The 115343-nt window shown below is 36.9% G+C and carries 101 protein-coding genes and 1 riboswitch (2 of these 102 only partly in view); of the genes, 52 read left to right on the top strand and 49 right to left on the bottom strand.

The window, feature by feature from the left end; all coding sequences use genetic code 11:
- Nucleotides 1–364: the beginning of a lysylphosphatidylglycerol synthase domain-containing protein gene (locus K350_RS0108215; RefSeq protein WP_028979502.1), read on the bottom strand. It extends 626 nt beyond the left edge of the window; the window shows 364 of its 990 coding nt (coding positions 1–364); it begins with the start codon at nucleotides 362–364; its stop codon lies off the left edge, out of view.
- Nucleotides 365–367: 3 nt separating this feature from the next.
- Between K350_RS0108215 and ruvC the strand changes: the two genes are divergently transcribed.
- The gene (gene ruvC / locus K350_RS0108210) at nucleotides 368–958 is read left to right on the top strand and encodes a crossover junction endodeoxyribonuclease RuvC (protein ID WP_028979501.1); all 591 of its coding nucleotides are present in this window, start codon (nucleotides 368–370) and stop codon (nucleotides 956–958) included.
- A gap of 62 nt (nucleotides 959–1020) precedes the next feature.
- On the opposite strand, the gene K350_RS0108205 is transcribed toward ruvC, so the two are convergent.
- From K350_RS0108205 to rsmA, 5 genes are all read right to left on the bottom strand, one after another.
- Complete coding sequence (locus tag K350_RS0108205; RefSeq protein WP_028979500.1) at nucleotides 1021–1413, bottom strand: HIT family protein; 393 nt, start codon at nucleotides 1411–1413, stop codon at nucleotides 1021–1023.
- Nucleotides 1413–1883: a transcription elongation factor GreA gene (gene greA / locus K350_RS0108200; protein ID WP_028979499.1), complete on the bottom strand. Its 471-nt coding sequence runs from the start codon at nucleotides 1881–1883 to the stop codon at nucleotides 1413–1415. The genes K350_RS0108205 and greA overlap by 1 nt, the downstream gene beginning before the upstream one ends.
- A gap of 93 nt (nucleotides 1884–1976) precedes the next feature.
- On the bottom strand, nucleotides 1977–2912 hold the full coding sequence (locus K350_RS0108195) for an NAD(P)-dependent oxidoreductase (protein ID WP_037574567.1): 936 nt from the start codon (nucleotides 2910–2912) through the stop codon (nucleotides 1977–1979).
- A gap of 8 nt (nucleotides 2913–2920) precedes the next feature.
- Nucleotides 2921–4273 carry a magnesium transporter gene (gene mgtE / locus K350_RS0108190; protein ID WP_028979497.1) on the bottom strand — a complete coding sequence of 451 codons (1353 nt, stop codon included), beginning with the start codon at nucleotides 4271–4273 and terminating at the stop codon, nucleotides 2921–2923.
- 4 nt (nucleotides 4274–4277) lie between these two features.
- Nucleotides 4278–5054, bottom strand: coding sequence for a 16S rRNA (adenine(1518)-N(6)/adenine(1519)-N(6))-dimethyltransferase RsmA (gene rsmA, locus K350_RS0108185; RefSeq protein WP_028979496.1), 777 nt, complete (start codon nucleotides 5052–5054; stop codon nucleotides 4278–4280).
- A 200-nt stretch (nucleotides 5055–5254) separates the two neighbouring features.
- On the opposite strand from rsmA, the gene K350_RS0108175 reads away from it, so the two are divergent.
- The 10 genes from K350_RS0108175 to K350_RS0108130 all read left to right on the top strand — a co-directional run bounded on the left by K350_RS0108175 (nucleotide 5255) and on the right by K350_RS0108130 (nucleotide 13624).
- Nucleotides 5255–6679 (top strand): leucyl aminopeptidase family protein, encoded by a 1425-nt coding sequence (locus K350_RS0108175; protein WP_037574564.1) that lies wholly within the window; start codon nucleotides 5255–5257, stop codon nucleotides 6677–6679.
- Nucleotides 6680–6681: 2 nt separating this feature from the next.
- Nucleotides 6682–7710 (top strand): 4-hydroxythreonine-4-phosphate dehydrogenase PdxA, encoded by a 1029-nt coding sequence (gene pdxA, locus K350_RS0108170; RefSeq protein WP_028979493.1) that lies wholly within the window; start codon nucleotides 6682–6684, stop codon nucleotides 7708–7710.
- 137 nt (nucleotides 7711–7847) lie between these two features.
- Complete coding sequence (locus K350_RS0108165; protein ID WP_028979492.1) at nucleotides 7848–8390, top strand: YceD family protein; 543 nt, start codon at nucleotides 7848–7850, stop codon at nucleotides 8388–8390.
- Between the two features lie 17 nt (nucleotides 8391–8407).
- The gene (rpmF, locus tag K350_RS0108160) at nucleotides 8408–8599 is read left to right on the top strand and encodes a 50S ribosomal protein L32 (protein ID WP_028979491.1); all 192 of its coding nucleotides are present in this window, start codon (nucleotides 8408–8410) and stop codon (nucleotides 8597–8599) included.
- Nucleotides 8600–8608: 9 nt separating this feature from the next.
- The gene (gene plsX / locus K350_RS0108155) at nucleotides 8609–9550 is read left to right on the top strand and encodes a phosphate acyltransferase PlsX (RefSeq protein WP_028979490.1); all 942 of its coding nucleotides are present in this window, start codon (nucleotides 8609–8611) and stop codon (nucleotides 9548–9550) included.
- A 14-nt stretch (nucleotides 9551–9564) separates the two neighbouring features.
- A complete protein-coding gene (locus tag K350_RS0108150; protein WP_028979489.1) occupies nucleotides 9565–10563 on the top strand; it encodes a beta-ketoacyl-ACP synthase III in 999 nt (332 codons plus the stop codon).
- Nucleotides 10564–10627: 64 nt separating this feature from the next.
- Nucleotides 10628–11116, top strand: a complete 489-nt coding sequence (accB, locus tag K350_RS0108145) for an acetyl-CoA carboxylase biotin carboxyl carrier protein (protein WP_028979488.1) — start codon at nucleotides 10628–10630, stop codon at nucleotides 11114–11116.
- A 79-nt stretch (nucleotides 11117–11195) separates the two neighbouring features.
- Nucleotides 11196–12542 carry an acetyl-CoA carboxylase biotin carboxylase subunit gene (gene accC / locus K350_RS0108140; RefSeq protein WP_028979487.1) on the top strand — a complete coding sequence of 449 codons (1347 nt, stop codon included), beginning with the start codon at nucleotides 11196–11198 and terminating at the stop codon, nucleotides 12540–12542.
- Between the two features lie 94 nt (nucleotides 12543–12636).
- Nucleotides 12637–13353: a hypothetical protein gene (locus tag K350_RS27945; RefSeq protein WP_051312969.1), complete on the top strand. Its 717-nt coding sequence runs from the start codon at nucleotides 12637–12639 to the stop codon at nucleotides 13351–13353.
- A 13-nt stretch (nucleotides 13354–13366) separates the two neighbouring features.
- Nucleotides 13367–13624, top strand: coding sequence for a CBU_0592 family membrane protein (locus K350_RS0108130; protein WP_028979486.1), 258 nt, complete (start codon nucleotides 13367–13369; stop codon nucleotides 13622–13624).
- On the opposite strand, the gene K350_RS0108125 is transcribed toward K350_RS0108130, so the two are convergent.
- Together K350_RS0108125 and K350_RS27940 are read right to left on the bottom strand one after the other, a co-directional pair.
- On the bottom strand, nucleotides 13621–14181 hold the full coding sequence (locus tag K350_RS0108125) for a DUF3109 family protein (RefSeq protein WP_028979485.1): 561 nt from the start codon (nucleotides 14179–14181) through the stop codon (nucleotides 13621–13623). The two genes, K350_RS0108130 and K350_RS0108125, sit on opposite strands and share 4 nt — an antisense overlap.
- A gap of 113 nt (nucleotides 14182–14294) precedes the next feature.
- On the bottom strand, nucleotides 14295–15014 hold the full coding sequence (locus K350_RS27940; protein WP_051312968.1) for an HAD family hydrolase: 720 nt from the start codon (nucleotides 15012–15014) through the stop codon (nucleotides 14295–14297).
- A gap of 312 nt (nucleotides 15015–15326) precedes the next feature.
- Here K350_RS27940 and K350_RS0108115 point away from each other — a divergent pair, with 312 nt between their 5' ends.
- The 4 genes from K350_RS0108115 (at nucleotide 15327) to K350_RS0108100 (ending at nucleotide 20740) form a co-directional block, all read left to right on the top strand.
- Nucleotides 15327–17585, top strand: a complete 2259-nt coding sequence (locus K350_RS0108115; RefSeq protein WP_028979484.1) for an ATP-dependent helicase — start codon at nucleotides 15327–15329, stop codon at nucleotides 17583–17585.
- Nucleotides 17586–17625: 40 nt separating this feature from the next.
- Nucleotides 17626–18378, top strand: a complete 753-nt coding sequence (locus K350_RS27935; protein WP_081670929.1) for a DUF4290 domain-containing protein — start codon at nucleotides 17626–17628, stop codon at nucleotides 18376–18378.
- Nucleotides 18379–18381: 3 nt separating this feature from the next.
- A complete protein-coding gene (murA, locus tag K350_RS0108105) occupies nucleotides 18382–19689 on the top strand; it encodes a UDP-N-acetylglucosamine 1-carboxyvinyltransferase (RefSeq protein WP_028979483.1) in 1308 nt (435 codons plus the stop codon).
- Nucleotides 19690–20029: 340 nt separating this feature from the next.
- The gene (locus tag K350_RS0108100) at nucleotides 20030–20740 is read left to right on the top strand and encodes a YebC/PmpR family DNA-binding transcriptional regulator (RefSeq protein ID WP_028979482.1); all 711 of its coding nucleotides are present in this window, start codon (nucleotides 20030–20032) and stop codon (nucleotides 20738–20740) included.
- A 57-nt stretch (nucleotides 20741–20797) separates the two neighbouring features.
- Here the strand turns inward: K350_RS0108100 and dnaN are convergent, their stop codons facing one another.
- The 7 genes from dnaN to K350_RS0108065 all read right to left on the bottom strand — a co-directional run bounded on the left by dnaN (nucleotide 20798) and on the right by K350_RS0108065 (nucleotide 27874).
- Nucleotides 20798–21922: a DNA polymerase III subunit beta gene (gene dnaN / locus K350_RS0108095; RefSeq protein ID WP_028979481.1), complete on the bottom strand. Its 1125-nt coding sequence runs from the start codon at nucleotides 21920–21922 to the stop codon at nucleotides 20798–20800.
- Between the two features lie 80 nt (nucleotides 21923–22002).
- A complete protein-coding gene (locus K350_RS0108090) occupies nucleotides 22003–22962 on the bottom strand; it encodes a DUF4340 domain-containing protein (protein ID WP_028979480.1) in 960 nt (319 codons plus the stop codon).
- A gap of 1 nt (nucleotide 22963) precedes the next feature.
- Nucleotides 22964–24619, bottom strand: a complete 1656-nt coding sequence (gene gldG / locus K350_RS0108085) for a gliding motility-associated ABC transporter substrate-binding protein GldG (RefSeq protein ID WP_037574553.1) — start codon at nucleotides 24617–24619, stop codon at nucleotides 22964–22966.
- A 7-nt stretch (nucleotides 24620–24626) separates the two neighbouring features.
- Entirely contained in the window at nucleotides 24627–25355 is a 729-nt protein-coding gene (gene gldF / locus K350_RS0108080) for a gliding motility-associated ABC transporter permease subunit GldF (protein ID WP_028979478.1), read from the bottom strand.
- A gap of 25 nt (nucleotides 25356–25380) precedes the next feature.
- Complete coding sequence (gldA, locus tag K350_RS0108075; protein WP_028979477.1) at nucleotides 25381–26310, bottom strand: gliding motility-associated ABC transporter ATP-binding subunit GldA; 930 nt, start codon at nucleotides 26308–26310, stop codon at nucleotides 25381–25383.
- A 257-nt stretch (nucleotides 26311–26567) separates the two neighbouring features.
- Nucleotides 26568–27272: an SDR family oxidoreductase gene (locus K350_RS0108070; protein ID WP_028979476.1), complete on the bottom strand. Its 705-nt coding sequence runs from the start codon at nucleotides 27270–27272 to the stop codon at nucleotides 26568–26570.
- Between the two features lie 17 nt (nucleotides 27273–27289).
- Nucleotides 27290–27874: a hypothetical protein gene (locus K350_RS0108065; protein WP_028979475.1), complete on the bottom strand. Its 585-nt coding sequence runs from the start codon at nucleotides 27872–27874 to the stop codon at nucleotides 27290–27292.
- A gap of 96 nt (nucleotides 27875–27970) precedes the next feature.
- On the opposite strand from K350_RS0108065, the gene K350_RS0108060 reads away from it, so the two are divergent.
- Nucleotides 27971–29050 (top strand): acyloxyacyl hydrolase, encoded by a 1080-nt coding sequence (locus K350_RS0108060; protein WP_162144146.1) that lies wholly within the window; start codon nucleotides 27971–27973, stop codon nucleotides 29048–29050.
- A complete protein-coding gene (locus K350_RS0108055) occupies nucleotides 29047–29778 on the top strand; it encodes a GIN domain-containing protein (protein WP_162144145.1) in 732 nt (243 codons plus the stop codon). Before K350_RS0108060 ends, K350_RS0108055 begins: the two co-directional genes overlap by 4 nt.
- A gap of 3 nt (nucleotides 29779–29781) precedes the next feature.
- Here K350_RS0108055 and K350_RS0108050 read toward each other — a convergent pair whose 3' ends face one another.
- Genes K350_RS0108050 through alaS form a run of 3 tightly spaced genes read right to left on the bottom strand, consistent with a single transcriptional unit; the run spans nucleotide 29782 to nucleotide 35065 of the window.
- Nucleotides 29782–30939, bottom strand: coding sequence for a TlpA disulfide reductase family protein (locus K350_RS0108050; RefSeq protein ID WP_028979472.1), 1158 nt, complete (start codon nucleotides 30937–30939; stop codon nucleotides 29782–29784).
- A gap of 4 nt (nucleotides 30940–30943) precedes the next feature.
- Complete coding sequence (gene gatB / locus K350_RS0108045; RefSeq protein ID WP_028979471.1) at nucleotides 30944–32404, bottom strand: Asp-tRNA(Asn)/Glu-tRNA(Gln) amidotransferase subunit GatB; 1461 nt, start codon at nucleotides 32402–32404, stop codon at nucleotides 30944–30946.
- 24 nt (nucleotides 32405–32428) lie between these two features.
- Entirely contained in the window at nucleotides 32429–35065 is a 2637-nt protein-coding gene (alaS, locus tag K350_RS0108040; RefSeq protein WP_028979470.1) for an alanine--tRNA ligase, read from the bottom strand.
- 135 nt (nucleotides 35066–35200) lie between these two features.
- On the opposite strand from alaS, the gene K350_RS0108035 reads away from it, so the two are divergent.
- From K350_RS0108035 to K350_RS0108000, 7 genes are all read left to right on the top strand, one after another.
- Nucleotides 35201–36178, top strand: coding sequence for a M23 family metallopeptidase (locus K350_RS0108035; RefSeq protein WP_028979469.1), 978 nt, complete (start codon nucleotides 35201–35203; stop codon nucleotides 36176–36178).
- Between the two features lie 216 nt (nucleotides 36179–36394).
- Nucleotides 36395–36703: a MerR family transcriptional regulator gene (locus tag K350_RS0108025; RefSeq protein ID WP_231570032.1), complete on the top strand. Its 309-nt coding sequence runs from the start codon at nucleotides 36395–36397 to the stop codon at nucleotides 36701–36703.
- 35 nt (nucleotides 36704–36738) lie between these two features.
- The gene (dprA, locus tag K350_RS0108020; RefSeq protein WP_028979467.1) at nucleotides 36739–37842 is read left to right on the top strand and encodes a DNA-processing protein DprA; all 1104 of its coding nucleotides are present in this window, start codon (nucleotides 36739–36741) and stop codon (nucleotides 37840–37842) included.
- 27 nt (nucleotides 37843–37869) lie between these two features.
- Entirely contained in the window at nucleotides 37870–38964 is a 1095-nt protein-coding gene (locus K350_RS0108015; protein ID WP_028979466.1) for a tetratricopeptide repeat protein, read from the top strand.
- A gap of 52 nt (nucleotides 38965–39016) precedes the next feature.
- On the top strand, nucleotides 39017–42253 hold the full coding sequence (locus K350_RS0108010; protein WP_028979465.1) for a M1 family metallopeptidase: 3237 nt from the start codon (nucleotides 39017–39019) through the stop codon (nucleotides 42251–42253).
- A gap of 84 nt (nucleotides 42254–42337) precedes the next feature.
- On the top strand, nucleotides 42338–44653 hold the full coding sequence (locus tag K350_RS0108005) for a TonB-dependent receptor (RefSeq protein ID WP_028979464.1): 2316 nt from the start codon (nucleotides 42338–42340) through the stop codon (nucleotides 44651–44653).
- Between the two features lie 5 nt (nucleotides 44654–44658).
- On the top strand, nucleotides 44659–45465 hold the full coding sequence (locus K350_RS0108000; RefSeq protein WP_028979463.1) for a DUF4249 domain-containing protein: 807 nt from the start codon (nucleotides 44659–44661) through the stop codon (nucleotides 45463–45465).
- Here the strand turns inward: K350_RS0108000 and K350_RS0107995 are convergent.
- The 4 genes from K350_RS0107995 to K350_RS0107980 form a co-directional block, all read right to left on the bottom strand.
- The gene (locus K350_RS0107995; protein WP_028979462.1) at nucleotides 45452–46195 is read right to left on the bottom strand and encodes a (Fe-S)-binding protein; all 744 of its coding nucleotides are present in this window, start codon (nucleotides 46193–46195) and stop codon (nucleotides 45452–45454) included. The genes K350_RS0108000 and K350_RS0107995 overlap by 14 nt on opposite strands.
- Nucleotide 46196: 1 nt before the next feature.
- Complete coding sequence (locus K350_RS0107990; protein WP_028979461.1) at nucleotides 46197–47054, bottom strand: hydroxymethylglutaryl-CoA lyase; 858 nt, start codon at nucleotides 47052–47054, stop codon at nucleotides 46197–46199.
- A gap of 9 nt (nucleotides 47055–47063) precedes the next feature.
- Nucleotides 47064–48017 (bottom strand): methylenetetrahydrofolate reductase [NAD(P)H], encoded by a 954-nt coding sequence (gene metF / locus K350_RS0107985; RefSeq protein ID WP_028979460.1) that lies wholly within the window; start codon nucleotides 48015–48017, stop codon nucleotides 47064–47066.
- A 150-nt stretch (nucleotides 48018–48167) separates the two neighbouring features.
- Nucleotides 48168–48893 carry a hypothetical protein gene (locus K350_RS0107980; RefSeq protein WP_156026968.1) on the bottom strand — a complete coding sequence of 242 codons (726 nt, stop codon included), beginning with the start codon at nucleotides 48891–48893 and terminating at the stop codon, nucleotides 48168–48170.
- 158 nt (nucleotides 48894–49051) lie between these two features.
- Between K350_RS0107980 and K350_RS0107975 the strand changes: the two genes are divergently transcribed.
- Nucleotides 49052–49387, top strand: a complete 336-nt coding sequence (locus K350_RS0107975) for a YtxH domain-containing protein (protein WP_051312967.1) — start codon at nucleotides 49052–49054, stop codon at nucleotides 49385–49387.
- Nucleotides 49388–49571: 184 nt separating this feature from the next.
- Here K350_RS0107975 and metH read toward each other — a convergent pair whose 3' ends face one another.
- The gene (gene metH / locus K350_RS0107970) at nucleotides 49572–53303 is read right to left on the bottom strand and encodes a methionine synthase (RefSeq protein ID WP_028979457.1); all 3732 of its coding nucleotides are present in this window, start codon (nucleotides 53301–53303) and stop codon (nucleotides 49572–49574) included.
- A gap of 72 nt (nucleotides 53304–53375) precedes the next feature.
- Nucleotides 53376–53488, bottom strand: a riboswitch (SAM riboswitch).
- 205 nt (nucleotides 53489–53693) lie between these two features.
- Between metH and K350_RS0107965 the strand changes: the two genes are divergently transcribed.
- Nucleotides 53694–54629: a Ppx/GppA phosphatase family protein gene (locus tag K350_RS0107965; protein ID WP_028979456.1), complete on the top strand. Its 936-nt coding sequence runs from the start codon at nucleotides 53694–53696 to the stop codon at nucleotides 54627–54629.
- Nucleotides 54630–54638: 9 nt separating this feature from the next.
- Here K350_RS0107965 and K350_RS0107960 read toward each other — a convergent pair whose 3' ends face one another.
- The 8 genes from K350_RS0107960 to K350_RS0107925 form a co-directional block, all read right to left on the bottom strand.
- Nucleotides 54639–55400 carry a glycosyltransferase family 2 protein gene (locus K350_RS0107960; protein WP_028979455.1) on the bottom strand — a complete coding sequence of 254 codons (762 nt, stop codon included), beginning with the start codon at nucleotides 55398–55400 and terminating at the stop codon, nucleotides 54639–54641.
- Nucleotides 55401–55403: 3 nt separating this feature from the next.
- Nucleotides 55404–56018 (bottom strand): DUF4337 domain-containing protein, encoded by a 615-nt coding sequence (locus tag K350_RS0107955; protein ID WP_028979454.1) that lies wholly within the window; start codon nucleotides 56016–56018, stop codon nucleotides 55404–55406.
- A gap of 54 nt (nucleotides 56019–56072) precedes the next feature.
- Nucleotides 56073–58175 carry a polyphosphate kinase 1 gene (gene ppk1, locus K350_RS0107950; protein ID WP_028979453.1) on the bottom strand — a complete coding sequence of 701 codons (2103 nt, stop codon included), beginning with the start codon at nucleotides 58173–58175 and terminating at the stop codon, nucleotides 56073–56075.
- A gap of 196 nt (nucleotides 58176–58371) precedes the next feature.
- Nucleotides 58372–60327: a DNA topoisomerase (ATP-hydrolyzing) subunit B gene (gene gyrB / locus K350_RS0107945; protein WP_028979452.1), complete on the bottom strand. Its 1956-nt coding sequence runs from the start codon at nucleotides 60325–60327 to the stop codon at nucleotides 58372–58374.
- A 147-nt stretch (nucleotides 60328–60474) separates the two neighbouring features.
- The gene (locus K350_RS0107940; protein ID WP_028979451.1) at nucleotides 60475–60837 is read right to left on the bottom strand and encodes a CoA-binding protein; all 363 of its coding nucleotides are present in this window, start codon (nucleotides 60835–60837) and stop codon (nucleotides 60475–60477) included.
- Nucleotides 60838–60849: 12 nt separating this feature from the next.
- Entirely contained in the window at nucleotides 60850–62430 is a 1581-nt protein-coding gene (locus K350_RS0107935) for an NAD(P)/FAD-dependent oxidoreductase (RefSeq protein ID WP_028979450.1), read from the bottom strand.
- A gap of 82 nt (nucleotides 62431–62512) precedes the next feature.
- Entirely contained in the window at nucleotides 62513–64360 is a 1848-nt protein-coding gene (locus tag K350_RS0107930; RefSeq protein WP_028979449.1) for a toxin-antitoxin system YwqK family antitoxin, read from the bottom strand.
- Nucleotides 64361–64430: 70 nt separating this feature from the next.
- Nucleotides 64431–65402 (bottom strand): tryptophan 2,3-dioxygenase family protein, encoded by a 972-nt coding sequence (locus K350_RS0107925; RefSeq protein ID WP_028979448.1) that lies wholly within the window; start codon nucleotides 65400–65402, stop codon nucleotides 64431–64433.
- 70 nt (nucleotides 65403–65472) lie between these two features.
- Between K350_RS0107925 and K350_RS0107920 the strand changes: the two genes are divergently transcribed.
- Nucleotides 65473–66651 carry an acyl-CoA dehydrogenase family protein gene (locus tag K350_RS0107920; RefSeq protein ID WP_028979447.1) on the top strand — a complete coding sequence of 393 codons (1179 nt, stop codon included), beginning with the start codon at nucleotides 65473–65475 and terminating at the stop codon, nucleotides 66649–66651.
- A 6-nt stretch (nucleotides 66652–66657) separates the two neighbouring features.
- Nucleotides 66658–68091, top strand: a complete 1434-nt coding sequence (locus tag K350_RS0107915) for a M20 family peptidase (protein WP_028979446.1) — start codon at nucleotides 66658–66660, stop codon at nucleotides 68089–68091.
- Nucleotides 68092–68165: 74 nt separating this feature from the next.
- On the opposite strand, the gene K350_RS0107910 is transcribed toward K350_RS0107915, so the two are convergent.
- Nucleotides 68166–68564 (bottom strand): DUF1573 domain-containing protein, encoded by a 399-nt coding sequence (locus K350_RS0107910; RefSeq protein ID WP_028979445.1) that lies wholly within the window; start codon nucleotides 68562–68564, stop codon nucleotides 68166–68168.
- A gap of 121 nt (nucleotides 68565–68685) precedes the next feature.
- Between K350_RS0107910 and K350_RS0107905 the strand changes: the two genes are divergently transcribed.
- On the top strand, nucleotides 68686–69960 hold the full coding sequence (locus tag K350_RS0107905; protein WP_028979444.1) for a sensor histidine kinase: 1275 nt from the start codon (nucleotides 68686–68688) through the stop codon (nucleotides 69958–69960).
- The gene (locus K350_RS0107900; RefSeq protein ID WP_028979443.1) at nucleotides 69957–70631 is read left to right on the top strand and encodes a response regulator transcription factor; all 675 of its coding nucleotides are present in this window, start codon (nucleotides 69957–69959) and stop codon (nucleotides 70629–70631) included. The genes K350_RS0107905 and K350_RS0107900 overlap by 4 nt, the downstream gene beginning before the upstream one ends.
- An 85-nt stretch (nucleotides 70632–70716) precedes the next feature.
- Here the strand turns inward: K350_RS0107900 and K350_RS0107895 are convergent, their stop codons facing one another.
- From K350_RS0107895 to K350_RS0107885, 3 genes are all read right to left on the bottom strand, one after another.
- On the bottom strand, nucleotides 70717–71379 hold the full coding sequence (locus K350_RS0107895; protein ID WP_028979442.1) for a hypothetical protein: 663 nt from the start codon (nucleotides 71377–71379) through the stop codon (nucleotides 70717–70719).
- An 89-nt stretch (nucleotides 71380–71468) separates the two neighbouring features.
- A complete protein-coding gene (locus K350_RS27930) occupies nucleotides 71469–72551 on the bottom strand; it encodes a DUF1573 domain-containing protein (RefSeq protein WP_051312966.1) in 1083 nt (360 codons plus the stop codon).
- Between the two features lie 202 nt (nucleotides 72552–72753).
- Nucleotides 72754–73836 carry a DUF1573 domain-containing protein gene (locus K350_RS0107885; RefSeq protein WP_028979441.1) on the bottom strand — a complete coding sequence of 361 codons (1083 nt, stop codon included), beginning with the start codon at nucleotides 73834–73836 and terminating at the stop codon, nucleotides 72754–72756.
- A gap of 163 nt (nucleotides 73837–73999) precedes the next feature.
- On the opposite strand from K350_RS0107885, the gene trpS reads away from it, so the two are divergent.
- Nucleotides 74000–74974 (top strand): tryptophan--tRNA ligase, encoded by a 975-nt coding sequence (gene trpS, locus K350_RS0107880; RefSeq protein ID WP_028979440.1) that lies wholly within the window; start codon nucleotides 74000–74002, stop codon nucleotides 74972–74974.
- 67 nt (nucleotides 74975–75041) lie between these two features.
- Here trpS and K350_RS0107875 read toward each other — a convergent pair whose 3' ends face one another.
- The gene (locus tag K350_RS0107875; RefSeq protein ID WP_028979439.1) at nucleotides 75042–75476 is read right to left on the bottom strand and encodes a hypothetical protein; all 435 of its coding nucleotides are present in this window, start codon (nucleotides 75474–75476) and stop codon (nucleotides 75042–75044) included.
- 227 nt (nucleotides 75477–75703) lie between these two features.
- Here K350_RS0107875 and K350_RS0107870 point away from each other — a divergent pair, with 227 nt between their 5' ends.
- The 10 genes from K350_RS0107870 (at nucleotide 75704) to K350_RS0107825 (ending at nucleotide 89241) form a co-directional block, all read left to right on the top strand.
- Nucleotides 75704–77464 carry a phospho-sugar mutase gene (locus K350_RS0107870; RefSeq protein ID WP_028979438.1) on the top strand — a complete coding sequence of 587 codons (1761 nt, stop codon included), beginning with the start codon at nucleotides 75704–75706 and terminating at the stop codon, nucleotides 77462–77464.
- A 227-nt stretch (nucleotides 77465–77691) separates the two neighbouring features.
- Nucleotides 77692–79443: a tetratricopeptide repeat protein gene (locus K350_RS0107865; RefSeq protein WP_162144144.1), complete on the top strand. Its 1752-nt coding sequence runs from the start codon at nucleotides 77692–77694 to the stop codon at nucleotides 79441–79443.
- 265 nt (nucleotides 79444–79708) lie between these two features.
- Nucleotides 79709–81601 (top strand): phosphoglycerate dehydrogenase, encoded by a 1893-nt coding sequence (gene serA, locus K350_RS0107860; RefSeq protein ID WP_028979436.1) that lies wholly within the window; start codon nucleotides 79709–79711, stop codon nucleotides 81599–81601.
- Between the two features lie 8 nt (nucleotides 81602–81609).
- Nucleotides 81610–82695: an aminotransferase class V-fold PLP-dependent enzyme gene (locus tag K350_RS0107855; protein WP_028979435.1), complete on the top strand. Its 1086-nt coding sequence runs from the start codon at nucleotides 81610–81612 to the stop codon at nucleotides 82693–82695.
- A gap of 2 nt (nucleotides 82696–82697) precedes the next feature.
- The gene (locus K350_RS0107850) at nucleotides 82698–83102 is read left to right on the top strand and encodes a MaoC family dehydratase (RefSeq protein ID WP_028979434.1); all 405 of its coding nucleotides are present in this window, start codon (nucleotides 82698–82700) and stop codon (nucleotides 83100–83102) included.
- Nucleotides 83102–83980 (top strand): bestrophin family protein, encoded by an 879-nt coding sequence (locus tag K350_RS0107845; RefSeq protein WP_245598572.1) that lies wholly within the window; start codon nucleotides 83102–83104, stop codon nucleotides 83978–83980. Before K350_RS0107850 ends, K350_RS0107845 begins: the two co-directional genes overlap by 1 nt.
- Before the next feature lie 112 nt (nucleotides 83981–84092).
- Nucleotides 84093–86000 (top strand): DUF4476 domain-containing protein, encoded by a 1908-nt coding sequence (locus tag K350_RS30915; protein WP_028979432.1) that lies wholly within the window; start codon nucleotides 84093–84095, stop codon nucleotides 85998–86000.
- 113 nt (nucleotides 86001–86113) lie between these two features.
- A complete protein-coding gene (locus tag K350_RS0107835; protein WP_028979431.1) occupies nucleotides 86114–87256 on the top strand; it encodes an MFS transporter in 1143 nt (380 codons plus the stop codon).
- A gap of 144 nt (nucleotides 87257–87400) precedes the next feature.
- Nucleotides 87401–88702 carry a DEAD/DEAH box helicase gene (locus K350_RS0107830; RefSeq protein ID WP_028979430.1) on the top strand — a complete coding sequence of 434 codons (1302 nt, stop codon included), beginning with the start codon at nucleotides 87401–87403 and terminating at the stop codon, nucleotides 88700–88702.
- Between the two features lie 167 nt (nucleotides 88703–88869).
- Nucleotides 88870–89241: a VOC family protein gene (locus K350_RS0107825; protein ID WP_028979429.1), complete on the top strand. Its 372-nt coding sequence runs from the start codon at nucleotides 88870–88872 to the stop codon at nucleotides 89239–89241.
- A 154-nt stretch (nucleotides 89242–89395) separates the two neighbouring features.
- Here the strand turns inward: K350_RS0107825 and K350_RS0107820 are convergent, their stop codons facing one another.
- The 8 genes from K350_RS0107820 to K350_RS27905 all read right to left on the bottom strand — a co-directional run bounded on the left by K350_RS0107820 (nucleotide 89396) and on the right by K350_RS27905 (nucleotide 99637).
- Nucleotides 89396–90535, bottom strand: coding sequence for a sterol desaturase family protein (locus K350_RS0107820; RefSeq protein ID WP_028979428.1), 1140 nt, complete (start codon nucleotides 90533–90535; stop codon nucleotides 89396–89398).
- Between the two features lie 182 nt (nucleotides 90536–90717).
- Nucleotides 90718–92466, bottom strand: coding sequence for a malectin domain-containing carbohydrate-binding protein (locus K350_RS0107815; RefSeq protein WP_028979427.1), 1749 nt, complete (start codon nucleotides 92464–92466; stop codon nucleotides 90718–90720).
- Nucleotides 92467–92642: 176 nt separating this feature from the next.
- The gene (gene nrtS / locus K350_RS27920) at nucleotides 92643–92888 is read right to left on the bottom strand and encodes a nitrate/nitrite transporter NrtS (protein WP_156026967.1); all 246 of its coding nucleotides are present in this window, start codon (nucleotides 92886–92888) and stop codon (nucleotides 92643–92645) included.
- A gap of 196 nt (nucleotides 92889–93084) precedes the next feature.
- Nucleotides 93085–94416 carry a pyridoxal phosphate-dependent aminotransferase gene (locus K350_RS0107805; protein ID WP_028979426.1) on the bottom strand — a complete coding sequence of 444 codons (1332 nt, stop codon included), beginning with the start codon at nucleotides 94414–94416 and terminating at the stop codon, nucleotides 93085–93087.
- A 233-nt stretch (nucleotides 94417–94649) separates the two neighbouring features.
- Nucleotides 94650–95597: a c-type cytochrome gene (locus K350_RS0107795; protein ID WP_028979424.1), complete on the bottom strand. Its 948-nt coding sequence runs from the start codon at nucleotides 95595–95597 to the stop codon at nucleotides 94650–94652.
- On the bottom strand, nucleotides 95584–97341 hold the full coding sequence (locus K350_RS27915; protein ID WP_425423906.1) for a cytochrome c oxidase subunit I: 1758 nt from the start codon (nucleotides 97339–97341) through the stop codon (nucleotides 95584–95586). The genes K350_RS0107795 and K350_RS27915 overlap by 14 nt, the downstream gene beginning before the upstream one ends.
- Before the next feature lie 81 nt (nucleotides 97342–97422).
- A complete protein-coding gene (locus tag K350_RS27910; protein WP_051312963.1) occupies nucleotides 97423–98478 on the bottom strand; it encodes a cytochrome c oxidase subunit II in 1056 nt (351 codons plus the stop codon).
- A gap of 73 nt (nucleotides 98479–98551) precedes the next feature.
- Nucleotides 98552–99637, bottom strand: a complete 1086-nt coding sequence (locus K350_RS27905; protein ID WP_081670928.1) for an SDR family oxidoreductase — start codon at nucleotides 99635–99637, stop codon at nucleotides 98552–98554.
- A 120-nt stretch (nucleotides 99638–99757) separates the two neighbouring features.
- On the opposite strand from K350_RS27905, the gene K350_RS0107775 reads away from it, so the two are divergent.
- From K350_RS0107775 to K350_RS0107730, 11 genes are all read left to right on the top strand, one after another.
- A complete protein-coding gene (locus K350_RS0107775) occupies nucleotides 99758–100354 on the top strand; it encodes a YceI family protein (RefSeq protein ID WP_051312962.1) in 597 nt (198 codons plus the stop codon).
- Nucleotides 100355–100638: 284 nt separating this feature from the next.
- Nucleotides 100639–100761, top strand: a complete 123-nt coding sequence (locus tag K350_RS32975) for a hypothetical protein (RefSeq protein WP_281169214.1) — start codon at nucleotides 100639–100641, stop codon at nucleotides 100759–100761.
- Nucleotides 100762–101011: 250 nt separating this feature from the next.
- Nucleotides 101012–101476, top strand: coding sequence for an Lrp/AsnC ligand binding domain-containing protein (locus K350_RS0107770; RefSeq protein ID WP_028979422.1), 465 nt, complete (start codon nucleotides 101012–101014; stop codon nucleotides 101474–101476).
- Nucleotides 101477–101607: 131 nt separating this feature from the next.
- A complete protein-coding gene (sufB, locus tag K350_RS0107765; protein ID WP_028979421.1) occupies nucleotides 101608–103053 on the top strand; it encodes a Fe-S cluster assembly protein SufB in 1446 nt (481 codons plus the stop codon).
- Between the two features lie 115 nt (nucleotides 103054–103168).
- Entirely contained in the window at nucleotides 103169–103933 is a 765-nt protein-coding gene (sufC, locus tag K350_RS0107760; RefSeq protein WP_028979420.1) for a Fe-S cluster assembly ATPase SufC, read from the top strand.
- Between the two features lie 3 nt (nucleotides 103934–103936).
- Nucleotides 103937–105205 carry a Fe-S cluster assembly protein SufD gene (gene sufD / locus K350_RS0107755; protein WP_028979419.1) on the top strand — a complete coding sequence of 423 codons (1269 nt, stop codon included), beginning with the start codon at nucleotides 103937–103939 and terminating at the stop codon, nucleotides 105203–105205.
- 17 nt (nucleotides 105206–105222) lie between these two features.
- Nucleotides 105223–106461: an aminotransferase class V-fold PLP-dependent enzyme gene (locus K350_RS0107750; protein WP_028979418.1), complete on the top strand. Its 1239-nt coding sequence runs from the start codon at nucleotides 105223–105225 to the stop codon at nucleotides 106459–106461.
- 14 nt (nucleotides 106462–106475) lie between these two features.
- Nucleotides 106476–106922, top strand: coding sequence for a SufE family protein (locus K350_RS0107745; protein ID WP_028979417.1), 447 nt, complete (start codon nucleotides 106476–106478; stop codon nucleotides 106920–106922).
- A gap of 15 nt (nucleotides 106923–106937) precedes the next feature.
- Nucleotides 106938–107276 (top strand): SUF system Fe-S cluster assembly protein, encoded by a 339-nt coding sequence (locus K350_RS0107740; RefSeq protein WP_028979416.1) that lies wholly within the window; start codon nucleotides 106938–106940, stop codon nucleotides 107274–107276.
- Between the two features lie 88 nt (nucleotides 107277–107364).
- Complete coding sequence (locus K350_RS0107735; RefSeq protein ID WP_028979415.1) at nucleotides 107365–107781, top strand: BrxA/BrxB family bacilliredoxin; 417 nt, start codon at nucleotides 107365–107367, stop codon at nucleotides 107779–107781.
- Between the two features lie 157 nt (nucleotides 107782–107938).
- Nucleotides 107939–108325, top strand: a complete 387-nt coding sequence (locus tag K350_RS0107730) for a DUF7793 family protein (protein WP_028979414.1) — start codon at nucleotides 107939–107941, stop codon at nucleotides 108323–108325.
- 11 nt (nucleotides 108326–108336) lie between these two features.
- Here the strand turns inward: K350_RS0107730 and K350_RS27900 are convergent, their stop codons facing one another.
- The 5 genes from K350_RS27900 to K350_RS0107705 form a co-directional block, all read right to left on the bottom strand.
- The gene (locus K350_RS27900; protein WP_051312961.1) at nucleotides 108337–109941 is read right to left on the bottom strand and encodes a sulfatase-like hydrolase/transferase; all 1605 of its coding nucleotides are present in this window, start codon (nucleotides 109939–109941) and stop codon (nucleotides 108337–108339) included.
- 212 nt (nucleotides 109942–110153) lie between these two features.
- Complete coding sequence (locus K350_RS27895; protein ID WP_051312960.1) at nucleotides 110154–111623, bottom strand: sulfatase-like hydrolase/transferase; 1470 nt, start codon at nucleotides 111621–111623, stop codon at nucleotides 110154–110156.
- A gap of 20 nt (nucleotides 111624–111643) precedes the next feature.
- Nucleotides 111644–113038 carry a sulfatase gene (locus K350_RS0107715; protein ID WP_028979413.1) on the bottom strand — a complete coding sequence of 465 codons (1395 nt, stop codon included), beginning with the start codon at nucleotides 113036–113038 and terminating at the stop codon, nucleotides 111644–111646.
- Between the two features lie 230 nt (nucleotides 113039–113268).
- Nucleotides 113269–114699, bottom strand: a complete 1431-nt coding sequence (locus K350_RS27890) for a sulfatase family protein (RefSeq protein ID WP_051312959.1) — start codon at nucleotides 114697–114699, stop codon at nucleotides 113269–113271.
- A gap of 18 nt (nucleotides 114700–114717) precedes the next feature.
- Nucleotides 114718–115343: the 3' portion of a formylglycine-generating enzyme family protein gene (locus K350_RS0107705; protein ID WP_156026965.1), read on the bottom strand. It continues 412 nt past the right edge of the window; 626 of the gene's 1038 nt are visible here — the last part of the coding sequence; its start codon lies beyond the right edge, outside the window — the gene reads right to left on this strand; the stop codon is at nucleotides 114718–114720.

Below are 115343 nucleotides of genomic sequence, written 5' to 3'. Positions count from 1 at the left end.
AGATTCGGCCGAGATAATCTCCTAGTCCATGAGGAGTAATAAACCCAAAAGCAGTTCCACATATAACTCCTTCCAAGGCACAAAAAAAAGAAGTTTTCTCTACTTTAGAAGCTAGAAGCTTCCATTTTAAACCTTCAATTCCCCAGTTTATTGGCATTAATAAAAAAGCAAAACAGATCATCCATGAATTACTTTTCCAGGAATTTATAATTTCGAAAAAGTAATTTCCGGTAAGTTGATCCTTTTTATTTACTGTATAAAAAATAATGGATAAGGAAACTATAAATACCAATGACTTAATTAAAAGGGAAAAATTGGGATTAATTTTCTCTTTTAAAGCCGAGAGGATGTGGTTAACTTGCATTGAATGATTTCTAAAGGAAAAGAAATAGAGAAGGACAAAATAATTTTAGGTGTAGATCCAGGTACCACGATTATGGGGTACGGCCTTATCCATATCCGAAAAAGCAAGATTGATCTCCTGCAATTTGGAGTAATTCACCTGAGTAAATATAGCAACCATGGAATAAAATTAAGTAAAATTTTTGAAAGGGTTGTGCAGCTGATAGATGAATACCATCCGGACGAAATGGCAATCGAGTCTCCTTTTTACGGAAAAAATGTTCAGTCTATGCTCAAACTGGGGAGGGCTCAGGGAGTAGCAATTGCAGCGGCAATCTCCAGGGAAGTTCCCATTTCGGAATATGCTCCCAAAAAAGTTAAACAATCTGTTACCGGTAATGGAAATGCTTCCAAAGAGCAGGTATCTAGTATGCTTTGTACCTTGCTAAAAATCCAGGAAGCTCCTAAATTATTTGATGCTACAGATGCACTTGCGGTTGCACTTTGTCACCATTTTCAGGGTGGACCATTGAAAGTGACATCTGGCAATTGGTCATCCTTTCTCAAAGACAATCCTGATAGAATAGTATCTGGCAAAAAAAATAACAGAGAATAGGTTATAAAAAAAGAGGCTGTCTTTTATTTCAAAGACAGCCTCTTTTTTTATAATAATATATATTAAAGATAACTCTTTATTTTTTTCTGAGTTTCTTCCATCACCTCTTTTGCAACAGTAAGTTTAGGTCTTGTAAAGTTGAGATCGTTCGCAGAGTTCATAGGCACAAGATGAATATGGGTATGCGGAACTTCAAGACCAATGACTGCAATACCAATTCTCTTGCAAGGAACAGCCTTTTGCACAGCCTTTGCAACTTTCTTGCTGAACACATGAAGGTGAGCCAGCAGCTCATCATCCATATCAAAAATATAATCGATTTCTGTTTTAGGCACTACAAGCGTATGCCCTACTACCAAAGGAGAAATATCCAAAAATGCATAACAGCGATCATCCTCAGCTATTGTATAACCTGGAATTTCACCGTTTATAATTTTTGTAAAGATGCTTGCCATTATCTGCTGATATCTAAGATTTCAAACTCAAGTTTTCCTGCAGGAACATCTATATATGCGGAATCTCCAATTTTTTTCCCAAGCAAACCTTTGCCAATTGGTGATTTTACAGAGATCTTTCCACTCTTTAGGTCCGCCTCTTCTTCAGATACTAATATATAGTTGACAATAGCATTAGTCTTTTTATTTTTTATCTTAACATTAGATAAAATTGATACTTTGGAAGTATCAATGTTACTCTCATCGATAATACGCGCATTGGCAACTACGTCTTCCAATTTACTGATTTTTAATTCAAGCAATCCCTGAGCATCTTTCGCTGCATCATACTCTGCGTTCTCACTTAAATCTCCTTTGTCACGAGCTTCTGCTATTTGCTTAGCCATATCGGCACGCCCTCTGGTTTTGAGCATAGCAAGCTCATCCTTTAACTTTCTAAGTCCTTCTTCTGTGTAATATGTGTATGCCATATCTCTTTGCAATTGCTTAGGTACAATAAAAAAAACGGCTTCCTCAACCGTTCAGGAATCAAAATTAAGATTTTTTTAACCAATTCCAAACCCTCAAATCCTACCTATTGATTCTCTGAGTTTTTCAACTAATACTTCATTAATTTTAACCAATGACTCATAGGTCCACCCTGCTACATGCGGGGTGAACAGTATATTTTCTCTTTCAACCAGATTTTCAAGATTAAGTTTTTGTACCGATGTTAATGTTTCAAACTTTTCGTTTTCAAGAACATCTAATGCCGCCCCTCTTATCTTACCCGAGTCCAATGCTTCAATTAAATCTTCCTGTTGCACAACCTCTCCTCTGGCTGTATTTATTAACCAAAAATTCTTTTTAAAGTTTGCGATAAATTTTCTATTGACCATTCTTCTCGAGACTTCTGTCAATGGAATATGCAGACTTAAAACATCCGCATTATTAAATATATCTTCAATGGAAACTTCTTGCGCAAATTCATCCGAATATCCTGATATATATTTATCATATGCTATTACCCTGCATCCGAAACCTTTGATCCTTTTAGCAAATGCTTTGCCCATGTTGCCATAGCCAATTATTCCAATGGTGAGCCCTCCTACTTCATAACCTCTGTTTTTTTCTCTCTTCCATATCCTATTCCTCACTTCCTTATCTCCTGTTTGCATCTTATTCATTAATGAAAGAAGCATTCCTACAGCATGTTCTCCAACTGCATCCCTGTTTCCTTCAGGAGCATTTACAACTTTTATATTTCTTCGATTTACTTCTTCAATATCAATTTGATCAAGTCCGGCACCGGCTCTAGCTATTATCTTTAAATTAGTTGCTAGATCTAGTAACTCCTTATCAATTTTCACTTTGCTTCTCACGATCAGTCCTTCATAGTTCATCACAATCTTTAAAAGATCCATTCTTGTGACAGATGGTCTATAATCTGGTACAATGCCTATTCCTTCCAACATAGAGACTATGGAAGGATGCATTTCATCTACAATAATAAATTTCATGATTTCATTTATAAATGATAAAGCGACTGCGCTACAAGAAAATAAATTGCGAGCCCTAGAAGATCATTGGCTGTCGTAATAAAAGGACCGGCAGCAAGGGCAGGATTAAAACCTAACTTATCTAATACCAATGGTGTAATGGTGCCCATTACTGTTGCTAATAAGACAACACTCATAAGTGCTGTAGAAACAATAATTGCCAGCTTTGTATCCTCTCCTAAAATCATATTCAAACCGAATACAAGAGAGCTCAACGCAATTCCGTTAATAAGTGCTACAATCAAGACTTTCAAAAAACTAGCGAAGTTGAATGATCCATATCCCGACTCTTTTGCCAATGACTGAACAACAACTGAACTAGTTTGTATTCCAACATTTCCTCCTGTAGCTGTAATCAATGGGATAAAAAATGCCATTGCCGGAATCAGACTTATATCTTTTTCAAAAAGTCCTATAAACTTTGCCCCCAGCATACCTCCGGACATACCGATAATAAGCCAGGGTAATCTTACCTTAGATAAAGTCCATACACTATCATCATCTTCTGCAGGACCACTGATACCAGCCATCATCTGAATATCCTGCTCAGCTCTTTCTTTAATAACGTCTACAACGTCGTCAATAGTAATTCGGCCAAGAAGCTTTCCATGCACATTTACCACAGGGATCGCTTCAAGGTCATATTTTTCCATAATCTGCGATACCTCTTCAGCACTGATAAATGTTTCTACAGCAATTATCTCTGGTTCATATATATCGGCAATCAATGTATGATCATCTGCAAGTAGCATCTTTTTAAGCGACACTATTCCCAGAAGTTTATCAAGATTATCTACAACATATACAGAATATATCCTGGAAACATTTCTGGACTGCCTTCTTATTTCCTCTATACATTGTGTTACAGTCCAGTTAAGGTTCGCGCGAATCAACTCCTTAGCCATCAAACCACCTGCGCAATCTTCATCATAGTGAATCAGGTCTCTGATGTGATCAGCTTTCTCTTTGTTATCAACAAGGGAAATTACTTCTTCCTTGGTTTTAACAGGTAACTCATTGATTATATCAACAGCATCATCTGAATCTATGAAACTAATGTATGCACCTATTTCATCGGGAGTAAATTCCTTTAGAAGCTTTTTTCTATAGTCGGAATCCAACTCTCTAATGACTTGAGCTCCGGTTTCATTCTCAAGGAGTTTTATTACATATGTAGAATGATCTGGATCCAGTTCATGCACTACAGAAGATATATCCTGAGGATGCAATTCATCCAATTGCTCCCTGATCCATGAATTCTTTCTGGCATCGACTGCCTGAATGAATGAATCCAAATATTCCTCTGTCAACTCAAACTGCATCGCTCTACTCTTTGATTATCATACAGGTTAGATTAATAAAATCCTCTACGGATAACTGTTCTGCACGCTTCTCCATGATAGGATTGGCAACTATAGATTCCGGCAAATTTAGACTTTTTAAGGCATTTCTCAAGGTCTTCCTTCTGCTACTGAAACTTTGTTTGACTATTTTTTTAAAGTCTTCATCAGAACATGGCATTGAAGTACGTTCATTACGACGAATCCTAATTACACCAGATTTAACTTTTGGAGGCGGATTAAACACATGTTCATCAACAGTAAATAAATATTCCATGTCATAGTATGCTTGCAGCAATACACTGAGAATTCCATAATCTTTATTCCCCGGACCAGAAGTTAACCTTTTTGCAACTTCTTTCTGAAGCATCCCTACTACTTCCACAATCTGTTCTTTGTAATCCAGAACTTTAAAAAAGATTTGAGAAGAAATGTTATATGGAAAATTTCCTATAATGGCGAATTGACCTTCAAAATATTTTTCCAAAGGCAGTCTCAAAAAATCGCCTTCAATGATATTATCAGTTAATTCAGGATATTTTACTTTCAAATACTGAACAGACTCCTTATCTATCTCACTTACATACAAAGAGTATTTTTTTTCCTGTAATAAAAAATCAGTCAGCACTCCCATTCCGGGACCAATCTCCAGAACTTTGGTATATCCCTTATAACCAGACAGTCCGTCTACAATATCTTTAGCAATGCTCAGGTCATTAAGAAAATGCTGACCAAGAAATTTTTTAGGTTTTACAGATTTCATCCCCAAAAGTAATCATTTAAGGTTACCTTTTTCTCATTAAGCGTATTCAGATATAAATAGCAATTATATGGTAATATTTTAGTTTTTTCTTTTTCGTACCTGTTTCGTAAATTTTCAAAAGCAGCATATTTCTATTGAAGTATGCTGTTTTTGTTTTAAAAGGGAAATGATAAATTTGCCGTTCACAGAATAAAGAAAGTATGATTCGGTTAAAATTTGAAGGAAACATTTCTGAAAAAGAAAATCTGGCTATTCTGGCAGAATCAATCGCTGAAGTAAAAAAATACCTTACTAAGGCCGAGGAAATTGAGTATGTTGAAAAAAGGATGGAAACAACTTCCATAGTAGCTGTTAATCAACTCTATAGAAACGTCTATATAATTAATTTCAGCAAGGCTTTTGATTATTGCGAAAAAGAAAAACTAAGAAAGACTGGAGCGGAATTATGCTCCTTGCTAAAGAAAGAAAAACTAAAAACAATACAGATCACGGGCTCTTTCTATGAAGGCTTGCTTGCCTTAACGGAAGGTCTGGCCTTAAGTGCTTATAATTTCAACAAATATAAATCTGTAGCGTCTACCTCCTTTCCTGAAAATATCCATATCTATTCTGAAGGTTTGAAAGAAACTGACATTCTGAATTTGCAAAATCTAATAGAAGGAGTTTTCCACACAAGAAACCTTGTCAATGAACCTGTCAATTTTCTAACAGCAGAGCAATTTGCGGAGGAATTTAAATTTTTGGGCAAAGAAGCAGGATTTAAAGTTGAAATATTTGACAAACAAAAAATTACAGATTTAAAAATGGGAGGCTTATTAAGTGTTAACTTAGGCAGCCCTAACCCACCCACATTTATTATATCCGAATACAAACCTGCAAACGCAATCAATACCAGGCCTTATGTCCTTATCGGCAAAGGCGTTGTTTATGACACTGGAGGATTATCGCTGAAACCAACGCCAAATTCAATGGACCTCATGAAGTCTGACATGGCTGGTGGTGCGGCAGTTGCAGGAATTTTATACTCTATTGCCAAGAGTAAACTTCCGTTATATATTATAGGCCTGGTCCCTGCTACTGAAAATCGCCCCGATGGCAATGCTATGACTCCTGGAGATGTTATTAAGATGTATGATGGTACTACAGTCGAAGTTTTGAACACTGATGCAGAAGGCAGACTAATATTGGCTGATGCACTAGCCTATGCAGCACAATATGATCCACTTTTCGTGGCAGATCTCGCAACACTTACCGGAGCAGCTGCGAGAGCAATCGGGAAAGAAGGGATCGTATATATGGGAACGGCAAAACAAGATTATAAAACCATGCTGGAAGATTCTGGCAGAGCTGTTTACGAGCGACTGGTAGAATTTCCACTTTGGGAAGAGTATGGAAAGCAATTACAATCTGATATAGCTGATTTAAAAAATATAGGATCCGGAGATGCCGGAGCTATTACTGCGGGGAAATTCATGCAACATTTCGTAAAATATGACTGGGTACACCTGGATATTGCGGGTAGCGCATTTTTAACCTCTGAAGATAGCTATAGAGGAAAAAACGCCACCGGCGCAGGCGTTCGGTTATTTTATGATTTCTTCAAAAAAATAAGTCAACAAAACTAAAAATGGGATACTTAACAAATAATTCAGAAAAACCTGTAATCGGAATTACACTGGGAGATTTCAACGGGATAGGTCCGGAGGTAATTATTAAAACATTGTCAGACAGCAGAATTACCAAAATCTGCGTACCCATTGTTTATGGTTCTGTTAAAATTTTCAGCAGATATAAAAAACTGATAGAAACATCTGAAGAATTGCATTTCCATCAGACGAAAAATACAGAAGGCATTAATCCTAAGAAAATTAACATCATTAATTGCTGGGAAGAAGACCATGAAATCAATCCTGGTAAACCTACTGCAGAATCAGGACAAACTGCATATATTTCCCTTTCAAAAGCTTCTGAAGACTTATTCTCCGGCAAACTTGATGCAGTTGTAACTGCCCCAATTAATAAGAAAAACATTCAATCTGAGGAGTTTAAATTTCCAGGACATACGGAATTTTTCACTCACAAAAGTGGAGTAAATGATAGTTTAATGCTACTTGTGAGTGAAGACCTAAGAGTTGGAGTAGTTACAGGACATATTCCCCTTTCTGAGGTAAAAAAATCGTTGACGAAGGAGAGACTTTTATCCAAAATCAATGTATTATATAAGGCGTTAAAAAATGATTTTGGAATATTGAAACCAAAAATAGCCTTATTAGGGTTAAATCCACATGCAGGAGAGGAAGGATTACTAGGGAAAGACGAAATAGAATTACTTACTCCACTCATCGAAGAATTAAAAGCTAAAGGAGTTTTGATATTTGGCCCATTTCCAGCAGATGGATTTTTTGGAACTAAACAGTACAAAAAATTTGATGCTGTATTAGGAATGTATCATGACCAAGGACTTATACCATTCAAAACTCTGGCATTTGATTCAGGAGTAAACTATACTTCAGGACTGCCGGTAATCAGAACTTCCCCGGACCATGGTACGGGTTATGACATAGCCGGAAAAAATATTGCTAATGAATCTTCGTTTAGGGAAGCAGTGTTTTTGGCATGCGATATTGTAAAAAACCGTAAACCGGTGACAGTTTAGGAAGGAGAAAGTAAATCAAATACACTGATTTTCAACAGAAAAATCTTACAAATTGGTTACTTCAAATTAACATTTTTGTTAATTAAAATAATATATTAACTTTGCGCCCTAGATTTCAGGGCGGAGCTATGACTTGTATGAAAGGATTAAGAACTTTTGACATCGATATAGTAAGTCTTAGTAATGCGAAACACTACTATGACTACACTCTGGACAGTACGTTTTTTGAGAATTTTGAAGACAGCCTGTTAGAAAAAGGCCAGCTGAAAGTAACTGTGATGCTTAATAAATCGGAGACGATGATACAAGCAACAATTGCTGTAGAAGGCTGGGTAGAATTAATTTGCGACAGAAGCTTGGATCCATTTGAATTCCAGATCAATACAAATGATCAGATTATTTTCAAATATGGAAAAGAGTATGCGGAAATCAGTGAAGAAATTATCACTATTCCTTTTGAAACTCAAAAATTAAATCTGTCCCAATTTATATATGAATTCATAGGACTGGCTGTCCCAATGAAAAAACTTCATCCAAAATTCATACAGGAAGGTGAAGAAGAAAATGCTGAAGAAGAAACTCTTCATATTTATTCAACGCCAATTGACCTTGATGAAGATGAATTAAAAGACGATGAAATAGATCCCAGATGGGATATATTAAATAAACTAAAAAAATAATAAATTAATTAAATACAATGGCTCATCCTAAGAGAAAAATTTCGAAAACCAGAAGAGACAAAAGAAGAACTCACTATAAAGCAAGTGCTCCAACATTATCAATTTGTCCAACTACCGGTGAAGCGCACTTGAGACACAGAGCACATTGGTCTGAAGGTAAATTATATTACAAAGGCCAAGTTGTAATGGAAAAAGAGATCCTGGCATAAAATAACTCTATGAGAATTGCATTGGATGCAATGGGTGGTGATTACGCCCCCCAGGCTGTCCTTCAGGGTGCTTTAATGGCAAAGGAGCCTTTTTCTAAGGAGAACAAAGAAATTGTTTTAATTGGAAATCAGGCTATCATTCACTCCCATCTCGAAAAGTTGGGAGCTGATAAAAATGCTTTTGAAATTGTACATACTGAAGATGTAATAGGAATGGGTGAACACCCGACTAAAGCTATTGGCCAAAAGCCAAACTCCAGCATTATGTTAGGTTTCAAATTGCTTAAGGAAAAGTCAGTAGACGCCTTTTGCAGTGCCGGCAATACAGGAGCAATGCTTGTCGGCTCACTTTTTACAATAAAAGCAATACCAGGAATTGACAGACCCGGAATAGCCGGTTTCATACCCAAAGAAGACGGTAGATACGGGATTCTTCTGGATGTAGGAGCTAATGCAGATTGTAAACCAGAATTTTTGGATCAATTCGCAGTACTCGGCTCTCTATATTCAAAGTATATTTTTAATATAGAAAATCCCAAAGTAGGTTTAATGAACCTGGGAGAAGAAGAGCAAAAAGGTACAATCCTGACTCAGGCAACTCATCAGCTACTGAAAAATAACCCAAAAATTAACTTTATAGGAAACATAGAAGGCAGAGATGCTTTCAATGATAGAGCTGATGTAATTGTTACGGACGGCTTTACGGGGAATGTTGTCCTTAAGCTGGCAGAAACATTTTATGAACTAATGGAAAAAAGAAATTTCATGGATCCGTTCATAGAATTGTTTAATTACGCTGGTGTAGGCGGTAGTCCTATCCTTGGTGTTAATGGAAACGTTATTATCGGCCACGGAGTATCCACACCTATTGCTATTAAAAATATGCTAAACCTGGCTGTTCAACTTACCGAAGCCGGAATAGTAGACAAAATTAAAAACGCATACAATTAAATCTTATCAGGCAGATGAGCAAATTAAGAGCTGCTATTACAGGGGTTGGAGGTTATGTTCCAGATTATATTCTAACCAATAAAGAGCTCGAAAAACTGGTTGACACCACTGACGAATGGATATTAACCAGAACAGGAATCAGGGAAAGAAGGCTGCTTAAAAATCCGGGAGAAGGAACTTCCAATATTGCGATTCATGCAGTGAATGAGTTATTAAAAAAAACTAATACCAATCCTGACGAAATCGATCTATTAATTTGCTGCACTACAACTCCAGACTATGTGTTCCCTGCAACAGGCAATTTGCTTTGCGATATGGCTGGATTGAAAAATGCCTTTAGTTACGATCTCAATGCGGCTTGTTCAGGTTTTATTTATGGCCTGGTAACAGGAAGTCAGTTTATTGAAAGTGGAAAATTTAAAAAAGTAATCGTAGTTGGAGGAGATAAAATGTCTTCTATCATCAACTACGAAGACCGCACTACTTGCATAATCTTTGGAGATGGTGCGGGAGCTGTGCTTTTAGAACCAGATACCAGTGGTCATGGTGTGATGGACAGTGTATTGAAAACTGATGGTTCCGGAGCCAAATACTTATGTATGAAAGCCGGAGGAAGCAGAAAACCTGCCAGCCTCGAAACCATCGCTGCAAAAGAACATTATGCTTATCAGGAAGGTGCAACTGTTTTTAAATTTGCTGTAACCAATATGGCAGATGTTTCTGCAGAAATTATGCGCAGAAATAATCTCACTTCCAACGATGTTGCATGGCTTGTCTCCCATCAGGCCAATAAAAGAATCATTGATGCAACTGCAGATCGAATGGGTCTCGACGACAAAAAAGTACTCATCAATATAGACCGCTACGGCAATACTACAAATGGTACCATTCCTCTTCTCCTTTGGGACTATGAGAAGAAATTCAAGAAGGGTGACAATGTAGTAATGGCTGCATTTGGCGGAGGCTTTACCTGGGGATCAGTATATTTAAAATGGGCATATGACCCTAAATAATGCTATCCTTCAGTATTTTAACCAGGAAAATTTCGATATTTGAAAAAACATTTACAAGCAGAATATGAAAGCTAAAGAAATTCAGGAGTTGCTGGACTTTATCGCAAGTTCAGGTCTTGCTGAGGTTAACATTGAAACGGAGCAATTTAAAATTGCCGTGAAAAAATATTCAGAACCTCAGACTCTCACAGTAACTCAGGTTCCTCAGGCTATTGCTCAACCTGTAGCTCCGGTACAGGCTCCGGTTGCACAACCAGCAGCTCAACCGAAAGCAGAAACTCCTTCTACTCCGACAGAAGCGTCAAACAAGAATCTTATTACTATCAAATCACCAATGATCGGAACTTTCTACAGATCAGCTAATCCTGATTCTCCGTCATTTGTTAATATAGGTGATGAAGTAAAACAAGGTCAGACTGTTTGTATCATTGAAGCCATGAAACTATTCAATGAGATCGAATCAGAAGTTTCTGGTAAAATTGTAAAAGTTCTCGTAGAAAACGCTACTCCTGTAGAATACGATCAGCCACTATTCTTGGTAGAACCTAAATAAAGGCAGAACAGCATTTTGAAAAGGGATTTCCTATCCCTTTTTTTTATGACCAAACTTTCAATTTTAATTAACCATATCTATGTTTAATAAAATATTAATAGCAAACAGAGGCGAAATTGCTATGCGTGTTATCCGCGCTTGCAAGGAAATGAAAATTAAAACTGTTGCTATATACTCAACTGCTGACAAAGACAGCCTTCATGTGCGTTTCGCTGATGAGGCGGTTTGTATTGGTGCTGCACCTTCATCCAAATCATATTTAAGTATTCCAAATATCATTGCCGCAGCTGAAATAACAAACGCAGACGCTATACACCCAGGCTATGGCTTCCTTTCTGAAAATGCTGAATTTTCTAAAATATGTGAAGACTATGGCATTAAATTTATCGGTGCGAGCGCGGCCATGATTAATGCGATGGGAGATAAGTCTTCAGCTAAAGCAACCATGAAAAAAGCTGGCGTACCTACTATCCCAGGATCAGAAGGTTTGCTGGAATCTATGGATGAGGGTATCAAACTTGCCAACAAGATAAAATACCCTGTAATACTTAAAGCTACTGCTGGTGGCGGTGGAAAAGGTATGCGTATCGTCCGTAATGATGCAGATTTCAAAAAAGCATGGGTAGATGCAAAAACTGAAGCCGGTGCTGCTTTTGGTAACGATGGTCTGTATCTTGAAAAATTCATTGAAGAACCAAGACACATCGAAATTCAAATACTTGGAGACCGATACGGTAAAGCGATCCACCTTTCTGAAAGGGATTGTTCTATACAAAGAAGACATCAGAAACTTGTGGAAGAAACGCCATCACCGGTTATCACTGAAAGACTCAGAACTAAAATGGGTGAGGCTGCTGTAAAAGGCGCCAAAGCTATTAAATATGAAGGCGCAGGAACTATAGAATTCCTTGTAGATAAAAACGGTGATTTCTATTTCATGGAAATGAACACTCGTATACAGGTAGAACATACTATTACTGAAGAGGTAACTGGTGTTGACCTGGTGAAAGAGCAAATTAAAGTAGCTGCTGGTGGTGCTATTCCAAATAAGAACTTTATACCTGGAAGATATTCAATAGAATGTCGTATCAATGCGGAAGATCCTGCTAATGGTTTCAGACCGAATCCGGGCAAGATTACAAACTTCCACCTTCCCGGTGGGTATGGTGTAAGAGTTGATACTCATTGCTACAATGGATATACAATTCCTCCAAACTATGACTCTATGATTGGAAAGCTTATAACAAGTGGTTCAACAAGAGAAGAGGCTTTGGCAAGAATGAAAAGGGCTTTGGAAGAGTTTGTCATTGAAGGTGTTAAAACAACAATTCCATTTCATATTAAGTTAATGGAAGACCCTCAGTTCCAGTCAGGGAAATTCAACACTGCTTTCCTTGAAACATTTGACTTTTCAAAATTGAAATAATAATTATATTAAAAGGAAGCTGCTCTAAAAGCAGCTTTTCCTTTTTTGGTTACATTCATTCTTAAGAAGGTATTTACAATAAAATTTGCCCCAGATGAAGATCATTCAAAGCTTCAATTTCTTAAGATCTTTTTTTTTACTTTCTCTTATTATCATTGTCTTTAATGCCCAAGCTCAGGATTCCCCCAAGCATTTTATTGAGGCTGGCATCAGTCCAAGTTCTTATAGAGGAGATCTGAACAACTCTTTCCAGCAATGGACTGCTATATATAATGTAGGTATTAAATTCTATAAGAAAAAAAGATTAAATGGTAACATAAATCTTTTTGCTGGAAATATCATGGGGCAAAATGGTAGGTATGAATTTAATCCAGACCTTAATCCCTCCCCTACTCCAAATACATATTTCAAAACTACGGTTATTGGATTCAATTATGATTTGCAGCTCAACTTAATAAAAAGAAAATGGGGATGTATTTTCATAAGCCAAGGTATTGGTCTTATGCGCTTTACGCCAAAAGATCAGAATAACGACAAACTACAAAATAAGCTCAGCACAAGAGCAAAAGGCGAAGACTATAACAATATGACCTTTGTCTTTCCGACAAAAGTTGGAGCAATGTTTTTCCTTCCATCGTGGTATGCCATTGGTTTACAAGCAGGTTATCTGAACCCCACTTCTGATTATCTTGATAATATCAGTAATTGGGGAGCTAGGAAGAAAAAAGACAATATCCTAACGATAAAATTAAGCGTATATATTCCGTTAAATACAAACAAAACCGGAGCATCTCCGGCTACTTCAAAATAATAGAATTGTAAAGTTGGAATATATACTAAATTTAACCGGGTGGATCGGTGCCATAGAAGTATTGATTGCTTATTTTCTTATCTCCACTAACAGAGTTACTCCGGAAACAATCTCCTATCAATTGCTCAATGCCACCGGTGCGGTATTCTTAATCATAAACACCTTATACCTTAAAGCCTATCCTTCTGCATTTGTAAATATTATATGGACAGCAGTTGCACTTTTCAATCTTGTGAAATCAACATTGAATAAAAATTCCGAAGCCCGTTAAATTTTCTCTATAGTTTTCACCAAAGCATTATACCAGTCTTCCCCATATTTTCTGATCAGGGGGTCTTTTAAAAATTTGTAAATCGGTACCTGTAATGATTCTCCATTGCTGCATGCAGGACTGCAGATATTCCATCTGTCATAGTTTAGAGCATCATAATGATCATACTTGCTAATTCTTATAGGATACAAATGACATGAAATCGGTTTTTTATAATTAACCTTACCCATCAGATATGCCTTTTCAATGCCACACTTCAAAATACCTTTTTCATAAATAGCATAGGCACACTCTCTGTTTTTAATAGTAGGTGTAGTCAGATCCCCATCACTGTCAAGCACAGTAAGCCCCTGCTCTTCAATTGCCTTTATTCCTTCTGCTGACAAATAAGGTTTTACTTTATCATAAATCTGCTCAAGGATTGCTCCTTCTTCCTCTTCCAGTGGCGCACCTGCATCGCCTTCTACACAGCAAGCTCCCTTACATTTAATTAGATCACAAACAAAAAATTTATCTGCGATATCGTCGCTAATTACCGTATTTCCCTGTACTATCACTTGATTTGCTTTTTACCCCCAACTGTTTTTTTAGCTGAAGAATTCAAAATTAAAAAATTATTCCCCAAAAATTTCAATTCCCTTCACTTATCCTGATATTTTGCTGACTTAGATTAACAGGTGGAGATAGCACAATCTGTATTCAAACAATTAATAATAGCTTTAAAATCAATAAAATCATCAAATACAACTGATGCCCCATGATCATATAATATTTGCTTATTTTTTGCACCAATCCCTATAAATCCAAGATTTGCTTTTTTAGCTGTCTGTAAATCCCATAAGCCATCACCCAAAGCTATAACCTTATCGAATCTTTGATTTTCAAAATACCCCATTGCCCTAATAATTGAGGCTTCTACTATTTCCTCCCGGGTTTGTAGCTTATCAGAACTAACAAGCAGAGATTCACTTAAAGGGAAACCAGTATGTGCCAATTTTAATAAAGCAGGTTTCTCCAAAGATCCTGTTGCATAAACCAACGCAAAATCAGATTCAAATAAAATATAATTTATAAATTTTAATGCGCCATCTATCTCCCCAATTGATTTAGCATCAAGCTCCTTTTGAATCTCTTGGTATAATGCATGGCTAAAATTCTTTATATCTGTTTCTGTACAGGGGCATTTCTGATAGGATTCAAAAATTGTCTTAAAGATAAATGAATCAGTATGGTGTTTATATCCTGAAAAATTACTGTCATAATCCGATATCCCAGAATATTTCAGGGCGTTCTTAAATCCAGACTGGTGTACAAACACAGAATCAGTAAGTGTACCATCGATATCAAAAATCAACAAGTTTTCTTTTTGGGGAAATGGCTTCAAATCCATAAACTATTATATACAATTAAAAATCAACCAATTAATAAAATCAAATAAAAGTTTATTTCTGACTTTTGACTAGAAAATTAGCGAAACCAATCTATTTCAGAAGGTGTTTCCTATTAAGTACTGAAAAGTCTGAATGTAAATAATGTCTTCAGGGAGAAATCTTATTTTATCCCTTAATTTAAAAAATTATCAATTCATAATCTCCTAATATCCTCTCCGGATTCAAAATTATAAGTTTTATATAATTCAAAACTTTAAATGGGATTTGAAGAGAAATATATTGTAAATTGCAAACTAGATTAGCAAGCCCAAATGGATTATATAAAAACACTTAATCCCTCCCAAAAAGACGCTGTTATTAATACTGAAGGCCCGAGCATGATTATTGCTGGCGCTGGATCAGGTAAAACCAGAGTATTAACTTTCAGGATTGCCAACCTTATACAAAAAGGGGTAGATCCATTCAATATCCTGGCCCTTACCTTTACCAATAAAGCCGCAAAGGAAATGCGGGAAAGAATTGAGAAGGTTGTCGGTCCGGAAGCCAGAGGACTTTGGATGGGAACCTTTCACTCTGTATTCGCTAGAATTTTAAGAGCAGAGGCAGAGAAAATAGGATATACAAGCAATTTTACAATTTACGATTCAGACGATTCAAAAACACTTATCAAGCAAATCGTCAAGGAGCAATACCTAGATGAAAAGCTTTATAAGCCAAGTACCGTTTTAGCCCGGATTTCAGGAGCCAAAAACCGTCTGATCTCAGCTCAGGAATATCTGAACAATCCACATTTTATGGCGGATGATGCTTCGGCTATGAGGCCTGAAATGGGCAAATTGTACAAACTGTACCAGGACAGATGCTTCAAAGCTGGAGCAATGGATTTTGACGATTTGCTTTTTAACACTAACATTCTGTTTAAAAACCATATCGATGTGGTTAATAAATACCAGAATATATTCAAATATGTGTTGGTAGATGAGTTTCAGGATACAAACCTAAGCCAGTATAGTATTACAAAGAAGCTTTCCGCAAAAAATCGTAACATTTGTGTAGTTGGAGACGATGCTCAGAGTATTTACGCATTCCGTGGAGCTGACATTCAGAATATTCTGAACTTTGAAAAAGATTATCCGGAGTTACAGGTATATAAACTGGAACAAAACTATAGATCTACTAAGGTTATTGTTAATGCAGCTAACTCTGTAATAGGTAAAAATAAAGCACAGCTTAAGAAAAACGTTTTTACTGAAAACGAAACAGGTAAACTGATAGAGATCATCAAAGCTACGTCTGACAATGAAGAAGGACGAATGGTAGCCACAGCAATTTTTGAAGAAAAAATGGCTCACCAGCTTAAGAATAAAGATTTTGCAATCCTTTACAGAACCAACTCTCAGTCAAGAGCATTTGAAGAGGCCTTGAGGAGAATGAATCTTAAATACAAAGTAGTTGGAGGTTTGTCTTTCTATCAAAGAAAAGAGATTAAAGACCTTGTTGCTTATTTAAGATTTACCCTTAACCCAAATGACGAGCAAGCTTTAAGAAGAATCATCAACTATCCTAAGAGGGGAATTGGAGATACGACAGTATCCAAACTTTTGGTAACCGCCGAAGAGCAAGGCGCCTCACTTTGGGATGTTTTAAATAACGTACATTCAATTATACCGGGAAGAGCTGCCGCTGCCATTGAGGGATTTGTTGTACAGATTAAAAACTACATGCGACTTGCTGAAAACAAGGACGCCTTTGAAACAGCAATTGAAGTGGCTCAGTCTTCAGGAATACTGAAAGAATTGTATGAGGATAAAACTGTTGAAGGGCTAAGCAGGTATGAAAACGTTCAAGAACTTTTGAACGGTATTAAGGAATTTGTAGACAACCCCAATATTGAAGATAAAAAGTTAGGTTCTTTTCTTCAGGAAATATCTCTTTTGACGGATATTGAAGAGGAAAAGGACAAAGACAATGACTTTATTGTTCTTATGACCATTCACTCGGCAAAGGGACTGGAGTTTAAAAGCGTTTATATCGTAGGGATGGAAGAAGAGTTATTCCCTTCCCAGATGATGTTGAGCAGCAGAGCTGATCTGGAAGAAGAAAGAAGGTTATTCTACGTAGCGATCACACGTGCACAAAGTAATCTTTGCCTTTCTTTTGCAGCTACAAGATATCGTTTCGGCAGATTGAAAGAATGTGAGCCTAGCAGATTCTTAAATGAATTAGACCCTCAATACCTGAATATCAGCAGAAGAGCAAGACCAGAGCCGAGTGCGGCACCGGCTGCAGCAACAACTTCTTCCTCTCAGGTAATAAAAGCTAAACCAAAAACCGCTTCACCGGTTTTAAGTAAACCAAAGAGTAACTACATCCCTTCTCCGGATTTTAAACCCAGTGATACATCGCAGTTAAAACCAGGAATGAGAGTAGAACATCTAAAGTTTGGATATGGCACGGTAAAAGCAATGGATGTATCCGGAACTGACCGAAAAGCCGTCATTGAATTTAACGATCATGGTGAAAAGACACTTATTTTAAGTTTCGCTAAACTAAAAATTCACACTACCTAGTATTAATATTATTTTTAAGCACGCAATCTAACACTACATTATGGAGATACCAGATCCTTCAACAGGCATTGTTTTAAAAGAATACGGAAGAAATATTCAAAAGCTTGTTGATTATGTGATAAGCATACCAGACCGCGAAGAGAGAGGACGTTATGCCAAAACGCTTATCGAGCTAATGAAGCAGATAAATCCAAACATGAGAGATACCCAGGATTTCGGAAAACTTTGGGACCATCTTTATATCATGTCTGATTTTAAACTCGATGTAGAAACTCCTTTTCCAATGCCTGAAAAATCATTGCTTGGAAAAAGACCAATGACCGTTGGTTATAATAACAACCTGCTTTATTATAAACACTACGGGAAAAATATAGAATTGCTTATTGCAAAAGCATTGCAACTAGATGATAAAGACGATCAGGAAGCAGCTATAATCTATATAGGTAAGCTGATGAAAAGATTTTATCAGACCTGGAATAAAGAAAACATTACAGACGATATTATCATTGAGCAGCTTATAACGATGTCTAAAAACAAGCTGCCAATCAATGCTGAAAAAATCAAAGCTAATAATCTTTTTGATTCCCACGTAAAAGAGATGCGTGAGCCAAAAACCAGCAATCAAAGCGGTGGCAATTCAAATGGCAATGGATACAAAAGAGAATTCCGTGGCAGAGATAATAATAGTAGAGACAACAGAGAATACAGGGACAATAGAGGAGACAGAGGCGATAGAGATAACAGGGACAACAGAGACAATAAATACTCTAAGGATAAAAGAAGAAAAAACTAAGTAATGGCTTCATTTGAAATTATCGGTGGTAAACGTCTTAAAGGAGACATTTATCCTCAGGGAGCTAAAAACGAAGCGCTTCAGATCCTTTGTGCTGTTTTATTAACTCCGGAACCTGTTACTATTCATAATGTACCGGACATTATCGATGTTAACAAACTCATTGAATTATTAAAAGATTTTGGTGTAGAAGTAGAGAAGACAGGAGACTCCACCTATCTGTTCGAAGCCAAAAATGTCAATATTGACTTTTTAGAAACTGATACCTTTAAGAAGAAAGCAGCAGCGCTAAGAGGTTCTATAATGATCCTTGGTCCACTACTGGCCAGATTCGGAAAGGCTAAAATGCCCAAACCAGGGGGCGATAAAATTGGACGTAGAAGGCTCGACACCCACTTTCTGGGCCTTGAACAATTAGGAGCAAAATTCTCCTATGATTCCGGAGATAGTTTCTATCAAATCGATGCAAGTAATCTGAAAGGATGCTACATGCTCCTTGACGAAGCATCAGTTACCGGAACTGCAAATGTTGTAATGGCAGCTGTTCTTGCAAAAGGTCAAACTACTATTTACAATGCAGCATGCGAACCATACCTGCAGCAACTTTGCTCCATGCTCAATCGAATGGGAGCAAAAATTAGCGGTATCGGCTCTAATCTTCTTACTATAGAAGGAGTGGATTCTTTAGGAGGCACTACTCATACCATTCTTCCTGATATGATCGAAATTGGAAGTTTTATAGGTATGGCTGGAATGACCAGTTCTGAAGTCACGATAAAGAACTGTAGAATCGATATGCTGGGAATTATCCCTACTATATTCAGAAGACTGGGCATTAAAATGGAATTCAGAGGAGATGATATTTATATACCTTCTCAGGATAGCTATGAAATAGAAACCTTCATTGATGGTTCTATCCTTACAATATCAGATGCTATATGGCCAGGATTTACACCTGACCTTATGAGTATTGCATTGGTAGTGGCAACACAGGCTAAAGGTTCTGCATTAATACACCAGAAAATGTTCGAAAGCCGCCTTTTCTTTGTTGACAAACTGATAGATATGGGAGCTCAAATAATACTTTGCGATCCACATAGAGCTACTGTAATAGGCTTAAATAAACAAATTCCTCTTCGGGGAATACAGATGACATCACCGGATATCAGAGCCGGGGTGGCTTTATTGATCGCAGCTTTATCTGCTAATGGCAAAAGTACTATTCACAACATAGAACAAATAGACAGGGGATATCAGAATATTGATACCAGGCTAAATGCACTTGGAGCTGACATAAGAAGAATTTCTTAATTAATCTTTTTGTACAAAGGAGCCGTTAAAGCGGCTCCTTTTTAATCATGATATGGAAATCAAAAGCAATAAACTAAGAATCTTAATAGCCATAATTCTAATTCTTGTTTCTTACGTTTACTTTAGATTCATCACCTTTCTTCCGACCACCATATCATATGTACTTTATTTCGCACTCATCTTAGTTTCAATCTTAATTGCCTTTATATCAAAGAGACGCGACGTCACAATCGGAATTTTATATGGTTTAACCTTTGTTCTGGTTTCTTTGATTTTTATCTTTACTTTTTTTACAGAAGAATTATAGCAATAACTGATATTATTTTAAAAGTATATTACAATGGGAAGAGCATTTGAATTCCGGAAAGCCAGAAAAATGAAAAGATGGGGACAAATGGCTAAGACTTTTACCAGAATTGGTAAAGACATTGCCATGGCCGTTAAATCAGGCGGTCCTGACCCTACGACCAACTCAAGACTTCGTGCTTTGATCCAGAACGCCAAAGCGGCAAACATGCCTAAAGACAATGTCGAAAGGGCTATAAAAAAAGCTTCTTCTAAAGAACAAGAAGATTATAAAGAAGTAGTTTATGAAGGTTATGGTCCTTATGGAATTGCAATTGTAGTTGAGACAGCTACAGACAATCCTACCAGAACCGTTGCCAGTGTTAGAAGCTATTTCACAAGAAGTGGAGGATCTCTTGGTACTTCTGGTTCTCTTGATTTCCTTTTTGAAAGAAAATGTATCTTTAAAATCAAAAGCAGAGAAGATATTGATATTGAAGAGCTAGAACTGGAACTGATAGATTTTGGTGCGGATGAAATAGGCGCTGATGAGAATGAAATTGTAATTTATGGAGCATTTGATGCATATGGAAAAATTCAACACTTCCTTGAGGAAAAAGGATATGAGGTAATAAGTTCAGACTTTGAAAGAATACCTACAGATGCTAAAGAATTAACAGAAGAGCAGGAAGCTGAAATCGAAAAACTCCTGGGAAAATTTGAAGAGGATGATGATGTTCAAAACGTTTTCCACAATATGAAATAAATAAAAAAGGCTGATCAGATTGACCAGCCTTTTCTTTTATAACACTATTATTCACAATTACACATAGTTATTAAGCATCACCGGCATCACAAGCATAAGTACATCTTCGTTCTTATCTTTTTTAGCCGGATTTAAGATACCTGCTCTATTTGGTGCTGAAAGATTAATATCAATAGCCTCACAATCAAGGTTATTCAGCATCTCAATAAGGAATTTCGCATTAAATCCGATTTCCATATCGTCTCCTTCATATTCGCAAGATAATCTTTCATTTGCTTCATTGCTGAAATCAAGATCTTCTGCTGAAATCTGAAGTTCACTACCTGCTATCTTAAGACGTACCTGATGAGTGGTCTTGTTTGCGTAAATAGAGATACGTTTTAAAGAGTTAAGCAAATCCTGTCTGTTGATTGTTAACTTATTTGGGTTGTTAGCAGGAATTGCATTTTCATAATCAGGGAAACGCTCGTCAATTAGACGGCAAATCATCTTGATATTTGCAAAGCTGAAGAAAGCGTTAGATGCATTGAACTCCATCTTAACAAGAGTATTGTCAGTTGGAAGAGATGCTTTAAGAAGGTTAAGAGCTTTCTTAGGTATTAATAAAGTATTTTGACTTTCAGAAGCAATGTCTGACCTTCTGTATCTGATTAGTCTGTGTCCGTCAGTAGCAACAAATGTTGTATTCGCATCTGAAATATTAATGAAAACACCTGTCATTTGAGGCTTTAACTCATCGTTGCTGGCTGCAAAAATAGTGCTGGCAATGGCTCTGGTTAAAATATCAGATGGTACATCTACTGCATATCCATTTTTAACGGCAGGTACTCTTGGAAAATCAGTGGCATTTTCACCTGACAACTTATATCTTCCATTATCAGAGCTGATTTCGATGCTATAAGTTTCTTCGTCAATCGTGAAAGTTACTGGCTGCTCCGGTAGATTCTTAAGTGTATCAAGAAGTATTTTGGCAGGTACCGCAATATTTCCTTTTTCTTTAGATTCCACCACAATTTCAGTAATCATGGAAGTCTGAAGATCTGAAGCATAAACAGTAAGTTTGCCCACAGAAACCTCAAACAGGAAATTTTCCAAAATCGGCACTACCGGATTTGTAGTGATAACCCCATTGATCGCAGTCAATTGTTTAAGAAGGGCAGTTGAAGAAACAACAAATTTCATATAGCTCTTTTATCCTATTCTAGTAAAATATGAAGGGGATAAAGTTAATTATAAAAAACCGAATTCTAAAAAAAACCCTCTTACTTATTTGAAGGAGCAAAGAAAGATTTTTTCACAAGCAGATAGTTTGTCAGCTCAGGATTCAAAGTTACCACCTCCCCTGTATTCCTGATGATAGCATAAATCTTACCTTGTTTCCATGGGTCCAGATAAATATCAACAGTCTTACTAAGGTTATCCACAATATCATCCACTTGTATTGTTGAAAACGGTTTACCTTTATGAAGTTGATTTACAATAGTATCTTTTCCACTCACTATGTACTTATCCACATTTGTTACGCCATACAACATTAAGTATCTGTGGATTTTTGAGCTATCCTGAGCCGGAAGATTTTCTACTTCAAATTTATTTCCTTTAGAAACGATAGTAAAATTTTCTGAAGGAGCAGCTGGAAAACTTACTGATACTTTTTGAAGACTTCTTGGACTGCTATTAAATAAAACCCGGGATCTCCAATCCTGTTCTTGCAGACTTGCCAATTCAGAAAGATCTCCCTTTACTCCAGGAACAAAAACGATTACAGGATCAGCAGAGCCTTCAGCAAGAAAGTAAGTACTGTTCACATCATTTTCATTGGACAATACATAAAACACATCCTTTTTGTCTGAAGATTCCACAGTGATTTTCACACCGTCTTGCTTAAGATTTGCAACTACCCCGCTCTTTTTATTATCCGCAACTGGTCTTTTAACTTCAATTTTATTCAATCCGAAAAATAATAGGCTTATTAATTTTTCTCTCGCCTCATATTTATTATTTACCAACCACTTACCATTAGGTTGTTTATGAAGTTTCGTAACCTTGTTATTAGTCTGCAGACTAACAGATGTAATAGCAGTGGTATCAGCCACCCCAACAGATTGCTTCTCTTTATTAAAAGAATTAGAACCTCTTTCATTCAGCAATGTATACAAGGCTGCCAATCCGGTAATTACGAATAAAAAGATATATGGACTTAACTTCTTCAACTCCCTCATTTTATCTAAAGCTTGTATATTTTTTCTTTCTCAAATAGTATCTGCTGATTCCAAAAACGATAAGAAGTACAATAGGCATTACAAGATTCACTACCTGCCAGTATATCTTCTCTTCAGCAAGTTTATTTTTATCAAGCGGTCTTAGCTGTATTTCTTTGCCCTTTGCAGCCACTATCGGTTCATCCATCAGATAATCCACTGCATTCATTATAAACTCTTTATTGGAAAACAAATATTTCAAATCAGGATCATAACCCAATGGGATCGGCTGATTCCTCGTTTTATCTACTTCGTTTCTAATAAAATCCGCATCAGACACTACTATGATTTTACTGGAGCTATCTTGTTTAACTACTGGTACTCCAGCCATAGGCGAAGGTCTGTTTTTATAAACAGATTCAAAGTTACCTTCTAATAGATATGCAACTGGTAACATTCCTGCATTGAAGTCTTTCGGATCAAGATTTTTTCTTGCTTCATTTAAATCAACAGGAAGTGGTGCTTTGATAAGTCTTGAATTTTTTGAAGTAAAAATCAATGGAGTCTTTGTTATCCCATAAGCTTTTACAGTATCCATAGAACTCACGTATCTACCTATTAATGCATCAAGGTTTTTGACTACAGGCTGTTTACCGAAATTATAAAAGATTGGGAAATATGGCCAGGACACCATCTCTGATTGTCCACCGGGAACCTCAACTTTCAACAATGCACAATTAAGGTCCTGTATCAAATCATCATTAATCCTTACTCCATATTTAAAAAGTAAATCTTCCAGGCCCAGATTATAAGAAAACCCATAAGTAACACCAGATACAAGACTATCCCTGTTCAAATTCAATTGATCGATAAAGAACAAAATTCTCCCACCCTTAACAACATATTGATCAAGTATAAATTTTTCCTTTTCAGAAAAAGGTTTGGTTGGCCCTGCAATTACCAAAGCGTTGTAGTTACTTAGTTTTGTTGAATCGGCTATAACAGTTCTCTCTACATTATAATATTCACTCAAAGCAGTAGAAATATCGCCGGTCTCCCCTGCTGAAAGCTCGCCATGCCCTTCTGTGAATGCCACTGATTTGGTAACTTCATTATTAAGCTTTCTTATCGCTGCCATCAACTCGTACTCCACTCCTTCTACTGACTGATTCAGTTGCTGATCCATTGGTAGAATCTTGCTTCCTTTCAGAAACATTACCGGTGTTTCCTTATCGCCCATTGAAATAAGGGCAGAAGGAAATACTATCTTCTCTTCTCTTGCACCGCCCTGCTGCACCAGGTCATACTTATATTGTATACCTTTTTGAATCAACTGAGAATAAAACTGTTCACGCAGCCTCTTATCTTCTATGGCATTTGGATCTGTAAACCTGTATACAATCTTATCACCTGAATAGGCTTTGAACTCTTCTAGTGTTTCTTTTATTGATCTTCTAAGTCTCGAATAATCAGGATTCAGATCTCCATCAAGAAAGACATCAACAAATACCTGTTCGTTAAGACTTTTAAGTTTTTCTTTAGTGGATGGACTAATTGTGTATCTCTTATCCTGTGTAAGGTCCAGCCTGAAGAAATGCTCAGAAAAAATTATATTTATAAATACAACAGTCCCTATAAGCAAAAGGAAACGGATAATATCAAACTTCTTTAAATTCATAATCTGCTTACCATTTTCTGCTGCCTAAAACCAATCTCGTTGAAAGAAGCATAATAAAAATTATACTTAGAAAATACAGAACATTTCGGGAATCTATCAATCCCCTGCTTAATGCTTCATAGTGATAACTTAAACCAAGCTTTACAAGGATATTAGCTTGTGCTGCCCAGAAGTTTATTGATGCGGCCCTTGCCATTCCATCATAAAGAGTATAACAAAGCAATACTGCTATTATAAATGCTACAATCTGATTTCTTGTGATAGCCGATGAAAATATTCCTATAGAAGTAAAGACCGCACCTAACAAAAACAAACCAATGTAAGAAGTAAAGACAGCCGCTGAATCAATGTTCCCAACCGGATTTCCAAGATTATAAACGGAGTAATAATATATCAATGTTGGTATTAAGCTGAACAAAACCAAAGCCAGGCTTGACAAAAACTTACCAAGAATAATCTCCCAATCTTTTACAGGCCTGGTCAACAATAGCTCCATGGTTCCTTCTCTTTTTTCTTCAGCAAAAGTTCTCATGGTAATTGCAGGAATCAGCAATAGAAAGGCAATAGGACCATAAGCAAAAAGGCTTTCGAGATCTGCAAAGCCAAATTCAAAGACGCTGCTTTCAGGAAAAACCCATAGGAATAATCCTATTAATGTAAGAAACACGCTGATGACAAGGTAGGCAATCAGTGAGTTAAAAAAACTGTTTATTTCTTTTCTAAATATGCTTAACACAAATCCTACAAGTTAAAATTTTAAATTATATGGAATCATTCTTCTTGCCAGTAAGGTCTCTGAAGATATTCTCTAGAGAATGCTCTTCCTGATTCAAGCCAATCAGCGTCCAGTTTCTTTCAGATGCAAGTTTAAAAATAGCTCCTCTTACATCATTTTCACCAGAAGAGAGCAATTCATATTTCCCGTCAGTAGTGTGCTTCACTTCATTCACACCGGATAAGGACTTTAAATATCCGACTTCTATTTCACCTGAAAACTCAACAATAATCTTTTTACCCGAAGCCTGAAGACCTTTCAACTCACTAACACGGTTATCAGCAACAATTTTTCCTCTGTTGATGATCACCACTCTATCGCACAATGCCTGCACTTCCTGCATAATGTGTGTAGAAAACAAGACCGTTTTTTCTTTACCGATATTCTTAATTAGATTTCTGATTTCAAGAATCTGGTTTGGATCCAGACCGGTAGTAGGCTCATCAAGTATAAGCACCTGAGGTTCATGAATCATAGCCTGAGCAAGACCAACCCTTTGGCGATAGCCCTTTGACAAAGCCCCAAGTTTTTTATTCTGTTCTAAAGTTAGCCCCGTCATTTCCACCATCTCCTGTACCCTTGCTTTAAGCTTACTTCCTTTTATAGAATGAAGAGAACCAATGAATTCAAGGTATTCGTGTACATACATGTCCAGGTAAAGAGGATTGTGTTCCGGCAGATAACCAACATTTTTTCTCACCTCTAAAGGAGACTCCACAACGTCATATCCAGCTACTGTTACAACTCCTGAGGTTGGAGGTATATAACAAGTTGCAATTTTCATTGTAGTAGATTTGCCGGCTCCATTCGGCCCCAGAAAGCCAAGAATCTCTCCTTTACCGGCCTCGAAACTGATATGGTCTACAGCTTTCTGCTCGCCGTAAATTTTAGTTAACTCCTGTACCTTTAAACTCACTATGACTGTATGTTATCTTTTTGCAAATTTATTGAATTCAAGCTTAAAGCGGAAAGCGCAAAGCTTAAAGTTTGGATTTCTTTTATGAACGAATACTTAATAGATTTAAGTTTTAAGATGATAACTTTTTTCAATCTCCTAACTCTTTATCCTAATATTTTTCGACAATAAAGCCGTTAAATATGATATTTAATCATAGAGAGAGGCTTAACTTTAGACTTTCAACTTTTCGCTTTAAGCCTTTCGCTTTCCGCTTCTTAAATCGATTTCCTGCCTTTCGGCATTAATGGTCTGAATTCCAGCTCAACAGGATGGAAATTTTCTGATGTTTCCAAAGAATAAAGAACAGCTCCGGCAATATCCTCAGGCCTCATCATATTTGGATGTACGCTAATAGAATCTATTGAATCAAAGAAATTGGTATGAATAGAGCCAGGAACAATACAAGTCACCTTTACACCATAATCTCTAAGTTCTTTATACATAGACTGAGAGATACCTCTGACAGCAAATTTAGTCCCGCAGTATCCGGCAAATTTTTCTATGCCTTCTTTTCCCGCAATGGAAGCAATATTAACGATATGCCCTTCTCCCATTTCTTTCATTTTCTGAACTACCATTTGAGAACAGAAAAAGACTCCATGAACATTGGTGTCAAACATTTCTTTCCATTCTTCAACAGGCATTTCTTCAATCAGACCTGCATAACCCAATCCGGCATTGTTAATCAGGATGCTAATATTTTCTCCAAAATCTCTAATCGTTGAATTATATGAACCGTTAACCGAATCTATGTTTCCAACATCTGTAGCATAAAATTTAAAATGATCATGTTTAAAATCAGGAGCGGTTCTGCTCCATCCCGCAACCTTTACTCCTTTCTCCAACAATACCTTTACTATCTCAAGACCAACACCTTTGCTCGCGCCCGTGACAATAGCAACTTTATCCTTTAAATTCATATTATACTTTTATTTTCTTAAAAATTTTTCAATGATATTCCTGAAATGATTACAACCGAATTTAACAATTGGAATATAACAATCTTTCTCTCTCCTTCTGAAAATCTCTCCCAAAGATTATCATTGTATATGATAGTGGCTGATACAAAAGCAAGTCCGAAACAAAGTATCAGGAGCAAATTCTGAACTTCCATAAAAAATATTAAAGCTACAGGAAATAATAAGAATAAGCCCATCAAAAAGACCATCATCTCAAAATTCCTGAATTTCAGACTATCTTTAATTGCTTTCAGAATAAACATACCTGATAAAATCAAATAGGTAACCAAACCAATATATAAAAGAATTTTTGCAGAGTCGATTTGAAGGAGCTCCAAGGCAAATCCAGCCTGGAAAACAGCCATACCAAACATGAGTGCCTTTATCTTTAAATCATTGATTATAAATATATAATAACCCAACAATAAAACTTCTGCAAGCAATGGAGCCCAGGCAATGTACTCAAACCTTTTGGTGTCATTCAAAATAATTGATAGCACAAAGGTCATGGCAACAAAAACAACAATTGCTTTTTCAGGTTTATCAGATGCTACAGCTTTCATTTTATTTAGATTATTCTTCTAAAGTAATATGAATTTATGATAATTTTGGATTATTAATTTTGCGAAAATAGAATGCATTTATTGAAATTTCACTTTTTGCTCATCATTTTTTCCCTCCATTGTTTCGTTGCATCTGCTCAAGATAAAGCACCTGCTTCAAAATATGCGCTTTCATTAAATTATCATTATGGATTTCTGATGCAGCATGGTGATGATATTGGCCATTTGGCTAATCAAAGACCATTAAAACTTGAACTCGACTTCAAAATTCAAACAGATGGAAGCAAAGGCTGGCAGGTAAACAATAATTATCCAGTGGTAGGATATTCATTAAACTACCTGCATTTTGATCCGCAAAAGCCTGTAGGTGATGCTTTAGGTTTAATAATATATTACGGTAAAGCTTTTTACAGAACCCCAAAAAGTGAACTCAGATGGAGAATAGGTTTAGGCCCGGGAGTTGTATTCCGTAAGTTTGACATCATGACAAACAATAAAAATAATATCACTGGAAGTACCTTCAATTATTGTCTTAATGGTGCCATAAATTTCAGTACCACCCTTTCAAAAAGATTAATTTTCAACGCTGGGATTGGCTTGTTTCATTTAAGTAATGGTTCAATGAAGATTCCTAATCTCGGAATGAATATACCTGCAGTTTATGCGGGGCTTGGCTTCATCTCTAAAAAGAAAGTAACATTTGATGCTCCGGAACCAGAACGAAAAAGAAGATTCAATTCATTAAATCTTTCAATTGGCGGTGGATTTAAAGAAATAAAACCTATCGGAGGATCAAGGTATTTTGCAGGAGTATTTTCTGCTTACTATGACCTTGGCATCAATTCACGCACATGCCTTAATCTTGGCTATGATTTTATCTATGACTATTCTGCAAAAGCCGAAATCAAGAGAGGCACCTTTGATGAGAAACTGGTCAATGGAAATTATATGAGACATGGCGTCGCATTGGGATTCCATTATTTTATAAGTCAGGTATCCTTTGTTGGTCAGTGCGGCTATTATGTATTTGATCCGTTAAAAAGATACAAACCCTTTTATCAACGATATACTGTCAAATACAATTTTAATGAAGCTATAAGTGCCGGAATAGCACTCAAAGCCCACTTTGGTCAGGCAGAGATAGTTGAATGGACAGTTGGTTATACATTAAAATGAAAAAATCAGGTTTACTATATATTGCAATCATTTCAGCTATTCTATTGTCATGCAATAAAGAAGACAGCTGGGACTGTGTGAAGAGAACAGGTAAAATTGTCCAGGAAAGAAGGATTGTAAAAGGAGTATATTACATCTTTGTTGAAGATAACATAGACCTCATTTTTAAGAATAATCTTGGAGATACTTTGGTAGTTGAAGCTGGTGAAAATTTGCTAAAAAAGATTACCAGCGAGAATGATGGAACTAACCTTAGAATAAGAAATACCAATACATGCAATTGGGTCAGAAGCTACAAAAAAGATATAAAGGTCTATATTGATGCTGTTAAATATAAAGACATTTTTGTCATGGGATATGGTACAGTAAGTAATGAAGGTGTTATACAAAAAGACCGGCTGTTTCTGCACAACTACTCCAATGCAGATGTAAATCTCAATGTTGATTTGGAATTTCTTTGGGTTGATATGGATAAACTTGCAAACATCACAATAAATGGAAAGCTGCATCGCCTTCATGCTATCAACCTTGGATCCGGTCAATTGAAAGTAAATACACCTGATTGTAAATTTGTATCAATATCAAACCAGGGACCAGGCATGAGTTATGTGCACTCTGATAGTGCTTTTTACTCGACAATTCAAGGCACAGGAAATGTCTACTACAGTGGCGATCCTCAGGTAGTTGCAATGCACAAACAAGGAGCTGGAGAGTTTATCAAACAATAAATATCATTTACCAAAGAGCTCTTCCAACTTATTTGTCAGATCATGGCCGCGCAAATTTTTGGCGATAATGACACCTTCTTTGTCTATCAAATAAGTTAAGGGGATTGCTTGTACTTCATAAACAGGATTAACCGAAGAAGCCCAGCCTTTAAGATCCGAAATCTGTTCCCAGACAAGGCCATCCTTCATAATTGCGTTCTTCCATTTCTCTTTGTCTTCATCCAAAGAAACACCAAGGATAGCAAAGCCTTTGTCCTTATATTTTTTGTAAAGTTCTACCACATGTGGATTTTCCATGCGACAAGGACCACACCATGAGGCCCAGAAATCTATCAATACATACTTTCCTTTAAAATCTGAAAGCTTGATAATTTTTCCATTTGGGTCAGGCAGTGCAATTTCCGGAGCTTTTTTCCCAACACCAACTTTACTTAGTTTTTCCTTTTCTTCCTCTTGCTTTTTCATAACAAGAGCTTTTTGCACTTCTGAAGACAGGAGCTTAGTGTATGTTGAATTTGGGTAAGCCTTATTCATTTCATCTGCTACCTTTTTCAAGTAAGGAAGTTCAGACTGAAAGTCAAGGTAGTTAACCATTGAAAATACAGAAAGAGAAGGTAAAACTGAATCTATAGATGCTATAGTTAATTTACGGACCTTTTCTTGAAGGCCTTTCAATTCAGCCATAATGGCAGGAATAGAGTCTTCCTGCTTCTTCATCTGAAATGACATTCCCTTTTGCTGTAACTTGTTCTGTGCCTTTTGAAGCTTACTCATCTGATTAAAAAAAGTCAGATATTCCGCTGTTGCTTTCGATCCTTCTACAGATGCATTCCCTGGCAAATCTGTCAAATCGGAATTAAACTTTATAGCAGGAGCATCGATAATAAGCAGAACGTTTTGAGTATCTGCCTGCAACAAAACATAATCAGGTTCAGAAAGAGCACCCGTAAATTTATAAGATCCATCAGATCCGATTTCTGTCGAATCTAAATGGATCCAGCTTTGGTTTTCAAGTTTATCAAGGTATAATTTCTTACCACCGCCATTTTTAATTGTTCCTGATAATTCAAAAGAAAAATCACCTTCTTTTTTTTCAGATTCCTTCTTCTCAGAACACCCAAAAACAACCGCTACGATTAGCAGAAAACTTAATACCCTCATAAGATTAATTCAGATTATCCAGTGTCTTTTTTAATAATTCACTTGTAATTTTAGGATCAGCTTTACCTTTTGTAAGTTTCATAACCTCTCCCATAAACATGGCTAAAAGGTTTGTTTTACCAGCTTTATATTCTGCTACTTTATTTGGATATTTTGCAATAGCTTCATCAATCAAAGGTTGTAAAGCTCCAGTATCACTCTCCTGAATCAAATTCATTTTTTCAGCTATTTGCTGAGCTGAGCCTCCCTTTTGATTAATCATTTCAGGGAAAATCTTTTGACTAGCAACGGCAAAGCTTACTTTTCCTGATTCTACCAATGCAATTAACTCAGATACTTTTTGAGTAGACAATGGGAAATCATTTATATGAAGAGTTAATTCATTTAAATATCCCTTCACAGGTCCCATGATCCAGTTAGAAGCTGCTTTATAGTTTTTAGTATGCTTGCATAGGTCTTCAAAATACAATGCTATTTCTTTAGCATCTGTTAATACCTGAGCATCATATTCAGGAAGGCCAAATTCAGTTGTAAACTTCTTATACAGATAACCTGGTAAGCTTGGCATAGTTGCCTTTATATCAGCTAACCATTTGTCTGATATATTTAAAGGCTGAAGATCCGGTTCTGGAAAATATCTATAATCATTCAGCTCTTCTTTGGTTCTCATTCCATAAGTGCTGCCAGTGGTAGCATCGAACATCCTTGTCTCAGAGAAAATTGCTTCACCTTTTTCTATCAGCTCGATCTGACGCTCAATTTCGTGATCTATGGCTCTCTGTACATTTCTGATGGAGTTCATATTTTTGATCTCCACTTTCTTACCGTATTGAGTTGCTCCTTTCAGCATCACAGAAACGTTGGCATCACATCTCATTGAGCCTTCTTCCATGTTACCATCACATACTTCAAGATACCTAACTAGCTTCCTGATTTCTGTTACCACCTGAAATGCTTCTTCCGAGCTGCGGATATCCGGTTCTGTAACAATCTCAATCAAGGGAACACCTGCTCTGTTATAGTCTACAAGAGTATCCGTTTCTCCAGCAAGGTGAAGGTTTTTACCTGCATCATCTTCCATGTGAATTCTATTAAGACGAATCACTTTCTCTCCGTCTTTCATTCGAATCACAACCTCTCCTCCTTTACAAATAGGTGCCTTATCTTGTGTGGTCTGATACCCCTTTGGTAGATCCGGATAAAAATAATTTTTTCTATCAAAGAAATTTACTCTGTTGATTTCACAGCCACTTGCCAAACCCATTTTGATTGCATATTCCACAACCTTTTTATTTAGTAATGGTAATGTTCCCGGGTGTCCCAGAGTGATCACACTTACGTTTGTATTGGGCAAACTTCCGAACTCTGTAGAGTCAGATGCGAAAATCTTACTCAGAGTACTTAACTGGGCGTGTACTTCAAGACCAATTACCGGCTGATATTTATCTATGATTGATTTATCCATTTTAAAAGCAATACTGAATTTTACTTATACTTTTTCTTTAAGAACGCTTTTAGCTTTCACTAAAACTTTATCAAGCCCAGCAAGGTCTTTTCCTCCTGCTGTTGCAAAGAAAGGTTGTCCACCACCTCCACCTTGTATTTCTTTTGCAAGTTCTTTAACAAGGTTACCGGCATGAAGCTTTTTATCCGCAACAAGATTTTCAGAGATCATTACTGCAATCTGAGGTTTATCATCAATTTTGGCTGCAAGAACCAGGAACAAATTATCCACTTTAGCCTTTACGTCATAAGCTAATTGCTTTAAAGCATCTGCTGAAGAAAGGTCTACTCTTGATATCACAACATTAATGCCATCAACTGGTTCTACTTTTTTAAGTAGCTCCTCTTTGATGCCCTGTCCTTCTTTGCTGACATACTCTTCAATCTGTTTCTGAAGCTTTGCTTTTTCAGCCGAAAGCTCTTCCACAGCTTTTAATATGTCTTTAGGATTCTTAAGTACTTCTTTTAATTTTTCAATAATTGAAAGCTGAGAATCAACAAAGGTTTCCGCTTCATCTGCTGTAATTGCCTCTATCCTTCTTACACCAGCTGCTACAGAGCTTTCGGAAACAATCTTAAACAACCCGATTTTCCCAGTTGCAGAGACATGAGTACCTCCGCACAATTCTACTGAATAAGAAGAATCGAAAGTAATGACTCTCACAAACTCTCCATATTTCTCACCGAACAGTGCCATTGCACCAAGAGACTTAGCTTCGTTAATTGGTACATTACGTCTTTCATTCAGCTGAATATTCTCTCTGATCTTGGCATTGACAATCTTTTCAACTTTCTCAATTTCCTCAGTAGTCATTTTGGAGAAATGTGAAAAGTCAAACCTCAATACCTTATCATTTACCAATGATCCTTTCTGCGCAACATGAGTTCCAAGTACATCTCTCAATGCCGCATGCAACAAGTGAGTTGCTGAATGGTTATTTTCAGTAAGGCGTCTTTTCTTCTCATCAACATTCGCTTCAAAGTCAGCTTTAACATCAGCAGGAAGCTTATCTATGATATGTATAATCAGATCATTTTCTTTTTTAGTATCAAGAATCTGGATCTTTTCTTTTCCGGACTGAAGCACACCTGTATCACCTGCCTGACCACCGCTTTCTGCATAGAAAGGTGTAGTATCAAGCACCACCTGATATTGGTCTTTACCTTTTGCAGTGACTTTCCTGTATTTTACAATCTTTGATTTAGCATGCAAATGATCATAGCCTACAAATTCTACACCTTCTTCTTCTCTTACCTGAACCCAATCTGTAGTCTCTTTAACTGCATCTTTCTTGGATCTTTCTTTCTGCACAGCCATTTCCTTTTCAAAGCCGGCTTCATCTATTTCAAGACCATACTCTCTTGCAATAAGTGCGGTAAGATCAACTGGAAATCCGAAAGTATCATACAATTCAAATACTGTTTTTCCGTCTATGACTTTCGCACCTTTGGTCTGTTCTATATTCGCACGTATTTGCTCAAGCTTTTTCAACCCGACTTCAAGCGTTCTCAGGAATGAAATTTCTTCTTCAAGAACTACCTTCTGAACAAAATCCTGCTGAGCCTTTAACTCAGGGAATACTTCTGCAAACTGGTTTGAAAGCACAGGTACCATCTTATTAAGGAACGGCTCTTTGAAACCAAGGAAAGTATATCCGTACCTAACTGCTCTTCTCAAAATTCTTCTGATTACATAACCAGCTTTTGCATTACCTGGCAACTGACCATCAGCAATCGTGAAAGATATTGCTCTGATGTGATCAGAAAGCACTCTCATTGCAACATCGGTCTTCAGATCTTTTCCATAGGTTTTGCCACATGCATCTCCAATGAATTTGATCATTGGCTGGAACACGTCAGTATCGTAGTTCGAAGTCTTCGCCTGAATGGCCATTACCAGGCGTTCAAAACCCATACCTGTATCCACATGCTTCTCAGGAAGCGGCTCCAGGCTCTTATCGGCTTTTCTGTTGTACTGAATAAAAACGTTATTCCAGATTTCAACCACCCTAGGATCATCGTTATTGACCCTGTCCCGGCCTGGCACTTTTTTAATTTCTTCTTCTGTTCTTAGGTCTATATGGATCTCTGTACAGGGGCCGCAAGGACCCTGATCTCCCATTTCCCAGAAATTGTCTTTCTTGGAACCATAAAGAATTCTTTCTTTAGGAAGATATTTCAGCCACAATTCAAGAGACTCATTATCAGGCTCAAGGTTTTCACCTTTGTCTCCTCCAAATACGGTTGCATAAATTCTTTCTTTAGGAAGTTTATACTCAACTGTAAGGAGTTCCCAGGACCATTTTATAGCTTCTTCTTTAAAATAATCTCCGAAAGACCAGTTTCCAAGCATTTCAAACATGGTATGGTGGTAGGTATCTATACCAACCTCCTCCAGGTCATTGTGCTTACCACTTACTCTGAGGCATTTCTGAGTATCGGCTATCCTTTTATATTTAGCAGGCTGATTTCCAAGGAAAATATCCTTGAATTGGTTCATACCTGCATTGGTAAACATTAGAGTTGGATCGTTTTTATTGACGATTGGAGCAGACGGAACAATGTGGTGTCCCCTTTCCTTAAAGAAATCAAGAAATTTCTGTCTTATGCTTTTGGAATCCATTAATTAGGAAAGACCTTTAAATATTTATACTTTTTTTATAATTTTAAGCTTTTCGTCGACAAATCAGGCATAATTTTCACCTGATTCACCGTTATCTGAAGGCGCAAATTTAGTATAAATCTCAGAAGTTCAGTAATGGCCAGAATAAAATATTATTACGACACAGAAACCTGCAAGTATGAGCGTCTTAAGGTATCTACCTGGGACCTAGTACTTAACACGTTGGGTTTTCTTTTTGTCTCATTCATTTTTGCGGTGGCTCTGGTATATGTATACACCAAGTATTTCAAATCCCCGCACGAAACTTTGCTTCGGAAAGAAAATGAAGAGCTTTCGCTTTACTACGACCTACTCAATCAGGAAATTGATCAGGCGAATAAAATGCTGAACGCTCTGCAAGAAAGAGATGACAATATTTACAGAGTTATTTTCGAAGCAGAACCGATTCCTTATTCAGTAAGAAATACTGAGCTGACAGGCATCACGAAATATAAACAACTACTGGATAGAGGTTTAAAGAGGGAAGAATTGATTATTTCAACAGTTGCCAAGCTGGATAATCTTAAAAAGAAAATGTATATCCAGACAAAGTCGTATGATGAAATAGTAAAACTGGCAAAAAACAAGGCTTTAATGCTGGCAAGTATTCCTGCTATCCAGCCTCTCTCTAACAAAGAGCTGACAAGACTTGTATCGGGTTTTGGGTATCGAATTCATCCTATTTATAAAGTTAAGAAGCTTCACACAGGCTGTGATTTTTCAACCCCAAAGGGCACACCAATATATTCTACCGGAGATGGGGTGGTAAAAACTGTAGCTTCCAATCCTGGTGGGTATGGCAATGAAATCGAAGTTGATCACGGTTATGGATATGTCACTAAATATGCACATCTGGACAGGTTTAATGTGAGAATTGGCCAAAGAGTAAAAAGAGGCGAATTGATCGGATTTTCTGGAAATACTGGATCTTCAACAGCTCCTCATTTGCATTATGAAGTCATTCACAATGGTAAAAAAGTTAATCCTGTCCACTATTTCTATATAGATCTTTCACCTGCTGAATATCAAAAAATACTGGAGCTTGCTTCTGTTGAAAATCAATCACTATCATAATTGTAAATTATTATAAATTTCAGGGCATTGGAAATACAATTTCAATGCCCTCTTTTTTTAGAATATTTTGTATATAAGAATTTTATAACTGAATTATTTAATAATAGAGGTTCCTGATTCTGTTGAAAAAAAATGAAATTTTATTTCTATTTTTGAATTTAATAGTCCACTCAAAACCAGAAGCATTTGACTTACCAGGACAAAAAATTGGATAAGATGTACTACACCATCGGTGAGGTTGCCGAGATGTTTGGAGTTGCAGCTTCTCTGATACGCTTTTGGGAAACCGAGTTTGATATTATTACTCCCAGAAAAAACAGAAAGGGAAACAGGCAATACACCAAAGATGATATAGAAAACATCAAGCTGGTTTATCATCTGGTAAAAGAGCGAGGATACACTCTACAGGGGGCCAAAGATTATATAAAAATTCACGGCACAAAGGCCAAAGAAAAGACAGAGATAATAGAATCTCTTCAAAAGGTGAAAGCTTTTCTGATAGAATTGAAGAAAAGTTTGCCTTAAAATTTTTCAGTTCAACAGCTATAAGAAATTTTTAAATGACTCATGCAAATGTTTATGAGGTCGCTATAGGCCTCGTTCCAGGTATTGGTAATCAACTTACCAGGCAATTAGTAAGCTACTGTGGTGATCCGGAACAAGTCTTCAGAGAAAAAAAAGGCAAATTGCTTAAGATTCCTGGCATAGGAGAAAATATTGCAAAATCTATCATTCAGTCCGATATCTTTTCCAAGGCCGAGAAACAAATAGAAACGGCAATCAAAACAGGAACTAAAATTCTTTTTTATACTAATCATGATTATCCTGAACGGCTGAAAACCATATTGGACGCTCCTACTCTCATTTATTATAAAGGCCACGGACCATTAAATTTTCCTAAAACTGTAGGAATTGTAGGTACAAGAAATGCTACAGGATACGGAAAAGAAATGACAGAAAAAATCATATCCGAATTGAAGGAACAAAATGTACAAATCATCAGCGGACTGGCTTATGGCATTGATAGCTATGCGCATAAATCGGCCCTGGACAACGGATTATCTACAATAGGAGTAATGGCAACCGGTGTAAACATTGTGTATCCGGCAGTTCATAAAGAAATGGCAAACAGAATGCAATCGTCTGGCGGTATACTTTCCGAATATCCTTTTGATACAAAACCTGAACCCGGATACTTTCCTGCGAGGAACAGAATAATTGCGGGACTGAGTGATGTTGTAATAGTCGTTGAAGCTTCCAGCTCAGGAGGAGCCTTGATTACCGCTGACCTTGCCAATGGTTATAACAGAGAAGTAATGGCTGTACCAGGAAATATCAACAACAAATATTCCCTTGGATGCAATAACCTTATAAAATCACACAAAGCACAAATCTTTTCAAAGACATCTGATATCATTGAACTCATGAATTGGGATATCTCTATTTTACCCAAACCCAAAAATAAACTACCTGAGATTCCTGAGGGGCTTACTGATGATGAAAAGAAAATATTTCAACTGTTGATCAATAATGGCGAAACTCATATTGATGAGTTGTGCTGGAAAAGTCAGATCCCTGTGAGTAAGATGGCCTCTCTCCTTCTCAATCTTGAATTCAGTAATCAGGTAAAATCATTACCGGGGAAGAAGTATAAATTAGTCTGATATAGTCTTCTTTCGTATATTTTCCCAATGGAAAATTATTACGAGTCTTTGGGTGTAAAAAACACTGCCTCCTTTGAAGAGATCAAAGCTGCATATAAAAGTCTGGCAAAGAAATATCACCCTGATAAACATCAGGGTGATAAATATTATGAAGATCAGTTCAAAAAGATTAATTCGGCTTATCAGACCATTTCAGATCCACAAAAAAGAAGATTATATGATTTAAAACTTCATTATTACTATAACCCTTCACAAAAATCTGCAAAAGCTCATACCTATAGTTCTTCTAAGCCAAGGACCAGTAGACAGCCACGGCCAAAACCGGCCACATCGCCAGCGCCTAAAGTTTCGTCTAAAGAAATAAGAATATATATATACACAGGACTGGCATTGATATTGCTGGTTGCTTGTTCAGTTCTTTTTTATCATTATATGAATAACAGAATGGCAGCAAAAACGCATGAGGAAGCTATTCAATATGAAAAAAAAGGAGAATGGTTAAAAGCCTTAGAGTCCTATACAGAAAGTATATCATTTGACGAAGACTATGCACCTGCTTTTCAAAAAAGAGCTTTGTTAAGGCTCCACATGCTAGGGGATTATCGAGGAGCTGTTTTAGATCTTACTAAAGCAATTGAAAATACAGAAAACCCTTCATGGGATCTGTATTATGAACGCGGAAAAGCTAATGCTAAAATCAAAAAAAAATCTGCTGCCCTTGAAGATTTTAATGAATCGATCAAAAGAAATCCTGCTAAAGATAGTAGTTATCTATACAGAGGAGAGTTACTCCAATATGCCAAGGGTGATTGTCAATCCGCATACCCTGATTATCTGAAATTCCTGAAACATCAGCCAGAGTCAGAAATGGCTCTCCTTAATTTGGCCAACTGTTATCAGGAATTAAACCAACATCAAAAGTCTATAAGTATTTATACTGACATGATTAAAAAGCAGCAAAATCCTGGGATTGCTCATTATTACCGAGGGTTGGCTTACTCAAGGATTGTAGATTCCACCAATGCCTGCTCCGATTTTACCAAAGCTCTCGAATTTGATGTACGACAGGCAAAAAAACTACATCGCAGGTATTGTCTTAAGATAAATGATGAAGAGGACTAAACAAATTAGTCCTTTTTCCTATTTTTAACTTTTCCAAATTGAATTAAAGTTTATGCGCGTTTTTTTATTCACTCTTCTTTCTGTCTTTTCATTTACCCTTAGTTTTTCCCAGGATTTTGCTCATCAATCTCCTGATGTTCCCTACAGAAGTAAACAAAATCCTTATTACTGGAAAAACAACCCTCCAAGTCCCGGGTACTGGCAACAGGATGTGCATTACTTCATGGACGTTTTTCTTGATGATTCCAATAATGTTCTAGTCTGTCCCGATTATAAACTTGTTTATTACAACAACTCTCCATTCGAATTAAAAGAGCTTTATTTCCATTTACATAATAATGCCTTCATTCCCGGATCCTATTATCATGCATTAAATATTGAAAATGATGTGAAGGTAAAATTCGGACCTACTGAAAGCAAGGGGTTAGGAACTGTAGTCGATAGTGTAAGAGTTGACGGAGAAGAGGTAAAGACTATCATTGATAATACCATCATGAAAGTAGCTCTCAATAAGCCTCTTAAATCAGGGGATTCGCTTATTGTGACAATGAATTTTAAAACATATTTTGATCCGTCAGGCACCATGAGAAGAAGGATGAAGCTGTATGAAACATATGGTTTCAAACACTTCGATGCTGTGCATTGGTATCCTGCAATTGCAGTATATGACCATAAATTCGCATGGGAGACAGAACAACACCTCGACAAAGAATTCTACTCTGATTTTGGAGCATTTGATATAAAATTGACACTTCCTAACAACTACGTGCTGGAAGCAACAGGTACACTTCTGAATGAAAAAGAAGTTTTACCAGATACCCTCAGACAAAAACTTGATCTGAAAAACTTTGCTAAAAAACCTATGAATGAGGCTCCTTCTATTGTGATTCCGCGAGAAAAAGGCAAATTCAAAACCTGGGTTTATCATGCAAAGAATGTCCACAATTTCGCTTTCACTGCAGATCCGCTCTATAGAATCGGAGAATTAATATGGAATGGTATCAGAGTAGTTGCTATTGCTCAGGAACCCCATGCATCAGGATGGCAGTTATCGGCTTACTTCACTGCTAACGTGATCAAAGTATATTCTCAGGATTTTGGAATGTATGCGTGGCCCAAGATAGTTGTTGCAGACGCAAAAGACGGCATGGAGTATTCAATGCTTACTTTGGATAATGGTACTTATCCTCAACATCAAAGTCTGCTGGCCCATGAGGTTGGACATATGTGGTTTTATGGGATGGTAGGGTCTAATGAAACCTATAGAGCTATGATGGATGAAGGGTTTACACAATTTTTAACAGTGTGGTCTTTAGATAGAATTGTCGGGGAAAAGAGAGCAAGAATCGGCAAGAATAAATACATCACCAAACATGTTGATTCTTCCGATACAAGATATGAAAATCTATACTATCCATATCTGAATCATGTTGTGGAAGGCTATGATGATCCGCTCAACACACACAGCTCCGATTTCCATGGTGCAATAAGACATGGAGGAAACTATGGCCTTGTATATTATAAAACAGGAACCATGCTCTACAACCTTCGGTATGTGCTTGGAGAAGATCTGTTTTCAAGAGCAATGAAGCATTACTTTAACAAGTGGAAATTCGCACATCCTTACCCTGAAGACTTCCGAGATGCCATTACGGAATACACACAGACTGACCTTAATTGGTTCTTCGATCAATGGATGGAAACTACCAAATACATCGATTATGGCATTGATGAGGTAAAAAGAGTCAGCAAGGAAAATGAATATGAAATTAAGTTCAGAAGAAAAGGTAGCATGCAAATGCCTTTAGACTTCACTGTTAAAGCTTCTGATGGCAGTACTCATGATTTCCATATACCCAATACATGGTTCATTAAAAAGACCAATGCAACCATTCTTCCTAAATGGTACGGATGGGGCTTATTAAACCCTACTTATAAAGCATCTATCAAGTTACCTTCTCCTATCAAAACCATTGAGATAGATCCGAAACATTATCTTGCAGATATTAATCTTACAAACAATAAAGCAGGAGATGGCGGGATTAAAATACTTGAATTTGAACACAGGGTACCTAATGTTACGAGTTGGACAGTGCAGAAAAATACATTGAGACCAGATGTCTGGTACAATAGTTTTGATGGTCTGCAGGTAGGGCCTTACTTCAAAGGAAGTTACTTTGGGAAATTCCAGTATTCAGCAGGTTTCTGGTTTAATACAGGTCTTGCTCAAGGCAAATCAGAAAAAGACCTTGACCTGAAACATCAATGGGTTGCTGCTGATATCTATTTAAAAAGAAATCTTTCTTTAATCTGGAAAGGCTTAAGTGCCAATACTAATCTATACTATAATGCAGGCATTGCTAATTTGAATGCGGGCTTAGAGAAAGTTATCCGTGAACCAGACCAAAGAGCTTCAAAGTATTCAAAACTCTTCATTAATGCGAAATATCTCATTACTACTGATAACTATTTTGTGTACAGACTTTATCCTGAGCAATGGGGTCGTTTTCAGGGAGATTTTACATCTGGCCTGGTAAATGCAACAGTGAATATGGGATACTTTCACTATTACACATATGGAAAAGGCAATGGAGAGTATACATTCAATGTAAGGCTACCATCGATGGGATCTGATTACAACTATTCTTATGCTCAACTGAACTCCATTAACAGGTTCACGCTTAAGAAGTTTGAATTCAAAACAAGAGTTTTCGGACAAATAGGTCTGGGCGATCTACCTCTTGAATCAACTTTATATCTGGCAAGTGCTAATCAGGAACAAATGCTGGATAACAGATTTACACAAGCGAGAGGTTTTGTACCAAATCATTGGTTAGGTTATGGACAGAATTACAACCACTTCCAAATGGGAGGAGGTTTGAACCTCAGAGGTTTTGCAGGCTATCTCGCACCTGAAATTCACACCATTAATGGACAAGAAGTATTGATTTACAACTATTATGGAAATTCCGGAGCAGCCTTTAATGCAGAAATTGACTTTGATAAATACATAAAAATTCCTGCCAAAGGGCTTACTAAAAATTTCAAGATAGACACTTACCTTTTCTCTGATTTAGGTATTCTTAATACGAGCTCTGCTTCGGAAAACTATTTCGGAAAATTCAGGTTAGATGCTGGTATAGGGTCTGCTGTTACATTCAAATTCGGGCCGTATGATATGAAGCCTGTTACCCTCAGGTTTGATATGCCCTTTTTTGTAAACACACCCCCTGCTGTGTCTGATTACTTTAAATTCAGATATGTAATTGGCATTAACAGAGCGTTTTAAGAAATATAGTATGTATTAGTAGAACCTTGTGTTTTATTAAACATGGCTAACTATTTGTAACTAGGGCCGTAATCGTTTAGTGGGATGAATAATTTCTGCAAATTTTCTTTTCTTTTAACGTTTTCATTTTTCAGCGTGCTGAATGCTTTGTATGCTCAAAATGCATACACAGTATCAGGAACTATAAAAGACAAGATAACCAACGAACCTATTATCGGGGTGGTTGTCTCTGCCCCTTCTGCCCAGGCAGGTACTATGACTGATGAAAACGGTTTTTACAGCATATCAATCCCTTATGATACCATTACCCTTATTGTAGAGCAACTTGGCTACAAAAAGGAAGTAATCATAATCAATCTTGGACAGGATATGTCTGTGGATTTTCTTTTGGCCGATGATGACGAACAATTAAAGGAAATAGTCATTGAAGGTAATCCTCATAAAGAAGCCATTAACTCCACTCAAATGAGTAAAATAACTTTAACTGCGAAGGATGCCAAGCAGGTACCGGTTTTGTTTGGAGAACCTGATCTTTTAAAAATTCTTCAGTTAAAACCAGGTATCCAATCAGGCGGAGAAGGAACTTCAGGCCTGTATGTGAGAGGCGGTGGACCTGATCAGAATCTCTTTGTGGTTGATAATGCGGTAGTCTACAATCCTAATCACCTTTTTGGCTTATTTAGCATATTTAATACAGATGCTGTAAAAAGTATTGATTTGTACAAAGGCGATTTTCCTGCTCAGTATGGAGGAAGATTATCATCCGTGGTCGATGTCAAACTTAATGAAGGTAGTGAGACTAAAACTTCAGTGAGAGGCGGCATTGGTTTGATTGCGTCCAGACTTACAGTAGACGGGCCAATAAAAAAAGACAAAGCATCCTACATCATATCTGCCCGACGTACATACTTTGATGTATTTACAAGTCAGCTCAACAGAATGAATAAAAATAACGCTTCTTATGATCCTATCCCTGCCTATTATTTTTATGACTTGAATGGAAAAGTAAATTATACATTAGATAAAAAGAATTCATTTTACCTGACAGGATACTTTGGCCGAGATGTGTTCAAGTATAATCAAAATAGCCTGGACTTCACATTTAACTGGGGTAATTCAGTAGGTGTAGGGGGCTGGAATCATATTTTTTCTGATAAGCTTAAAGTGACAACTTCTGTGATATATTCTGATTACCGATACAATATCAAAAACCGGTTTAAGGATTTCTCATTTAAGCTAAGCTCTATGGTGAGGGATTATACAATCCAAAGTGATTTTACTTACAAACATTCTGAAAAGCATAATATCAAATTCGGCCTATATACAAGTTACCATCGGTATATTGTGGGAAGACTAAGGGCAGGTACTGATGATGGTACTGTTCAACTTGGCCTTGGCTCTGTGTTTACTTCTCAGGAAGGAGCCATCTATGCCTCCGATGATTTCGATGTAGGTGTAAGGTGGAAATTTAACACAGGACTTCGCTTGTCTTTATTCAAGAATAAATCCAATTATTTTGGAGGGATAGAACCCAGAGTTTCATTCAGATATCTTATCAGTGAAAAAGTTTCATGGAAAGGAAGCTTTGCCAGAATGTATCAGTACATACATTTAATATCAAACTCGGGAGCAAGTCTACCTACTGATATATGGTATCCTTCCAACAGCACTGTAAAGCCACAACGTTCAGACCAGGTAGCCACAGGGCTTTCTGTAATTTTAGGGGATAAATTCTATCTGACAGACGAGATCTACTACAAGTGGATGAAACGGCAGATAGATTTTAAAGACGGAGCTATGATTTATTCAAATCCTAATCTTGATCAGGAATTTGTATTTGGTAAAGGATGGGCTTATGGAAATGAAGTTTACCTTGAAAAGAGAAAAGGAAAAACCACAGGGTGGATTGGCTATACATTGTCATGGACATGGAAACAATTCCCATACATTAATGATGGAGAAAAATTCTTTGCGAGATATGACAGAAGACATGATGTTTCTATAGTAATCGTCCATAAGCTTACCGAAAAGCTTAATATTAGCGGCACCTGGGTATATGGCACCGGGAACGCCGTTTCATTGCCTAATGGCAGGTTTATTATGCAGGATATAGAAGGCACTACACCAAAGGTAATTCCTATTTATTCCAAAAGAAATGGTTTCAGAATGCCTTCCTATCATAGGATGGATTTGGGATTGATTTATAAATTTAAGCCTAAGAAAGAAGGACGTGAGTCAGACCTTACCTTCAGCATTTATAATGTATATAATCGTAAAAATGCCTATTTCATATATTTTGATGAAATCCAAAATGAATTTGGAGTCACTACAAAATTCCAGGCAAAACAGGTTTCATTATTTCCAATTATTCCAAGTCTGACATATAATTTTAAGTTTTGATTTGCATGAGACTGCTTGCTTACTTTATCATATCTATATTATTATTTTCCTGTAACAGGGAGAAAAATATAACTGTTGAGCTGCCATCATATACTAGCCAGCCAGTAGTAGAATTTTATCTTGAACCAGGAAAGCCATTCCGCTTATTGCTCACCGAATCTGCTGGTTACTTTGATCCGCCACAGGTTACTCCAATAGAAGGTGCCACAGTGGAAGTGGTGCACGCAGGTAAAGTATACTATCCTACCTCAAAACCATTTGGTTTAAATCCGATAAATAAAAAATATTATAATTATTCAACGGATGAAAACACGGTTGTACCTCTGGATTTTGACAATGACTTTTATGTTTCAATAAAAGACAAAAACGGTAGGATTATCGAGGGTAGAACAACAATCATGAAGCCTGTGGTTATTGATACGATTTCATTTTTCACAGATGATCCAGAGAAAGCTGCTATTCAGGTAAAGTTTCAGGACAATCCTGCAACTAAAGATTATTATAGAATAATCGGAATACAGGATTCCTTAGATGGAGAAGGCAAATGGGATATGGTTTTTAATGATGATGCCATTCAAACCGAACAAGGAGGGATTGGTTCAAATTATATATTCTTTCAGGGGAGCAAAGTTATAATTCAACTCTTTCATATCAACAAAGATTACTATGACTTTGTCACTTCAACTAAAAATGCTTCAGATTCAAATGGAAATCCTTTTGCACAACCATCGAAGATCATGTCAAATGTAACAGGAGGGATTGGCATCATTACCGGGTTTCAGCCCGCACAAAAGGACCTCATTGTGAAATAAGCAACGATTCAGCAAGGACATCAGCCAGATGGATCACCTTTAATGCCTTCTTATTTTTGCTGATATATTCTGCATAATGCCCCAGACATGAGTAGTCTGTCGAAATGATATAGTCAGCGTTCATAGCCAAGGCCTCCTCCACCTTTTTACCAACTATATTTTGAGAGGCTTTGCTGGAGCACAATGAATAGTTTGCTCCAAAACCACAACAACTGCTTTCATTAAATTCCAGCAATTCAAGACCATTGATACACTTTAACAATTTTCGGGGAGCATCTTTAATCTGACAAAAATTAAGTGCTGTGCAAGAATCATGGTAAACAGCTCTTCCAGAAAAATTGGCACCTTTTACATTTTCCACTTTGAGAACATTGACAATAAATTCGCTAAGTTCAAATGTCTTTTTCCTCGAGTTCTTATAATCATTCCTATGAGAAGAACTGTCGAAGAAAAGTTTATAATTGTTCCGTACCATATTAAGACAGGCGCCGGATGGAATAACAGTGTAGTTTACAGATGATGAATTTTCCTCCAAAAACTTTACACCAAACTCCATTGCATCATCAAAAGCTCCTGTATTCAAGAAAGGCAAACCACAGCATTTTTGATTTTCCTTAAAATGTACTTTGCATCCCAGGTGTTCAAGTAATCTGATAGTGTTAAATCCGGTTTTCGGGAAGAAGTGGTTAACAGAACAGGGTATAAAAAGGTTTACTTCTACTGCGCGCATACTATTGTGGAAAAACCTGTGCTGCTATTGCCATAGCATCTTCTAATGCTTTAAAATCAACGCCTGTTTCTATGTTATGAGAGGAGAAATATTCAAGCATTTTTTCAGTAGCGATATTACCTACCAAATCGTCTTTTGCCATAGGGCATCCGCCAAATCCTTTGAGGGCGCCATCAAACCTTCTACAACCTGCTGTATAAGTTTCCTTAACCATATCAACAGCGTTAAAAGGAGAAGCATGTAAATGAGCACCGAATTCAATCTTTGGAAAAGCAGGAATCAAAGAAGTAAATAGATATTGCAGATCTTCTTTCTTTGCTATTCCTATTGTGTCTGATAATGATACTATCCTTACCCCTATATCAAAAAGTTTTCCTGTAAAATCTTTAACATATTCTACATTATATGGATCTCCGTAAGGATTTCCAAAGCCCATTGAAAGATAAACCACAAACTCTTTCTTATTTAATTCACAAATGGCTTGTATTTCTTTCACCTGAACAAAGGCTTCTTCAACACTTTTGTTGGTATTTCTTTTTTGAAAAGTTTCAGAAAGAGAAAGAGGAAACCCCAGATAATGTATTTTCTTATGAGAGGCTGCATCTTGTGCTCCTCTAACGTTTGCAATAATAGCTAGTAACTTTGATTTAGATCCGGAAAGATCAAGCTGCTCAAGTACCTTTGCTGTATCACTCATCTGTGGCACAGCAGCCGGAGATACAAAACTTCCAAAATCAATGGTATCAAACCCTGCTTTCAGAAGTTGGTTGATATATTTTATTTTAAGTTCAGTAGGAATAAATTCCTTAATGCCCTGCATCGCATCTCTGGGGCATTCAATAATTTTTACCGCAGACATCTATAAATCTTAAAATAAAGCAGAAGCTATTTGTTTTACGCTATCAGATTTCCCCATAGAATAATAATGCAGAACAGGTACACCGAATTCCATCAACTCTTTGGATTGCTGAATTGTCCATTCTATTCCAACTTCTTTCACCTGATCAGTAGTTTTACATTTGCTGATTGCTTCAGACAATTCGACTGGAATGTCCATATGGAATATACTTGGAAGTATTGTAATTTGCTTTTGGGTAGTTATAGGCTTAAGCCCAGGTAGAATTGGAATTGTAATCCCCTCTTCCCTGCATTTCTTCACAAAATCAAAAAACTTCTGATTATCAAAGAACATCTGTGTAACGATGTATTCTGCACCCAGCTCAACTTTTTGCTTTAGATATTTAATATCTGTCTGAAGATTGGGCGCTTCAAAGTGCTTTTCAGGATACCCCGCTATTCCAATACAGAAATCTGAAGGAACGGGATTCTGCAAATCATCATCAAGGTATACACCCTGATTCATACATTTAATTTGCTTGATAAGATCGGAGGCATAATGATGGCCATCGGCTTCAGGAATAAAAGTACCCTCGGACTTTATAGCATCTCCTCGTAATGCCAGTACATTGTCGATACCAAGAAAGTTTAGGTCAATGAGTGCATTTTCCGTTTCCTCCCTTGAAAATCCGCCACAAATAATATGAGGTACAGCATCTACCTTGTATTTATTCATGATAGCTGCGCAAATCCCTACAGTTCCGGGTCTTTTTCTAATAGATTTTTTTTCAAGAAGCCCATTTTCTCTTTTCTTGAATACAAACTCTTCTCTATGATATGTAACATCTATAAACGGAGGTTTAAACTCCATCAAAGGATCGATTCCATCAAAAAGAGACTGAATATCCTGGCCCTTTAAAGGTGGAAGGATTTCAAAAGAAAAAAGAGTCTTTTTAGCGTTTTTCAGGTGTTCTACGACTTTCATCTTCTTAGATAAGTGATAGCTCAAAAATACTTATTTTATCGAAGAGTTTAACCAATAAATAGTAAAAGGTTTAAGCTTTTAGTCATTTTTAAAAAATCATTAAAGGTCTTCAAGTTTTTAAAGGAATATTATGCGGGAAATGGTCTTTTCTTAAAATAAGCCAGGCGCCAGATTCCCATCTTTGTTTGCTGAATGTTCTCTTTGAACATTTATGGAAATAGGATCCGAAAAATTCCCCACCTGATCCTCACCTATTTTAAATGTAGCAATATATTGCCAGACGACCATAGAGGAACTTGGAGGAATAGGATGCGTGTCTATAAAATCTTTAAGGGTATAATTGGCTAAAAAAACAAACCCTCTTCCATCCTTTCTGTCTACATATAAATCAAGGGAATCTGCCTTTCGGTTCATTAGTCTTATCAATGGTCTTCCACCATCAAGGAAAACCTGAAGCTGAGGCTCTAATGTTACAGAAATGTCAAACAGCACTTTAAACCTGAACAATGCCAGACTTTGATCTATCTGACGACAAAACTGTGGTCTGGACTTCAAGTACTCGATATAATCCGAAATTCTTCTGAAAATGCCTGGTTCTACATTATCAGGAACCTCCATTTCATCAAAATCACTTAAAGCTTCCTGCACCTCCACTTTTTCACCATAAGCATAAAAATCTTTTACAAGGTTATTTCTTCGGAATTGCTTCTTGGAAAATTCAATCCTTTTCAAGGAGAACTGGTACATTTTCAGATCATTCCGAATGGAATTAAGTTCTTCATCTGAAATAACCAGAATCTCTTTTAGCTCCGTTAATTTATTGTAAAAATTAATGAGCCACTCAAGGCGCAAATGATCAATACTTTGGGAAAACATTTTTGGCGGTTTAAGTTTCTCACTGTTATAGGGAAGTATAACAGTGATACTTTTGATACACAAAATATAGGTTTTTCATCTATAAAATACAAGTATCTATCCCTTACGAGGTAAAAAAAGTACAATTTTAGAAGAAATTCATTGTCAATTTTTCCCCTATGGGAAACATATTTCACTCAAAATCACTTTATATATTAGTAAAGGAACTGGATGTACAACCAAAACCGAATGTAATTATGGATGAAAATGTGAAAGTATTTTTGGGTTTCCTTGCCGGAGCGGCGACGGGCGCAATTGCCGGTATTCTATTAGCCCCAGAAAAAGGAGATGTAACAAGAAAAAATATCTCTGACAAAGCATCTCAGCTAAAAACCGACGTGAATGGTCAAGTGCAGAAAGGAGTTGAAAAATTGAACAACTTAAAACAATCTGCATTTTCTTTGATCAATGACTATAGTCAGCAAGCCCAAGCTCAGACTCAGGCAAACCCATAATGGGATTTTATAAAATCATAAAAAAGGCTGTCTCATTTCTTGGGACAGCCTTTTTTTATAAAAAATCAAAAGCCTGATTTTAAATTAAGTATCAAGATAATCATTTTCGCCTGACGAGACTTTCGCCTTAAAATTCCCCATAATCCCAATACTTTAAACTTTGAGCTTTCAACTTTTAACTTCATTAAATATCATAGTTTAGAACTGGGCTAAGCCACTTCTCAACTTCTTCTACTGACATATTTTTTCTCTTGGCATAGTCTACCACCTGATCTTTTTCTATTTTACCCAAGCCAAAATATTTGGAATCAGGATGAGAAAAATACATACCACTTACCGATGATGCAGGGTACATTGCAAAGCTTTCGGTTAATGCAATTCCTGTTCTGCAATTAGGATCAAGAAGCTTGAATAAGATGCTCTTCTCTGTATGGTCCGGACATGCAGGATACCCTGGTGCAGGTCTTATTCCTGCATACTCTTCTTTTATTAAAGCCTCATTATCGAATGACTCATCACTTGCATATCCCCAATACTCTTTCCTTACCTTCTCATGCATACATTCAGCAAAGGCTTCAGCCAATCTATCTGCTATTGCTTTTATAAGTATTGAATTATAATCGTCGTGTTCTTTATCATACTTTTCAATTATAGCTTCAATTCCTATTCCCGCTGTCACCGCAAAACCACCTATATAATCACTGATTCCCGATTCTTTGGGAGCAATAAAATCACTGAGTGCCAGATTAGGTATACCTTTGCCTTTCAAGCCTTGTTGCCTCAAAGTATGGAAAGTTGTAAGGACTTTACTTCTATCCTCTCTGAAGACTTCGTGCTTATGATTGCCGTGATCTATTATTTCTTTATTGAATTCATGCAGAATGATATCATCATCCCCTCCTCTTGTGGCAGGATAAAACCCTATAACTGCTTTTGCCTGCAATAATTTTTTCTCTATGACTTCTTTTAAAAGAGCTCTTGCGTCATCATAAAGTTTTTTAGCCTCTGTCCCGATAATCGGATCTTCTAAAATCTTAGGAAACTTTCCTTTAAGCTGCCAGGTCTGGAAGAAAGGAGTCCAATCGATGTATTTACTAATCTCTGACAAAGAATAATCATCAAAGAATTTTGTACCCAGGAATGCAGGCTTAGTTACTTTCGTAGTCGACCAGTCAATAGGTGTTTTATTAGCTCTTGCCTGCTCAATGCTGATATAATTTTTATCTTTTTGCCTTTTAGAATGTTCCTCGCGAGCTTTAGAATATTCCGATTTAAGATTCTGAACAAAGTTATCTTTATTTTCGAGGCTCATAAGACTTCCAGCAACCGGAACACTTCTTGATGCATCCAGTACATGGACAACTGAACCACTATAGTGCGGATCAATTTTTACAGCTGTATGAATTCTTGATGTTGTAGCTCCTCCAATCAACAAAGGCACCTTTAAACCCGCCTTTTCCATTTCCCTTGCAACTGTAACCATCTCATCAAGAGAAGGGGTTATCAGACCGCTAAGTCCTATGATATCGACGTTATTTTCCTGGGCGGCCTTAATGATTTTATCGGTAGGCACCATTACCCCAAGATCGATGATCTCATAGTTGTTACATCCCAAAACTACACCGACAATATTTTTTCCTATATCATGTACATCTCCTTTTACTGTAGCCATAAGGATCTTACCTGCACTTCGGCCTTCTCCTCCTCCTTTTTTCTTTTCTTCTTCAATAAATGGAAGCAGATAAGCTACCGCCTTTTTCATTACCCTTGCACTCTTCACTACCTGAGGCAGGAACATTTTTCCTTCACCGAAAAGATCACCTACAATGTTCATTCCATCCATCAAAGGCCCTTCAATAACCTCTAATGGTTTAGCAAACATATGCCTTGCTTCTTCTACGTCCTGATCTATATAATCAACAACACCCTTCACCAGAGCATGAGCTAATCTTTCCCCAACAGGTAATTTACGCCAGGTTTCATCTTTAACAGCCTCTTTCCCTTTATTTTTAACCTTTTCAGCCATCTCAAGCATTCGCTCTGTGGCATCAGGACGCCTGTTCAGTAATACATCTTCGACATGCTCCAGCAGATCTTTGGGAATATTCTCATAAACCTCAATCATACCTGCATTAACAATACCCATATCCAGACCTGCTTTAATTGCATGATACAGGAAAGCAGAGTGCATCGCTTCTCTAACCACATCGTTTCCTCTGAAAGAGAAGGATATGTTACTAACACCACCACTTACCTTTACACCCGGAAGATTTCCTTTGATCCATCTTGTAGCATTGATAAAATCCACAGCATAATTATTGTGTTCTTCAATACCTGTAGCAACAGTAAGTATATTAGGGTCAAAAATTATATCTTCTGCAGGGAAATTTACTTCCTTAGTAAGAATATCATAAGCTCTTTTGCAGATCTCGATTCTTCTTTCGTAAGAATCTGCTTGTCCTTGCTCGTCAAACGCCATTACAACAACTGCAGCACCGTACTTTCTGACTTTTCTGGCATGTTCTTTAAACTTCTCTTCGCCTTCTTTTAAGCTTATAGAGTTTACAATGGCTTTACCTTGTACACATTTAAGACCAGCTTCAATCACGGACCATTTGGATGAATCCACCATGATAGGAAGTTTCGCAATATCAGGCTCAGAAGCAATAAGATTAAGGAAAGTAGTCATTGCCTGCTCAGAGTCAAGCATCCCCTCATCCATATTCACATCGATCACCTGTGCCCCACCTTCAACTTGGTTTCTGGCTACAGCAAGCGCTTCCTCATAATTGCCTTCTTTGATAAGACGGGCAAACATTTTAGAACCTGTAACATTGGTTCTTTCTCCGATATTTATAAAGTTAGCTCCTTTGAAGACTTTCAAAGGCTCTAGTCCGCTATATCTTGAAAGATGATCTGATTCAGGATTTGGTCTAGGAGAGTATTGTGCGGCTAAATCTGCAATTGCTTTAATGTGTGCAGGAGTGGTTCCGCAGCATCCACCAATAATATTTAGAAGACCTTCATCTAAAAACTCCTTGATGGTCGAAGCCATCTCCTCCGGAGTTTCATCATATTGACCGAATTCGTTGGGCAAACCGGCATTAGGGTGTGCACTGATACCTGTAACAGATTCCTTTGCAAGATCCCGGATGTGTTGCTTTAATTGTTTTGCTCCTAAAGCACAGTTAAAACCTACTGTTAAAACAGGCAAGTGAGTTACTGAATACAAGAAAGCTTCTACTGTTTGTCCAGATAAAGTTCTTCCACTTGCATCAGTAATTGTACCGGAAATCATCACAGGAATCTTTGATCCTGTATCTTCCTTATAAGATTCAATAGCAAATAAAGCAGCTTTACAGTTAAGAGTATCGAAAACTGTTTCTACAAGAAACAGGTCAGCTCCTCCATCTGCAAGGCCTTTTACTTGTTCATAATATGCTTTTACCAGATCGTCAAAAGTTACGGCTCTATAGCCTGGATTGTTTACATCTGGCGATAATGAAGCCGTTCTGTTTGTTGGACCTATTGATCCCGCTACAAATCTTGGTTTCGAAGGATCCTTCTGGTTATAAATCTCCGTAGCTTCTTTGGCAATTCTTGCAGATTCATAGTTTAGTTCATAAACAAGATCTTCCATATGATAATCCGCCATAGCAATCGAAGTACCGCTAAAAGTATTTGTTTCGATAATATCAGCGCCGGCTTCAAGATACTTCAGGTGGATTTCTTTAATGATATCGGGACGAGTAAGCGATAACAAGTCGTTATTGCCTTTCAAATCGCCTTTATGATCTTTAAATCTTTCTCCTCTGAAATCTTCCTCTTCAAGTGTATACCCCTGAATCATGGTCCCCATAGCACCATCAAGCACAAGTATCTTTTTCTTTAATACTTCCTGAATGTTAACAGTCATTTTTCAATAACTTTTTTTTAATGAATAAAATTATGAAGAGCTTAAACGGAGAGATTCCCGGGAAGGAGTTCTACCTTATCTTTCTCTGCTGAAAATAAAAATTCTCAGAGTGGGAGTTAGCACCTTCTTTTAAAGGGTTGCTAAGACATCTAAGGGCCCAATCCCTCCGTCTTTCCGGATAAGTTCAATGCAAATTAATAATAAAGTTTCTTTTTAAAGAAATAATCTCCAAAATTCTTTGCATTCAAAGGTTGATGTAATAATTTTTTAACATTTTAAACATCTCTTTTCCTTAATTCCTCTATTTTTGAATTGAATTAAGAAAAGCTTCGATTCGGATTAACTCCTGAAATTCAATGCTGTTCAATTTTACAATAAAACCCATTTAATTTGAAATTTGCTGCAGTAGATATTGGCTCCAACGCTATCCGTTTTCAGATAACAAGCATCCTGAAACACAATGACATATTCAACTTTAAGAAACTTGAATATGTCCGTTTTCCGCTTAGGCTTGGTCAGGATGTATTCCAGTTCAATAAGATTAGTCCGGAAAAAGAGGAAAAGTTCGTAAAGCTGATGAAAACTTTCAAAATGCTTTTGGAGCTTTACGAAGTGGATGATTATATATTCTGTGCGACTTCAGCGATGCGAGAATCTACAAATGGAAGGGAAATTGCAGAACGAGTAAAGAAAGAAGTTGATATTTCAATAGATATTATTGATGGAGATAAGGAAGCTGATCTAATAAATGCAGTTCTATTTAATGAACTTGACGAAAAAAGCTATATCCATATTGACGTAGGAGGCGGTAGTACGGAGCTGAATATTTTCGTAAATAAAAAGAAAGTTGCTGCACAATCCTTTAAAATCGGATCGGTAAGAAGACTTAATAAACTAGATGCGCCTGAAGAGTGGAATAGAATGGAGAAGTGGGTAAAAGACAATATATCTAAGGCAAGTATTCCTGTCTATGCTATTGGTACGGGTGGCAACATAGGAAAAATCTATGAACTAGCTAACCTTTCAAGATCAAAAGACCTTAAGCCAAGTATTAAAATCGACAAGATTGAAGGAGTGCAGAAACAGGTAGCTGCAATGACTTACGAAGATAGGATTCATGTACTAAACCTCAATCCTGACCGTGCTGATGTTATAGTTCCGGCTTCGGATATCTATATTTCTGTGATGAAATATGCAGGAGCTAAAGAAATGGTAGTGCCTGAACTAGGTCTGAAAGATGGCCTGATACAAATGTTGTTTAGAAGAAATATGCACAACTTAGAAGAACAGGTGACCATCATCAATACAAATAAGTTCCCGAAATAATCCGGGAATTTATTTTTCTGCCCTTAACTTTTTCAGTTTATTATATTTTTGGAAGGTCACTTTACCTGTTTCTTTGGCAATGACATAACCATAATATCCGTCAAGTACACCCAGCTTAAGTATGTAGGAATGAAAAAACCTATAAAACGGACTAATGTATAACTTGATAAATCCAGGTTTCTTTCCATCTTTAAAAAGTCTTTCAGCTGCCAGCGTGCTATACTTATCATTTTTCTGATCATACTGATCAAGCGAATAAATAGTATAATGAAGAATAGATCCTTTAAGCTTTTTGATTGTCGTATTCTTTTCAAAACAGAGCTTTTCATGTACGGGGCTGCTATCCCAATAAATTTTATCTTTGCGAAAAATCCTGATATGAGATTCAGGATTCCAGTGCCCAAACCTCAGCCATTTACCGCAGAAATTGGACTTTCGTGGCACTTCATAGCAATCGTATTGAGGCTTATTATTAAATTCGCTTTTGATTTCATTGATCAGCTCTCCTGACAGCTCTTCATCTGCATCCAGAGAAAGTATATAATCATAGCGCGCATAGCTGTTGCCCAAATTTTTGGTAGGACCATATCCCTCCCACTTTCTTCTCAGAAAATTAACATTGTATTTTCTGCAAATTTCTTCAGTACTATCTCTACTGAATGAATCCACCACTATAATATCGTTAGTAAGACGAGCAAGGGATTGTAAACATCTTTCGATGTTTCTTTCCTCATTGTATGTTATAACGACAGCAGATACAGGTACTTTCATATTTTAATGAACGATACTGAACGCATAAACTGTAAATGTACTTCCTATTAATCCCAGGCCAATAAGCAACATAAAAAAAGCTTTTTTACTTTTTTCCGTTGATGTGATAAGACTTATAGCACCCATCACCAGAGAAATCTGAAGAAACAGTGTAGCAAGATCAAAATAATCTCCTGCCCTTCCCAGAATTCGAAGGTGTTCTTCCCATTCTTTTACCCCTATCACCTGGCCTAGTTTTCCATTCAGTTCCTGCACCCAATTTTCTTTACCCACTGCATTTGACCCAAGTAGAATTTCTTTCTTCTCCTTAGAATATCTCTCCACCTCTTTATCAAGTCCTGCAACAACATTTTCAATTGCAGTTCTTTTATCCTCAACAATCACTCCTGACTTAAGTAATGACTTGAGCAACTCGCCTTGCCCCTCAGCCAATGATTCTTTAATACTTTTGGACTGATACCACATGTATGCAGAGCTTTTCTCATTAGTCTCAATAATTTCATCATCCCCGAATTTTCCTCCTCCCAGATCTGCAATAGCAAGTACTGCGGCAAATACAGCAAGTAACAAGCCACAGTATGTCTCAAGCCTGTTGCTCTTTTTTTCAGGTTCTTCCATTAAAATTCTATTATTAAAATATTGCGGATAAAAATAACTGAAGCCCTTCTGAAATTAGAAGAGCTTCGCTTTTAAAACTATTTCTTTAGTAACATTATAAAACTCTTCATGCACATTAAATGGCTCTTCACCTTCAGTGGCCTGATTGATATAAGTACCGTCATTTAACAACACATAGCTATTCACATTATCTTTGAGTGAATAATCCAGAATGCTGATTGTTTGTTGTTTCAATAATGGGTCTGCAATCAGGAACAGAGATTCTATTCTTCTTTCAAAACTTCTTACCATCATATCAGCACTACCGCCATAAACCTTTGAATCACCCGCATTATGAAAATAGTAGATCCTGGAATGCTCAAGGAAGTTTCCAACAATGGATTTAACAAAAATATTTTCACTAACACCTTCAGTACCTGGCCTAAGGCAACACATTCCTCTTACAATCAGTTTTATTGAAACTCCAGCTTGAGAAGCTAGATATAGAGCATCTATGGTTTCATCATCCTGCAAAGAATTGATTTTTATCACAATTCCACTAGGTAATCCATTCTTAGCATTTTCAGCCTCCTGATTAATAAGCTCAATAAGCTTTTTACGCATATTTCCTGGAGCGGTGATTAGATACTTATATTCAGAATGTACAGAATGTCCTGTTATAACATTAAAAAATTCATTGATATCATGAGCATAAACCTCATTGGTAGTAAGCAATCCGAGATCTGTATAGAACTTAGCTGTCTCTTCATTATAGTTACCACTCGACATATGCACATATCTTGTCACCTTCTCATTGTCCTCTTTGCGGACAATCATCATCAGCTTGGTATGTGTCTTATAATTACTGACTCCATATATCACAAAACAGCCAGCCTTCTGAAGTCTCTGAGCTTCCTTAATGTTATTTTCCTCATCAAATCTGGCCTTAACTTCAAACAGAACCGAAACGTGCTTACCGTTTTCAGCTGCTTTTAACAAAGCGTTAGTTATTCTTGACTCTTTGGCCAGTCTGTAAATAGTAATTTTGATAGAGAGTACATCCGGATCTTCAGCCGCTCTTTCTATCAGATCAATAACAGGTCTGACATTGTTATAAGGATGATGTAGCAGTACATCATGAAACTTCAGATATTCAAAAAGATCTTCATCCACTTCTTTCCCGAAGCTTATAGGCTTTACAGGGGCAGGAAGCGTCGGAAGCTTGTCTTTAAATCTTTTGTGATTGATAATATGCCAAAGACTGGTATAATCTATAAGATTGTCATTGACAAAAATATTAGACTCATCAATTTCCCAACGCTCAGTTAAGAGCTTCATCATCCATTGAGAATATTTTGGCTCTACTTCTACCCTTACAACCCTTGCTGTTCTTCTTGTCTTTAGCTTTCTCTTTATCTCATCAATAAATTGAGCTTCCATATCATCACTTTCTTCAAGTGAAAAATCCCCGTTTCTTGTAATACGGAATAGATTTACTGATAATATGTCAACGTTTCTGAACAGCTTATGAATTTGCCAGCGAATTATTTCCTCAATAGGAATAAAAATAATTTTCTCATCCCTTTCAATTTCAAAAAATCGAGGTAGGTTTTGAGGTATTTGAACAAAGGATAATTTTCTTTGATCAGAGGCACTTTCCTTATTTCTGGTAATGACACCAAAAATCAGGATTTTATTCATAAGAATTGGGAATGAATGGTAATTGTCATATACCATCGGGGTAAGCATCGGAAAGACAAGTTTCTTGAAATAAGAAATCACCTTTTCCTTTTCTTCCTCAAAAAGATCTTCGATTCCGGCTATTACAAATCCATTTTCTGAAAATAAAGGTTTTAGCTCTTTTCCATAATAAGCAACCTGATCCTTACAAAAATCCTGAACTTCACTGAGCAAAGTTTTTCTGAACGGAATCTCTCTCAGGCCAGAATAGTCAACTCTTTCCTTTCCGTAGTCTATGTAGTTATAGAGACTTCCAACCCTGATCATAAAAAATTCATCAAGATTGGAAGAGGTTATTGCCAGAAATTTTAGTCTCTCAAAGATAGTACGATTGGATTTCTTAGCCTGGTCTAAAACTCTGTAATTGAATTTCATCCAGCTAAGATCTCTGCTGATGTATTTACTATTGGTAATTACCGGGGTCTGTTGCAGTAACATTGAAATATGTCTTCTATACCTGTTAAGTTTATTTTTTACCGCCTCAACAGATTTGAACCCTCCCAGGAGCTTTCTTATTTTCACTTTCAATGATTAGAGGTATGCATAATGAAATGCAATTTATAAACCTTCCTCGATATAAAAATAATATATCTCCGGAAAAAGTTTAAAATTACCTGAGTACCATCGGTATATTTTAGATGTCCAGTTTTGCGTATTTTGCGTTTTTCTCAATGAATTCGCGGCGAGGCGCTACTTCATCTCCCATCAGCATCGAAAACAGGTGATCAGCTTCCGCAGCAGACTCAATAGATACTTTCTTTAAACTTCTTCTCTCCGGATCCATTGTTGTTGTCCACAACTGTTCCGGGTTCATCTCTCCGAGACCTTTATATCTCTGTATGTTTACAGAGTCTTCTTTTCCTTCTTTAGCAATTTCCTTTATTGCCATATCACGTTGGTCCTCTGTCCAGCAATATCTTTCCTCTTTTCCTTTTTTAACAAGATAAAGCGGAGGAAGTGCAATATATAGATAACCATTTTCTATCAGCTTCTTCATATATCTGAAGAAGAAAGTAAGAATAAGTGTTCTGATGTGACTACCGTCAATATCAGCATCGGTCATGATAATGATCTTGTGGTATCTTAACTTTTCAAGATTCAGTGCTTTATCATCTTCAGGAGTTCCGAAGCTTACACCTAACGCTGTGATGATATTTTTAATCTCATCGTTTTCGTAAATCCTGTGTTCCTGAGCTTTTTCTACATTAAGAATCTTACCTCTCAACGGTAGAATTGCCTGGAATTTTCTGTCTCTTCCCTGTTTTGCAGATCCACCTGCAGAATCCCCCTCTACGAGGTAAACTTCACAAAGTGAAGGATCTGACTCTGAGCAGTCTGCTAGTTTACCAGGCAAACCAGTTCCGGAAAGAACGTTCTTTCTCTGAACCATTTCCCTTGCTTTCTTAGCCGCTAATCTGGCCTGAGCAGCAAGTACTACTTTTGCAACTATTGCTTTAGCCTCTTTCGGGTGTTCTTCCAGATAAGTAGTAAGCATATCTCCCACTACCACATCTACAGCTCCCATCACGTCGGAGTTTCCTAACTTTGTTTTTGTCTGACCTTCAAATTGAGGTTCAGCCACCTTCACTGAAACAATTGCTGTTAGGCCTTCTCTAAAATCATCTCCACTAATTTCTATCTTCAGCTTCTCCAGCATTCCTGATTTTTCAGCATAGGCCTTCAACGTCCTGGTTAAAGCACGTCTGAAACCGGCAACGTGTGTACCTCCCTCTATTGTATTGATATTATTGACGTAAGAAAATACGTTTTCAGTATAAGAGGTGTTGTACTGCATTGCAACCTCAACAGGAATAGGCCCTTTGTCACTCTCCATATAAAGAGGATCAGGAATAAGTTTCTCCCTTGTTGAATCAAGATACTGAACAAACTCTCTCAGACCACCTTGTGAATAAAAAGTTTCAGTAATTGAAGTCCCGTCTTCTGCCTTTGTTCTGACATCTGTAAGGTGAATTGTAATTCCTTTATTAAGGAATGCTAATTCTCTCAAACGGGTTGCAACTGTTTCGTATTTATATTCCTTTGCTGTAAAAATGGTATCATCCGGAACGAAATGAACAGTTGTCCCTGTTTTTTCGCTTTCTCCTACCACTTTAACTGGATACAAAGGAGCTCCTTTGGAATATTCTTGCTCGAAGATTTTTCCCTCTCTCTCGACTGTTACCTTTAAATGAATAGACAGCGCATTTACGCAGGAAACACCCACACCGTGAAGACCTCCGGAAACCTTATAGGTATCTTTATCGAACTTTCCTCCCGCATGCAATACTGTCATTACAACTTCAAGAGCAGATCTGTTTTCTTTAGTGTGAATTCCTGTTGGAATACCACGACCGTTATCAGAAACAGTTATTGAATTATCCTCATTAATAGTGACATTTATCGTATCACAATAACCGGCCAGCGCTTCGTCAATGGAGTTATCTACTACTTCCCAGACAAGGTGATGGAGACCTTTTACGCCAATATCTCCGATATACATGGCCGGACGCTTTCTTACAGCTTCCAGGCCTTCCAGAACTTGAATGTTATCCGCTGAGTAATTGCTCACTTTATCAGTAATTTCGTTCATTATAGAAGGGTATTGTAAAGTGTAAATTTACAATTTTTAATTAGATTATTCGCCTTTATAAGGGAGGAATAGATAAATATTTATCAACAGGGCGAAATATCCTCGTAGTTGGCTCTTAAAATAAACAACGAACTATTAATCAGGACATTAATAAGTACCCACTGAGAGCATTACGAGTGTGCACCCCATGACAGGCTCTATATTATTTTTCTGTGCCAGCTCAATCAGTTCATCATTCTCTGTACCTGGATTAAATATTATCCTTTTGGGCTTCAGATTGATAATATATTCATAAAGATTAGTCTGATTCTGAGGACCTACATAAAGAGTGACAGTATCTATACCATCAATACTTGGCTTGTCATTCATAATAGGTTTTCCTGCAACTTCTCCTTTTTTAATTCCTACAGGAAATATTTCGTGACCGAATTTCACCAGCATATGAGCTGCTTTGTATGCAAATCTTGATGAATCGGGGGTAGCACCCAAAATGACAGTTCTTTTATTCATAATATTCAAAAATCAATGATTCTTAGCTCCATAAATTGCCGCCAGACTTTCTGCACATTTTTCTCCATCCATGGCAGCAGATACAATCCCTCCTGCATATCCGGCACCCTCACCACATGGGAACAATCTTTTAATCTGGATATGTTCCCTTTCTTCTTTTTTTCTTGGGATGGATACAGGTGACGACGTTCTGCTTTCAACACCTACTATCTGTGCTTCATTGGTCAGATACCCTCTCATTTTCTGACCAAAATCCTTAAAACCCTGTCTTAATCTCTGAACTATAAAAGCTGGCAACACCTCTCCCATTTCACAAGATCTTAATCCCGGTTGGTATGAAGTTTCAAGCAATGATGAAGATACTTTTTTCTGAACAAAATCTGCCAGACGTTGAGCAGGAGCTGCTTGTGTTTGGCCTCCCATTATCCAAGCTTGCCTTTCTACTTTCTTCTGAAATTCCAGTCCTGCCAATGGGCCAAACTTCTCAAATTCTCTGAACTCTTCTTTTTCGACAGAGACAACTATTCCGCTATTGGCAAACTTAGAATCTCGTCTGGATGGGGACATGCCGTTCACGACAATTTCTTCCTGAGCAGTAGCAGCTGGAACTATAAAACCGCCAGGACACATACAAAATGAAAATACCCCCCTCTGAACTCCTTGAAACGGGACCTGGCTCACCAGTGCATAACTTGCCGCCGGGAGATAGTCTCCTCTATTCTCACAATGATACTGGAGTGAATCTATAAGACTTTGCTGGTGCTCGACACGCACTCCTAGTGCAAATGGCTTAGCTTCAACTATAATTCCCTTATCTTGAAGAAGATAAAAAATATCTCTGGCTGAGTGACCTGTTGCAAGTATCACTCCTATTCCCGGTATACGCTCTCCGCTGTTTAAAACAATACCTTTCATCTCATCACCGTTAAGGATAAAATCCGTTACCTTTGAATCAAACCGTACTTCTCCTCCAGCTTCTATAACAGTTTCTCTAAGAGCCTGAACAACCATAGGCAGTTTATTGGTCCCTATGTGAGGATGAGCATCAACAAGTATCTCTTCAGTAGAACCATGTGCCACAAGGATTTCTAGGATGCGCCTTATATCTCCGCGTTTTCCGGACCGGGTGTAAAGTTTCCCGTCAGAATATGTCCCTGCACCACCTTCACCAAAACAATAATTGGACTCAGGATTAACAATATGATCTTTATTAATAGCTGCCAGATCTCGCCTTCTGCTACGAACATCCTTTCCTCTTTCAAGTACAATTGGCTTAATACCCAATTCAATAAGTCTGATAGCTGCGAAAAGCCCGGCGGGACCGGCCCCTACCACAATGGCCTGAGGCCTGTTATTCAGATTTGGAAACTCTTTCTTCCAAATAATTCGAGAACCAGGAGTTTCACCTACAAAAATTTCTGTTTGAAAATTGATCTTAATCTGTCTGCTTCTGGCATCTATAGAGCGTCTCAAATGCCTGAAAAGCACATTTTCGCCCGAAGAAATCCCGGCCTTTTTTAAAATTTCCTGATTCAATAAACCAGGATCTTCTGCTACCTGCACAGGCACAGTTAACTCTACTATTTTTCTCATCTGTAAGGTTTTTATCCTTAAAAGCCAGGAATCTCCTGATTATATTATATTACTTTATTTTAAGCTTTCAACTTAAAACTTATTACTTTTTCAAACTATATCCAATGTTTACTCCGAAACGGAAAGGAATTGATACGCCGGTTCCTTTTATACTTAAAAAATCCTTTTCATAATTTTCAACAGAAGGGTCCCAGTTTCTTGAGATGAATCTGTAACCAACTCCTAGGCCAGCAAATACATCTACAGTCCAACCTTTTTTCTTTGCATCTTTGGACAACCTGTCCCCAAAAATTATGGAATATTCCACAATGCTTTGAGACATAGTCAAGCCTTTGGAATGGGTACCTCCTAAGAATCCGTTTTTATTAACAGTATTATCCAATTTTGTATACCTTATTTCATGACCGAAATAAAACATGCCGTTATCTTTATCTCGGTTATAAAATTTCTGCCTCAGGTAAAAAGCATTTCCTCTTTTATATAATTCATCATAGCCATGCGTACTCTTAAAAAAAGGATCTCTAATTAAAACATAACCCAATTCATACCCCAACCTTTCCTGGAAATAATATTCAACCGAAAATGGCACCGCACTTGGTTGACTGCTGATAATCGACTTTTTCGCAATTCCCAAAGGACCGAAAGCTAAGATAAAACCCTGGTATTCATTTACTTTTTTTACAAAATAGCGAGGTATCTTTCTTTTGCGAATCCATGGAGGCATCTTTGAAATAAGTCCTGACTTATTATTTTTATTAAGAGAGTCTTTAATCTCCCGAAATACTGGGGAATCATTTTCGTAATAAGTACGATATAATCCTGCCAGATCTCCGTTTTCCTTGAATAATTTCCATACTCCCACCTTATTTCCATCAACAATCTTTCCCTCCATTTTTGGAGTTCCTGATTCATAAAATCCTGTGTAAGTCCCCTCTCCCTGATTATAAAAGCAACTTCCTTCCAGCTTTCCGTTTTCGTAATAATATTTCCATAGTCCCTCGCTTTTATCATTTTTAACCTGCCCTTCTATTTTCAGCTTACCATTTTCATAATATTCCTTATACGAACCTTCCCCCTTAACAAAATTTCCTTCCCCTTTAAAATTCCCATTATTATAGTAAAGTTTCCAATAACCATCTCTTTTTCCTTCTTTCTGGTCTCCTTCAGAACTTAGAGCACCATCTTCATAAAAATATTTCCATTTTCCCTCAGGAAGGCCTTTTTCAAACACTCCTTCGCTGGAAACCTTTCCATTTTTATGGTAAAATTTCCACATTCCCTCTTTCTGTCCATTTTTTTCAGATCCTTCAGACTTTATTGATCCATCTTCATAATAATATTTCCACAAACCGTTGCTCTTGCCATTCGCAATTTCACCTTTACTCTTGATAGTTCCGTCAGGATAAAACTCCATAAAATTCCCCTTATCATCCTGGAAATAAGCCGTACCCTTATTTTTAGAATCTTCATAATAATACTTCCAAGGGCCGTTTTTTAGATTTTTACGGTAAAGTCCTTCCGATTTAATATTGCCACTTTCATAGTAAAATATCCACTGGCCCTCGCGCAGATCTTTAATGACTTCACCTTCCATATTAATTCCGCCATTTTCATAATAATAGGTCCAGTAACCTTGACTAATATTATCTCTCAGTTCTCCTTTCATTTTAGGATTACCATTCTCATAAAAATATTCCCAGATTCCGTTGGCCTTTCCATTAGTATAATGACCACGTGATTTTATTCCACCATTCTGGTAATAAGAGATATAAAGACTGTCAAGGACTGCTGTATTGGACGATTTCACAAAATAATCTTCCTTCAAAAGTGTTTTTTTCTGGTCATACCAGTTTTGTACCTGAATATGTTGACCATGTAGGTGAGGAATAAAAAAAATAAACGTTAAGAAAAATAGAATATAATATTTCACAAACTACTTTTTTAAGCTTAAACGCAAAAGCAAGCCTGAATTACATATGACAATTCAGGCTTCAATTATTTTAAATCAAATGTGCAAATACTTCTGTTTCCACCCAGGTTTTTCCCCAATCCTGCAGTTCCTGCTCAGACCAGAGCGATGGAAAAAATATCTGCTTTTGAAATCTCGGAGGTAGATATTTCTGCCAATTTGTCCCCCCCGTAGATGGTACAATCTGTTTTGACCTTATCAAATAGCTAACTGCATATTTGTAGTGAGCCAGAGGCCAATTGATATTTGCATAGGTGTCATATTTCCTCATTGCAGATATCAGCTTTTCATCTTCCTGGGCATCAAAAGGTAACCGCTTAAATATGGACCAAAGATTTGTAGAAACACAATCATTGGCGAGTCTGATTAATACCTCACTGTATTTTTCTTCGAATTGCTTTAGGGTCAGAGTCTTTTTGCCAGTGGTTACATCTATAGCTCCTTTTTTCCAATAGATCTTTTCAAACATCTGATCTATGGTCGAATAATCATGAAAATCGTCTCTATGATCTTTGCTCACAAGATTGATAAAATCTGTCGATGCAATCTCTGTCATTCTATATTGCACGGACTGAAAACCACTTGCAGGATGCAAAGCAGTTCTGAATTTCAGAAACTGTTCCTGTTCCATTCCAACAGAAATAATATCAAATGACTGTATCAATTGCCCAAAAAACCAATTAACTCTGTTTAAACGATGAAAAAATGAGTCTTTGTCAATGAATTCCTGTTTTCTGATATTATTGATCTCATGCAAGACCATTTTGAAATACAGCTCAGTTATCTGATGATAAATAATGAACATCAGTTCATCTGAGAATTCTGTCTTTGGTACCTGAAGATTCAGTAATGCGTCAAGATGAATGTAATCCCAGTAATTGAGGTATTTAGAATTAAGAAGACCTTCCAGGTGCACTGTCAGATCCTGCCCTTCTTTGGCATATTTATCTTCCAGTAGTTTTAAAAGTTCTTGTATTTTGGTTTCTTTTTCAGGATTCTGCATCTTAGGAACATTAAATGCGTTAGTAGGTTGTAAATTTGATCATTTAATTTTTTTAAAACAATAACCTTTCATGCCAAGAACAGATTTTCATTCGCCTGACTATTATCAAATAGATGATCTTTTAACTGACGAGCAGAAGCTTGTGCGAGGAGCGATCAGAGATTTTGTAAACAGGGAAATTATGCCCATCATTGAGGATTGTGCACAGAAAGCTTATTTTCCTGAATCCATTGTGAAAAAATTCGGTGAAGTTGGTGCTTTCGGCCCCACAATACCTCAGGAATATGGCGGCGGCGGACTCGATTATATTTCTTACGGATTAATGATGCAGGAGATAGAAAGAGGTGATTCCGGAATGCGCAGTACAGCTTCTGTTCAGGGTTCATTAGTAATGTTTCCAATCTTTAAATATGGCTCTGAAGAACAAAAGAAGAAGTATCTTCCAAAACTTGCATCAGGAGAATTTCTTGGATGCTTTGGACTTACAGAACCTGATCATGGATCTAACCCTTCTGCAATGGTTACCAATTTTAAGGACATGGGAGATCATTATCTACTAAATGGAGCTAAAATGTGGATTACTAACTCTCCCAAAGCTGATATTGCTGTCGTTTGGGCTAAGAACGAGGAAGGCAGGATAAGAGGCCTCATTGTGGAAAGAGGTATGGAAGGATTTACTACTCCGGAAACCCATCATAAATGGTCATTGCGGGCAAGTATTACCGGAGAGCTTGTTTTCGATAATGTAAAAGTACCAAAATCAAATCTATTACCTCATGCTGATGGCTTAAGCGGTCCTCTCAGATGTCTTGATTCTGCAAGATATGGCATTGCCTGGGGAGCAATAGGCGCAGCAATGGATTGCTATGAAACAGCTAGAAAATATGCAATTGAAAGACATCAGTTTGGTAAGCCTATTGCAGGCTTTCAGCTGACACAGAAAAAACTAGCTGAAATGATTACAGAAATCACCAAGGCACAACTACTGGCATGGAGACTAGGCACATTAAAAAATGAAGGCAAAGCAACGACTCCGCAAATCAGTATGGCCAAAAGGAATAATGTACACATGGCAGTGACAATTGCACGGGAGGCTAGACAAATTCTTGGAGGCATGGGCATAACTGGAGAGTTCCCGATCATGCGCCATATGATGAATCTTGAATCCGTTCTAACTTATGAAGGAACTCATGATATTCATCTACTCATTACAGGTAGTGACATTACAGGCATTTCTGCTTTTAAATAATATAATATGAGAACTATCGCACTTATACTGCTACTACTGGTTATACTGGTAGTGGCAGTTCTGCTTTTTAATACGTTCACTTTAAAAAGCATGCAACCCCAAAATATAAAACAAGCCAGGCTTTACTCCGACACATCGGCTCTGAGCAGATTAAGTAAGGGGCTGCAGGTTCAAACAGTGTCATATGAAAATGATAAGACCGATACTTCTAAGTTTCTTGAGTTTCACCAATTTCTTGAACAGAACTTTCCTTTAGTACATAGTAGACTAAAGAAAGAAAATCACGGACTTAGTCTGCTGTTTCAGTGGGAAGGTAAAGACAAACAGCTTGCCCCTATACTTCTTATGGCTCACCAGGATGTAGTGCCACCCAGCGGTGACTGGGAAAAAGAGCCTTTTTCCGGAGACTTACACGATGGATACATTTATGGACGGGGAACACTGGATGATAAAGGTGCTTTGCTTGCAATCCTAGAATCTGTCGAATCGCTTCTGAAAGAAAACTATCAGCCTAAAAGATCCATCTATTTTGCATTCGGTCATGATGAAGAACTAGGTGGTGATAATGGAAACAAGAAGATGGCTGAAGTACTTAAAAGTCGTGGGATCACTTTTGAATATGTTTTGGATGAAGGAGGAACAATCATTCATGGCATCATGCCAGGCGTAAAAGCTCCAGTAGCTGTGATAGGCATTGCGGAAAAGGGTTATCTTAGTATTGAACTTTCTATTGAAACAGACGGCGGCCATAGCTCTATGCCACCTGCTCAAACTTCTGTTGGATTATTAAGTGCAGCGATAGCAGAACTTCAGAAGCATCCTTTTCCTGCGAAAATTGCTGGTGCTACAGAACAGCTATTTAAGTTCACAGCTCCTGAAATGGAATATCCTATGAAGATTGTTTTTGCTAATTACAAATTGCTGAAGCCGGTTATCACAAGTCAAATGGGTAAAACTGAAAGTACCAATGCTTCTGTTAGGACCACCATGGCACCAACGATATTCAATGCGGGTACAAAGGAAAATGTACTTCCCATGAAAGCAAGAGCTGTAGTAAATCTGAGAACACTTCCCGGAGATACACTTCAGTATATAGTTGATTACATTACCAAAACTATTAATAATCCAGCTATAGAACTCAAAGTCCTTCCGGATCAAATTGAAGCTTCGGAGATTTCTGATCCTCATAATGAAGCTTTCAAATTAATCAGTAAATCAGTTTCGGAAGTATTTCCAATGGCAGTAGTTTCTCCATACTTAATGCTGGCTACTACAGATTCGAAGCATTACAGGAGCATTAGTAAAAACATCTACAGATTTAATCCGTGGGATCTTCAGAAAGACGATCTTAAAAGAATACACGGAAATAACGAGAGAATAAGTACTAAAAATTATATGGAAGCTATTACCTTTTACAGACTGATGTTGGAAAGAAATTAAAAAAATATGATTTATTGTAAATAAATAACCCACTCAAAGCAGTGGGTTATTCATTTTCTTTAGAATATAATTTATTACTCTACAACTTCTCCCTCAATAGTCAGCGTTTCCATCCCTCCTTCTTCATTATAATATACAGTTACAGTTTTAGAAAAGGATCCAAGTTTAGAAGCATTATACTGAGCTTTCACTTGCCCGGATTTTCCCGGTCCCACTGGCTCTTTGGTAAATTCAGCAACCGTGCAGGAACAAGAAGCCTTAACATCACTTACAATAAGTGGACTGGTTCCATTGTTTGTAAATCGAAAAGTAGCTGTGCTGGGGTTGTTAAGTTTTATCTTCCCTAAGTTGATCACCTTTTGATCCCACTTCATATGAGATATCTCAAGGATAATTGCTGGCTCTTCTTTATACTGACCCTGGGTCAGATTTACAGAGCACAATAATATGCAGGCAAAAAATACTTTTTTCATAAGTTTTATTTTTATGTAAATATCTCGCTTTACACCTAATACACTTGTTATTAAAATCTTAACAATTGTTAATGATTTGTTAAATTTTAATTAATGATTAAGAAATTAATTATTTTCGGTAATGAGCAGGAATACAATAAGACTTATATTAATTGTCGGTACCTTATCTATCATAGGAATTTTACTTATACAAGCGTATTGGGTAATCAAAAACTATGAATTAAAAGAGAAGGAATTTGACCTGACGGTGAGGTTAAGTTTAAAAAATGTTGCAGAAAATATCCTTAAGTACAATCACAATACCTCTCCCCTTGTTGATCCTGTTTTAGAAATAAGTCCCGATTTTTTTACCGTTAAAGTAAACGACAAAATAGATTCTAATCTCCTGGGAGGTTTGTTAAGAAACGAATTTCTAAAAGAGGGAATAAAAACCGATATATTTTATTCCATATATGATTGTATGGGAAAAAGGATTGACGGAAAGGGAATGGTCTGCTTTGACAGTACTTCGGAATGTTCAGCGACAATGACGGGAAATTTACCAAAGTGGAACTACGACAACTTTTATTTCAGTGTTTATTTTCCTGAAAGAGAAAAAGTTCTCTTTTCCGGTATGAAGCTGTGGCTGTATTCAACCATCATTCTCATAGTTGTAATTATATTCTTTGCATATGTTTTGTTTGTGGTATTTCAACAAAAAAGACTGTCAGAGATTCAAAAAGATTTTATCAATAACATGACTCATGAGTTTCGAACACCACTATCAACTATACTGATATCTTGTGAAGTTTTAAAGGATAGCAAAATTGTAGACAACCCACAAAGGCTTAACAGCTATGCGGCCATCATTGAAAGTCAGGCTCACAGGCTTAATCAGCATGTAGAAAGGGTGCTTCAGATGGCCAAAATAGATAAAGGCAGCATTCCGCTGAAGCATGAACAAGTTAATATTCACGATTTGATTCATGAAGCCTTGTCTAAAATAAGTTCTTCCGGAAATATTAATGACCCTACTATTGAGTGTAATTTTTTAGCTAAAGATCCCATCTTTATAGGTGATAGACTGCACTTGCTTAATATAGTTTTTAACCTGCTTGATAACGCAGTTAAGTACTGTGAAAAGGATCCTAAGGTGATTGTGACTACCGAAGAAAATAATTCAGGCATCATAATTCGACTGGCAGATAATGGTATTGGTATAGCGCTAGAGTATCAAAAAAAGATCTTTGAAAAATTTTTCAGAGTGCCTAATGGAAATGTGCACAATGTAAAGGGATTTGGGCTTGGACTTAATTACGTCAAAAACATTGTGAAAGCCCATAATGGTCAGATTGAATTGAAAAGTCAGATTGAGAAAGGCAGTGTTTTTACGGTTACTCTTCCCAGAAATAAATGAAACTAAGAATCTTATTTGCAGAAGATGATGACTGCTTTGCCTTTGTTTTAAAGGATCATCTGGAATTAAATGGCTATGAAGTTGTACATGTTTCCAATGGTGAAAATGCACTTAAGCTTTTTAAAAGGGAAAAGTTTGATCTGTGTCTTCTTGATGTTATGATGCCTGCTATTGATGGCTTTACAGTTGCCAAAGAAATAAGAATGCTGAATAAAGCCATCCCTGTTCTTTTTATCAGTGCAAAGTCTATGAAAGAAGACCGACTCCAGGGCTTCAAAACCGGTGGAGATGATTTTATTACGAAACCATTCAGTGTAGAGGAGCTCCTAATGAGGATTGCTGTATTCCTCAGACGTTCAGGCTTATCGGATGTCGAGCCTTTTTATAAATTCGGACTATTTACTTTTGATTACAAAAATCTTAAGCTTACTTCTCCAAAAGAAATTTATACGCTCACACAAAAGGAAGGTGATATACTTCGATTCTTTTGTACCCATCAAAATCAATTGATCAAAAGAGAAGAGATGCTGAAAGAAATCTGGGGAGATGATGATTATTTTATGGGAAGAAGTATGGATGTTTTTATTGCTAAACTAAGAAAGTACCTTAAAGAAGATACGACCATATGCATTCGCAATGTGCATGGTGTGGGGTTTCAGTTTGTGGTTTAAAAATTTGTTATGTGATCGTTCTTTCATCCAGATACCTTATATTAAGGTGTAACAAATCTTGCCAGTAAAGAAGCCATTCTTCCATTTAATAAATTCCTCTTGCCTTTAATATGGTTTGTTGCTTGAGTTTAAATAAATCTTCAACGTAATTTCCATAGACAGCAATTGCTCTGTCATTTTTAATTTCAAAATACGGTTTTGGATACCATCTTTTTATTTCATTATTGCTAAGATTAGAAACGGGAAATGAAACTTCATTTTTAAATTGGATTTTCTCCGGCTTAACTGTAATGCTGTCTTTATATGCATGATTATAGTCATTCGTTGAATATGGACTTGCCCATTTTCCGCTTGGAGTTAAATACAAGTCATAGTATTGATATTTTTCATGATATAACTTTCCATCATTATATGAAACAAACAATAACACAGTTTGATACTTTGAGAAACGGGGAAAACCATAATGATCAAAAACAGTAAACTCTATTGTATCCCTTTTAAAATTACCATGCACAAGCCTTAAGATTTTATATTTCGCTATGTACATGTTGTCCATTGAAATATGTCTGGAAAAAATTGTGTCAATTCCTTTTATTAATGTATCCACATTTAATTTTTCCTCTTCAGGAGAATATTTAACCTCGATTTTCTCCCCAATAAAAACCAGTAAATTGTCAGGACGATTTTGACTTTTGGCATAATTAAAGATTAAGATTATGACCAATAGTGTTAAAATTGTCTTTTTCATAAGATAAAAATTATCAAGCTTTTGTACATAATTAATATAGCCTCGAATATCGAGGCTATTTTAATCATATATCAAATTTAACTTTATCTCTACTCCTTACTCACCTTCGCCTTTATAGTCAAAGTCTGATTCGAGCCTTGAGGGTCGTTACTGTATATCGTTACCGTTTTAGTCTCTGCACCTTCCCTACCTGCTGAGTTAAATGTAACTTTAATCTTGCTTTTCTCTCCTGGTTTCAAAAGTGTCTTTTCCGGAGTTCCGGCAGTGCATCCACAGCTTGCTTTTACTTTGCGGATGATGAGATCTTGCTTACCAGTATTTGTAAATTCAAATTCTGTTTCTGATATAGAACCAGCTTTAACAGGACCAAAATCATGAACGGTTTTATCAAACGATAATCTTGGAGCCTGAGACAATTGCTCCGGATTCATTGGAGGGAAATACTCATTGATAGTTGCCACTACGTTTATATTCTTTCTTCCACCCTTCTTATCATTGGAAACAAGAGTAAAATTATCATTAACATACCCAAAATCATTTTTCGCTTTAGCATCATAAGTGATCTTAATAACACCCTTATGCTTTGGCTGAAGTGTAGCAGGTTCTACAGAAACTTTCATATGTTTAGGTACCGACTGAGCTGCTTGAAAAGTAACAGGAGTTTCTCCATCATTATAAATTCCGAACTCCCTTACTACAGGTTCCTTTGTTGTCAGACCTCCCAGATTCAAATACCTTGAAGTGACTCTAAGGCTACCAAGTGTGTCAGGAAATTCATCTGTCGGAGTTTTAGGTTTTGGAATTACTGTTCCTTTTATGAATACTACATTGGTCGCAGGCTCCGTATTAGCTGTTATTGTTAATGATTTATTGAAAGCACCTGGTCTGTTTGTAGGATCAAACTGAGCTTTGATCACACCTGTTTGCCCAGGCATAACAGGCTCCTTTGTCCAGGCAGGCGTAGTACATCCGCAGGATGCTCTTACTTCGCTGACCACAAGAGGTGCAGATCCTTTGTTGGTAAATTTAAATTCATGAGAAACGGGCCCTTTTTCTTCATTGATTGAACCGAAATCAAAGGTTGTTTCTTCAAACTGAAGTACCCCCGTTTGAGCGAAAAGCTGAAACGTAAGGAAAATTAAAAATGTAAAAATGACAGTTATTCGTACCATATAATTTATTCTATACAAAAATTGAAATTGCTAATTTAATTAATCAAATGAAAACACATCTATTCTGAATTCATTTGTTTTACTCTAATGATAAAATTTTGAAGGGCATTTTGTTTTAACTTCCCCAAAAATTGCTTTTAAAATTCATCAAATTAAAAGGGACCAATTTCTTGATCCCGTTTTATGTTATGCTTTCCAATTTTTACTCCTGCCCTACCTTCATCCGTATTATCAGTGCCTGATTCGCTCCCCTTGGGTCATTGCTATACACAGTCACGGTTTTACTTTCTGCGCCTTCTCTTCCAGCAGAGTTATATGATACTTTTATTTTTCCTTTTGCTCCTGGTTTAATAGCACTTTTAGGAGGTGCTGTTACAATACAACTACAATTGGATTTCACTTTCCTGATGATTAAGTCCTCCTTCCCTGTGTTTGTAAATTCAAACTCCGTTTCAACAATTTTATCAGATTTCACAGCTCCAAAATCATGTACAGTCTTAGTAAACTCCAGACGCGGTGCTTGTTCTATCTGAGCTTCATCCATTGGAGGGAAATATTCATTAATGGTCGCATTTACGGTTATAGTAGTTTTAGTACCATTTTTATCATCAGAAATAAGGTCGAAGTTATCCGAAACACCTCCAAAGTCATTCTTTGCTTTGGCATCATAGGTTATTTTAATAAGTCCTTTTTGTTTAGGCTGCAAAGTCATTGGTTCAAAAGCAACTTTCATATGTTTAGGCAGCCCCTGGACTGCCTTAAAAGTAACAGCAGACGCTCCATCATTATATACTCCAAATTCTTTAGTAATAGGTTCTTTATTAGTAATCCCCCCCAGGTTCATATACCTTGATGCTAATCTTATGCTTCCTAATGAATCCGGAAATTCTTCCGCTAGGGTTTTCGGTTTAGGGATTACCATTCCGGTAAGGTAAACTTCAGTGGTAGCTGGTTCGGTATTGGCTTTGATGGTAAGGGTTTTATGAATTTCCCCAGGTCTTCCCATTGGATCAAATTCTGCTTTTATAACAGCTGATTGTCCTGGGGCTACTGCCTCCTGAGGCCATGTGGGTGTAGTACAGCCGCATGAAGGGATAATCTCTGTGATTAAAAGAGGAGCAGAACCCTTATTCGTAAATTTAAATTCATGAGAAACTTTTCCATTTTCTTCATGGATATTTCCAAAATCGTGTGTGGTTTCCTCAAATTCAAACTTACCGCTTTGAGCGAAAAGCTGACCTGCCAGCAAGGAGAATACAAAGGAGAATAATGCTATGCGTCTCATATTGAACTACAATGATTTTTTTATAAAAATGAATCCGTTAATTTAAGCAATCAAGTCAAAAACTGTGCAATTTTCTGTTGATTCAGAACTTTAATCATATAATAATGGGTTCCTATAGAGAAATTTCGCTCCCAATGGAGTTTTTTTCTATTTTTGCCGCATTATGTCAAGAATTTTAACAGGTATTCAAAGTACAGGTAAACCTCATTTAGGTAATCTATTAGGGGCAATATTACCTGCCATCAAACTTTCTGCAAACGAAAAAAATGAATCTTTATTTTTCATTGCAGACCTTCATACGCTTACAAATATAAAGGATCCGGTAGTTAGAAGAGAAAATACTTACGCAGTGGCAGCTGCATGGCTTGCATTTGGCTTCGATACTGATAAAAATATTTTCTATCGACAGTCTGATGTTCCTCAGGTATGTGAGCTTGCGTGGTATCTGAATTGTTTCACTCCTTATCCGATGCTTGCCAATGCGCATTCATTCAAAGATAAATCGAGCAGATTATCAGATGTAAATGCAGGTCTGTTTACCTATCCGGTGCTTATGGCTGCCGATATCCTACTTTATGATGCGGAGATTGTCCCTGTAGGAAAAGATCAGTTGCAGCATCTTGAAATTACAAGAGATATAGCAACAACCTTTAATAAAACTTATGGTGAAACCTTTGTGGTTCCGCAGTCCAAAACTGACGAGCAGGTCATGACCGTGCCGGGGGTTGATGGGAAAAAGATGAGCAAATCCTATGATAATTATATTGATATCTTTTTGCCAGATAAAGAACTTCTGAAAAAAGTTAAAACCATAGTTACGGACAGCAAAGGTCTTGAAGAACCGAAAGATCCTGATACTTGTAATGTATTCAACATATTTAAGCTAATTGCCTCAGAAGAGCATATACAACAGGTAAGAGGAAAATATGAAGCAGGTGGTTACGGATATGGCCATGCAAAACAAGAACTGTTTGATACCATTGTTTCTACCTATTCTAAGGAACGTGAAGAATTTAACAAATTTATGAATGACAAAGGAGAGCTTGAAAACAGGTTAAAAATCGGAGCAGAAAAAGCATCTGTCATTGCAACCTCAGTCCTTGAAAGAGTAAGAAAAAAATTAGGCTATAGCCTTTAATAGGAATGTTAACAGACTATAAAAATTATAGTCTGTTAACATCTTACTACTTATAACTTAGTTCATATTACTTAGAACTTTTTTCTGCTTCCCAAAGCACAACTTTTTTCTTACCATCAATGATCAGTTCAAGTCTTGTAGGATTTGGGATAAGTACGAGTCTTGTATCCTTGCCTGCAAAGTCATCTACATCCACCATTACGCCTTCTTTAGGAAGTGCCTCATAGATTTTAGATCCGTCAGCATTTTTTCCCACTTCCTTATACTTATTACCCAGGTAAGCTATTGGCATAAGAACTTCATTATCAGGGCACTTTTCATCATGAACATCTTGTAGTATTTCTTCAAGGTCATCCCCGAAGTTGTCCATAAAGTCATCTTCAAGATCATGAAGCTCTTCTTCTATTTTATCATATTTCTTATCATCATAAGATAAAGTTCCTAGAAGATTCTTCTTTTCTACAATAGCATTCAATGCTTTATTGAGTTGTAACGTGTCCATAAGACCTAATTCAGTTTCATTAAAATTAAGGACTGCAAATTATTCAAAAATATATCTCTAAATAAATTTTAATTAAAAAAAGTAAACGTATTCTTTCTAAAATTTAATTTTTACAAAAATTTAAACTACCTCTTAACTATTTTCGTACAAATGAGTTTAATTATTCTTGCATTGTTCTTAATTTGAGAGCAAGATCTTTTTATAAAACACAATTTTTGAAAAATAATATGGAAGGCACATTAATTGAGTCAACAAAAATCGACAAAGCAACGAAAGACAGGATTAATCAGTGGCTGAATGGCAACTATGATAGTCAGACGAAAGATGAAATCAAAGGTCTTATTAAAGGAGGAAAAGAAGACGAGCTGATTGACAGTTTTTACAAAGATCTCGAATTCGGTACTGGCGGTCTTAGAGGTATCATGGGTGTTGGTTCAAACAGAATGAACAAATACACAATCGGGATGGCGACCCAAGGCTTAAGCAATTATCTGAAGAAAAGCTTTCCGGGTGAGCAACTTAAGGTTGCTATTGCTCATGATAGTAGAAACAACAGCGATTACTTTGCTAAAATTACAGCAGAAGTTTTCTCTGCAAATGGTATTAAAGTTTATTTTTTCAAAGCACTCAGACCTACACCTGAGCTTTCTTTCGCAGTAAGACTGCTTGGATGTCACAGTGGAGTGGTTCTTACAGCTTCTCACAATCCGAAAGAATATAACGGATATAAAGCTTATTGGAAAGACGGAGCTCAAATGATTGCTCCTCATGATAAGAATACAATTACCGAAGTACAGAATATTAAAGATGTAAGCGATATCAAATTCCAGAGAAATGATGCGCTTATTGAAAATATAGGTGAAGAAATAGACAGCAAATATCTTGATATGATCCATTCTTTGTCTATCTCCAAAGATGCAATCAAGAGACAAAAAGACTTAAAAATTGTCTTCACTCCTATCCACGGAACAGGTATCGTGCTTGTGCCAGATGTATTGAAGAAATTCGGATTCACCAATATCAATGTTGTTGAAGAGCAGTCTAAGCCAGATGGTAACTTCCCAACAGTTGTTTATCCAAATCCGGAAGAGCCAGATGCACTTTCACTTGCATTGAAAAAAGCAAAAGAGATTGATGCTGACATCCTTATGGGAACAGACCCTGATTCTGACCGTGTAGGTATTGCAGTTAAAAACCACAAAGGTGAGTTTCAATTGTTAAATGGTAATCAGACAGGAAGTTTACTTTTGAATTACCTTATCAATGCATGGAAAGAAGCTGGTAAGATTAAAGGAAAAGAGTTTATTGTTAAGACTATAGTTACTACCTATCTGATAGATAAAATTGCTGCAGACAATGGTGTGAAATGCTATAATACTCTTACAGGATTTAAATATATTGCAGCACTCATCGGAGAGCTTGAAGGTAAAGAGCTGTTTATAGGAGGCGGAGAAGAAAGTTACGGTTATCTTGTAGGAGATCAGGTGAGAGATAAAGATGCTATTTCGTCTTGCGCGTTTATTGCTGAAATGGCAGCCTATGCTAAAGATAAAGGTGTTAGCTTATTTGACATGATGCGTGACATGTATGTGAAATATGGCTTCTATAAAGAAAAACTTATTTCTCTTACCAAAAAGGGCAAATCCGGAGCTGAAGAAATACAGCAAATGATGAAAGACCTTAGAAACAACCCTCCTAAAGTTGTTGCAGGTTCTGCTCTTATTCAGCTGAAAGATTATCAGGCACAAACAATCAAAGATCTTAAGACAGGCAAGGAAACTCCTACCAATCTGCCAAAAGAAAATGTTCTTCAATTCTTAACAGAAGATGGAACGCTTGTTTCTGCCAGACCTTCAGGTACAGAGCCTAAAATCAAGTTCTACATTAGCGTAAATACACCTTTGAGTAAAAAAGAAGACTACGACAAAGTAAATATTGAACTTGACAAGAAAATTGAAAGTGTTATCAATGATATGAATCTTAAATAATACTGGGGGGTAACACCTAATAGATAAAAAGGCCAGAACATTCCGTTTTGGCCTTTTTATTTTTAACTGAATCAAACACAACTATTATATTTTTGAGGATACTCCCCCTCACATCCCCTCTGTCACAACAAGCATTAAATCAACAAATTACGCACAACAAACTTTCACTTAATAACATTCCATTTTTAGGGACTGTTAAACTTACAGACTTAAAGATGGAGAAGTGCATGAAAAAGGTTGTCTATTATTTAATTTTACTAGTTTCACTTGGACTCCTGGAAAGCTGCAAAAACACGGAGAAAAAAAAATTTGAAGGAGCCACAGTAGAAGTAAAACCTGGAGTACTGGAAGTACATGGAGATAGTATAAGATTCAATGCCCAGGTTATCATTCCTGAAAATTCAGGCCTAGAGTTCAAATCTGAATATTATATAGTACCTGAAATAGCTGGTCATCATTTAGACACTATAGCTGTAGATGGTGTTCATTGTGAAGTGGATGTCCCCACTGATGCCGATTGCACCTTTACTTTCTCTGCGCCATTTCACCCTGATATGATGGGAAAATATATGAGTGCCAGACAATATTATTTCGATAAGAACGCCGATGAATATGAGTTTAAGACATTGGAAAACCTGGCATACTGTTGCCTTAAGAGTGGCGAGTTATTAAGTTCAGACGGATACTTTCTTCCTCTTAAATCAGAAAAACAGGAAGCACTTAAACTTATAGCTCAATTCAATTTCCCGCAAAACATCTATGATCTGAATGCTCAATCAATGGAGAAATCGGACTATTCAACTTTCAGGAGCTTTATTTCTGATCAGCAGGATATTTCTTCTATTGAGATAAAAGGTTTTGCATCTCCGGAAGGAAAGCTGGAAAGGAATGAATTGCTTGCCAAAGAAAGAGCTACCAAGCTTGAACAACTTGTCAAAGATGAAATTAGAACAACGTCACCTTCTCTTTATAAAAAATTAAAAGATAAAATCAAGGTAAGTATAGTTGCAGAGGATTGGGAAGGACTTCAGGAAAGTATAAAACATTCTGATTTCAGCATAGATCAGAAAAGAGAAATTATTGAAATTGCAGGTTCTTCTATGGATTCTGATCTTAAGGAAGAAAGAATACTGAAAATTGCAGGAGGAATGGATAAGCTTGTACCTTATCTGGCTCCGCTAAGAAGGACAAATATTATTGTATCCGGATCACACCTAACCGCTGAAGATACTATTGCTGAAGCAAGTGAGGCCACTGCTGAGATGCCTGTAAATCAAGTATTCAAAGAGGGAGAATGGATAGATCAGGAAGCAGGCAACTTCAACCATGAGGGTAAAAAGACGATGTTTCTTGCCTTTTACAAAATACCTCGACCTGATACCTTCGCACTGGACAATACAATAAACATGGAGTCGCCTGAAGGAAAGGCCAAGGTTGAAGGTACAAGAGAACACTACCTTGCTGAGCTGGAGAAAAATCCTCATAATCATTGTATGTTGAACAACCTGGGTATCATTTATATGAAGGAAGGTAATTACCCAGAAGCAATAAAATACCTTCAACTATCACTTAAAGAGAAGAAAAGTCCGGAAGCCCATTATAATTTGGGACTTGTATATGCTAAAGAAAGTGAATACAAAAAAGCACTGGAAGAATTTAAATTAGCTGAAGAAAAACTACCGGCGGTAAAATATAATAAAGGAGTAGTATCGCTACTTTTAAAGGATTACGCAGATGCTCAAAAAGATCTGGACAGTTACACCAATACCAATCCGGATGACCCAAATGGATTTTATGCTCTGGCTGTGATAGGTGCCAGAACCCATAATGAAGAAATGGTCACAGAAAATCTTCAAAGGGCTTGCGAGGACAATCCTGCTTATTGTGAAAAAGCTAAAACTGATTGGGAATTCAAAGACTATATCAATATAGCTGAATTCAAGACTGCCACTGCTGGCAAAAAGAAGGAAAGATTTTAAACACTGTATTACAGTCAGATAACATAAAAAGGAAGGTTTTTGCCTTCCTTTTTGTTTTCCCTTTGAACCAATGTGGGATTTGCTTTTAAATTTTGTAACAATTTAATTATCAAGAAATAACCTGTACAAAACCGCCAAAATTAGCCTTTTAGGAGTATTTATAATTCGGTTTTAGCTGCAAGGATTAAAATAAAAGCTTTTTTAAATTCCATTATTGGTAAAAAATAAAGAAATTAGCGCCTTAAAAATTTTCTGGGGAAACAAAATGGAGAATATTAAGTATTTCATCATCGATTTTGACAGCACTTTCACACAAGTAGAAGCTCTTGACGAACTGGGAGATATTTCACTTGACGGTGATCCGCAAAAAGATAAAATTTTAAAAGAAATCGTCGAGCTGACAAACAGCGGAATGGAGGGAAAAGCTTCGTTCACTCAGAATCTTACAAGAAGACTTGAGTTGTTGAGAGCGAATAAAAGACACCTTCTTCCTCTAATCGGAAGACTTAAAACGAAGGTTTCTGAATCAGTGAAGAGAAACAGAGAGTTTTTCAAAGACTTTTCTGATAATATACTTATCGTATCCAGTGGCTTCAAAGAATTCATTACCCCTATTGTCACTGAATTCGGAATAAAAGAAGAAAATATTTACGCTAATACTTTTGTATTTGATGATCAAGGTAATATTACGGGGTTTGACAAAAACAATGTACTATGTCTTGACAAAGGTAAAATACAGCAATTAAAAGCTTTAAACCTTAAAGGTGATGTATATGTAATCGGTGATGGATATACAGATTACGAAATCAAAGAAGCTGGTCTTGCAAACAAATTTTACGCATTTACTGAGAATGTTGAAAGAGATGCTGTGCTTGCTAAAGCTGAGCACATTGCGCCAAGCTTTGATGAATTCCTTTATCAGAACAACCTTCCAATGGCAATCTCTTATCCTAAAAACAGAATAAGTGTATTGCTTCTTGAAAACATCCACCCAGAGGCTTTAAGATTATTCAAAAGCGAAGGATACAAAGTTGAAGTTATTTCAAGCGGGTTAGATGAAGATGAGCTTTGTGAACGTATCAAAAACGTCTCTATCCTTGGTATCAGATCAAAAACTCAGTTAACTAAAAAAGTACTTGAAAGTGCAAATAAACTGATCGCAGTTGGTGCATTTTGTATTGGTACTAACCAGATAGATCTTAAGTCTTGCCTGCAACGCGGTGTAGCGGCTTTCAATGCCCCGTACAGCAATACCAGAAGTGTGGTAGAACTGGCTATCGGACAAATCATCATGCTTTACAGAAATACCATTGAAAAGAGTAATAAAATGCATCAGGGTAAATGGGATAAATCTGCTAAAAACAGCTATGAGATAAGAGGTAAAAAACTAGGTATTGTTGGTTACGGAAATATTGGATCTCAGCTTTCTGTTCTTGCGGAATCTATGGGTATGGAAGTTTACTATTATGACATAGTAGAAAAACTTCAATTGGGTAATGCTAAAAAATGCTCTAGTCTGAATGAATTGTTAAGCCTTGCTGACGTCATTTCTTTACACGTTGATGGAAGAGCCAGCAACAAAAACCTTATCGGTAAGAAGGAATTTGACCTAATGAAAGAAGGTGTAATATTCCTTAACCTAAGCCGTGGCCATGTAGTAGATGTTCCGGTTCTGGCAGAGAATTTAAAGAGCGGAAAAATCTTAGGTGCAAGCGCAGACGTTTTCCCTTACGAGCCAAAAAACAATAACGAAGAATTTATAAACGAACTAAGAGGTCTTCCAAATGTAATCCTGACTCCTCACATCGGAGGAAGTACTGAAGAAGCTCAGTTCAATATTGCCAGCTTTGTACCTAACAGAATATTGGATTATATCAATACTGGAAATACATTCCAGAGTGTGAACTTTCCGAATATTCAGTTACCTGAATTGAACAATGCGCACAGACTTATTCACCTGCATGAGAACGTTCCTGGCATCCTTGCACAAATCAACAATGTACTTGCAAAACACAATATCAACATCCTTGGCCAATACCTGAAAACCAATGAGAGTGTCGGATACGTGATTACAGACATTAACAAGGAATACGACAAGCAGGTAATACAGGAGCTTAAAGCTATCAACAACACAATCAAGTTTAGAATTTTGTATTAATAACAACAGTGGTAAAAAAGACATTTTTCACGGTAGGGCCATCTGAGCTATACCCGACAGTACCTGCTCACGTTCAAACAGCGCTTGAGCAAAAAATCGGAGTTATATCTCACAGAAGCAAGCAATTCCAGGAGTTGTATAAACATACAACAGACGGACTCAGAACTCTTTTGAGCATACCTGACAATTATCAGATATTTTTCCTTTCCAGTGCTACTGAGATCTGGGAAAGAATTATCCAGAACTGTGTTGAGCATACAAGCTTTCACTGTGTGAATGGTAGTTTCTCAAAAAGGTTCTATGAATTCTCAGGAGAGCTTGGAAAAAAAGCTTTCAAAGCTGAAGCTGCTTTTGGAAAAGGTTTCTATCCTGAGAATATTGAAATACCTTCTGAAACCGAAGCTATTTGCCTTACACAGAATGAGACCAGTTCAGGTGTTTCTATGCCTGTATCTGATATCAACAAGATAAGAGAAAAAAACAAAGAAGCTCTGTTATTTGTCGATGCTGTTTCATCTCTCCCCTATCCTGAGTTTGACTTTACTAAAATAGATTCAACCTTTTTCTCTGTGCAGAAATGCTTTGGGCTTCCTGCAGGACTAGGAGTGTGGATTCTAAATGACAGAGTGATTGAAAAGGCGAAGCAACTGGAAGCTAAAAAAGTTCTGACAGGAACTTACCATACCATATCTTCTATTCTAAGCAAAGCAAAAGATAACCAGACACCGGAAACTCCAAATGTCTGGAATATATTTCTGCTTGGTAAAGTAATTGAGGATATGAATAAGAAAGGAATTGCAACCATCAGAAAAGAAACTGAAGTAAAAGCTGACATGCTTTATAGCTATATAAAAGACAGCAATAACTTCTCTTTCGGAGTTGAAGACCCTGCTCACAGATCAAAGACTACCATTGTTGCCAACACTGCCATACCAGCGCCTGAAGTTAACAAGAAACTGGAACCATTTGATCTGGCAGTGGGCAGCGGCTATAGCAGTTATAAAGAAAAACAAATAAGAATTGCGAACTTCCCTGCTTATTCTATTGAAAAAACAGAAGAGCTTGTAAACGCGCTTAAGAAAACAATCGGTTAATTATGCTTGATTTGGGTCGGGTTTATTCTGAAGTGTTTTCATTCACACAGGAACAAGTAATCAGATTTGCCGAGGTGTCAGGAGATCATAATCCTGTGCACCTGGACTCTGACTATGCTTCTAAAACAGCGTTTAAAAAGCCTATCATTCACGGTATACTTGGTACCAGTATTTTCTCCAAAATACTTGGAATGAATTTCCCCGGCGAAGGAACAATTTATCTAAAACAGGAAGCCAACTTCAAACGCCCCATGTACGCCGGCACTTCCTATGAAGCAATATTGACCATTCTGGAAGTAAACAGAGACAAGCACCAGGCAATAATTGAAACCAAAGTCATTGATAAGGAAACTGGTAAAATCATCATTGATGGTCAGGCTCAAGTAATGAATAAAGAGAAGATTTGATGAAACGTTTTCTAGGTATAAAATACAGCCCTAAAGACATAAGATTATTATTCTCCTTCAAAAGCTCATTAATTAAAAGATTATTAAGGGGCCTTGTATATATTACTGCCGTTACAGCAGTATTACTTTACATGGAACAGAAGGATATCTTTCATATCCAGATAAGTAATGCACTGCCTGGATATATGGGTGCTGCACTGGGTTTACTTCTCGTGTTCAGGAATAATACTGCTTATGATAAATGGTGGGAAGCAAGAAAAGAACTTGGAGCACTTGTAAATATTTCCAGAAATTTTGCCATAGATATCAATGGTTTATTACCTCCTGGAAACAAGGAAAAAACGAGAATTGCAAACTTGCTCACAGCCTTTGTTTATGCGCTTAAAGAACATTTGAGAAGCGGTGTAAAAATGAAGGACATGCAGGACCTTGAAGATGCTGACTTCAAAATTATTGAACAGGCGCATCATAAACCTTCTGCGATCGCTAACCTTATTATGGCCAGGATTGAAATTCTTTGGAAAGAGAAGATGCTGACTGATATGCAACAATATCTTCTTGTTACCAAGGTAAATACTTTGATCGACATTTGCGGTAAATGTGAACGGATAAGAAACACCCCTATTCCAATTGCTTATGGATTGCTTCTTAAGTTTTTCATTAACATCTATGTAATCCTTTTACCTGTTGGCCTTGCTAACGATCTTGGCTGGGGAGCTTTACCTCTGGAAATTATTCTGTATTATGTCATGATGAGCATCGTTCTGACTGCAGAAGAAATTGAAGAACCTTTCGGCAAGGACCTTAATGATCTTCCTTTTGATGAAATGGCGGGTAGAATGAAAGCTAATATTCAAGAGATTATCAGTTACGAATAATCTAAACACTAAAGTTTAGTCAATATTTCTTTCAGAATTCCAAGTAGCTAATACAATCTTTTTTATAAAGGTCTGCGTATAAACTAACTAAACATTAGTCTTATACGCATTTATGCTTTATAGAACCTCCTTTTTAAAATGGCTTGTTCCATTGTCGCTTATAACCAATTTAGCGTTTGCTCAAAATTTTAAATATTTAGGATCCTATGACCAACAAGGAACCCCTAAATACCTGGAAACAACCACAGTTACTCCGGATCAGGCATTACTAAAGCAAATAAATGAAGCATTACCGGACAGAAAACCTGTCCCTCAATTTCACCCTGAATATATTTCCAAACAGGCAGAAACAGATTTAAAACTTTTCAAGCAAGCCGATGTCTGGGTTACATTTGTCGGTGAAGTTGCCGGGTGGAAAAACAGCTTGGGTTTTTACACCTATGATATAAATAATCCTCCCCGATCAGTATCTGATATAAAAGATTATTTTGTCATTTTCCCTAATGCATCACAAGCAGGAGGAGGAGGTAATCTGAACCCAGGAAATACAGTAAAAATTGGAAATTTCACAGCCAATACAGGCATTGGTTGGTTTTTAATCGCAGATGGATGGAGAAATGAAAACGTCACTAAAGGTAATTACCTGATCTATTCCAATGCTGCTTTTAATCCCGAGAATAAAGAAACAGATAAAGCTCATACTGTGCTTTTAAATTTATCAGGTAGTAACAAACTGATCCTTGGGTTTGAAGATACCAGAAGAGATCAGGGAAGTGACAATGATTTTAACGATGTCTTATTTTATATCACCGCTAATCCATTTGATGCTATAAATAAAGATAACATAGTTACTGTGGGCGAAAATCCAACTTCAAACAATAACCCCTCAAACAATAATACAACTAGTAATCCTTCTTCAGACAATAATAACAATAATACTCAAGGTACCTCCAATACCCAGGTAAATGCATCAAACACTAACATTGATTCCAACAATAATGGAGGAGGAAGCAGCAACATAGCCTCTTCAAGTAATAATGTCAATAATAGCGGAGGAAACAACTCAACAGCGATTAATAATACAAGTGTTAACAACAACAATTCCAACAACAATTCAAACAATACAACGAATAACAATAACTCCACAACTATTATTAATAATACAACCATTATAAATAATGGAAACGGAAATAATAATAACACCGCTAATCAACAAAACTCCGGAAGTGGTCAAAATAATACTGGAGGCAATGGAAATTCCGGCGGCAGAGGAAATAATCAAAACAACAACAGTAATAATAATCATTCAAATCCTTCATCAGACAAATGCCACAAGAATGGCATGTCTGAACAAGAATTTTCAAAATCATATAATCTGATAAAAAGCAAACCAACAGAGGCAAGTCGTAAATCCTTAATGCAGCAAGTAGCTCGCCCTAAGATGCTTACTGTAAATCAATGTACTCAATTGATTAAGTTATTGGATGTACAAAGAAACAGGTTTGATATGGCAAAGTATCTATATGATTATACTTGCGATAAACCAGGATATTATATGGTAAGTTCTGTTTTCTCAGTTTCAACCTATGAAAGAGAATTTGATCAATTTCTATCGTCCAAAGATTTAAACAACAATCATTCACCGATGAATGCAAAGGCCTGCAATACGCCTGACAATAATACAACCAGCATTCAAAACTCTAATACAGCTATTTGCAGTTCATGTACAAACGGAGGTTTCACAAGTGATGATTTTTCAAGGTTTAAAACTAGTATATCCTCAAAAAGCTTCAGTGAAACAATGATGACGGTTACTAAGCAAGGAGTAAAAGGAAGGTGCTTATTAACGGGACAGGTGGTGGAGCTAATGACTCTATTCTCTTTTGAAAAGGATAAGCTGGATCTTGCGAAATACCTGTATGACTTTACAGGAGATAAACAAAATTATTACAGAGTGAACGATGTATTCTCGTTCTCCTCCTCTATCAGTGAATTGAATAATTATATTGAGAAGAAATAAAATTTAACTATTTAATTACAAACAAAAAGCAGAAAGATTTTCTTTCTGCTTTTGTGTTTTATAAGTTTAGATTAATATTTCTCCAAGCATAACAAAATCTATATTCTGAGGCAATGAATGAACATAGTCGCACAACTCAAAGAATTGCAGTAGGTTCACTATTCTTCCTGCATGGTCTTTGTTTTTCTACGTGGGCATCAAGAATTCCTGATATTCAGCAAAAATTAAAACTAACAGAAGCTTCACTAGGTATGGTTTTGTTTGCATTGCCTGCAGGTTTGCTGGCTTCCATGCCTTTATCCGGATGGCTGGCGGCGAGATATGGGAGTAGTAAGGTCGTTTTGGTTGCCATTATATCTTATGGATTGATCCTTTCCTTTATAGGTCTTGCAGAAAATCAATTTGAATTAGTTCTGGCTTTATTACTCTTTGGAGTTGCAAGCAACACAGTAAATATCTCCGTCAATACCCAGGCATTGTTGGTGGAAGCACTATATCATCGTTCCATCATGGCATCGTTTCATGGTCTCTGGAGCCTTGCAGGATTCAGCGGTGCAGCCCTGGGATCATTGATGATCAGTAAAACTGTTTCAATACCAATACATTTTCTAATAGTTACTTTTTTTATTTTCAGTATTGCTGCTATTTGCTCATTTTTTATTCCCAAAGCAATTAAAAAGAAAAGTAAAGCTCCCCTATTCGTATTACCTGATAAATCAATTCTGATATACGGAGTCATTGCTTTTTGCTGTTTGACATGTGAAGGTGCTATGTTTGACTGGAGTGGCGTTTACTTCAAAAAAGTTGTTTTAGCAGAAAAGGATTGGATTGGAGTAGGTTACTCAGCTTTTATGGGAACAATGGCAATGGGAAGGTTTTTGGCCGACAACTATACCACTCGTTTCGGATTAAAACAAACCCTGCTTGCCAGCGGACTATTGATAACAATCGGTTTGCTTATTGCAATCATATTTCCAAAGCTATTAACGGCGACCATAGGCTTTTTGCTTATCGGATTGGGAGTTTCCTCTGTTGTTCCACTTGCTTATGGAGCTGCGGGAAAATCGAACAAAGTGCCCGCAGAAATTGCTCTCACAGCAGTTGCCTCTATTGGCTTTATCGGATTATTGATTGGCCCACCCATTATTGGCATTGTAGCAGGCTTAACAAGCCTAAGGATTTCCTTCTTAATTATTTCATTTCTGGGCCTATGTGTCGCTTTACTCTCTTTTGTGCTCAAACGAGATCAGGATTGACAACAATTAAATGAAAGCTTTGATTTTCAAACGAAAGCATATTTCCTAGCCTTATATATACATTAAATTATGTAAGTAATTGCCATGTATTCTTACTATTTGCAGAAATAAGTTTTGTATTTTTGTAAATTAAATACTTCCCACATGTCTTTGGACCAATTAAAATTGAACAAGCAACTGATCACTGCAATGCAGGATGCAGGATTCAGTAGAATAAGAGAATTTCAGGCAAGATCAGTTTCCAGGATTCTCGGAGGACAGGATCTACTTGGTATTGGTCCTGAAGGATGCGGAAAAACTACTTCTCTGGTATTAACAACGCTGATGCGCTTAAAATATGCCCAGGGCGAAGCTCCCAGAGCTTTGGTCTTAGTTCCGGATAAAGATACAGGACTTGCCTTGCTTGAACACTTTACAATGTTGGGTAAAAATACTGACCTGAGGTATTTTGGTATTTTTCCTGGAGCAGGTATGGAAGGTCTGAAAGAAGAGTTGGAGAAAGGTGTAGACATTGTTGTTGGCACTCCAGACAGAATACAGGCCATGTATTACAAGAACAGCATCAACCTCAGTCAGCTTAAAGTATTTATTATAGATGATGCTGAACGCCATATTAAGCAGGGGTTTCAGACAATCATTCTCCAAATAGCAGAGAGCCTTCTAAAATGCCAACGTCTTATTTTCTCTGAGGTATATCATGAAAAATTGGAACGTTTGATAGAACCTATTCTCAATCATTACAACACTGTTGAAGTAGATATCGACAGCATGGAACAAATGGATGTGATTGATCAGGTCCTTTATCATGTTCCAAACTATAAGACCAAGCTTAATCTGATTAACCTTCTGATGAGGGATACAGAAGTTTTTTCTAAAGTCCTTATTTTTGCCAATACTAAAATAACAGCAGAAAGTATCTGCAAAAGTCTTGATAAAAGGAATCCCGGAGAAGTGGCTTTATTTAAAGTAAATAGATCTTCCTATCCATCTCTTCCTTCGCTAGACGCCTTTATTGAAAATTCTGAGATAAGAATGCTTGTTGTTTCAAATGAAGAAAATCCTATTACTGATACTGCAGATATTCCATTCATTTTTCATTTTGATATTCCTCCTTCCAAAGTATTATTTATTGACAGGATCAAAAAAGAAACTCAAAACAATGAAAAACTCTCATTTTCATTTGCAACTGACATTGAGTTGATTCTTATCAGAAAAATAGAACAGGAGATTGGTCAGAACCTGCCGGTTGAGGAGTTACCTATTGGCTTGATTATAGAAGGCGATCGTAAAAGTCACAAAGAAAATGAAGCTGACGAACAGGACGAAACCAAAGGTGCTGCTTTTCATGAAAAGAAGGCTAGTAATGCCAAAACTTATAACTATAAGTACATGGAAAGACTTAAGCTTTTTGGCAAAAAAAATCGTAAGCATAAAAAAGGTGAGTAACATATGGAGAACATTTTTAGTTCTCCTTTTTTGTTAGTGTTCATAAACAAGCTTCCCTCCTCATCCTTGCACAAAGAGTTCATACATTCCTTATAACTATCGATAGAGAACCCATATTCATTGCGTTTCGTTTTCTTGGTAAGTGGCATTTTATAATATAAAAGAATATGGAAAGGAACGTAGTAGGCTGGTTTGAAATACCAGTAAAAGAAATGGACAGAGCAAAAAAATTCTACAGTACGGTTTTTGAGAAAAAATTAACCGACATGCCAATGGATGATCTCGAGATGGCAACTTTTGACATGGTTGATGATGGTCCTAATTCAGGAGGAGCTTTGGTTAAAGGCGAGGAAACTACACCTAGTTCATCAGGCACAGTGGTATATTTCTCTTGTGATGATATACAGAATGAGCTTTCAAGAGTTGAAAAAAGCGGAGGAAAAATCGTATTCCCTAAAACTCCTATAGGTGAATATGGATTTATTTCGCATATAATAGATACAGAAGGAAATCGTATTGGATTACATTCAGTTAATTAAGTGATAAAGCCCACGCTTAAAAAACGTGGGCTCTTTTTAATTAATCAATTAAATCTTTTTATTAAGAAGAACAATTAAAGTTCATTTGTAACTTCCTCCTTCTACTCCTTTATTTTCTTACAACTTAAAACTTATCACTTAAAAAACTTAAAAATCATCTTTCACTTTTATCAATCATATTTAAGTCTTTATCAAATGGACTTTTAGTAAATGGATGAACTAATTGTTTAAAATACCCTTTAGGATAATTTGCTTCCCTCACTCCTGTCCCTTCAGGCCATACATTACCAGGCAAATAATATGTTCCGAATATTTTATCTAAGAACGGGAAATGAATTGCAAAATTTTTACCATAGATATTCGGGTCATCACTGTGATGCCAGTGATGGAACTGAGGCGTAACAAAGATGTATTTAAATATTCCGAAATTGATTCCTGTGTTGGCATGAATCAGTACTGCATGAATAGATACAAAAATAATATACGTATTAAATGTAATCGTTGAAAAGCCGCAGATATAAAGAGGAATAAATGAAATTGATCTTGTTACAAAAATATCTACAAAGTGTGTCCTTGAACCCGCAAGCCAGTCCATTGATTGCGTGGAATGATGCACAGAATGAAATCTCCATAAATACACATGAGAATGAAAAAGACGATGAGCCCAGTATTGAAACAGATCTGTTACCAGTAAAGCAAGTAAAAACTCAACTGCAAAAGGAAGTCCCTGAACCCATCTATGAAATGAATCAAGACCTAATTGCCCAAACAATACCTTTGCAGGTGCTTGCGTGATAACTCCGAAAAACTGGACAAACAAATGGCTGATTGCAAAATACACAAGATCTGTCCTCCATTCTGCATGAAATCTCTTTTGCCCTATCCGTTTTGGGAATGCCATTTCTATAGGAATAAAAATCAAGGCAAGTATAAACAGATCAATTAACAACCAATCAAGGCCTATGCTCCACGCTGTTTTATCAACAGCTCTTGATTTTACTTCAAAACCGCCCAAGGCTACAGAGAGTGTGCAAAGTACAATTCCGATAACAGGAAGCTTTTTCTTTTTACTTAACAAAAAGCCAAGTGTGGCAAAAAAGAAGGAAGCAATGATAACAGCCATCAATAAGGTCTTCATCATTTCACCTGTGTATACTTCACGAAATTCCGGTGTTGTAAAATGTTCCGGAAAATGGAAACAAAAAATTGCAAACAATGATAATAATCCTAAGAATATACAGCTATAACTACTTATATAGCCTTCTCCAATCTTAAAGGGTGGTTTTTCTGACATTTGCTTTAAAAAATTTTACTTAAAATTTAGTTAATTATAAATATAAAAAATTCTCCTAAAGAAACATTGTAGATATTTAAATTTTAAAGCATGAAGAAATAAGATCTTCATGCTTTAAAATTTTAAAACAACAACACTTTTCAAACTCTATTTATTGAGCATTATGAAGTAATGCAAAAAAGCTATTTAATCATCTTAATAATTTCTTCATTATTAAGATTGATAAGATAAAGCCCTTGCTGATCACCAAATTGCTTAGTATCTAACTTAAATTGTTTATCAGATGAAGATACATTTTCTTCATACACAAGCTTACCTAGCATATCATATATTTTAAAATTCACAGGAAGCGTATTTTCTACTTCAGAAGATATATATATTACATCAGCATCTCTACCGAAGACATTGTATTTTGAACCTCCATTGGTGGCTGGAATAATGTGATCTGCAGATCTTGAGGAAGCATATAACGTTGCTGTTTCCAATGAAACTATTTCTATACCATTCACCTGAGGGTTGCCGATATTTCTTATGAAATCTACGTCCAGTACACCATCAGTTACCTTTACATAAAAGTTCTTTTTATCTGCATTGAAACCAGCACTTGCGAAAATATCATAATTAGAAAGTACTTCTTTACCTTCAACATTCACGTCAAAAATCCTCACTCCCGTTTGAGTTACTCCTGGTACCTTTTCTGCAAAAAACAAACTCAACCTATAGATACCGTTTGAAAGAGGAAAGTTATATGACAGTTCTCCGCCAAAAGGTAAATCATATCTGTTCGATCCAAACAATACATTAGGAGCTCCTGTAGTATTAATACCTTGCCAATAATGCCAGCTTCCTGTTGTATGATTTGAGCTGAAAGGATCCAGATAAACGGAACGTTGCAATTGATAATCCTTTTCCCAGTTTTTATCCGCAGCATCGATATCAGGACCTCCAGCATTGATTCTGTATTCAATAGGATGTCCGATCACACCATTAGAGAATTTAACCAGAAAAGATCCGGATGCAGTCCAGCTGTCTAAAGCAAAAGGGAAATCTGCAATTCCTTGTAGATAAATATTACCTTCATCATCATGAGATAATTTTTCCACCACTTCCATACCTTCTGCTGTGCCTCGGCCTAACGCAAATATCCTGTTTCCAGTGCTATCATACTTTATACAAAAAAGATCATGATAGTTTGAAGTATTAAGCAAAGTTTCCCCCTGGAAGTTGATATTAGAAAGATAGCTTCCTCCTAAATAAACATTTCCAAACTTATCTGTAGTTAAAGCAGTGGATATATTTCCGTATGGTTCAGAACTACTAGCAAGTTTTCCCCATGTATATTGTCCTTGTGAGTTAATCTTAACTAGAAAAGGCTCATCAAAATATTGAATAAAATATGGGGTCTCATAATCAATCTGACATTTTAACGAGAAAGAACCAAACTGATAGAATCCATTCAGATTGCCAGCAATGTAGATATTATTATCACTGTCGATACTAACATACCTTGGAAAAACGAAGCAACCTGCGGAATTCTGAGTGGTTGAAGTTTCAAAAACCTTATTACCTGATGGGGTAAATTTTGATACTAGTAAATTTGAATAATAGTCGGTGACAGCAACTGATATAATATTTCCGTCAGAATCAAGCTTTGCTATTCCATCAACATAGTTAACACCTGGCAGCGGCGCCTTCCATATCAGCACTTCATTTTTATCATACTTTACAAGATAGCTAACAATAATTGACCAGCCTTCAGGAGAAAGTTCTTCGTTACTTTCGTAAACATACCTGTTACTGTCTGCATCAATATTCTCCAGCTTAGTAGCAAATTCCCCTTCATAAGGCTTTACCCAATCTATTACCTGGGAATGAAGTTCTGACAAAATTAAAAAGCAAAAAAACAATGTAGTCCCAAATGTTTTCTTCATGATGATTAGTTTTGAGTTTAGAAAAATTTTAAAAAAATTCACCAAAAGATAAAGTAAAAAAAACAAAAATCACTTCTACAATAAACTATTAGCAAGTATAACCAAATGAAATACAACTTTTAATTAACAAATGTATTTACAAAATTGGATTCAATCACCTGATAAATTCAACAACATTAAGTATTATACTTTTCTACTTTGGCAAAGTTTACCAGAGCTGTAGCCGTACTATACACTGAAACCAGAAAGGGCGTAACATATGTCAGAAATAATTTAAAGAAACTAAGACTTTCCCATTTCTGATATATAAAGAGGTCACCTTGATTGATGACATTTAAAACAGTTCCCACTACTAAACTTACCATCAGTCCTTTTTTCACAGTCGCAGGTCTTAATGCAAATTTCATGAAAGTAGATTGCATATTAGTTATCTTTAAAAATTTCCTGTTAAAATTCAAACAGAGCTTATTTGAAAATACTTTTCTTTAAGTTCTTAAATTCAATTTAAAATGAAAAGTATTAAATGATATTTTTATCAGTACCATCAAGAAGAGCGAGAAAATAAAAAGCCCTTGCAGTATTTCAATACGCAAGGGCTTTTTTATTAACTTTTATTCTTTAAGCTATTACTCTTACAGTCTCCGCTTTGCTTGCCAGATATTCTCTAATCGCTTCCCTGAGCCTTATAAAATTATTTCTAAGCATTTCTTCATTCTCTTCAAGAAGTGTAATTCTAAAGCCTTTCAGATCAGAACAGAAGGATGAAATAGGAACAACACATATTCCTGTAGAAGCTAGCAGATAATAAACAAATCTCTTGTCCAAGGCCACGTCTTCTTTTTCAACCCAGCTTTCTACAAGCTTCTTCACCTCCGGATTTTCAATCTTCAGTTTCTGATCTGATCTTAATACACCTTCTTTAAAAATTATGGTATTGTAAAACGCACCGAATGTTTCGTTAAACATCAGTTCAGGTATTTCACAAAGAATATCAGCTATAATCTTGCTTCTTCTTCCAATGCGCTCATTAAGTTCTTTTCTATATGGTTTAAACCTAGGATCACCCATAATTTTTGGAATGGCCAGCTGAGGCAAAGTAGTAGAGCAAACTTCAATCATCTTTGCATTGTCCAATGCAGCACAGAATTTAGTAAACTCTTTGTCTTTATCCTTATTATAATACTCCATCCAGCCACATCTTGAACCAGGCCAAGGAAGCTCTTTAGAAATACCTTTCATTGCTATTCCAGGAAGATCTTCAATTACCTCAGCAAGAGAGTATGCTCTTGCTCCATTGTATGTAATATTAAGATAAATCTCATCACTGATCAGCATTAGTTTGAATTCCCTGGCTATTTCTACAATCCTTTTCAAAGTTTCATAAGGATAAACCATCCCTGTAGGATTATCAGGATTGATAATCAGAATTCCTATGATATTCGGATTGTATTTTACTTTATTATAAAGATCATCCAGATCAGGATACCAATGATTGTTTGGATCAAGCTTATAAGTAATCGGAACCTGATTTGCATGTGCAGCTTCAGCTGAAGAGTGGGTGCTATAAGCCGGAGATGGTCCTATAACCCTTAAAGTAGGGTCTATAAATTGATATACCTTTGCAATTGCATCACCCAGACCATTAAAGAACAATATATCGTCCGCAGTAATTTGAGCTCCACCTCTGGCATTATTCAGTTTAGCAAGAAAGTTTCTTGTTTCAAGATTACCTTTGGAGGGACAATAACTGTAAGATTTATTATCCATGACCAAATCTGAAATAATTTCCCTCATCCAAAGAGGAATTTCGGAATTTTTCTGGATCGGATCGCCAATATTTTCCCAGTAAATAGTTAAGCCAAGGTTTTTCAACTGATCAGCTTTCTTAACTATTTCCCTTATTTCATAGCTAAGTTCTTTTGCTCCACCGCTTAATATCTTTTGTCTCATGCTTTATTTTGTCCTAACCTTTCCTTAGAAAGGGATAAAATTAAAAAATTATTCCCTGGTATAAAATTCATTATGTCTTATAAAGGATATTTTTTTCAATTAGTTCCCTTCTCTTTCCTTTATCTTTGGTTGAAATGTAAAATTCAGGCCTTAAATACCCTTGAGAATCAATAGTATTTTAAAATTTTAAAGAGGAATATTTTCTTAAAAAAATGATGCGATAAAATCTCTTTCTACTTGTTTATCAGCTTGAAAAATCCAAAAGCCATTGCGATTATAAATGCTATATGTATCAAAGCTCCCAACAGGAATAACCCTTGCATAAGATTCAGACTTATAAACCTCCTATAATGACTTCCTTCCTCAAAACTCATTCTGGGAGGTCCGGGATCAACTTTTAATTTTGGCATTGGAGAAAGATCAGGATTCAAAGCGGCATTGGAACCGGAAATGTGGATGGGGCCGGAAGTTTTAGCATTCAAATAAAGAAAAATATCACGGATATCCTTTTCACTCAGGTATGTAAAAGCCGGCATTTTATAATGGTCATACTGCTCTGATATAAAATTAGCATAAGGATCTCCTTTTTTAATCAATTCCTGAGAATTATGCACAAAAGGAATCAGCCAGCTGATAGGGCGGGTTTTAGGTGTACTTCCAAGAGCCGGACCAATAACCTCTTTATCGAAGGCATGACAAACGGCACATTGCTGTTCAAAAAGAAATTTACCATGTAATGCCGCTTCCCCATAACTTCCGCTTAACAGAGCTTCCGGGTATAAATCTTTTGAAACACCTGTTTTAGAAGCAGCCTGGATATATGCCAACACATCATAAATATCATCATCTGATAGTTTTTTAAAGGATGGCATTACAGTGTTATTGTAACTTTTAAAAATAAAGACTGCATGAGTATCTCCTGCAGCAATCATACTTTGGGAGTTTTTAATAAAGCTCAATAACCAGCTAAGCGGTCTTCTTTTAGGTATGCTTGATAATGCTGGGCCTATCTTTTCTATAGATATGGCATGGCATACATTGCAATTATTGAGAAACAATTCCCTTCCCTTATTAATGCTTGCCTTGTCCGAAGGAAGCTCCTTACTTTGTCCTGAGGAACTTTCAGAAATACAAAGAAGAAAGAACAGAAGGATAAACAGTAAATAATCAAATATCTTCATCTTTCTTCTCCCCTTCCACAATATTGGATTTGCCTCCTCTTTGCTGATCTTCGGGCGTATTAGAATCCATAGTTTCAGAATAAGGAACAGTCTGACTGATATAATCCTCCTTAGCTCCCGGTTTGCTATAGTCATATGGCCAGCGATGAACAATTGGTAGCGGTCCCTTCCAGTTTCCATGGCCTGGTACTGATTCAGTAGTCCACTCTAGTGTATTGGATTTCCAGGGATTTTTACCAGCCGCTCTACCCCTATACATACTATGAATAAAATTAAAAATAAAGATAAGTTGCCCTCCAAAGGTGGCGAATGCCGCGACACTGATTAGAATATTCAAATCATAATATTTACTGAAGGATTCAAAAATTGTAAATGAATAATACCTCCTTGGAAATCCTGCCATTCCTACATAGTGCATTGGAAAAAATATAAGATAAATACCTGCAAAAGTAATCCAGAAGTGAAGATAACCTAATTGAGGATTTAACAACCGCCCAAACATTTTGGGAAACCAGTGATAAACACCACAGATAAAGCCAAACATAGCAGCGCTGCCCATTACCAAATGAAAATGAGCTACCACAAAATGCGTATCATGCACCATGATATCTATAGCAGGATTGGCGACAAACAACCCGGTAAGTCCGCCTGTGATGAAAAATGAAACCATGCCAATTGCAAATAACATAGCGGGAGTAAATTCAATACTTCCTCTCCAGAGCGTAGCAAGCCAGTTAAACACTTTCACTGATGAAGGTACTGCTATTATAAATGAGGTCAGACTAAATACAGAACCGAGAAATGGGTTCATGCCTGATACAAACATATGGTGTGCCCAAACCAATGCAGATAATATAGTTATGATAAAAAAAGAAACTACCATAGCAGAATAACCAAATATAGGTTTTCTGGAAAACGTGCTGATCACCTCGGATGTAATACCAAATGCTGGCATAATAGCTATATATACTTCAGGATGGCCAAGAAACCAGAACAAATGCTCAAAGAGAATGGGGCTACCACCATTAAAATGAAGAGGTTTTCCTCCTATGTAAATTTCTGAAAGGAAAAAACTAGTACCAAATGTCCTGTCAGCAAGTAATAACAGCATTGCTGAAAACAAAACAGGAAAAGAAACGAGCCCGAGAATTGCGGTAAAGAATAAGCCCCAGACTGTAAGAGGAAGCCTTGTCATAGACATTCCCTGAGTTCTTAAATTAAGAACAGTCGTAATGTAATTCAATCCTGCTAGAAGTGTAGAGACAATAAAGAAAACCATACTGATGATCCACAAGGTTACTCCACCACCCGACCCTCTCAATGCTTCTGGTAGAGCGCTCAGAGGAGGATAACTTGTCCAGCCTCCCGCAGCAGGACCAGTAGAGAGAAACAAAGAGCAAAACATAATGAAGCCGGAAATAAAAAACAGCCAATAGCTTAGCATATTAATAAATGGAGATGCCATATCTCGTGCACCTATTTGCAGAGGAATAAGAAGATTGCTAAAAGTCCCACTAAACCCTGCTGTGAGCACAAAAAAGATCATGATGGTTCCATGAATCGTGACCATTGAAAGATAAAATTCAGGATCAAGTCTTCCATCCTGTATCCATTTTCCAAGAAGAGGTTTAAGCCAGGAGACATCTGCATTGGGAAATCCTAATTGAATTCTCATGATTACAGAAAACAAAGAACCGAGAAGAGCCCAGAAGATGGCTGTAAAAAGATATTGTTTAGCGATCATTTTGTGATCTTGACTAAACACATAGGTAAAGATGAATCTAAGCAGTTTATTCCTTTTGGGTCTTATTACCTCCATAAGTTCTTATAGATTAGAAATTATCTTTCCTGAAAATGCTTCGACTATTTGTTTCGCTTTTTCCTTGCCTGCTGCAGGAACATTCACCAGATATTCTGAATTCCTTGCCAGCCATGGGATTTGCTTATTATACCATCGTTGATAATCATCTTCATCTTCTACAACCAGAATTAAGAGCATTGAAAAATGATTTCTTCCGCAAAGTTCGGCACATCCCATTTCGTAATTAAAATCAGGATTATTGGTTATTTCCTTCATTTCCTCAGTTGTATACCTGGGAACAAAAGAAAACCTTGTAAGCATGCCAGGCACAGCATCCATCTTTACTCTAAGATTGGGGATATACACACTGTGAATGACGTCTCTTGAGCGGATCCTCAACATGACTTTTTTGTTTCTAGGAAGGTGTAACTGTACGGGAGTAAAATCATCATAACCATTGGTATCCCTGAGATCCAATCCCATTGCATTGATTCCATCGATATAATGAAAATTATAATTGCCCAGTTTTCCGTCTTTACCAGGATATCTCACTCTCCAATTAAACTGCTCCCCAAGGATTTCTATCTCAAGTACATCTTCACTCACTCCCTGATTAATCACTTCCCAGTAATAATTACCTGTCATAAATAAAACAATGAAAGCCACAGTAGGCACGGAAAACCAGACCGCTTCAATATATAGATTGTTTTTCCAATAAAATGCTTTATTACTTTTCCCTTTCGCATACCTGTATGAAAAATAGAACAACAAGACTTGCGTCAATAGAAATACAATTCCTGTCAATGCAGTAGTTATCCAGAACATCCTGTCTACATACACACCATGTTCAGATGCATTTACAGGTAGAAAAGGCCCATCATGAAAATAGTTATAGCCAAAGAAAAGAAGCAAGCCTGTAATAAGGAAAGAAAAGAGCAAATGGGCATTTAAATTATTATAATCCGCTTTTAAGTCTATTTCATTTTTCCTATAAAGAATATAACCGGATAAAATTTTCAGAAAAACATAAAACAGCGATATCCCTGCGATTCCCGCAATGGACCAGAAAAAAACTTTCATATACCTAAGCAGTTTTATATACTTAGGCTTAACCTGGATTTACTTAGGATGTTTATCCGAACTACAAATCGGATTATTCAGAAAGAGGTACATTGCTTTTTTTCTCTGACAGTGCTTTTATAACAAATATACTGGCTATGAGTGCTCCAGTGACAGCCATAATTACTCCCCTGTGTTTTGTTAACCAAAGCTGTGGACTAAAATCCGAAGCATTTGCATCAAACTTTCCATGAGCCATAGGGTCTCCAGGTACAGGCTCCCAAAGATTATTTCTTCTTCCGGGATCTTCGGGTTCATTTAATAGCTGGCCCTCTATTTCAGAATCAGCAAGGAACTTCCCACCTACCAGTGGATTATTATCCACCAGAATATTTTCTAAGGAAGGATACCCGGCATGAACTTCTTTTCTGTTGTGCCTTGAGGCGAAATAGATAGCCTCAGCAGCTACCTCTGGTTGAAAGATTTTCCCTAAAGGCTTTGTTTTATTGGAAAGACTGCTTTTAACAATGTTAAATTGAGGTGTATTTATTGCAGGTAACTGTACAAGCGTTACCCTCACATTACTGTTATCATGAACCAATTCTTTTCTCAGAGAGTCAACAAAACCAATAATAGCCTGCTCTGCTCCGCAATATGCTGATTGCAATGGAATGCCTTTAGACGCATTTTCAGATCCTATAAACAAGATTACGCCTCTGTTTCTCGATAACATTCTTTTAAGAACTGCAAGCGTACCGTAAACCTGACCATGGTATGTTACATCCGTTACTCTTCTAAACTCATCGGCTCTCATGCGGCTAACGGGAGAAAAAATATTTGTCATGGCATTGTTGATCCAGATATCTATGGGACCGAGTTTTTCTTCCACTTGCCTGCATGCCTCTTCTACCTGAACAGGATCTGCAACATCAGTCTTGATGGTGAGTGCAATACCGCCCAAGTCTTCAATATCTTTTTTGGTTCCGCGCAAACCATCCTCACCTCTTGCAATAATTGCGACCTTTGCTCCTTTACAGGCAAATTCTCTTGCAGTAGCCCTACCTACCCCTGATGTGCCACCGGTAATTACAACTACTTCAGGATTAACTGAATGAGTCCCCTCTTTTCTAATCAATTCTCTGATCTTATCCGCAAGTCTTTTAATCTTTTGATCTGCCATGGTATGAACGAATGCTTATTAGATAGAGAACTCCAGCTGATATATAAAAGTTAATTCATCCTCGCAGTCAGGAAACAAAAACCAAAACGTTCGGTTGAGGAAAAACAGATCTATTTTAAGATGAAGACAGAATCAAAGCAACAAACCAATATCTCAGAAGAAAGAGACACCTTATGGATTATTGATCAGGCTCATACTAACATCAGGTTTTTTGCTAAGCATCTTATCATTTCAAAAATCGCAGGCATATTCAAATCATTTGAAGGAAAGGTAAAAACTGTTGGTAATGATTTTTCAACAGGAGAAATTGAATTTAAAGCGGAAGTAAAAAGTCTTGATACTGGCAAAAAAGAACGCGATACCCATCTGCTTTCTGAAGACTTTTTCAAGGCATCAAAGTATCCACAGATTCATTTCATAAGTACTTCCATACGGAAAATAAATTCTAAGGAATTTGAAGTTGAGGGAGATCTTACAATAAAAGATGTCAAAAAAAATATAACCGTGAATGTTCGTCTGGGCGGTATAGCAATTGATCCTTCCGGACAAGAAAGAGCGGGATTTAGCATGTCTGCATGGGTAAATCGCTTTGATTTCGGATTAAACTGGAATAATGTTATGGATACAGGGGGGGCTATTGTAGGGGAAAAAATTGATATTGAATGTGATGTGGAAGTAGTTAGGCAAAATGAGCATTTATCAAAAAATTGGAATTAACTGATCAAAATTACCTGATTTTTGTTCTATAAATATAAAGTCGACTATCAGAAAGATTATAGTGGTCAAATCCAAAAAGATAAAAGCCTTGGTAGAAAACCAGGGCTTTTTTTATTTTCCTGAAAATAAAAAGGCCACCTAAAAATAGGCAGCCATTTAGTTTGGCTGTAGGAGAAGGAGTCGAACCTCCAAGAGGCAGTTAGCTATAACTCAGAAAGATTAATAGTGGTCAACCCATTAAGTTACGTTTATCCCGTTATTCCCCACCCCCGAGACAGGAGGGCATGTCTGCCAGTTTCATCACCCTACATTCTGTGATCATTGAAAAACTAATACTATGGTCGCTTCATCCAAGCGACCTTTTATTTGCTGTAGGAGAAGGAGTCGAACCTCCAAGAGGCAGTTAGCTATAACTCAGAAAGATTAATAGTGGTCAACCCATTAAGTTATGTTTATCCCGTTATTCCCCACCCCCGAGACAGGAGGGCATGTCTGCCAGTTTCATCACCCTACATTGTGTTGTTCATTGAAGAACTGATACAAAATTAATATACTTATCCAATATTTACAAATCATTCATTAAAATTTGTAAAAATTTACATTTTATTCAACAAAACACTACATTTATTAAAAATTACTCAAAACTACTTTTCCAAAATGGATAAAATTTCAGAGATTGATAATGTGGATCTCAAGATTCTTTCCCTTCTCATGGATAATGCAGGGATTGCTTATACAGATATAGCAAAAGAAATCTTTGTTTCCCCTGGTACAGTACATGTTAGGATGAAAAAACTGGAGCAACTCGGAATTGTCAAAGGTTCACATTTATCTATTGACTATGCACGTCTTGGTTATGACGTAACAGCTTTCCTTGGCATTTACCTGGAAAAGAGCTCTTTTTATGATCAGGCTGTAAAAGAATTACAGGAAATTCCTGAAGTGGTTAATGTCCATTATACAACAGGAAATTACAGCATGTTTGTAAAAATAATCTGTAAAGACACCCAGCATTTAAGACAGGTGCTCCATGACAAAATTCAAAAAGTGTCAGGAATTCAGCGGACTGAAACAAGTATTTCTCTGGAGGAATCGATAAACAGAAATATCAAACTATTTTGAAGATTGAAAACCAACACATTCCTTACTTTCCCTAAAAAAAAAGGTTTTTTGAACCTATATTTGGATGTTTTGTTCTAAATTTGTAAATTAAATTAGATTTGTTCTAAATAAGCTCCCACAACAAAAAAGCGATGAGTGAGAATATAAAAATTCTGGAAGAAATAACCAGCTCTGAGTACAAATACGGCTTTGAAACTAAGATCGAAGCAGATTCTGCACCTAAAGGGCTGAACGAGGATATTGTGAAGTTCATTTCAGCAAAGAAAAATGAACCGCAGTGGCTTCTGGAATGGAGACTGAAAGCATACAGACATTGGTTGAAACTTACAGAACCGAACTGGCAAAATGTTAATTATCCAAAAATTAACTATCAGGACATTATATATTACTCTGCGCCTAAGCCAAAAGTAAAACTGAACAGCCTGGATGAGATCGATCCTGAATTAAAAGCTACGTTTGACAAACTGGGCATTTCTCTCGATGAGCAAAAGAGACTTTCTGGTGTTGCTGTAGATGCTGTAATGGATAGCGTTTCTGTAGCTACCACCTATAAAGGAAAACTTGCAGAACAAGGTATTATATTCTGCTCTCTGAGCGAAGCTGTACAGGAGCATCCTGAACTTGTTAAGAAATATCTGGGATCTGTAGTACCTATGACCGATAACTATTATGCTGCGCTAAACTCAGCGGTATTCAGCGATGGATCATTTGTATTTATTCCTAAAGGCGTAAGATGCCCGATGGAACTATCTACTTATTTCCGTATCAACGCTGCGAATACTGGTCAGTTTGAGCGTACATTGATCGTTGCAGAAGATTCAAGTTATGTAAGTTATCTTGAAGGCTGCACAGCGCCAATGAGAGATGAAAATCAACTTCATGCTGCCGTTGTTGAGCTTATAGCAATGGACAATGCTGAAATAAAATATTCTACAGTACAAAACTGGTACCCTGGAGACAAAGAAGGCAAAGGAGGTATTTACAACTTCGTTACCAAAAGAGGTATCTGCAGCGGTGCGAATTCAAAAATATCCTGGACACAGGTTGAAACCGGATCTTCCATTACATGGAAATATCCAAGCGTTATCCTTAAAGGAGATAACTCTATCGGAGAGTTCTACTCTGTTGCTGTAACAAACAATATGCAGCAGGCAGATACAGGAACTAAGATGATCCATATTGGCAAGAACACAAGAAGCAGAATTGTATCAAAAGGAATATCTGCAGGAAAAAGTCAGAACAGTTACAGAGGTTTGGTAGAAGTGATGAAGAGAGCTGAGAACGCAAGAAACTTCTCTCAGTGTGATTCTCTTCTAATGGGCGACAAATGCGGTGCACATACATTCCCTTATATAGAAGTAAAAAACAATACTGCTACTGTAGAACACGAAGCTACTACTTCAAAAATCGGTGAAGATCAGATTTTCTACTGCAACCAAAGAGGAATAGGAACAGAGGCTGCCGTTGCATTGATCGTAAATGGATACTGTAAGGAAGTACTAAACCAGCTTCCTATGGAATTTGCAGTTGAAGCGCAAAAGCTTCTTGCTATTAGCCTTGAAGGAAGTGTCGGTTAACCGATATCATAGTTAAATATTATCAGCATTAACAATAATGCTCCCGGAGATTCAGCTATAAGCTTTGTCCCTGGGAGCTTTCAACATTTAAATTCAACATTCAACAATAACTTTTATGTTAAAGATAAAAGACCTTAAAGCTTCCGTAGATGGAAAAGAAATTCTGAAAGGAATAAACCTGGAAGTAAAGGCTGGCGAGGTTCATGCGATCATGGGACCTAACGGATCAGGAAAAAGTACACTTGCCTCTGTACTTGCAGGTAGAGCAGATTACGAAGTAACAGGCGGAAGTGTTGAGTTTTTAGGAAAAGATTTATTGGATCTTGCTCCTGAAGAGAGAGCTGGAGAAGGTGTATTCCTTGCTTTTCAGTATCCTGTGGAAATACCTGGAGTTTCTAATACAAACTTTCTTAAAACGGCCGTGAATGAAATACGTCAGTACCGTAAGCAAGAGCCTCTTGATTCTGTAACATTCCTGAATATCATGAAGGAAAAAATGAAGCTTGTTGAAATCGATCAGGCTTTATTGAAAAGATCTTTGAACGAAGGCTTCTCTGGCGGTGAGAAAAAAAGAAACGAAATCTTCCAGATGGCAATGCTTGAGCCAAAGCTATCGATTCTTGATGAAACTGACTCAGGACTCGATATAGATGCATTGAGAATTGTTGCTAATGGTGTAAACAAACTGAAGTCAAAAGAAACTGCATCAATAGTAGTTACCCACTATCAAAGACTTTTGGATTATATCGTTCCTGACTTTGTTCACGTGCTATATAATGGACGTATTGTAAAATCAGGCACAAAAGAACTTGCGCTTGAGCTTGAAGAAAAAGGTTACGATTGGATTAAAAACGAAGTAAAGGCAGGATCTGCAGTTTAAACCATGAATTTAACAACTACAGAAGAACTGGTAAAAACCTTCAATGAAAATTCAAAGAAGCTCTCTCCTGCTCAGACTGATGTCAGGAAAGACGCAATCTCTGCTTTTCAGAAACAAGGTTTTCCGGGAAGAAAAAACGAAGAGTGGAAATATACAAATCTCGCTCCTGTTCTGGGAAGAGATTATCTGATTGAAGATACCACAACCCTTAATAAAAAAGACATAGACGGTTTATTGCTTTCATCTTTGGAAGCGAATCATCTTGTTTTTGTTAACGGAAACTATAACAAAGAGCTTTCATCAGTAAACGCTGATGAACCAATTGTTATAAGTGATCTAAGCCAGGCTGGTGATATCAATGAATATCTTACAGCTTCGTCTATCACACTAAACGATAGTCTTACTGAGCTCAACACTGCATTAGCTAATGGTGTTGTAATTTCAGTCAAAAGAGGTAAAGTAGTAAGCAAGCCAATTATTATGCATTTTGTTGGGGACGGCAGAAAGGGTAATATCTTCTCAAACTCCAGAAATCTATTTATTCTTGAAGAGAATGCTCAAGCTACTTTTATTGAAAACTATTCTACAATAGGTTCAAATGCTCATTTCTCAAACAACATTACTCAAATTGTTGTAAAGAAAGATGCTTATGCAACCTATTACAAAATACAGAATGACGCCCAGTCTGACCATGTTGGCACTACCCAGGTTTACCAGCCTGAGAAAAGCAATTTTGCTGCCACCACAATTACATTGGACGGAGGTATTATCAGAAACAACCTTAACATCCGCCTTTCTTCTGAATATTCGGAAGCTTCATTGGTAGGATTGTATATGGTAAAAGGCAATACACACGTGGATAATCACACTCTTGTAGATCATGCAAAAGCTAACTGCTATAGCAATGAGCTTTACAAAGGTTTACTTGATGATAAATCGACAGGTGTATTTAATGGTAAAATCTATGTAAGACAGGATGCACAAAAAACAAATGCATTTCAGTCAAACAAAAATATCCTTCTAAGCAAGGACGCTACCATGAACACAAAACCTCAGCTTGAAATCTTTGCTGATGATGTTAAATGTTCACATGGAGCAACAACAGGTATGATGGATGAAGAGCCATTGTTCTATTTGAGATCAAGAGGTATCAGTGAGAAAAAAGCAAAAGCATTGTTAATGCATGCTTTTGCAGCTGACATACTTGAATACATCAGATTAGAGCCATTGAAAGAATTGCTCGATCAGACCATCCTCGACAGATTAAGTTAAGATAAAAGCTAAGTAAGATGAGTGGAACAAAGATAAAAGGGCTAGACCTTACGACTATAAGAGAAGAATTTCCTGTTTTGGATCAGCAGGTAAATGGTAAACCTCTTGTTTATTTTGACAATGCAGCTACCACTCAAAAGCCCAAGGCCGTTATTGACAGCCTTGTGAGCTACTATTCATCTTACAACGCCAATATCCACCGCGGCATTCATACGCTTGCAGAAAAAGCTACTGCTGCTTTTGAAAGTACCAGAGAAGCTATCAGAGCTTTTATAAATGCCTCTTCTACGGAAGAGATCATATTTACCAAAGGAACTACAGAGTCTATAAATCTTGTAGCTGCTACCTGGGGAAAAGAAAACATTCAAAAAGGTGATGAAATCATAGTTTCCGGACTGGAGCATCACTCCAATATGGTGCCCTGGCAGATACTTGCAAATGAGAAAGGAGCTACAGTAAAGATCATTCCTGTAAATGAAAACGGAGAACTGATCCTTACTGAGCTTAATAACCTGATTACAGCCAAGACTAAAATCATTGCCCTTAATCATGTTTCCAATGCATTAGGCACAATTAATCCAATAGCTGAGGTTATTAAAATAGCACACAGCAAAAACGTTAAAGTGCTTGTAGACGGAGCTCAGGCCGTTTCTCACCTTGATATCGACGTTCAAAAACTGGATGCTGATTTCTATGCATTCTCCGGACACAAAATGTATGGACCTACCGGGATTGGCATATTATATGGTAAAAAAGCCTTATTAGAAGAAATGCCGCCCTATCAGGGAGGAGGAGAAATGATCAAAGAGGTAACTTATGCTTCGTGTTCATTCAATGAATTGCCATACAAATTTGAAGCTGGTACTCCTAACATAGCCGATGCTATTGCTTTAAAAGCATCTGTAGACTTCATTAACAGATTCGGAAAACCAGCAATAAGAGAAGTTGAAAATCAACTTTTGGACTATGCAACTCAAAAACTCTCCGCAATTCCTGGTCTTACGATTAAAGGGACTGCAAAAGAAAAAGTGAGTGTAATCTCGTTTGTGATCGAAGGCATTCACCATCAGGATCTGGGCATTCTTCTTGATCAGGAAGGAATTGCTGTAAGAACAGGTCACCATTGTACTCAACCATTAATGGGGCATTTCGGAATTACCGGTACAGCCAGAGCATCCTTCGCAGTTTATAATACTTTTGAAGAAATAGACAGATTGGAAGCGGGAATTAAAAAAGCTGTAAAGATGTTGAAGTAAGGGAGTTTCAAAAAATGAGCACAGCAGAAAAAACAGTCAAAGAAATACAAAATCAGATAGTCGAAGAATTTTCATTTTTCGATGAGTGGGATGAGAAATATGCTTACCTTATTGAATTAGGTAAAAAACTGGAGATTCTTGATCCTTCTCATAAAACAGAAGAAAAGAAAATAAAAGGTTGTCAGTCTCAGGTATGGCTAAACTCTTATCTGAAAGATGACAAAATTTTTTACCAGGCAGACAGTGATGCAGTAATTGTAAAGGGATTGGTTAGTTTGCTTGTAAGAGTATTTTCCGGACATCCACCTGCTGAAGTTGCACAAGCTGATATTGATTTTATTGATGAGATTGGTTTAAAGCAACATCTTTCTCCTACAAGGTCCAACGGACTTGTATCTATGCTGAAGCAAATGAAGCTGGATGCAGTAGCATATCAGGCTCTGTTGCAGTCAAAACAGTAAATAATTCCTAGTCATATGAGTTCAGAAGAAAACAAATTAAATCATGACGATGAGGCGTTAAAAGAAAAAGTTCTTGACGCTATCAAAACGATTTATGACCCTGAAATTCCGGTTAATATTTATGAATTAGGATTGATTTATGATATTAATGTTTTTCCGGTAAACAATGTACATGTTGTTATGACCCTTACGTCTCCCTCCTGCCCAAGCGCCGGGACCATCCCCGGAGAAGTTGAACAGAAAATCAGGGAAGTTGAAGGGATCAATGATGTAAGTGTAGAACTAACTTTTGACCCGCCTTACCATCAGGATATGATGAGCGAGGCCGCCAAACTTGAGTTGGGCTTTTTATAGAATTATGTATGAGCAAATGCTCAATATTTCATAAGGTTAATAACCAATTTTAACAAATCAACCATCACAAATCTAATAGTTTAAAAATATGTATCCAGAAGCATTAGTTGCGCCAATGCGCGCAGATCTAACCACTGCCGGATTTCAGGAATTAAAATCAGCTGAACAGGTAGATCAATTGCTTAAAAATGAAAAAGGCACGGTATTACTTGTTGTAAACTCTGTTTGCGGTTGCGCTGCAGGAGCAGCAAGACCGGGAGCTAAACTTGCAGTGAGCAGAAGTAATGTAAAGCCTAATGTTTTGGCTACAGTTTTCGCTGGTGTAGATACTGCAGCCGTACAAAAAGCAAGAGAATATTTCCTTCCTTATCCTCCTTCATCTCCGTCAATGGCAATTTTCAAAAACGGAGAATTGGTACATTTCGTTGAAAGACATCACATTGAAGGAAGATCTGCAGAAATGATCGCTCAGCATCTTCAAATGGTATTTGAAGAACTTGCTTAAGTTTTAACTAAAAGGTTGCTGAGACGTATACTCCTTAGCAACCTTTTATTTTTATTCGCACTTTTAAAAGGCTGTCTATTTTATTTGATCTCAGAATAGAATAATCCAAGCAGCTAATTGCCGCTTAATTATTCGGACAAATTTTTAACTGACAAGTATGAATAACACTGCAACTTTTGAAAACAGTCTGATTTCGCTGTCTTATTTAGGAAAAATGCTTTTAGTAGATTATAAAAAGAGAGCTATTATAGACCTTAAAGCAGCTAAAAAATCAGTTCAGGAAAGAGAGAAGTTCACCAAAAACACGCCTACTCTCGTTATCGCGGATTTTACTAAAATTGATTACGTCACTACCGAAGCCAGGACATTTTTTGCTGGTCCATCTAACAAAAAGACTATGGCTACTGCTATCATTTTCAGTTCTAAAATCCAGGAAGTGATGGGCAATATTTATATTAAGTTTAATAAGCCAAAAATCCCGGTAAGATTATTTACCAGGATTTCAGATGCTCAGGAATGGCTTCAGACTTTCACCAAGTCTTAGTGTCAATATAGCTATGGTTGGAAAGATACTGGGCTTCCTTCAACAATAATCTTAGTTATCTTAGGAGATTTCCATCTTGGCTGGCCTAATCCTTTTTCCCAAGCCAGATAATCTTTTTTCAGCTCTTCTATCTTTTGAGGTAATTTCGAAGAAAGATCCTCTTTTTCATATGGATCATTTTTAAGATCATATAAAAACACAGTCTTGTCATTTTCATTTACAAGTAATTTATAATCACCTTTTCTGATCGTCTTTACAAAACCATTTCTCCAGTATAAAGTCTCATGTGGCTTGCTCTTATTTGTTCCTGTTATATATGGCAATAGATCAACTCCGTCATAACTTCTGTCTGGCGGTAACTTTGTAGCTGTGGCAGCTGCAAAAGTCGGGAATAAATCCAATGTACTTACTGGAGCCTCATAGACAGAACCTGCTTTAATCTTTCCAGGCCATTTTATAAAGAGAGGAGTGCGTATACCACCTTCATAGTGCGTTAATTTTCCACCTTTCAAAGGATAATTTATGTTTTCATAACTTCCATCATACAATGTAATACCTTCCTTAGCAACATTGTGATTCAGCCTGTGATAAGTTGAACCATTATCACCGGAAAACACTATGATGGTATTAGAATCCAGTCCTTCCTGCTTTAATTTATCAAGGATTCTTCCTACTGCCTGATCAAGACTTACAGTCATAGCAAGCAAAATACGCTGCTGTTCATCTTTTATATTTGTCAATTTATCATACTCTTGTTTTACAGCCTGCAAGGGAGTATGTATTGCACCGAAGGGAACATAAAGAAAAAATGGCTTGTCTTTATTTTTATCAATAAAATTAACTGCTTCTCTTGCTATGGCAGAAGTTTGGTATTCTTTCTCGTCTACAAGTTCTCCATTCTTAAAAATACCTGTAGCGATAGGATCCCTCTTCCACTGATACTTATTGGTCTTTGATTCATAATGATGATAGCCTTCCTTATTCTTAAAGGTTACTTTTTCAAGATCATTTTCATCTGTGTAGTAAAGTGTAGAACCACCATACCAGCCCCAGCTATAATCAAATCCTCTCTGATGAGGTCTGTATCCATCATAAAATCCGGCATGCCATTTACCTATAATACCTGTTGTATAACCATTCTTCTTCAACAATTCTGCATAATTGATTTCTGTTGAAGGAACGCCTTGAGTTTTTTCATCAGGAGCTATGTTCTGCTCAAGTAAACTTTTAACATATTTGACACTGTCAGCAGTATAAGCTGAAAATGATGGATAATGCAGGTGGAACTCGGAACCAAAACGTTGCTGATATCTACCTGTTAGTAAAGCAGCACGTGATGCACAGCAGATTGGTGCTGTAACATAGTTTTGCTTAAACCTGACACCTTCATTGGCTATAGCATCTATATTCGGTGTCTGAATATATTTATTGCCATTAACAGATGGAACATTCTGCCCGAAGTCATCTGCAAAGATGAAGACAATATTAGGTTTTGTAACAGCAACCTTTTCAATCGTTTCTTCTTTAATTTCTTCACTATTGTTCAGAGAACTAAAAATAATTGCACCGCCAGCCAGCACTAAACCGGCCGAAATTAACCATATTCTTTTGCTCATATAATTGGTTGATTTTTAAGTTTCCAAAAATGAAATGGTGACATATAACCCGAATCAAAGTCTTTCTGAGAAGACTTTATACATCAACAAACCCTGCCTTGTGGATAGAGAGACGCCATGCATGGCGTCTCTACAAGGGGGAGCCTACAATTATTTCACTTTAAGCCTTTAGCTTTTAACTTAAAACTTACGACTTAAAACTTATAACTCCCCTATTGCACGTCCATTGGTTTTGGAGGAATATACTTACCATCCTTATCCAGAGGTCTTTCATCTGCATAAGTTGGTATTACATAACCAGAGGCCTTCTCCTGTCTTGATAACTCTTGCTGAAGCTGTTCTTTAAGCTTTGATGCTTCTTTTTTATTAATAAGATTATCTGATTCTGTTGGATCTTTAGTCAGATCAAACAGCTCTGTCCAATCATCCTGCCCAGGATAAACAATAAGCTTGCTTGTCTCTGTGCGAACAGCTTTGATTGTTGGAGTTGTAGTACCATCTTCATAGAAGTATTCATAAAGAAAAGATGTTCTCCAGTCTTTAGCTTTATTTTCTATAAGCGATACCCAGCTCTTTCCCTGATAAGATTTAGGAGCGCTGACACCTGCTAACTCAAGAATAGACGGAGGTTGATCAAGATTCAACACTAGTTTATCAATTGTCTTGCCTTTAGGAAACCTTGCCGGGTAGCGAACCAGAAGAGGAATTCTCATAGATTCTTCATAAGCAGCACGTTTATCTCCTAATCCATGCTCTCCGAAGAAAAAGCCATTATCACTTGAAAAGATTACAACAGTATTCTCGGTTAGCTTCAATGAATCCAAGATATTAAGGATTCTTCCTACATTTTCATCAATACCTTTTAAAGACCCGAAGTATCCTCTGATTGTCTTCTCATTATTATCTGTCCATGATGTACTCTTGTTCTGAGTAATGTTCGTATTTTTTCTTTTCGACTCAATCTTGTTTTTATATGGAGTCTCTAAATGTTCATTGGCTGGCTTTATCAATTCAACATCTGCATAAGTATTGGTATGTCTTACAGGAGGCTGAAAAGGTCCATGGCCAGACTTATAAGCGAGTACTAGTGCAAATGATTTTTCTTTATTTCCTTTAATAAAATCAAGAGCAAAGTCTGTTGTTACATCATCAACCCAACCTACTGTAGGTTTGCTAACACCATTTACTTCAAGAGGACAATCGAAATATTGTCCCTGTCCAATGAAGCTTACAGAGTAATCAAATCCAGGTCTCTTGCCTGTTTCTTTTCCCATATGCCATTTACCAAAAAATGCTGTTTTATAACCAACCTTCTGCAACAATACCGGATATGTTTCCAGAGTATCTTTGAAGTTTGTATGATTATTGGCGATTCCATTTAAATGGTTATACCTTCCTGTGAGTAGTGCAGATCTGCTTGGAGAACACAGAGAATTGATTACAAATGCATTTCTAAAACGCACGCCTTCATTCGCAATTCTATCTAAGTTGGGTGTTTTAAACCATGGAAAACGAGCTTTAGCGCCTTGTTCATCCTGAACAACACTTAAAGCATCATATCTTTGATCATCTGTATAAATAAAGATGATATTGGGTTTAGTACTCTTTACATTTGACTGTGCATTAGCCTTTCCAAAAGTCAGGTTGAGCGCCAGGAGTGAAAATAAGTATATCTTTTTCATTTTATTATTTTTAAAACTAATTATTCCTTCCCTCCGCCTTTGTGCCTAGGTGCATTGGGAGCATTAATCTTTGGCAAAAAAACTATCAGTTCCTTTTTAACACTTGCATACTTCGGATCATTGGCAAGATTCTTCCACTCCTGAGGATCCGTATCATGATCATATAATTCCTCTGCGCCGTCTTCATAAACGATATATCTATATCTCTCATTTCGTACAGAATGATTTCCCAAGCCATGTGTAGTAACAGAAGGATGATTCCATGATGATTCAGGATTCTTTAGCAGAGGCACTATGCTATTCCCTTCCAAACCTGATTTTGCGGGCAATTTACATAGGTCTATTAATGTAGGATAAATGTCCATTAAGCTTACAGTTCGGTTAACTGCAGTATTAGCTTTTGTAATACCTGGAGCTATGATAATAAATGGAACCCTTGTAGCTTCTTCCCAAAGAGCAAACTTCCTCCAATGTTCCTTCTCTCCCAAGTGCCATCCATGATCACCAAAAAGTACGATAATCGTATTATCTTTATACTTACTCTTATTCAGAGCATCTACTAACCTGCCTATTTGGCCATCGGCAAAAGTATTGCTTGCGAGATAACCCTGAATTGCTTTTTTCCATTGATCAGATTCAACTATAAACTTATGATCCCCTTCCGGCTTTGCTATCTTCACTCCTGCCGCAGGGACATCAGACAAATCATTTTTTGTAACAGGAGGCAAAGTAATTTTATCCAATGGATATAAATCAAAATACTTTTGAGGAACATACCATGGTAGGTGAGGTCTTGTAAAACCTATTGCCAGAAAGAAAGGCTTGTCATGATTTCTCTCAAGAAAATCAATTCCTTTGGAAACAGTTTTATAATCACCCATATCTTCATCCTTAACATTCACAGGACTCCAGTCAAAATTTGATTTCCCGTTGACAGGTGTTGAAGCCGGCTCCGGATCTTTGGGAACACCATGATATATCGGCCATGAAGCATCATCATTATAACTGTTATGATAAATTTTCCCACCTGCTTCCACTTCATAACCATTCGCTGTAAAATACTGAGGAAGGGTCACTGCATCTTTTAATACTGGCCTCCATGGCTGATCATTGTGATAGACACCTGAAGTAGCAGGTCGAACCCCTGTAAGTAAACTAGCTCTGGAAGGATTACAAGCCGGAGCAGAACAATATGCTTTTTCAAATCTCACTCCTGATTTGGCCAGCTTATCCAGGTTGGGCGTAATAATTCCTTTATAACCTCCAAACGGCCCTATCCAATCATTCATATCATCCACAGCAATGAACAATACGTTATACTTACGAGCAGTCTGTGCCTGACTTATATTGTGATTAAAAATTGATACTATTGCGATAACAAAAACAATCGCTTTCTTTAATGTACTCAAACTCATTATGTGATTATTGTATCTATGATAATATTTTATAAAATTATTATTAAATATTTCCTTCTATGCTTTAAAACATAAGGCTACCTATGCTAACATAAAATACCCTTCTAGGCTTGGAAACATCATATACATTAAATACCTGCTTGATGGACAGGGAGACGCCACATGGCGTCTCTACGAATTAGTTTTATGCTCTCCTTTTAACTTAAAACTTACTACTTATAACTTACAACTTATTTAGGTCTCGGTGCTACTGGCAGAGGAAGATAATCTTCATTAAGGATCATCCACTCCTGAAGTTTGCCTTTAAGTTTTTCTTCGATTTCTTTATACTCAGGCTTTCCTGCCAGATTGTTGAACTCATTCGGATCAGCCTGCTCATCAAAAAGCTCAAACATTGATCTCCTCTCTGAGAATAAAAGTTTATCCCATTTTTCTTCCAGCTTCCCTTCATTATGAAGTTGCTGAAGCTCAAGCCAGAAAGGCTGACCGGAGAAATCTACAGGATAATAAGGCAATTGCCATAATGCATTGTAGATCAATTTATATCTATCAGAAATGATTGTCCTGCCAAGGTCGAAGTGGGCAGTATTAGTCGGAAGGCCTGAACCATGAGCACCTCTAACAGCATAAATGTATTCATGTGCCTGGAAAGGCTTGCCTTGGAATGAAGGAGCAACACTCACTCCAGTAAATTCTTTTGGTGCTGCAATGCCTGCAACTTGTAAGATAGTCGGAGCAATATCTTCACCTGACACTAAGATATTGCTTACCTGTCCTGGTTTAATAAGGTCAGGATGACGCATGATCAAAGGAATATTTAAACCTGTATTGTACAATGTACCTTTCCCCCTGACAAGTGCTCCACCGTTGTCCCCCATAAATACAACCAATGTCTTCTTATCCAGTCCTCTCCTTTTTAGTTCTTCAAAAACTTTTCCTACTTCGTGATCAAGACGCTGAATTTCTCCAAGGTATCCGGCGAAGTCTTTCCTTAACAGCTTGGTATCAGGCCATCCTTCAGGCACTTTAATAGTATCGGGATCTGGTTCGAACTCTTTAGCATTAAAAATTCTGTGAGGATCTGTATAGCCCAGCTGAAGAAAAAATGGCTTTCCTTTAGGAACTTTATTAAGAAAGTCATTATACTGATAATAAATACTATCAATATTTCCCGTAGTCTTTAAATAATCAACACGATTCTTAAAAGTCTCCAGGTTATATTTATCAAACACTTCATCTGATACTGCTGTATTTCTTGCTCCATTTAAATGAAAGTTTCTTCCGGATATACCTGTGTAATAACCACCCTTTCTTAATAATTCAGGATATGAAACAAAATCTGCAGATAATGGTGCAGTAAAGCGCGTCATACGAATATCGAGTGTGGATCTTCCAGTCATGATCGCTGCTCTTGAAAGTACACATTGAGGTGCTGTTGTATTAGCCCTTTTATATAGTATACCTTCTTTGGCAAGTTTATCCAGGTTAGGAGTTTTTATTGGATAACCATAGCATCCCAGGAAAGGTACGCTATGGTCATCTGATAAAATGAATAATATGTTTGGTTGATTTTGCTTTTCCTTTTTTCCAGGCCCTGCAAATAGGGCATTTGATAATAAACTTAAAATTGTAAAAATTAAGCCTATATTAACTCTACTCATATTTAACAAACTAATTGATTAATTTTTATCTGCTGCAGTCTTATCTTTCACGCATCTGAAGCCAAGATTATTAGAAGCACTTGTAATCTCTCCTTTGCCTCTGCTACCGCTTTTATATCTTATGCAATACTGATCACTGCATAGAAATGAACCTCCTTTTTGAACACGTTTAACTGCTGTTGGTTCATCAGGATCAAAGCTATCCTCAGGTCCTTTAGGATTTACTTTAGGACTCTTTCCAAAATAATCAGGGCGATAGTAATCACTGCACCACTCCCAAACATTTCCCTCCATGTCATATAAACCATATGGATTTGCAGGAAAAGTCTTCACTGGTGCGACACCGGCATAGCCATCTTCAAGGGTATTGTTATCAGGAAAGCTTCCTTGATAAATATTGGCTTTCCATTTTCCATTTGGTTTTAATTCATTACCCCAATAAAATTTATTATTACCTTTTCCTCCTTGTGCTGCGAATTCCCACTCTGCTTCAGTTGGTAGTCTCTTTCCTGCCCATTTTGCATATGCTACAGCATCTTCATAGCAAACATGAACAACAGGTTCATTTTCCTTTCCTTTAATAGAAGATGATGGACCGAAAGGATGATTCCAGGTTGCACCGTGAACATATGTCCACCACTGCA

This window comes from Sporocytophaga myxococcoides DSM 11118 (genome assembly GCF_000426725.1).
Taxonomy (GTDB): domain Bacteria; phylum Bacteroidota; class Bacteroidia; order Cytophagales; family Cytophagaceae; genus Sporocytophaga; species Sporocytophaga myxococcoides.
The sequence above is the reverse complement of the archived record's forward strand: the minus strand, read 5'-3'. Positions and strand labels throughout refer to the sequence as shown.

Coding starts and splice junctions, on each gene's coding strand:
- sufC (WP_028979420.1), top strand. CDS start 103,169: ATGTTAAAGATAAAAGACCTTAAAGCTTCCGTAGATGGAAAAGAAATT.
- K350_RS0107900 (WP_028979443.1), top strand. CDS start 69,957: ATGAAACTAAGAATCTTATTTGCAGAAGATGATGACTGCTTTGCCTTT.
- K350_RS0107990 (WP_028979461.1), bottom strand. CDS start 47,054: ATGTCTGCGGTAAAAATTATTGAATGCCCCAGAGATGCGATGCAGGGC.
- K350_RS0107875 (WP_028979439.1), bottom strand. CDS start 75,476: ATGGACACGTTACAACTCAATAAAGCATTGAATGCTATTGTAGAAAAG.
- K350_RS0108000 (WP_028979463.1), top strand. CDS start 44,659: ATGAGACTGCTTGCTTACTTTATCATATCTATATTATTATTTTCCTGT.
- sufD (WP_028979419.1), top strand. CDS start 103,937: ATGAATTTAACAACTACAGAAGAACTGGTAAAAACCTTCAATGAAAAT.
- K350_RS0107750 (WP_028979418.1), top strand. CDS start 105,223: ATGAGTGGAACAAAGATAAAAGGGCTAGACCTTACGACTATAAGAGAA.
- K350_RS0108090 (WP_028979480.1), bottom strand. CDS start 22,962: ATGAGGGAGTTGAAGAAGTTAAGTCCATATATCTTTTTATTCGTAATT.
- K350_RS0108070 (WP_028979476.1), bottom strand. CDS start 27,272: ATGAATTTAAAGGATAAAGTTGCTATTGTCACGGGCGCGAGCAAAGGT.
- metF (WP_028979460.1), bottom strand. CDS start 48,017: ATGAAAGTCGTAGAACACCTGAAAAACGCTAAAAAGACTCTTTTTTCT.
- K350_RS0107735 (WP_028979415.1), top strand. CDS start 107,365: ATGTATCCAGAAGCATTAGTTGCGCCAATGCGCGCAGATCTAACCACT.
- K350_RS0107935 (WP_028979450.1), bottom strand. CDS start 62,430: ATGAGAAAAATAGTAGAGTTAACTGTGCCTGTGCAGGTAGCAGAAGAT.
- serA (WP_028979436.1), top strand. CDS start 79,709: ATGGAGAATATTAAGTATTTCATCATCGATTTTGACAGCACTTTCACA.
- K350_RS0108065 (WP_028979475.1), bottom strand. CDS start 27,874: ATGAAAGCTGTAGCATCTGATAAACCTGAAAAAGCAATTGTTGTTTTT.
- K350_RS0107940 (WP_028979451.1), bottom strand. CDS start 60,837: ATGAATAAAAGAACTGTCATTTTGGGTGCTACCCCCGATTCATCAAGA.
- K350_RS0108005 (WP_028979464.1), top strand. CDS start 42,338: ATGAATAATTTCTGCAAATTTTCTTTTCTTTTAACGTTTTCATTTTTC.
- K350_RS0107830 (WP_028979430.1), top strand. CDS start 87,401: ATGTCTTTGGACCAATTAAAATTGAACAAGCAACTGATCACTGCAATG.
- K350_RS32975 (WP_281169214.1), top strand. CDS start 100,639: ATGTCTGCCAGTTTCATCACCCTACATTCTGTGATCATTGAAAAACTA.
- K350_RS0107925 (WP_028979448.1), bottom strand. CDS start 65,402: ATGCAGAATCCTGAAAAAGAAACCAAAATACAAGAACTTTTAAAACTA.
- K350_RS0107715 (WP_028979413.1), bottom strand. CDS start 113,038: ATGAGTTTGAGTACATTAAAGAAAGCGATTGTTTTTGTTATCGCAATA.
- nrtS (WP_156026967.1), bottom strand. CDS start 92,888: ATGCAATCTACTTTCATGAAATTTGCATTAAGACCTGCGACTGTGAAA.
- sufB (WP_028979421.1), top strand. CDS start 101,608: ATGAGTGAGAATATAAAAATTCTGGAAGAAATAACCAGCTCTGAGTAC.
- K350_RS0107815 (WP_028979427.1), bottom strand. CDS start 92,466: ATGAAGAAAACATTTGGGACTACATTGTTTTTTTGCTTTTTAATTTTG.
- gyrB (WP_028979452.1), bottom strand. CDS start 60,327: ATGAACGAAATTACTGATAAAGTGAGCAATTACTCAGCGGATAACATT.
- K350_RS0108205 (WP_028979500.1), bottom strand. CDS start 1,413: ATGGCAAGCATCTTTACAAAAATTATAAACGGTGAAATTCCAGGTTAT.
- K350_RS0107850 (WP_028979434.1), top strand. CDS start 82,698: ATGCTTGATTTGGGTCGGGTTTATTCTGAAGTGTTTTCATTCACACAG.
- dprA (WP_028979467.1), top strand. CDS start 36,739: ATGACTCATGCAAATGTTTATGAGGTCGCTATAGGCCTCGTTCCAGGT.
- mgtE (WP_028979497.1), bottom strand. CDS start 4,273: ATGCAGTTTGAGTTGACAGAGGAATATTTGGATTCATTCATTCAGGCA.
- K350_RS0107745 (WP_028979417.1), top strand. CDS start 106,476: ATGAGCACAGCAGAAAAAACAGTCAAAGAAATACAAAATCAGATAGTC.
- K350_RS0107980 (WP_156026968.1), bottom strand. CDS start 48,893: ATGTTTTCCCAAAGTATTGATCATTTGCGCCTTGAGTGGCTCATTAAT.
- pdxA (WP_028979493.1), top strand. CDS start 6,682: ATGGGATACTTAACAAATAATTCAGAAAAACCTGTAATCGGAATTACA.
- K350_RS0107895 (WP_028979442.1), bottom strand. CDS start 71,379: ATGAAAAAGACAATTTTAACACTATTGGTCATAATCTTAATCTTTAAT.
- K350_RS0107825 (WP_028979429.1), top strand. CDS start 88,870: ATGGAAAGGAACGTAGTAGGCTGGTTTGAAATACCAGTAAAAGAAATG.
- K350_RS27910 (WP_051312963.1), bottom strand. CDS start 98,478: ATGAAAGTTTTTTTCTGGTCCATTGCGGGAATCGCAGGGATATCGCTG.
- rpmF (WP_028979491.1), top strand. CDS start 8,408: ATGGCTCATCCTAAGAGAAAAATTTCGAAAACCAGAAGAGACAAAAGA.
- K350_RS0108100 (WP_028979482.1), top strand. CDS start 20,030: ATGGGAAGAGCATTTGAATTCCGGAAAGCCAGAAAAATGAAAAGATGG.
- K350_RS0107915 (WP_028979446.1), top strand. CDS start 66,658: ATGAGAACTATCGCACTTATACTGCTACTACTGGTTATACTGGTAGTG.
- K350_RS0107955 (WP_028979454.1), bottom strand. CDS start 56,018: ATGGAAGAACCTGAAAAAAAGAGCAACAGGCTTGAGACATACTGTGGC.
- ruvC (WP_028979501.1), top strand. CDS start 368: ATGATTTCTAAAGGAAAAGAAATAGAGAAGGACAAAATAATTTTAGGT.
- K350_RS27895 (WP_051312960.1), bottom strand. CDS start 111,623: ATGAAAAAGATATACTTATTTTCACTCCTGGCGCTCAACCTGACTTTT.
- K350_RS0108175 (WP_037574564.1), top strand. CDS start 5,255: ATGATTCGGTTAAAATTTGAAGGAAACATTTCTGAAAAAGAAAATCTG.
- K350_RS0107775 (WP_051312962.1), top strand. CDS start 99,758: ATGAAGACAGAATCAAAGCAACAAACCAATATCTCAGAAGAAAGAGAC.
- K350_RS0107795 (WP_028979424.1), bottom strand. CDS start 95,597: ATGAAGATATTTGATTATTTACTGTTTATCCTTCTGTTCTTTCTTCTT.
- K350_RS0107910 (WP_028979445.1), bottom strand. CDS start 68,564: ATGAAAAAAGTATTTTTTGCCTGCATATTATTGTGCTCTGTAAATCTG.
- K350_RS27930 (WP_051312966.1), bottom strand. CDS start 72,551: ATGGTACGAATAACTGTCATTTTTACATTTTTAATTTTCCTTACGTTT.
- K350_RS27945 (WP_051312969.1), top strand. CDS start 12,637: ATGAAGATCATTCAAAGCTTCAATTTCTTAAGATCTTTTTTTTTACTT.
- K350_RS27900 (WP_051312961.1), bottom strand. CDS start 109,941: ATGAGCAAAAGAATATGGTTAATTTCGGCCGGTTTAGTGCTGGCTGGC.
- K350_RS27915 (WP_425423906.1), bottom strand. CDS start 97,341: ATGATCGCTAAACAATATCTTTTTACAGCCATCTTCTGGGCTCTTCTC.
- K350_RS0108050 (WP_028979472.1), bottom strand. CDS start 30,939: ATGAGGGTATTAAGTTTTCTGCTAATCGTAGCGGTTGTTTTTGGGTGT.
- K350_RS0107770 (WP_028979422.1), top strand. CDS start 101,012: ATGGATAAAATTTCAGAGATTGATAATGTGGATCTCAAGATTCTTTCC.
- alaS (WP_028979470.1), bottom strand. CDS start 35,065: ATGGATTCCAAAAGCATAAGACAGAAATTTCTTGATTTCTTTAAGGAA.
- gatB (WP_028979471.1), bottom strand. CDS start 32,404: ATGGATAAATCAATCATAGATAAATATCAGCCGGTAATTGGTCTTGAA.
- K350_RS0108150 (WP_028979489.1), top strand. CDS start 9,565: ATGAGCAAATTAAGAGCTGCTATTACAGGGGTTGGAGGTTATGTTCCA.
- K350_RS0107845 (WP_245598572.1), top strand. CDS start 83,102: ATGAAACGTTTTCTAGGTATAAAATACAGCCCTAAAGACATAAGATTA.
- K350_RS0107885 (WP_028979441.1), bottom strand. CDS start 73,836: ATGAGACGCATAGCATTATTCTCCTTTGTATTCTCCTTGCTGGCAGGT.
- K350_RS27940 (WP_051312968.1), bottom strand. CDS start 15,014: ATGGATTTGAAGCCATTTCCCCAAAAAGAAAACTTGTTGATTTTTGAT.
- K350_RS0108115 (WP_028979484.1), top strand. CDS start 15,327: ATGGATTATATAAAAACACTTAATCCCTCCCAAAAAGACGCTGTTATT.
- K350_RS0107975 (WP_051312967.1), top strand. CDS start 49,052: ATGGGAAACATATTTCACTCAAAATCACTTTATATATTAGTAAAGGAA.
- K350_RS27890 (WP_051312959.1), bottom strand. CDS start 114,699: ATGAGTAGAGTTAATATAGGCTTAATTTTTACAATTTTAAGTTTATTA.
- rsmA (WP_028979496.1), bottom strand. CDS start 5,054: ATGAAATCTGTAAAACCTAAAAAATTTCTTGGTCAGCATTTTCTTAAT.
- murA (WP_028979483.1), top strand. CDS start 18,382: ATGGCTTCATTTGAAATTATCGGTGGTAAACGTCTTAAAGGAGACATT.
- K350_RS0107740 (WP_028979416.1), top strand. CDS start 106,938: ATGAGTTCAGAAGAAAACAAATTAAATCATGACGATGAGGCGTTAAAA.
- K350_RS0107730 (WP_028979414.1), top strand. CDS start 107,939: ATGAATAACACTGCAACTTTTGAAAACAGTCTGATTTCGCTGTCTTAT.
- K350_RS0107960 (WP_028979455.1), bottom strand. CDS start 55,400: ATGAAAGTACCTGTATCTGCTGTCGTTATAACATACAATGAGGAAAGA.
- K350_RS0107865 (WP_162144144.1), top strand. CDS start 77,692: ATGAAAAAGGTTGTCTATTATTTAATTTTACTAGTTTCACTTGGACTC.
- K350_RS30915 (WP_028979432.1), top strand. CDS start 84,093: ATGCTTTATAGAACCTCCTTTTTAAAATGGCTTGTTCCATTGTCGCTT.
- K350_RS0107995 (WP_028979462.1), bottom strand. CDS start 46,195: ATGCGCGCAGTAGAAGTAAACCTTTTTATACCCTGTTCTGTTAACCAC.
- K350_RS0108195 (WP_037574567.1), bottom strand. CDS start 2,912: ATGAAATTTATTATTGTAGATGAAATGCATCCTTCCATAGTCTCTATG.
- K350_RS27935 (WP_081670929.1), top strand. CDS start 17,626: ATGGAGATACCAGATCCTTCAACAGGCATTGTTTTAAAAGAATACGGA.
- K350_RS0108035 (WP_028979469.1), top strand. CDS start 35,201: ATGGCCAGAATAAAATATTATTACGACACAGAAACCTGCAAGTATGAG.
- K350_RS27905 (WP_081670928.1), bottom strand. CDS start 99,637: ATGGCAGATCAAAAGATTAAAAGACTTGCGGATAAGATCAGAGAATTG.
- K350_RS0107920 (WP_028979447.1), top strand. CDS start 65,473: ATGCCAAGAACAGATTTTCATTCGCCTGACTATTATCAAATAGATGAT.
- K350_RS0108165 (WP_028979492.1), top strand. CDS start 7,848: ATGAAAGGATTAAGAACTTTTGACATCGATATAGTAAGTCTTAGTAAT.
- plsX (WP_028979490.1), top strand. CDS start 8,609: ATGAGAATTGCATTGGATGCAATGGGTGGTGATTACGCCCCCCAGGCT.
- accC (WP_028979487.1), top strand. CDS start 11,196: ATGTTTAATAAAATATTAATAGCAAACAGAGGCGAAATTGCTATGCGT.
- K350_RS0107805 (WP_028979426.1), bottom strand. CDS start 94,416: ATGAGACAAAAGATATTAAGCGGTGGAGCAAAAGAACTTAGCTATGAA.
- K350_RS0107820 (WP_028979428.1), bottom strand. CDS start 90,535: ATGTCAGAAAAACCACCCTTTAAGATTGGAGAAGGCTATATAAGTAGT.
- K350_RS0107870 (WP_028979438.1), top strand. CDS start 75,704: ATGGAAGGCACATTAATTGAGTCAACAAAAATCGACAAAGCAACGAAA.
- K350_RS0108015 (WP_028979466.1), top strand. CDS start 37,870: ATGGAAAATTATTACGAGTCTTTGGGTGTAAAAAACACTGCCTCCTTT.
- trpS (WP_028979440.1), top strand. CDS start 74,000: ATGTCAAGAATTTTAACAGGTATTCAAAGTACAGGTAAACCTCATTTA.
- K350_RS0107905 (WP_028979444.1), top strand. CDS start 68,686: ATGAGCAGGAATACAATAAGACTTATATTAATTGTCGGTACCTTATCT.
- accB (WP_028979488.1), top strand. CDS start 10,628: ATGAAAGCTAAAGAAATTCAGGAGTTGCTGGACTTTATCGCAAGTTCA.
- gldG (WP_037574553.1), bottom strand. CDS start 24,619: ATGAATTTAAAGAAGTTTGATATTATCCGTTTCCTTTTGCTTATAGGG.
- dnaN (WP_028979481.1), bottom strand. CDS start 21,922: ATGAAATTTGTTGTTTCTTCAACTGCCCTTCTTAAACAATTGACTGCG.
- K350_RS0108010 (WP_028979465.1), top strand. CDS start 39,017: ATGCGCGTTTTTTTATTCACTCTTCTTTCTGTCTTTTCATTTACCCTT.
- K350_RS0108055 (WP_162144145.1), top strand. CDS start 29,047: ATGAAAAAATCAGGTTTACTATATATTGCAATCATTTCAGCTATTCTA.
- K350_RS0107835 (WP_028979431.1), top strand. CDS start 86,114: ATGAATGAACATAGTCGCACAACTCAAAGAATTGCAGTAGGTTCACTA.
- metH (WP_028979457.1), bottom strand. CDS start 53,303: ATGACTGTTAACATTCAGGAAGTATTAAAGAAAAAGATACTTGTGCTT.
- ppk1 (WP_028979453.1), bottom strand. CDS start 58,175: ATGTTACTGCAACAGACCCCGGTAATTACCAATAGTAAATACATCAGC.
- K350_RS0108025 (WP_231570032.1), top strand. CDS start 36,395: ATGTACTACACCATCGGTGAGGTTGCCGAGATGTTTGGAGTTGCAGCT.
- greA (WP_028979499.1), bottom strand. CDS start 1,883: ATGGCATACACATATTACACAGAAGAAGGACTTAGAAAGTTAAAGGAT.